Raw genomic sequence first — 115343 nt, 5'->3', positions numbered from 1 at the left:
CAGGCTGGTTCTGCTTGTCTTCAGGCTTTTCAGACAGGTTGATGTAGTACAGGCCCAGGCTGCGGTTGATGTCCTCGACACGCCACTCGCCACCCTGCTCCAGGGCACGGCCCACGCTGGACCAGGCGCGGTCCAGGTCGGCGCCCAGGTACAGCACCGGGTTGCCGCTGCCGTCTTCGCTCAGGCTGACGCGGCTTGGCGCGTCGAAATCGCGCGCGGCCAGCAGCGATACCGAACCGCCCTTCTCGGCGCTGCGGTTCATGCTGGCAAGCATTTCGTCGACCAGCAGGGCATCGGCACCGGTGTTGCTGGAGGTGGACGGGAAATCGGGCTCGGCAGTGCTGCCGGCCGGGCGCTCGACGCTGACCACATACACCTCGGAGGTGTTGCGCTGCACGCCAGGCTCCATGCGTACACGCACGCGCACTTCGCTGTCAGCGCTGCTGGCAGTGCTGGCCAGGCGCTGGCCGAGCGAAGCCGACAGTTCGTCGAAACGCTGCCAGGTGGTGTTGAATTCACCGGTCTGCGGGCGCTCTTCGGCGATGCGGAAACCGTTGTCCTCGAAGAACTGGCGAGCCACCGGCCATACCTCGGCCGGCGAATGCTGGGCCAGCACCCAACGGCTGCTGCCGCTGCGCTGCAGGCTGTAGTCGGTAACCTGGGCGGCGCCACCGGTCATCGGTTGCGGGCGCGGCACCTCGAACTCGCCGGTGGCGCTGTCGTCGGCGACGTTGCGCGGGATCGGCAGCAGCGGGTCAAGGCGCTTGACGTTGCTGGCGTCCGGCGGCAGCTGCATCGGCGCAGTCGGGCGCGCCTGCAGGTAATCGCTGCCGCGGTCGCGGAAATAGCCATCCTCGCCCCACAGCCAGCCACACCCACTGGTGCTGGAGATGATCAGGGCAAGGGCGGAAAGACCAGCCAGTCGCTTCATGCGGTGTACTTCCTCTTAAACCAGTACGCCGGACTGGCGCAAGGCAGTACGGACTTTTTCGTGGCAGCCTTCGCTCAGCCAGGTCAGCGGCAGGCGAATGCCTTTGTGCATCAGGCCCATTTCGACGAGCGCCCATTTCACCGGGATCGGGTTGGACTCGCAGAACAGGTCTTTGTGCAGCGGCATGAGTTTTTCGTTGATTGCGCGGGCCTTCTCGGCATTGCCCTCAAGGGCGGCCTCGCACAGGTCGGCCATTTCGCGCGGGGCGACGTTGGCGGTGACGGAAATGTTGCCCTTGCCGCCCATCAGGATCAGCTCGACGGCGGTCGGGTCGTCGCCGGACATGACGATGAAGTCTTTGTCGACGCCATCGAGGATGGCCTTGGCGCGTACCAGGTCGCCGGTGGCTTCCTTGATACCGATGATGTTCTTGACCTTCGACAGGCGGATCACGGTATCGGCCTGCATGTCGCAGGAGGTGCGGCCGGGTACGTTGTAGAGGATCTGCGGGATGTCGACGGCTTCGGCGATGTGCTTGAAGTGCTGGTACAGGCCTTCTTGCGTCGGCTTGTTGTAGTACGGCACTACCAGCAGGCAGGCGTCGGCGCCGGCGCTCTTGGCGTTCTGGGTCAGGTGCACGGCTTCGGCAGTGGAGTTGGCCCCGGTACCGGCGATGACCGGGATGCGGCGGGTGCTGCGCTTGACGCGCTCGACCACGTGCTTGATGACCAGGATGTGTTCTTCGACATCCAGCGTGGCGGACTCACCGGTGGTGCCGACAGCGACGATCGCATGGGTGCCGTTTTCCAGGTGGAAGTCTACAAGTTTGTCGAGGCTTTCCCAGTCGAGACGCCCTTGTGCATCCATGGGAGTGACCAATGCCACCATACTGCCCGCAATCATGTAACTGCTCCTGCCGGAAAAAGAGAGCGGTAATGGTACTGGGGGCATCGGCCTTGCACAAGCGAAGCAGGCGGGCGGAGCATTCCCCTCGGCGCCTTATTTCGCTACCCTTGATGCTTTGATCGGTGCAGCGCGGCCCGCCGGGCCGTCGACCTTGCTCCCCGCCAGCGTCCACGACCTCGCATGCGAGCCCCGGGCCCTGCCGACAGGAGGCTTTCGCCCGTCCTGTGCCGACCGCTCATCGCTTTAGGAATGCTGCATGTCCACCCCCACCGTCCGCGAACAATTCCTTGTCATCAGTGCCCTGGGCCCCAACCCCATGGAGCTGGCCAACGTCCTCAGCCGCGCTGCCTTCGAAAACCGCTGCGCGGTGGTCACCTCGCGCCTGAGCCGCCACGGCGAGACCAGCGCCCTGGTACTGCAGGTAGGTGGCAGCTGGGACGCCCTGGCGCGCCTCGAAGCCATGCTGCCGGGCCTGGGCAAGAAGCACGGCCTGACCCTGGACGTGGTGCGCAGCGCCGACCAGGAAGTGCGCCCGCAGGCCCTGCCCTACGTGGCCTACGTCAGCGCCGCCTACCGGCCGGACATCATCAACGAACTGTGCCAGTTCTTCCTCGACCACCGCGTCGAGCTGGAAGCCATGACCTGCGATACCTACCTGGCACCGCAGACCGGCAGCAGCATGCTCAATGCCCAGTTCACCGTGATTCTGCCGGCCGGCACCCAGATCAGCTGGCTGCGTGACCAGTTCCTGGACTTTGCCGATGCCCTGAACCTCGATGCGCTGATCGAGCCATGGCGTCCACAGAACCCAATGTAAGGAAACCGACCATGGCCGTAGCACTCGACCAACCCGTTGCCGACTTCGAGGCCCTGGCCACCAGCGGGCAAACCGTCAGCCTGGCCGAGCTCAAGGGCCGGCAAGTGGTGGTGTACTTCTACCCGAAGGACAGCACCCCGGGCTGCACCACCGAAGGCCAGGGTTTCCGTGACCAGCACGATGCCTTTGCCGCAGCCAACACCGTGGTGTTCGGCGTGTCGCGCGATGGCATCAAGTCGCACGAGAACTTCAAGGCCAAGCAAGGCTTCCCGTTCGAACTGATCAGCGACAAGGACGAAGCCCTGTGCCAGCTGTTCGATGTGATCAAGCTGAAGAAGCTGTATGGCAAGGAATACATGGGCGTTGACCGCAGCACCTTCCTGATCGACAAGGACGGTGTGCTGCGCCAGGAATGGCGCGGGGTGAAGGTGCCCGGGCATGTGGATGCAGTACTGGCTGCTGCCCAGGCCCTGAACAAGGCTTGAGATCGTTGGGGGCGCTTTGCGCCCCTTTCGCGACACAAGGCCGCTCCTACAGGAAATCGCGTATCCCTGTAGGAGCGGCCTTGTGTCGCGATGGGCTGCAAAGCAGCCCCAAAATTACAGCATCGGTGACACACTAGGCTCCTGCCGCGGCCAGGCATCCAGCACGGCCTTGATCAAGGTCGCCAGCGGGATGGCAAAGAAGATCCCCCAGAACCCCCACAACCCGCCAAACAGCAACACCGCGCAGATGATCGCCACCGGGTGCAGGCTCACCGCCTCGGAGAACAGCAGCGGCACCAGCACGTTGCCGTCCAGCGCCTGGATGATCGCGTACACCGTCATCAGGTAGATGAACTGGTCACCCCAGCCCCACTGGAACAGTGCGATCAACGTCACCGGCACGGTCACCACCACCGCGCCCACGTAAGGCACCACCACCGACAGCCCCACCAACAGCGCCAGCAACGCGGCGTAGTTGAGCCCCAGACTGATGAAGGCGATGTAGGTGGCGATGCCGCAGATCAGGATCTCGATGCCCTTGCCGCGGATGTAGTTGGCGATCTGCCGGTTCATCTCGCTGCCCACCCGGTTCAGCAGGCTGCGTTGGCGTGGCAGGTAGCCGCTGACCCAACGGCCGATCAGTTCGCGGTCCTTGAGAAAGAAAAACACCAGGATCGGCACCAGCACCAGGTAGATCATGGCGTTGACCAGCAGCGGCAGGCTCGATAGCGAGAAGGTCAGCGCCCACTGGCCGAACTTGCCGATTTCCCCGCGCACCGACTCGATGGCATGCAGCACCTGCTCGTCCGACACCAGGTGCGGGTAGCGCTCGGGCAACAGCAACAGCAGCGACTGCCACTTGCCGAGCATGCCCGGCAGTTCGTTGAACAGGGTGATCAACTGGTGCCACAGCAGCGGCACCAGCACCAGCATGAACACCGCCAGCGCGCCCATGAACAGGGCGAACACCAGCATCACCGCCAACCGGGTGGGTACCCGCAAGCGCTCCAGGGCATTGACCAGCCCCTGCATCAGAAACGCCAGCACCATGCCCGCCAGCACCGGCGCAAGCATGCCACCCAGGGTGAGTACCGCAGTAAAAGCCAGGAACAACAGGACCGCCAGCACCACCGCTTCCTCATCGGAGAAGTAGCGCTGCATCCAGTCGCGAAGCACTTTGAACATTGACGATCCTTGGAAAGACTCAGGCCTTGCGCAGCCAGTAAGTGTAGGTACCGGCCTCGGCCGTTTCCCGCAGCAGGGTATGACCGGCCAACTGGGCGAAAGTGCGGAAGTCGCGCTGGGAGCCGGCGTCGGTGGCAATTACCTTGAGCACCGCGCCGCTGGCCAGGCGGTTGAGCTCCATCTTGGCCTTCAGCAGCGGCAAAGGGCAATTCAGCCCGCTGGCGTCCAGTTCGGCGTCACAGGTCAGGGTTTCACTCATTGCGGGGCTCTCCAAAGGCATTGCCAGGCTGTATCTGGATTTGGCCGGCTAGGATAGCGCCACTGGTCGCCAACGTGTGAGCCCGCTACAGTAGGTATCTTTGACCGACGCGAGCTTCATGCATGAATCTACTGCGCCCTACCCTGCTGACGCTGGCCTGCCTGTTGGCCCTTCCCGGCCATGCTGACGACCTGCCATCACTGGGCGACGCCAGTTCCGCGATCGTCTCGCCACAACAGGAGCACCAGCTCGGCCGTGCCTGGCTGAGCCTGCTGCGCGGCCAGGTCAACCAGCTCAACGACCCGCAGCTGAAGGACTACGTCGAAACCAGCGTGTACCGCCTGGCCGAAACCAGCCAGCTGCAGGACCGCCGCCTGGAATTCATCCTCATCGATAGCCGCGAGCTCAACGCCTTTGCCGCCCCCGGCGGCATCGTCGGGGTCAACGGCGGGCTGTTCCTCAACGCCCAGACCGAAGGCGAGTACGCCTCGGTACTGGCCCACGAACTGGCGCACTTGTCGCAGCGCCACTTCGCCCGCGGCGTAGAGGCCCAGCAGCGCATGCAACTGCCAATGATGGCAGCGCTGCTGGCCGGTATCGTGCTGGCGGCCGGTGGCGGCGGTGATGCCGGTATCGGTGTGATCGCCGGCACCCAGGCAGCGGCGATCCAGGAGCAGCGGCGCTTCTCGCGGCAGAACGAACAGGAAGCCGACCGCATCGGCATCCAGAACCTGGAAAAAGCCGGCTACGACCCGCGCAACATGCCGACCATGTTCGAGCGCTTGGCCCGGCAGTACCGCTACGACGCCAAGCCGCCGGAGTTCCTGCTGACCCACCCGGTAACCGAATCGCGTATCGCCGACACCCGCAACCGCGCCGAGCAGGCCCCCAAGGGCGGCGTCGAGGACAGCATGCGTTACCAGCTGATCCGTGCCCGGGTGGCGCTGACCTACGAAGGCACCCCGGGGCTGGCGGCCAAACGCTTCCGCGCCCAGCTGGACGAAGACCCCAAGCTGGACGCCGCGCGTTACGGCCTGGCCCTGGCGCAGATCAAGGGCGGCCAGCTGAACGAGGCGCGTGAACTGCTCAAGCCGCTGCTGGCCAAGGCACCCAACGACATTACCTACAACCTGGCGCAGATCGACCTGGACATCACCAACAACCGCCTGGCCGACGCGCAGCAGCGCGCCGAACGCATGCAGGGGTTGTACCCGGGCAACTACCCGCTGAAGCAAGTGCGTGCCGATCTGCTGGTGAAGCTAAACAAGCCCGCCGAGGCGGAAAAGGTGCTGAACGAACTGGTGAAGAGCCGGCCGGATGACCCGGACGTGTGGTACGACATGGCCGAAGTGCGAGGCCTTTCGGGCAATACCATTGGCTTGCACCGGGCGCGGGCCGAGTACTTCACCCTGGTGGGCGATTTCGACCAGGCCATCCAGCAGCTGGATTACGCCAAGCGCAGGTCGGGTGGGAACTTCCCGCTGGCGGCACAGATTGACCAGCGCCAGCGAGAGATCATGGAGCAGCAGCGCATGGTTCAGGAAATGATGGGGCGCTGAGGGCCCTTTCGCGGGTAAACCCGCTCCCACAGGGACCGCACCGCCCGTGAGCGCTGCGCTGTACCTGTGGGAGCGGGTTTACCCGCGAAGAAAGCGACGCGGTCCGGCGTCAGGCGTTACCGGACAATTTCAGGCGCGCTGCCTGGGTAAAGTCCAGCATCCGGTTCAGCGGCTTGATCGCCTTCGGCACCAGCGCCGGGTCGACAAAGATCTCGTTCGTGCCATTACGCAGGCAATCCAGCACACGCTCCAGGGTGTTCATCGCCATCCACGGGCAGTGCGCGCAGCTGCGGCATGCCGCGCCGTTACCGGCGGTGGGGGCTTCGACGAACTCCTTGTCCGGGCACAGCTGCTGCATCTTGTAGAAGATGCCGCGGTCGGTGGCGACGATGAAGGTCTTGTTCGGCAGGGTCTGGGCAGCCTTGATCAGCTGGCTGGTGGAGCCCACCGCATCGGCCAGCTCGATCACCGCTTCCGGCGACTCGGGGTGCACCAGAATCGCCGCATCCGGGTACAGCGCCTTCATGTCGGCCAACTGGCGCGACTTGAACTCTTCGTGAACGATGCAGGCACCGTCCCACAGCAGCATGTCGGCACCGGTTTGCTTCTGGATGTAACGCCCCAGGTGCTGGTCCGGGCCCCAGATGATGGTTTCGCCGTTGTCCATCAGGCTTTCGACGATTTCCAGGGCGCAGCTCGAGGTCACCACCCAGTCGGCGCGGGCCTTCACGGCAGCGGAAGTATTGGCGTAGACCACCACGGTACGCTCGGGGTGCTGGTCGCAGAAGGCCGAGAACTCTTCTACCGGGCAGCCCAGGTCGAGCGAGCAGGTGGCCTCCAGGGTCGGCATCAGCACGCGCTTTTCCGGGGTGAGGATTTTCGCTGTTTCGCCCATGAAGCGCACACCGGCAACGATCACGGTTTCGGCCGGGTGGTTCTTGCCGAAGCGGGCCATTTCCAGCGAGTCGGACACGCAGCCGCCGGTTTCTTCGGCCAGCGCCTGGATGACCGGGTCGCAGTAATAGTGGGCGACCAGCACGGCGTTCTGGGCCTTGAGCTCGGCAGCGATGGCCGCACGGTATTCGGCCTCCTGCTCGGCTGTCAGCGGGTTTGGCTGCTTGGCGTCGAGGTGGGCCTGAACCAACAGGCGTTCGGAAATCTGGGTCATGATCGCTGGACCTGCAGGCGCGTGCGCGCGTCAAATCGAGTGTATCACCCGGCCCTGACAGATCGGCTAAGGGTGCCGGACGGCACGAAGGCCGCCACGGCCCTCTGCGGGCGCGGATTATTATCGGAGGCCGAAGGCTACAGACAATCCAGCGATTTCTAAAGTGGTTTTTGTGTTGCCTGGGCTGGCCCTATCGCCGGCAAGCCAGCTCCCACAGGGATTGCACAAATGTTGCTGGCAATAATAATCCTGTGGGAGCCGGCTTGCCGGCGATAGGGCCGGTACAGGCTTCGCCGATCAGCCCTGCGGCGACAGGGCCGCCAGCTGCGCCGCCATGAGCATGGCGAACTCTTCCACGGTCATCTTCTTGCCGTTGAAGTCGACCATGCCGTCGGCATAGTGCAGGCTGCTCACCACATCATTGCCCTGCACGGTAGCCATGCCACTCTGCAGCGCCATCATGCCGACCATTTCCCCGGCCTGGCTCGATTGCATGGCAATGGCCTGGGCGTCGGTCTGGCCATCCAGCAGTGCCTGCAAGGTTGCCAGGTCACCGATCATCGGCTTGGACAACGACAGCTTGCTCTTCACCTCGGTGATCAGTTGCTTGCTCAACTGGTCAGGCGGCAGGTCGAAGCTCGCCGGGGCGGCGAAGCCCATCGACAGGTCAAAGCGGCTTTCGCCATTGGCGGTCCTGAACGACAGATTTTCCACCGCCACCCGGGGCTTGGCAGCCAGCAGTTTCTGCAGCTCGCCCTGGAACCTGGCCTTCTCCTCATCGTCCATCTGGATTTCCGGCACCGGCTGGCCAGCCGCAGCTGCGGCCTCGAATTCCGGCAGGTGCGCCTGGTACCACGTCGACAACGCCTGTAGCGCCGGCGCGTTGACCGACGTGATGCTCACCACCATCTGCGCGTTGCCCACCGCACGACCATCCCAGGTGATATCCCCTACCTTGTACTCCACGCGGCCACCCACGATATCCGGGCCGTCAAGGGTTTGCAGGGCATTCTGCTCCAGCCCCTTGACCACCAGCACCTGCTGTTTGGGCCCCAGGGTGACCTTGGTTTCGGCCAGCGCCAGGTCGACGTTGCCCACGTAGATGGCCTGGTGCGCGGTGGCCGCCAGCTGCCCGCCGACCTTCAGGCCATTGAGCTCGAAGGTGGCAGGCGGCTGGTCATCTCGTACCAGTTTCATCACGAACCGATCGGCCTGGCCGTGTAAGCTCGAGGCCTTGCCTTCCTGGTCACCACTGACTTGCAGTTGCATGCCCGAGAAATCGAGTCTGTTGCCATCCGCTTCGTCGAGCTTGACCGGTGCCAGCTGCACCTGGCTGACCACATTGCCGTCGTAGCCCAGGCTGGTCTGTGCGCTGACCGGCGCCTGCTCGCCCGCTGCGGCGAACCACGGCGCGGTGGCGTCGTCCTTCTGCAACGTGCTGTTGCTGACTGCCAGCACCGGCATCAGCTTCAGTGCCTTTACCCGCGACCAGGGGAACGGGCCGTGCTCGATCTGGTCGGTCACGCCAACGTCGAAATTCACCACTTCGCCTTCGCCCAGGTTGATATCGCGGGCCTTGAGCCGGTACTGGGCGGTACTGCTGAAGAAATGCTGCTCCAGCGACACGCGTTCGATGCTCATGCTGCCACCGGTGCTCACCAGGGCCTTCTTGAGTTCCGCGTTGCTGCGGACCAGGGCGTTGTCCAGCTCCGCAGGCAGCTGCTTGCCGGTGTACCAGGCGCCAGCGGTGGTTGCGACGGCGATGGCGATAGCCAGGCCGGAAAGGATGCCAACTGATTTCTTCATGAATAGAACCGATTGCTGTCCATATGGGCTTCGTAGGCGGCCAAGGGCCACACAGGACGCCAAGAGTACCACTGCAGCCCAGCCCTGGCGCTGGCCAGGCTCGAGAAATCCGGTTTTTGGGAAACGCCTGACAGACCTTCCAAGGGAAACCGGCATTCGTTAATTTTTGCGAACACCAGAATTGATCATAACCGCAAAAAAACGCGTAAAAACCGAACAAAACCCCACTTTAATCGATAAATATTTCAATCAAGCAACATCTTGTCATGTTTAACTTGACACTAAGCTACCCATCGTTTTTTATTTTCACCACTTTGCGCGCTCCCCCGCGCCCCCGCTGCTCCAACAATAAAGGTGAACAACATGGAGCCCACCCGCTCGCCCTTGCCGCATGCGCAGTACACCGTGCCCGCCGTTTACGCCCAGCCGCAGGAGCCATGCCAGCATGCAGCCTGACCACAGCGCTTCCGGCAACGGCCAACTCCGTAAAACCCTGCGCCTCTGGCACGTGATCATCATCGGCCTGGCCTACCTGACCCCGATGACCGTGTTCGACACCTTCGGTATCGTTTCCGGGATTACTGCCGGCCACGTACCCAGCGCCTACATCCTGGCACTGGCCGGGATCCTGTTCACCGCCGTGAGCTACGGCACCCTGGTAAGGCGCTTCCCGCAATCGGGCTCGGCCTACACCTACACCCAACGCGCGATCAACCCGCACGTCGGCTTCCTGGTCGGCTGGTCGTCGTTGCTGGACTACCTGCTGCTGCCTATGGTCAACGCCTTGCTGGCCAAGCTGTACCTTTCGGCCATGTTCCCGGAAGTACCGGAGTGGATGTGGGTGGCTGGCTTCGTCACCCTGATCAGCCTGATCAACATGCGCAGCGTGAACCTGGTGGCGCACTTCAACCTGCTGTTCGTGGCCGTGCAGGTGGCGATCATCGCCGTGTTCATCTACCTGTGCGTGCGCGGCCTGGACCAGGGTGAAGGGCTGGGTACCGCCTGGAGCCTGCTGCCGTTCGCCGACGACCAGACCCAGCTCAGCGCCCTGGCCGCCGGTGCGACCATCCTGTGCTTCTCGTTCCTCGGCTTCGACGCAGTCACCTGCCTCTCCGAAGAAACCCGCGACCCGGGCAAGACCATCCCTCGCGCGATCTTCCTCACCGCCCTGATTGGCGGCCTGGTGTTCATCACCGTGTCGTACTTCATCCAGGCCTACTTCCCGACCATGTCCCGCTTCCACGACCAGGAAGCGGCACTGCCGGAAATCGCCCTGTACGTCGGCGGCAAGCTGTTCCAATCGATCTTCATCGCCTGCACCGTGATCAACACCATCGCCTCGGGCCTGGCCTCGCAGACCAGCGTGTCGCGCCTGCTGTACGTGATGGGCCGCGACAACGTGATCCCGGCCAGCCTGTTCGCCCGCCTGCACTCACGCTACAAGACGCCGGTGCTGAACATCGCGGTGGTGGGCCTGATTTCGCTGTCGGCGATCTTCTTCGACCTGGTCACCGCCACCTCGATCATCAACTTCGGTGCGCTGGTTGCGTTCAGCTTCGTCAACCTGTCGGTGATCAACCACTGCTACCTGCGCGAAGGCAAGCGCCAGGGCCTGGCCAACCAGCTGACATACCTGGTGGCACCCACCATCGGCTTCTGCATCATCGTCTCGCTGTGGCTGGACCTGAACGCACACTCGCTGCTGTTCGGTGGCGTCTGGGCACTGCTCGGCCTGCTGTACCTGGCCTGGCTGACCAAAGCCTTCAGGGACTCCCCGCCCAACTACATCGCTGAATGACCCATGCTGCCGACAACGCCCGCGCCTGATCGCGGGCGTTGCATTTGATCGAAAAGGAAAGCCCTCATGCCGCTGCGTCGCCTCTCCATCCAGTGGAAGATCACCCTGCTCGCCGGCCTGTGCCTGCTGGCCATTGTCGCCCTGCTGGTAACCACGTCGCTGGCCCAGGCGCGGCGCAGCGCGGCATTGGTCAACCAGGCCAACACCGAAATGCTCGACAGCAGCGCACGCCTGCGCCTGCAGGCCCATGCCGAAACCCAGGCCCTGCGCATCCAGCGCTATTTCATGGACGCCTACCAGTACGGCAATGGCTTTGCCCGCCTGGTGCAGGTGCTCAAGGCCCGTGGCGGCAACGACCTGCGCGCCGAACTGACGCGCCAGGCCCGCGCCAGCCTGGCCGGCAACCCGGATGTGATCGGCCTTTACCTGGTGTTCCAGCCCAACGCCCTAGACCCGGACAGCCAGTACCTCGGCCAGGATGCAATGGGCAGCAATGAGAGCGGGCGCTTCTCGCTGTACTGGTCACAACCCCGCCCCGGCACCCTGGAGCTTGAAGCCATGCCGGAATCGATGCTCGGTGACGCCAGCATCGGCAGCAACGGTGTGGCGAAGAACCGCTGGCTGACCTGCCCGCAGGATACCGCCAGAACCTGCATGCTCGAGCCATACCTCGACGAAGTGAATGGCCGCCAGGTGCTGATGACCAGCATCGCCCTGCCGCTGCTGGAGCACGGCAAGGTGGTCGGCGTGGTCGGCCTGGACATCGGCCTGGCCAACCTGCAACAGCTGAGCCTTGACGGCCGCCGGGAGCTGTTCGATGGCCAGGGCCAGGTCAGTATCGCCAGCGCGGCCGGCCTGCTGGCCGGCAACAGCCGCGACGACAGCAAGCTCGGCGAGCCCATGGACAAGGCGGTAGCCGACGGCCTGCTGCGTGTTGCCCACCCGTTCACGCCAATCCCTGATGCCGCCCCTTGGCAGGTATTGCTGGAACTGCCGGAAAGCGTGCTGCAGGCGCCTGCCGTCGCCCTCAACCAGCGCCTGGATGCGCACAACCACAGCGCCAACCTCACCAGCCTGCTGGTTGGCCTGGGCGCTGCGGTAGTCGGCTTGCTGCTGGTGTGGCTGACCGCGCGCGGGGTGACCCGGCCAATCCTGGCCGTGGCCGCGCGCCTGGAAGACATCGCCAGCGGCGAAGGCGACCTTACCCGCCGCCTGGACTACGCCCGCCAGGACGAACTGGGCCAGCTTACCGGTTGGTTCAACCGCTTTCTCGACAAACTGCAGCCGGTCATAGCCCAGGTCAAAGGCTCACTGCAGGAAGCCCGCGGCACCGCCGACCAGTCCGCAGCCATCGCCAGCCAGACCAGCAACGGCATGCAGCAACAGCACCGCGAAATCGAACAGGTGGCCACCGCCGCCAATGAAATGAGCGCCACCGCTCTGGATGTCGCCCATAACGCTTCGCAGGCGGCCCAGGCCGCTCGCGCTGCCGACCAAGCCAGCCGCGAGGGCCTGCAACTGATCGACAGCACCCGCCAGGGCATCGACCGCCTGGCCGCCGGCATGAACACCGCCATGGGCGAGGCACGCGCACTGGAAGGCCGCAGCGGGCAGATCGGTTCGGTGCTCGAAGTGATCCGCACCATTGCCGAGCAGACCAACCTGCTGGCACTCAACGCCGCCATCGAAGCCGCCCGCGCAGGCGAAGCCGGGCGTGGTTTTGCCGTGGTGGCCGATGAAGTGCGTGGCCTGGCCCAGCGCACCCAGGTGTCGGTGGAGGAAATTCGCCAGGTCATCGAAGGCTTGCAGCAAGGCACCCAGGATGTGGTGGGTGCCATGCACGAAGGCCAGCGCCAGGCCCAGGACAGCGCCGCGCGGATGGAACAGGCGCTGCCGGCGCTACAACGTATTGGCGAGGCAGTGGCGGTGATCAGCGACATGAACCTGCAGATTGCCTCGGCGGCTGAAGAGCAGAGCGCCGTAGCCGAAGAGGTGAACCGCAATGTGGCCGGCATTCGCGATGTGACCGAATCGCTGGCAGGCCAGGCCGATGAGTCAGCGCGGATCAGCCAGGCCCTGAACCGGCTGGCCAACCAGCAGCAGGCGCTGATGGAGCAGTTCCGCGTCTAACCTGTCAGGGCCTCTTCGCGGGTGAACCCGCTCCCACAAGGTCCGGCGCTGCCTTCAACGTCAGAGCATAACCCTGTGGGAGCGGGTTTACCCGCGAAGAGGCCAGCACATACAACATAGCAGCAGGGCTATTTACCGAGCACAATCATGCAAACCCCAACCAGATCTTCCTTCTTCGACATCACCAGCGAACAGGGCCTGTTACGCACCTCGATCGCCGTCACCCTGTTCATCGCCATCATCGGCATCGCCTTCGGTTTGGCCTCCGGCTCGTTCTCCATCGTGTTCGACGGCGTCTATTCGCTGGTCGATGCCAGCATGAGCGGGCTGTCGCTGGTGGTGGTCAGGCTGATTACCGCGCACACCACCAGCGTGCAGATGTCACGCAAGTTGCGCGAGCGCTTCACCATGGGCTTCTGGCACCTGGAGCCGATGGTGCTGGCGCTCAACGGCATCCTGCTCAGCGGCGTGGCCATCTATGCACTGATCAACGCCGTCAGCAGCCTGCTGCAAGGCGGGCGCCACCTGGAGTTCGGCATCGCCATGGTCTACGCGGTACTGACCGTGATCGCCTGCGTGACCATCGCCATTGTCGAGGCCCGCGCCAACCGCAAGCTCGGCTCGGATTTCGTGCGCATGGACGTCAAGGGCTGGGTGATGTCGGCCAGCATCACCGCCGCGCTGCTGATCGCCTTCTGCTTTGGCTATGCGGTGCAGGGCACATCGCTGGAGTGGGTGTCGCCGTATATCGACCCGGCGGTGCTGGCGCTGGTCTGCCTGGTGATCGTGCCGTTGCCGATGTCGGTGGTGCGCCAGGCCCTTTCGGAAATTTTCCTGGTGACCCCTGGCGACCTCAAGCTGCACGTGGATGAAGTCGCCAAGGCCTTCGTCGCACGCCATGGGTTGCAGTCGTACCGCGCCTACGTGGCCAAGGTCGGGCGCTCGCGGGAGATCGAACTGTATTTCATCGTGCCGAAGGCCATGGCCGCGAAAACCATCGATGAATGGGATGCGTGGCGTAACGAGATCGGTGATGCCGTGGGTGGTGAAGGGCCGGACCGTTGGCTGACGGTGGTGTTTACCGGGGATCCAGAGTGGGCTGAGTAAGACATCTGGAGTCTGCGCAGCCCCTGTAGGAGCGGCCTTGCGTCGCGATCGGGCTGCGCAGCAGCCCCAGCAATTTGTGCATTTTTGCTGAAACCCTGGGACTGCTGCGCAGCCCGATCGCGACGCAAGGCCGCTCCTACAAGCGATCGCGCAAACCGAGCAATAAAACTCGGCCAACGGAAAACGAAAAAGCCCGCGACCGTTGCCGGTAGCGGGCTTTGACGTACTGCGTATGGTGGGTCGTGTAGGATTCGAACCTACGACCAATTGGTTAAAAGCCAACTGCTCTACCAACTGAGCTAACGACCCGTTGGATGGCGCGTATAATACTGATTTCTAACGGGAAATCAACACCCCATCAAACTTTTTTCAAAAATACCGCGTCGGATCTTCGACTCCGGCGGCCTTGAAGCCGTCGGCACGCAGGCGGCAACTGTCGCATTTGCCGCAGGCACGGCCGTCATCATCGGCCTGGTAGCAGGAAACGGTCAGGCTGTAGTCCACGCCGCGAGCCATACCGGCCTGCACGATCTGCGCCTTGCTCATGTTCTGCAGCGGCGCCTGGATGCGGAAGCCCTGCCCTTCGACGCCAGCCTTGGTCGCCAGGTTGGCCATGCGCTCGAAGGCTTCGACGAACTCGGGGCGGCAATCGGGGTAGCCGGAGTAATCCACGGCATTCACACCAATGAAGATGTCACGGGCTTCCAGCACCTCTGCCCAGCCCAGGGCCAGGGACAGGAACACGGTGTTGCGCGCCGGCACGTAGGTGACCGGGATGCCTTCACCCGGGGTTTCCGGTACATCGATGCTGCTGTCGGTCAAGGCCGAACCGCCGATGCCGTCCAGGTTCAGGCCAATTACCTTGTGCTCGACCACGCCCAGGTCGCGGGCAACGCGGGCGGCGGCGTTCAGTTCGGCGCGGTGGCGCTGGCCGTAGTCGAAACTCATGGTGTAGCAGCTGTAGCCTTCGGCCTTGGCCATGGCGACCACGGTGGCCGAGTCCAGGCCGCCGGACAACAGGATTACTGCGCGTTTGTCGGTCATGTGTGCTTGCTCCTCAATCAACGTCCGGGTTCGTCGTTCCACAGCAGCTTGTGCAGCTGCAGCTGGAAGCGTACGGGCAGGTTGTCGGCAACGATCCAGTCCGCCAGCTCGCTGGCGTTCACCTGGTGGTGGCTGGGCGAGAACAGCACTTCGCCGGCACGCTCGGCCAGGTTGTACTGGATCAGCTTGGAGACCGCCCAGTCGTAGTCCTCGCGGGAACAGATGACGAACTTGACCTGGTCGTTGCGGGTCAGCTGCTCGATGTTCTCGTAGCGGTTACGGTGCGACTCTTCGGAGCCAGGGGTCTTCAGGTCGACCACGCGGCTGACGCGGGTGTCGGTGCCGGCAATATCCAGCGCGCCGCTGGTTTCCAGCGACACCTCGTAACCGGCGTCACACAGGCGCTGCAACAGCGGCAAGGCGTTGGGCTGGGCCAATGGCTCGCCACCGGTGACGCAGACGTAGCGCGGCTTGAAGCCGGCGACCTGCTCAAGGATCGAATCGAGGGTGCGTACGGTACCGCCACTGAAGGCATAGGCACTGTCACAGTACTGGCAGCGCAGGGGGCAACCGGTGAGGCGCACGAATACCGTGGGCAACCCAGCCGTTCGCGTTTCACCCTGCAAGGAGTAAAAAACTTCGGTGATGCGTAATGTGTCTTGCATGCTCGCCACGGGCGTGACAGCTAAACAGGCTGCCCGCCTCCGTCAGGCACTGTCGCGGACTCGACATAGCGTTATCCGCAGCAGCGTGTTTACGAAAAAAGGGCAGTGATTCTAACGAAAAAACCCGCGACAAGCGCGGGTTTCTTTCAAGCGGTACTGCTTAGAGCTTCTGCAGGTCACGCTGGGCCAGTTGCGCGGCCGAGGTGCCGGGGTACTGGGTGATGACCTGCTGCAGGATACCCTTGACCTTGTCGGTGTGGCCCATGCGGCGCTCGACATCAGCCAGCTTGTACAGCGAATCCGGCACCTTGCTGTGCTTCGGATACTTCTGGCTGACCTGGGCGAAGGCCTGGCTGGCAGCCGGCAGGTCGCCCTTGGCCAGGTTCACTTCACCCAGCCAGTACTGGGCATTGCCGGCGTACTGGCTGTTGGGGTACTTGCGCAGGAAGGCGTTGAACGCCTGGCTGGCCTTGTCGAAGTCTTTCTGCTTGATCAGGTCGAAAGCGGCATCGTAGTAGAGCTTTTCTTTCGCCGGATCACCGGGCTCGCTACTGGCGGCCGGTTGTTGCGCAGCAGCACCTGCTGCTGCATCGGGGGCGGCATTGGATGCACCACCACCGGAGGAATTGTCAGGGGTCGCGGCAGGCGCGGCGCCACTGTTGATGCGACGGTCCAGGTCCTGGTAACGCTCCAGGTTTTCCTGCTTCATGCGCGACACATCGTTCTGCAGCTCTTCGATGATGCCTTGCTGGCGGGAAAGCTGATCCTGCATCTGTTGCAGCTGCATGAACAGCTGGCCCTGTGCAGAGGCAGGGGCCGAAACCCCTGACCCGGCATAGGCGCCGCTCGTGCCATAACCCGCAGGCGGATAGCTGCCTGCGTTGTCATCAACTACAGGGACCTCAGCCCAGGCCGCGAGCGGCAGGCTGAGTGCGAGGACGGTTACTACACGGCGGCACATACGCATAAGAACTTACTTACGCAGTTCTACGCGACGGTTCTGAGCCCAGGACTGCTCGTCGTTGCCAGTGGCAACCGGACGCTCTTCACCGTAGGAGACCAGTTCCAGCTGAGCAGGGGAAACGCCCTGCAGAACCAGGTAGCGCTGAACGGCCTTGGCACGACGCTCACCCAGAGCCATGTTGTACTCGCGGGTGCCGCGCTCGTCGGTGTTGCCTTCCAGGACAACGCGGTTGCCGTTGGCTTTCAGGTCCTTGGCGTGAACGTCCAGAGCGCGCATGGCTTCTGGCTTCAGGTCCGAGCTGTCGTATTCGAAGTAGAAGGTGGTGATTGCGCGCAGGGCAGCTTCTTCGCTCAGGGAGCCGTCAACAGCGCCAGTGTTGGCACCGTAGCCAGCGTTCGGATCTACAGCAGCGCCTTCGCCTGCGTTGTCACCGCCCTTCGAGGAGCAACCTACAGCTACGGCCATGGCCAGAGCCAGCGCAGCAAATTTACCAAACTTCAGCATTTCCATCGTGAAACTCCTAATGAAACCCCAGTGTGTTAAGCAAAAGTATTACGCCGCAATCAGTTCAGGTAAGGGGACCAGGACGGTTCTCTGACTTCGCCTTGAGCGGTAGGAAGTGGGAGCCTCACGCGGCCATTAAGCGACACGAGCATCAAGACTCCCCGGCCCTGCTGGCGGGTGGCGTAGATTAGCATGGTGCCGTTTGGCGCAACAGTGGGAGACTCATCAAGACTCGTTTCCGAGAGAATCTTTACACTTCCGCGTTGCAAATCCTGGGCCGCAACTTTGAAGTTGGTGAAGCCCTGCTGGCGATGGATCATCACCAGGGTCTTTTCGTCCGCCGACAGTTTCGGGTTGGCGTTGTAGTTACCCACGAAAGTTACACGCTCGGCACCACCGCCACCGACCGACTGCTTGTAGATCTGCGGCTTGCCGCCACGGTCGGAGGTGAAGTACAGGGTGTTGCCATCCTTGCCCCAGAACGGCTCGGTGTTGATGCCCGGGCCGGCGGTGACACGGCTGATCTGGCGCGAAGCCACGTTCATCACGTAGATGTCCGGGTTGCCGTCCTTCGACAGCACGAACGCCAGGCGCGTGCCATCCGGCGACCATGCTGGCGCACCGTTCAGGCCTTCGAAGTTGGTGACCTGCTCGCGGCGACCGGTATCGATGTGCTGGACGAAGATGCGCGGGCGCTTCTGCTCGAACGAAACATAGGCGATGCGCTTGCCATCCGGAGCAAAGCGTGGCGACAGGATCGGTTCACGCGATTGCAGCAGGGTAACCGCACGTGCACCGTCGTAGTCCGAACGCTGCAAGGTATAGCGGGTGTTGTTGGTGGAGAAGCGCTCGGCCGTCACGTACAGCATGCGGGTGGAGAACGCACCCTTGATGCCGGTGAGCTTCTCGAACGACTGGTCGGCAATGTAGTGCGCCATGTCACGCAGCTGGTCGACGCTGCCCGCCACGCTACCGGTCAGCACCTGCTGCTCGGTGGCGACGTTGAACAGCGCGTACTGCACCTGCAGGCGACCGCCCGACGGCACGATGCTGCCGACCATCACGTACTGCGCGCCCAGCGCTTTCCAGTCACGGAAGATCACTTCGCTGGCCTGCGACGGCTGGCTGATCATGTTCTGCCGCGGAATCGGCGAGTAGTAGCCGGAGTTGCGCAGGTCGTTGCCGATGATGTCGGCCATGTCTTCCGGCAGCACGCTGCCGCCCTGCAGACCGAACGGCACTACCGCGATGGGCGTGGCCCGGTCGCTGCCGCTGGTGACCAGGATGTTCTTTTCCTCTGCCACGGCCATGCCTGCCACGCAGCACAGCATGACCAGCAGTCCTCTCAGACGTTTAATCACAACGCTAGATCCTCAGGTGTAAATGTCATCTTGAACGAACGATATTGGTTGAAATCGCTCGGCTTCATACCCTGCATCTCGGTCAGACGACCGATGTTCTTCACTGCTGCCACCGCCGAGCTGTCGTACGGGCCGTCACCACTGGACCGGGCCACGCTGACGCTGGTGATGGTACCGTCCGGCAACATGTTGATCTGCAGGACCACCGTCATGCCCTTGCGCGCGGAAGGCGGACGTGCCCAGCCCTCGGCCGCGCGCATGCGGATCAGGTCGTCAAAGTCGCCGGCCACCTGGTCACCCTGCTCGTCGGCCAGCGCCTGCTGCCGTTCGGTGGTGTCGGACAACAGCTCGGCCAGGGCCTGGGCTTTCTTGTCTTCCGCCGCCTTGCGGGCCGCTTCCTGTGCCTTTTTCTTCTGGGCATCTGCAGCGGCCTTTTTCTTGGCCTCTTCAGCTGCCTTCTTCTTCGCTTCCTCGGCTACCGCTTTCTTCTTGGCGTCCTCGGCTGCTTTCTTCTTGGCCTCTTCGGCCGCCTTTTTCTTGGCGTCCTCGGCGGCTTGTTTCTTCGCCTCTTCAGCGGCCTCTTTCTTGGCCTCTTCTTCGGCTTTTTTCTTTTCTTCCTCGGCCTTCTTCTTGGCGATGTCGGCCTGCTGCTTCTCGGCAGCCTTCTTCGCCTCTTCGGCCTTCCTGGCTTCGGCGGCTTTCTTGGCCTCGGCGGCTTCGGCAGCTGCCTCGGCTTTCTTGGCTTCGGCGGCCTCGCGAGCCTCTTCGGCCTTTTGAGCGGCGTCGGCTTTCTTTTGTTCCGCGGCCTTCACGGCCTCCTGCTCGACCTTCTTCTGTTCCAGCTGCTCGACCTCGGTCTGGCGCGAAGCGGTTTTCTTCGCTTCCCCGGCAATCTTCTGATTGGTCTGGGTGGTCGCCTGGCTCTTGGACTTGAGCTGGTACAGGGTAGCCTGGACGATCGGCTTGGATGGCGGCAGCTCAGGCGTCATGGCAAAACTGACGAACAGCAGGGCGAACACCAGCACATGCAGGCCGATGGCCCAGATACTGGGCCAGAAGTAGCTTTCCGAGGCGGATGGCTCTCGCTGTTGCATCAGGGCGCCTCGGTAATCAGGCCAACGTTACCGACACCGGCCTTCTGCAACCCGCCCATGGCACCCATGACCGCGCCATAGTCGACAGCCTTGTCGCCACGAATGAACACCTGGGTCTGCTTGCCCTGGTCACGGCCGGCGGCAATGATCTTGGTCACCGCGTCGGTCATGGCAGGCAAGGTCATGGCCTTGTCCATCTGCTTGTCGGTATCGACTTCGCTGCCGAGGTTCCAGTAGTAGGTCTTGTCGGCCTTGATGGAGATGGTGAGGATCTGGACGTTGTTGTCCTGCGGCAAGGCTTCACTGGAAACCTTGGGCAGGTCTACCTTCACGCCCTGGTTGAGCATGGGCGCCGTCACCATGAAGATGACCAGCAGTACCAGCATCACGTCGATGTAGGGCACCACGTTCATCTCGGCGACGGGCTTGCGTTTGTGGCGAACTCGGGCCATGGGCTTCTACCTGATTACTCTTCGCTGGTGTGCACTTTGCGGTGCAGGATCGCCTGGAACTCGTCGGCGAAGGTGTAGTAACGGCCGATCAGCACTTCGCTGCGGGCCGAGAAGCGGTTGTAGGCGATGACCGCCGGGATTGCCGCGAACAGGCCGATGGCGGTGGCGATCAGTGCTTCGGCAATACCCGGGGCAACCGTGGCCAGGGTGGCCTGCTGGGCGCTGGCCAGGCCGCGGAAGGAGTTCATGATGCCCCATACGGTACCGAACAGGCCGATGTACGGGCTGGTCGAACCGACGGTGGCCAGGAACGGCAGGCTCTGCTCGAGTTTTTCTTCCTCGCGCGAGATGGCTACGCGCATGGCACGGGCAACACCCTCCATGACCGCGTCCGGGTCAACGCCCGGCTGCTGGCGCAGGCGCGAGAATTCCTTGAAGCCGGCACGGAAGACCTGCTCGACACCGGAATCCGGGTCTGGGTTGCTGCCTGCCTGGCGGTACAGCTTGGACAGGTCGATGCCCGACCAGAAGCGCTCCTCGAAGGCATCCAGCGCACGACGACCGGCGCGCAGCATGGTGCTGCGCTGGAAGATCATGACCCATGAGGTGACCGAGGCGGCCACCAGGGTCAGCATTACCAGCTGTACCAGCACACTGGCATTGCTGACCAGACTCCACATGGAGGTATGGTCGACGACGTTAGCTTCCACGCTTATTCTCCTGCATTCGATTGAGTACCCGAGCCGTCCGCCGCAAAGGCGTCACGCAGCTCCGGGGGTATGGCTCGGGGTTTGAAAGTGTCGGCGCGCACGGCGGCCACCAGGAACTGCCCTTCGCAGAGCAGCGTTTCATCCTTTTCCCGCCAGACCTGCTGCACGAAGCGCAGGCTGGCGCGATTGAGTTCAAGTACTTGCGCGGTGACCCGCAGCTCGTCGTCCAGCCGCGCCGGCGCGTGATAGCGCGCTTCGCTGGAGTGGACCACGAACAGCAGGTTGTCTTCGGCCAGCTGCGCCTGGGAAAAGCCCAGGTGCCGCAGCCGCTCGGTACGCGCGCGCTCCATGAATTTCAGGTAATTGACGTAATACACCACGCCACCGGCATCGGTATCTTCGTAATAGACGCGACAACGGTGTGCGAACGGTTCCAGGCCATTTTGCGCGCGCATACTCTAGTGCTTACTCCTCAGCTTGCCAATCCGCTGTGGCAACTGTTTTTTCTTCATTAATGTCTTATTGCCAGCGCACCCTCGGCATGCCAGCGGTAGGACCACGAAAAGCCGTTTTCGATCTGTCACTCATCGCCCGTTTCGGAAAAATCCCCACCCTCCCCCAGGCGCCCGGGCACGTTCAAGCCAAAGTGCAGGTAGGCATGCCGGGTGACCACGCGGCCGCGCGGCGTGCGCATGATGTAGCCTTGCTGAATCAGGTACGGCTCGAGCACGTCCTCGATGGTGTGGCGCTCTTCACTGATGGCCGCGGCCAGGTTGTCCACGCCAACCGGGCCACCGTCGAACTTCTCGATCATGGTCAGCAGCAGGCGGCGGTCGGAGTGGTCGAAACCGCGCTCGTCGACGTCCAGCAGGTTGAGCGCCATGTCGGCCACGGCCTTGGTGATCTGGCCCTTGCCGCGCACTTCGGCGTAGTCGCGCACGCGGCGCAGCAGGCGGTTGGCGATACGTGGCGTGCCGCGGGCGCGGCGGGCGATCTCGTAGGCACCCAGGTCTTCGATGGCCAGGCCGAGGATGCCGGCCGAACGGCTGACGATGGTGGCCAGGTCCTTGTCGCTGTAGAACTCCAGGCGCTGGACGATACCGAAACGGTCGCGCAGCGGGTTGGTGAGCATGCCGGCACGGGTGGTGGCACCGACCAGGGTGAACGGCGGCAGGTCGAGCTTGATCGAGCGGGCCGCAGGCCCTTCGCCGATCATGATGTCGAGCTGGAAGTCCTCCATCGCCGGGTACAGCACCTCTTCGACGACCGGTGACAACCGGTGGATCTCGTCGATGAACAGCACATCGTGCGGTTCGAGATTGGTCAGCATGGCCGCGAGGTCGCCCGGGCGCTCGAGGATGGGCCCCGAGGTACTCTTGACCGACACGCCCATTTCCTGGGCAATGATGTTGGCCAGGGTGGTCTTGCCCAGGCCGGGCGGGCCGAAGATCAGCGTATGGTCGAGCGACTCGCTGCGGCCACGGGCGGCCTGGATGAACAGCGCCATCTGCTCGCGCACCACCGGCTGGCCGATGTACTCGTCCAGCCGCAGCGGGCGGATCGCACGGTCCTGGACTTCTTCACGGTCGCGGCCACTGGCGGCGATCAGGCGGTCGGCTTCGATCACTTGGTAATCATCCCTTTCAGGCTGCGGCGGATCAGCTCCTCACTGCTCAGGCCGGCCTTGTCCTTGATCGCGGCGATCGCCTTGCTGGCTTCCTGCGGCTTGTAGCCCAGCGAAACCAGGGCGCTGACGGCATCGGCTTCGGCCGTGGATGCGCTGGCGACCGGCAGCGGCCCGTCGGAGACCAGGGTGAACATGGCCGGGGACGTTTCCCAAGCCTTGAAGCGGTCCTTGAGCTCGACCAGCAGGCGTTCGGCGGTTTTCTTGCCAACACCGGGCACGCGCACCAGGGCCGAGGTGTCCTGAGCCTGCACGCAGCGCACCAGCTCGTCCACTTCCAGCCCGGACATCAGCGCCAGGGCCAGCTTCGGCCCTACGCCATTCAGGCGGATGAGTTCGCGGAACAGTTCGCGCTCGCGCTTTTCGGCAAAACCGTAGAGCAGGTGAGCATCCTCGCGCACCACCAGGTGGGTGTGCACGGTTACGGGTTCGCCCACCTTGGGCAGACGGTACAGCGTGGTCATGGGAACTTCCAGTTCGTAACCTACGCCATTGACGTCGATAATCAGGTGCGGCGGCTGTTTTTCCGCCAGGGTTCCGCGCAAACGTCCAATCACGTTCCGATCCTTCCTCTCGGGGAGCCGGTCAAAGACCGCTCAACCCTATCAGCAAATGCAGCGGGTGAACGCATCACCCGAACAAAATGTGTATCAGCGCATGAAGCGCCTACAGACGCAAGCGCCCGCCGCGTCGCCGTGCCGTGGCCAGGCCATGCGGCACCAGGCTGGAACGGGTATGGGCGTGGCACAGGGCGATGGCCAGGGCGTCGGAGGCGTCGATCTGCGGCTTTTGCGTCAGTTTCAGCAGGTGCATGACCATCATCATCACCTGCTCCTTGTTGGCCCCACCGGTACCGGCTACCGCCTGCTTGACCTGGGTGGCGCTGTATTCGGCGATTTCCAGGCCGGCTTCGGCGGCGGCGACGATGGCCGCGCCACGGGCCTGGCCGAGCTTGAGCGCCGAGTCGGCGTTACGAGCCATGAACACCCGTTCGATGCCCATGGTTACCGGGCCGTGCTGGGCGATGATTTCACCCACGCCACGAAAAACGATCTGCAACCGCTCGTGCAGCTCGCCGCTGCCGGTGCGGATGCAGCCCGACGCCACGTACTCGCAACCACGGGCGGTCTGGCGTACCACGCCATAGCCGGTGATGCGCGAGCCGGGGTCGATACCAAGAATCAGAGTCATAGTGCCTGTCGAAAAATTGATGCATCTCTGCAAACTGTACCGGCCCTTTCGCGGGTAAACCCGCTCCCACAGGTACTGCACCGACTCTGAATGTGGTGCAGTACCTGTGGGAGCGGGTTTACCCGCGAAAGGGCCGGTACAGGCGCTGACAAACTTGAAGAACTGGCATGGATCGCCAGGACACCTTAGCCGAGGTTTTCCATGATCTCATCGGAAATCTGGGCATTGGAGTAGACGTTCTGCACGTCATCCAGGTCTTCGAGCATGTCGATCAGCTTGAGTACTTTCTCGGCACCGTCCTGGTCGAGTTCGGCGCTGGTGGTCGGCTGCATGACGATTTCCGCGTCAGCGGCCTTGAAGCCCGCCTCTTCCAGGGCATTGCGCACGGCGTAGAAGCTGTTGAACGAGGTGAACACGTCGAACGAGCCGTCGTCGTTGGCCACCACGTCATCGGCATCGGCTTCCATCGCCGCTTCCATCAGCGCGTCTTCTTCCACGCCCGGGGCAAAGCTGATCTGCCCCTTGCGCTCGAACAGGTAGGCCACCGAACCGTCGGTGCCCAGGTTGCCACCACACTTGGTGAAGGCATGACGCACGGCAGCGGCGGTACGGTTGCGGTTGTCGGTCATGGCCTCGACCATGATCGCCACGCCACCCGGGCCGTAACCTTCGTAGCTGAGCTCTTCGACGTTGTCGCTTTCGTTGGTGCCGGCACCACGGGCCACGGCACGATCGATGATGTCGCGGCTCATGTTGGCGCCCAGGGCCTTGTCCAGCGCCAAACGCAGGCGCGGGTTGGATGCCGGGTCAGCACCACCCTGCTTGGCAGCGACCGTCAGTTCGCGGATCCACTTGGTGAAGATCTTGCCTCTCTTGGCATCCTGGCGCTCTTTGCGGTGCTTGATGTTCGCCCACTTGGAATGACCAGCCATAACGACTCCGAATCCTTTGAATCACAAACAGCCCCGCCCCTGTACGGGGCGGGACGGGAAATTGCCTGCGCCGAAACGCAAAGGCGCATCCATGTGGATGCGCCCGGGGACTGCTTACTCGACCTTGGTCTGTTCGCGCAGTCGGATGTGCAGCTCGCGCAGGGCCTTGGCATCGACCATGCCAGGGGCCTGGGTCATGACGCACGCGGCGCTCTGAGTTTTCGGGAAGGCGATCACTTCACGGATCGACTGGGCGCCGGTCATCAGCATGACCAGGCGGTCCAGGCCGAAGGCCAGGCCACCGTGAGGCGGTGCACCGAACTTCAGGGCGTCGAGCAGGAAGCCGAACTTCTCTTCCTGTTCTGCCGCCTCGATGCCCAGCAGGCGGAACACGGCCTGCTGCATCTCTTTACGGTGGATACGGATCGAACCACCACCCAGCTCGGTACCGTTCAGGACCATGTCGTAGGCACGGGACAGGGCCACGGCCGGGTTGGCCTCGAGCTCTTCCGGGGTGCACTTCGGCGCGGTGAACGGGTGGTGCAGCGCGGTGAAGCTGCCGTCTTCGTTCTCTTCGAACATCGGGAAGTCGACCACCCACATCGGTGCCCACTCGCAGGTCAGCAGCTCGAAGTCGTGGCCCAGGCGGATACGCAGCGCGCCCAGGGCTTCGCTGACCACCTTGAACTTGTCGGCACCGAAGAACACGATATCGCCGTCAACGGCGCCAACGCGGTCGAGGATGGTGTTGAGGTTGGCCTCGGGGATGTTCTTGACGATCGGCGACTGCAGGCCTTCGACGCCCTTGGCGCGCTCGTTGACCTTGATGTAGGCCAGGCCCTTGGCACCGTAGATGCCGACGAACTTGGTGTACTCGTCGATCTTGCTGCGCGGCATGCTGGCGCCGCCTGGCAGGCGCAGGGCGGTAACGCGGCACTTCGGATCGTTGGCCGGGCCGGCGAACACCTTGAAGTCGACATCCTTGAGCTGGTCGGCAACGTCGACCAGTTCCAGCGGAATACGCAGGTCCGGCTTGTCGGAGCCGTAGCGGCGCATGGCCTCTTCGAAGGTCATGTGCGGGAATTCGCCGAATTCCAGGTCCAGCACTTCCTTGAACAGCTTGCGGATCATGCTTTCGGTCAGGCCCATGATCTCGCTTTCATCGAGGAAGCTGGTCTCGATGTCGATCTGGGTGAATTCCGGCTGGCGGTCGGCACGCAGGTCTTCGTCACGGAAGCACTTGGCGATCTGGTAGTAGCGGTCGAAGCCGGCGACCATCAACAGCTGCTTGAACAACTGCGGCGACTGCGGCAGGGCGAAGAAGCTACCGGCGTGGGTACGGCTAGGCACCAGGTAGTCACGGGCGCCTTCCGGGGTGGCACGGGTCAGGATCGGCGTCTCGACGTCGAGGAAGCCGTTCTCGTCGAGGAAGCGACGGATGCTGCTGGTGATGCGCGAACGCAGGCGCAGCTTGTCGGCCATTTCCGGGCGACGCAGGTCGATGAAGCGGTAGCGCAGGCGGGTTTCCTCGCCGACGTCGGAGTATTCGTTCAGCGGGAACGGCGGGGTTTCCGCTTCGTTGAGCACGTTCAGCTGGTAGCCGAGGATCTCGATGGCGCCGGAAGCCATGTTGGCATTCACCGCACCTTCAGGGCGCTTGCGGACCTTGCCGGTGATCTGCACGACGTATTCGCTGCGCACGCGGTCGGCAGCGGCGAAGGTTTCGGCGCGATCCGGGTCGAACACGACCTGGGCCATGCCTTCGCGGTCACGGATGTCGAGGAAGATCACCCCGCCGTGGTCGCGGCGACGATGGACCCAGCCGCAAAGGGTGACTTCCTGGCCGTCCAGGCTCTCGTTCAGTTGGCCGCAATAATGGCTGCGCATCATGATGGTGGTTTCGCTTCTCGTGATTCGTGTATTCGGTGGAGGCCTTGGCCGCCCGCAGAGGGCTAATACTGCAAGACCCGGTCACAGCATTCAACTCAGTCGGCCTTGTCGCCGCCTGCCAGATTCTTTTTCGCCCCGGTCTTGAAGTCGGTTTCGTACCAACCGTTACCGCTCAGGCGGAAGCCTGGCACCGACAGCAGCTTTTTCAGCGCTGGCGCCTGGCAGGCCGGGCAATCGGTCAGCGGCGCGGCGCTGATCTTCTGCAGCACTTCCATGCGGTGCTCGCAGGATGCACATTGATAGTCATAAAGGGGCATGGGTGTCTCTCGTCAACCACAACGCTGGCTGCCGGGGCAGCAAAAAGCGGGATTATATATGGTTAGCAAGCACTGCGCAGCCCGCCAGGCGATCAGCGCACACTTGGCGGGTCCAGCAGCCAGGCGACGCAGATCACCCTGATCAGCCCGCTGAAGTTGCGCACCCCACCCTGGCGCAGGTGTACCTCGCGGTCGACGTAGGACAGCACCGCGCTGACCGAGCAGCGGTTGGCCGCGGCGATGCGCTCCAGGATGCCCCAGTAGACGGCCTCCAGCCGCAGGCAGGTGGAAAAGCCGTTGAGCCGCACCGAGCGTGACACCGGCTGGGTCTGCAACATGTCGAAATCCGCCTTGAACGGGTCGATGCACTGTTTACCCGGCCAACGCCCCTGGCCAGCCACACGTTTGCTTGCTTGCATCATGCGCCACACTTCCTCGTCACAGGTACCAGGTGGCCTATGAAGCGCTGATGGGCGAGCTTAAAGCAGCGGCAAAATCTTCCCGCACAAAATTGCGCAGGACCTGTAGGAGCGGCCTTGTGTCGCGATGGGCTGCGAAGCAGCCCCAGGGTTTGAGTGCAATTGCACAAATTGCCGGGGCTGCTGCGCAGCCCATCGCGACACAAGGCCGCTCCTACAAGGGCCGGTACAACGCTGGGTATCTACTTGCCGTCGAGCAGCACCCGCAGCATCCAGGCGGTTTTCTCGTGCACCTGCATGCGCTGGGTCAGCAGGTCGGCGGTCGGCTCGTCACTGACCTTGTCCACCACCGGGAAGATGCTGCGCGCGGTACGCACCACGGCTTCCTGGCCCTGGACCAGCTGGCGGATCATCTCGTCGGCAGGCGGCACCCCTTCTTCCTCCTTGATCGAGGAGTGCCTCGCATAGAATGCATAAGCCCCCGGCGCCGGAAAGCCCAGGGCGCGAATGCGCTCGGCGATCGAGTCGACCGCCAGCGCCAGTTCGTTGTACTGCTCTTCGAACATCAGATGCAGCGTGCGGAACGACGGACCGGTGACGTTCCAGTGGAAGTTATGGGTTTTCAGATACAGCACGTAGGTATCCGACAACAGGCGGGACAGCCCATCGACGATGGACTTGCGATCTTCTTCACTGATACCGATATCGATTGCCATGAAGTTCCCCTTTCCATAAGGCTTGAGACCCAAGCAGGTGACGACCACTGTAGCAACACTTGGTACACGCCGCATGTGACATGGCGCAACACATCGCCCGTCGCGGCCTGCGGTTTGAGTAGCCTGCGGCTTTACTGTTAAATAGGCATGGTGCCACCCGTGCGGATTGTCATTGCCGGGTGCATAGGCTGGCCTGCCACGTGTTCGCGCTCTACACCTCATGCGCACCGTGCTGCCAGCTCTTCCTGTGATCGGCCTTATCAACTGTGAGCCAACCCCATGTTCAAGATCGTCCATCTGGTGACGGGCGTGGCAGCCTTGCTGCTATCGCTCATACCCAGCCTGAAAACCGATGCGACACCCTTCCTGCAACAACCCGACGCGGTCTACCTTGCCCTGCTCGGCCTGCTCAACCTGGTGCTGGCCCCGGTCGTGCCACTGTACTACCGCGGCGCGCGGCAGCAGTTGCAGCACCTGGCCTGTGCCCTGCTGGTGGTGGCCGTGGTGCTGCAGACCCTGACACTGCTGGCCCGCCCGGAAATGGGCAACCTGGCCGCACTGGTCTGCGCGGCGCTGGCCGTGGCCGTGCACCTGGCCGTGGGCTTTGCCCGCATCCCGCGCAAGGCACGCGCCAGCCAGCACGCGGCGCAGGATGCCGGCAATCGTGATACCGGTACCGTGAAGTGGTTCAACACGTCCAAAGGCTTCGGCTTCATCTCCCGCGACTCGGGCGATGATATCTTCGTGCACTTTCGCGCCATTCGCGGCGAAGGCCACCGCATCCTGGTGGAAGGCCAGCGCGTGGAGTTTTCCGTGATGCACCGCGACAAGGGCCTGCAGGCCGAGGATGTGGTTGCGGTAACCCGCCGCTGATCCAACTTGTCGAAACCATCCCCTGCAGGAGCGGGCATGCCCGCTCCTGCAGGGGTCCAGGTATCAATAATGAGGCGGTGGCGCCTCGTCCCCTTCGCTGCCGTACTGGCCAACCATCTCTTCGTAACGCTTGATCAGCTCGGCCATCTGCAACTGCAGCCGCTCGATCACCCGCCCCTGCTCGACCACCACGTCATTCAGTGCCTGGATGGTGTCATCCTGGAACGCCTGGCGTGTTTCCAGTTCGACCACTCGCGATTCAAGCGACATGTCAGGCCTCCTGGTAGCCGGCGAGCTGCAGCCCGCTCAGGCGCTGGCGAATGGCTTGCACCTGGTCGTCGGTGTAGGCCACCGCCGGGCACTTGCCCCACACCGGTGCCGGCCAGGCGGCGTCGTCGCGCTGGCGCACGATCACGTGCATGTGCAACTGGCTGACCACATTGCCCAGGGTAGCCACGTTCATCTTGTCGGCGCTGTAGCTGGCTTTCAGCGCTTCGGCCAGGCTGGTGGTTTCCTGCCACAACTGCTGCTGCTCCGCAGCATCGAGCTCGAACAGTTCGCTGATACCGGCGCGCTTGGGCACCAGGATGAACCATGGATAGTTGGCATCCTTGCTCAGCAGCAACTGGCACAGCGCAAACTCCCCCAGCACCAGCGAATCCTGCTGCAAACGCGAATCGAGGACGAACACGGCAAATCTCCTTCAGGCAGAACCAACCCGCGTCACGCGGAAAACAGGCCTGCAAGGATACCCTGCACGTTCCCGGTAACACAGCGCTACTTTTCGCACCAAAATGAGGCCGCCCGTACACCTCGCACCACACTTGCCACCCCAAAGGTGACGCTGCATGAACAAGTTGCGGTAACACATTGACTTTCATGACAGCTTTTCAAATTTTAATGATTCTTGACTGTGACACCCCGTCAGGCGGCTCCCGCCCCGTGTTTACGGCACTTTCCGACCCCCGGTAGCAGGTTTTGTGAAAATTTCATGAAGCGTTGCGAATTTTGAGCACGCTTGTTGCATTCCTTTCACGCCAAGTCGGCACGACATCTGCATCGACAGGTGTACGCGACAAATAACAACAGCGGCATTGGTTACCAGGGAGTTTCCCCAACCGGAATCGGTAGTTACAGGTTCGTTACGGTGAAAGAAACAGCGCTGGTGTTGTACGGCCCTTAAACCGGGGCGTGATTTGCGACATGGAAATACTTAAAAGCGACATGGTGAAAAAGTTCCGAAAAGGATGTTTATACCCATATCGCCAACAACAGTCAGCGTGCTATACATTTTCGCCGACATAACAAGAAAGAGCTGCCCCATATAACTAAAACACTTGGACGCAGCGGTACTCTTCCTAAAAACCAAAGGAGCAAATCACGATGCGCGTGATGAAGTGGAGCATGATCGCCCTGGCCGTTGCGGCAGGGACCTCGCAGTTGGCATTGGCCTCTTCCCAGGACGAGTCCAAAGGTTTCATCGAAGACAGCAAGCTGAACGTCAAGACCCGCATGCTGTACTTCAGCCGTGACTTCCGTAACAACGAAGGCGGCCAGAGCCGTCGCGAAGAAACCGGCCTGGGCTTCCTCGGCACCTTCGAGTCCGGCTTCACCCAGGGCACCGTTGGTGTGGGTGTGGATGCCATCGGCATGCTCGGCCTGAAACTGGACAGCGGCAAGGGCCGCGCCGGTACCGGCCTGTTCCCGACCGGCTCCGACGGCCGTTCGCAGGATGACTACTCCAAGGCCGGCGGCGCGGTTAAATTCCGCATCTCCGACACCGTACTGAAAGTGGGTGACCAGTTCACCGCTCTGCCGGTCTTCGCCACTGACGACAGCCGCCTGCTGCCGGAAATCGCCCAGGGCACCCTGATCACCAGCAACGAGATCGAGGGCCTGACCCTGCACGCTGGTCATTTCACCAGCCTGACCGCCCAGGAGCAGACCAACCGCGACAGCTTCCGCCTGAAGGAAGCCAACGTGGTAGGTGGTACCTACGCGTTCACCGACAACCTCAGCACCAGCCTGTACTACTCGAAGGTTGAAGACTACTGGCGCAAATACTACGCCAACGTCAACTGGGCTCTGCCGATCTCGGACAAACAAGGCCTGGTGTTCGACTTCAACATCTATGACACCAAGAGCGAAGGCTCGGCCGAGTACCGCGCATTCGATGGCGACAAGCTGGACAACCGCGCATTCAGCCTGTCGGGCGCCTACAACATCGGCGCTCACACCTTCACCCTGGCCTACCAGAAAGTCACCGGCGACGGCGACTATGGCTATGGCATCGACGGTGGCGGCACCATCTTCCTGGCCAACTCCGTGGCCCGTTCCGACTTCAACGCCGAAGACGAGAAATCCTGGCAGGCTCGCTACGACCTGAACTTTGCTGAATACGGCATCCCGGGCCTGACCTTCATGACCCGTTATGTACGCGGTACCGATGCCAACGTCACCGGCACCAGCAACGGCAAGGAATGGGAACGCGACGTAGATATCAAGTACGTGCTGCAGAGCGGCCCGGCGAAAGACCTGAGCTTCCGCGTGCGTCAAGCCACCTACCGTTCTTCCGATGGCACCTACTACGATTCCCCATCGATCGACGAACTGCGCCTGATCGTGGAGTACCCGCTGAGCATCCTGTAAGCCTGGCTTGCAGTGCCCCGCACCTGAAAAAGCCCGGCGATCACGCCGGGCTTTTTCTTGGCTGACAAGCGTCACGCCCTGGGGCATCCTGTACGCCTTCGTTTCGCCCCCGTACAATGCGGGGTCATTTCAATGTCTTAGGCAATCGACACGGCTCACCATGCGCACCAGTCAATATTTGCTCGCCACCCAGAAAGAAACCCCTGCCGACGCAGTGGTCATCAGCCATCAGCTCATGCTGCGTGCCGGCATGATCCGCAAACTGGCCTCCGGCCTGTACACCTGGCTGCCGATGGGCTTGCGGGTGATGCGCAAGGTCGAGGCCGTGGTGCGTGAGGAAATGAACGCCGCCGGCGCCCTGGAAGTGCTGATGCCCAGCATCCAGCCCGCCGAACTGTGGCAGGAATCCGGCCGCTGGGAACAGTACGGCCCCGAGCTGCTGCGCCTGAAGGACCGCCACCAGCGCGACTTCTGCGTCGGCCCGACCCACGAAGAAGTGATCACCGACCTGGCCCGCAACGAGCTGTCCAGCTATAAACAGCTGCCGCTCAACATGTACCAGATCCAGACCAAGTTCCGTGACGAGATCCGCCCGCGCTTCGGCCTGATGCGCGGCCGCGAGTTCATCATGAAGGACGCCTACTCGTTCCATGCCGACCAGGCTTCCCTGCAGGAAACCTACGACCGCATGCACCAGGCGTACAGCAACGTGTTCACCCGCCTGGGCCTGGACTTCCGCCCAGTGCAGGCCGACACCGGCTCCATCGGTGGCAGCTACTCGCACGAATTCCACGTACTGGCCGAGTCCGGCGAAGACGACGTGATCTTCAGCGACAGCTCCGACTACGCCGCCAACATCGAGAAGGCCGAGGCCATCCCGCGTGAAACCGTGCGCCCGGCCCCTACCGAGGAGCTGCGCCTGGTCGATACGCCGAACGCCAAGACCATCGCCCAGCTGGTGGAAAACTTCGGCCTGCCGATCGAGAAGACCGTCAAGACCCTGATCGTGCGCGGCGCCGAAGAAGGCAAGCTGGTAGCGCTGATCGTGCGTGGCGACCATGAGCTCAACGAAATCAAGGCGGCCAAGCTGGAACAGGTTGCCGACCCGCTGGTCATGGCCACCGACGCTGAACTGCGCGAGGCCATCGGTGCCGGCGCCGGCTCGCTCGGCCCGCTGAACCTGCCGCTGGAAATCGTCATTGACCGTTCGGTTGCCCTGATGAGCGACTTCGGCATTGGCGCCAACATCGACGACAAGCACTACTTCGGCGTGAACTGGGAGCGCGACCTGCCGGTTCCACAGGTCGCAGACCTGCGTAACGTGGTCGAAGGCGACCCGAGCCCGGACGGCCAGGGTACCCTGGTGATCAAGCGCGGCATCGAAGTGGGCCACATCTTCCAGCTCGGCACCAAGTACAGCGAGGCGCTGAAGTGCCAGGTACTGGGCGAGAACGGCAAGCCGGTAACCCTGTCCATGGGCTGCTACGGCATCGGTGTGTCCCGCGTGGTGGCAGCTGCCATTGAGCAGAGCTACGACGACAAGGGCATCATCTGGAACGACGCCCTGGCCCCGTTCCAGATCGCCCTGGTACCGCTGCGCTACGAAACCGAGGTAGTTCGCGAGGCGACCGACAAGCTGTACGCCGAGCTGACTGCTGCCGGCTACGAAGTGCTGCTGGACGACCGTGACAAGAAGACCAGCCCAGGCATCAAGTTCGCCGACATGGAGCTGATCGGCATCCCGCACCGCATCGTCGTCAGCGATCGCGGCCTGGCCGAAGGCAACCTGGAGTACAAGCACCGCACCGAGCAGGACGCCCAGTCGTTGCCGCTCAATGAAGTGCTGACCTTCCTGCAGGCCCGCGTTCGCCGCTGATAACCAATGCACGAGTGATCATGTTCAAGCGAAGTACCTTTCCCCTGGGGGGCGCCGCACTGTGCGGCGCCCTGCTCGTCAGCGGCTGCGCCAACCAGATGTCCCAGCGCAGCGACCATGAGGAGCGCGTCGAGCGCAAACTGCTCGAGCACACCCTGCAGATCGATGTCGGCGAGCCGAAGGTGATGGAGCTTCCGCAACGACGTGTGCGCGTGCATGAGCAGAAGCGCTTCGAAGTCACCGAATTCGAAGTCACGCGCAGCTATGACCGCTACACGCCTTACCAACCCTGGCGGGAAATCTACGAGATCCCGCTGGGTGCGGTGGCCGTGGTGGCAGGCGTGGGTGCCAATGTGGTCAATGTCTTCGCCCTGGGCAACCTGCCGGAAAGCATCACCCACGACTGGCTCAGCTATGGCGTGGACGGGCTCAACCCGTTCATGAACGTGCCGTCCAACGGCCGTGCCCAGCAGAACCTGGCCGGGATCAGCGAAGTGCAGAAAGGCAAGCGCGAGGAATCTACCAGCGTGCCCTGGAGCGAGCGCCTGGTCGAGGTCAAGGCCGGCAAGATGACCCACGAGCTGACCACCGACAGGAACGGCGTGCTGCGCCTGAACCTGCTCGACAGCCCGTTCTCCGAGCAGAACCTCAACCACATCGGCACCCTGCACCTGCAGGTGCTGGACGAGGACAACGCGGTACGTGGCGATGCCAGCCTGCTGGTCAGCGCCACCCTGCGCAACAAGCTGCTCGAAGCCCATGAACTGATCTTCGATGACCTCGAAGATGACGATGTCGGCCAATGGGTACACCGGGTCAAGCGCTTGTCCGAACTGGGCCTGGAAGAGGAAGCCAGTGAAATGGAACAGAGCCTGATCGAACTGACCCGCAACGATCCGGAGTTGCAGCAGGAGTTTCTGCAGTCGCTGACCAAGGCCACTGGCCGGTTGGTGGCCGACCCGGGCGCGCAGTAACTGCTGCGGCAACGCATCCCCCCTGTGGGAGCGGCCTTGTGTCGCGAAAGGGCTGCAGAGCAGCCCCGACAATTGATGCATCACTGCTGAAATCCTGGGGCCGCTGCGCGGCCCTTTCGCGACACAAGGCCGCTCCCACAGGGGGCCATGCAGCCAGGCCCAGGCCATTTATTGAGGCGGGAACAGCTCCAGCTGCTCATGCGCCCCGCGCAAGTCGCGCAACCTCACGCCTACCCCCAGCAAGCGCACCGGTTTGCCACCACGGGCAAACGCCTGCCCCAGCAATTGTCGATAACTCTCCAGGTCCCTGCCCGCCCCCGCCTGTTCCATGGTGGTCTGGCTGAAGTCATGGAACTTGACCTTGACGAAGGGCTTTTCCGGTCGGTAACTGCTGTCCATTCGGGCGATACGCTCGTTCAGGCTTTCCAGCAGCTCGGGCAGCCGTGCCAGGCAACTGGCCAGGTCCGGCAGATCGGTGTCGTAGGTGTTTTCCACGCTGACCGACTGCCGGCGACTGTCATTGTGCACCGCACGTTCATCGATACCCCGCGCCAGCCCCCACAAACGCTCGCCAAAGCTGCCGAACTCGCGCACCAGCGCCAGGCGCGACCAGTCGCGCAATTCCAGGCAGGTTTCGATACCCAACCGCGCCAGCTTGTCTGCCGTTACCTTGCCTACCCCGTGCAGCCTGGCCACCGGCAGGGCGGCGACGAACGCCTCCACTTCGCCCGGAGTAATCACGAACAGGCCATTGGGCTTGCGCCAGTCACTGGCGATCTTGGCCAGGAACTTGTTCGGCGCCACACCGGCCGAGACAGTGATATGCAGGGTGCGGGCGACGCGCCGGCGGATATCCTCGGCAATGCGCGTGGCGCTGCCCGAATACCACTGGCTGTCGCTCACATCCAGGTAGGCCTCGTCCAGCGACAGTGGCTCGATCAACTCGGTGTAGTCGCGGAAGATCGTGTGGATTTCCCGCGAGGCCTCACGGTAGGCCTCGAAGCGCGGCTTGACGATCAGCAGGTCCGGGCACAGCTTCAGGGCGTGCCGCGACGACATGGCCGAACGCACGCCGTAGGCACGCGCTTCATAGTTGCAGGTGGCGATCACCCCACGGTGGTCGGCCGAGCCCCCCACCGCCATGGGCCGCCCGGCCAGGCGCGGGTCGTCACGCATTTCGATCGCGGCATAAAAGCAATCGCAGTCGACGTGGATGATCTTGCGCAAGGACATGGATGACCGTCAGCACTGTAAATTCATACAGATAGTATCGCATGTGCCTTCGAGGCATGCAGCCTGTGCCCGGCATTGGTCGATAATCGGCCTGAAAGCCCCGTCGCGCCTGAGCTGCGCGCTATATTCAAACGCTAAGAGTTTGAACAGGAAAGGTTTTTTCAGAAAAAAGCTTGACACCCACGGGTAAATCCGTAGAATTCGATCTCACAGGCGCGGGATGGAGCAGCCTGGTAGCTCGTCGGGCTCATAACCCGAAGGTCGTCGGTTCAAATCCGGCTCCCGCAACCAGATTCGAGAAAAGGCCACTGTTCACACAGTGGCCTTTTTCTTTTGCGTCAAATAATGCGTTGAAAGAAATTTCAAAAAAATCAATGACTAGCGCTTGACACCCATTCTGAAAGCTGTAGAATGCGCCCCACTGACGCGGGATGGAGCAGCCTGGTAGCTCGTCGGGCTCATAACCCGAAGGTCGTCGGTTCAAATCCGGCTCCCGCAACCATATTCGTCAGAACAAACCCCGCCTGTGTAACAGCAGCGCGGGGTTTGTTGCTTTTCCCCTCCTGCTTTTCGTCGCCCCCAATTCCCCCGCCCTCCAGCCAACCCGCAGGCTTGAGAGGTCGTGCCCAGGATGAACTATCTTTAACCCTGCCAGGCCGCTGAAAGCGCTTGAGGCCGGAGTAACATTGGATACGTTTTCCTAAGGGACTCTCACTTGGCCACACCTTTCCCTCACCTCGCGCTGCAAGCCCGGGGCAATCCATGACTTCGCACAACCCCGAACCCCCGGTGCCGCTTGCCTCGGCGCTACCCGGCGCGGTGCAACGCTTGCCCTTGCTCGAACGCTTGAGCCGCTACCGCCAGCCCATCGGCCTGGTAGTGACCCTGGTGTTGTTCACCATGGCCTTGATCGCCTGCCGCCACCTGTTGAGCGAATTGGACATCTATGCCTTGCACGATGCCATGCTCAGCGTCCCGCCCCAGTCGTTACTTGGCGCCTTGCTGGCTACCGTGCTCGGTTTCGTTGTCCTGCTGGGCTACGAGTGGTCTGCCAGCCGCTATGCCGGCGTGAAGCTGCCGGCGAGCAGCCTGGCGCTGGGCGGTTTCAGCGCCTTTGCCATCGGCAACGCCATCGGCCTGTCGATGCTTTCGGGCGGTTCGGTGCGCTACCGCCTGTATGCACGCCAGGGGGTTGGCGCAGGTGAAGTTGCACGGATGACCGTTTTTGCCAGCCTGTCACTGGGCTGCGCGCTGCCGCCCCTGGCCGCCTTGGCGACCTTGAGCGACCTGCCGGCGGCGTCTGCCGCACTGGGTTTGGCGCCTGGCTTGCTGGCGGGTGTCGCAATAGCCGTGCTGCTGGTATGCAGCGTGCTGGTGTTCGGCTTGTACCGCCGTCGCCTGGCTGAGCAACCACTGGCCAACAGCCTGCTGGTACAACTGGGCCGCCGCACACTGCGCCTGCCTGGCGCACGCCTGGCAGCCCTGCAATTGCTGATCACCGCACTGGATGTCGCCGCTGCCGCCACCGTGCTGTATCTGCTACTGCCCGAAGCACCGCCGTTCGGTGCCTTTGTGCTGGTGTACCTGCTGGCCTTGGCCGCAGGTGTGCTCAGCCACGTACCGGGCGGCGTCGGGGTATTCGAAGCGATCCTGCTGGCGGCTTTTGCCGACCAACTCGGCGCCGCGCCGCTGGCCGCGGCCCTGCTGCTGTATCGGCTGATCTACGTGGTGCTGCCGCTGCTGCTGGCCTGCGTGCTGCTGCTGGCCAACGAGGCCCGGCGCCTGCTGTTCGCGCAACAGGCTATCAAGGCCGCTTCCGGGCTGGCCGCGCCGATCCTGTCGATCCTGGTGTTCCTGTCCGGGGTGGTGCTGCTGTTCTCCGGGGCCACGCCCGAGATCGACACCCGCCTGGAGCACATGGGTTTCCTGGTTCCGCACCGCCTGATCGACGCCTCGCACTTCGGCGCCAGCCTGATCGGCGTGCTGTGCCTGCTGCTGGCCCAGGGCCTGCGCCGGCGCCTGTCCGCCGCCTGGCTGCTGACCACCGTGCTGTTGCTGGTCGGCGCCCTGCTGTCGCTGCTCAAGGGCTTCGATTGGGAAGAGGCCTGCCTGCTGACCCTCACTGCCGCCCTGCTCGCCTTGTTCCGCCGTTCCTTCTACCGCCCCAGCCGTTTGCTCGAGTTGCCATTCTCGCCGGTGTTTCTGGTGGCCAGCGCCTGTGTGGTCGGCGCATCGGTGTGGTTGTTGCTGTTCGCCTACCAGGATGTGCCCTACAGCCATCAGCTGTGGTGGCAGTTCACCCTCGATGCCGATGCCCCGCGTGGCCTGCGCGCCGCCATGGGCAGCGCAGTGCTGCTGGCGGCCGTGGCCCTGACCTGGCTGCTGCGCACCGCACCACCGGTGATCCACCTGCCTGACGAAGAAGAGCTGCTGCGTGCCAACCGCATTCTGCTGGCCTCCGACCAGCCCGATGGCGGCCTGGCCCTGACCGGCGACAAGGCGCTGCTGTTCCACCCTCGCGACAACGCCTTCCTCATGTACGCCCGTCGCGGCCGCAGCCTGGTGGCGCTGTACGACCCGATCGGCCCGGCCCAGGAGCGCGCCGAGATGATCTGGCAATTCCGCGACCTGTGCGACCTGCACCATGCCCGCCCGGTGTTCTATCAGGTGCGCGCCGAGAACCTGCCGTTCTACATGGACATCGGCCTGACCGCGCTGAAGCTGGGCGAAGAAGCCCGGGTCGACTTGCGCCGCTTCGACCTCGAAGCCAAGGGCAAGGAGATGAAGGACCTGCGCTACACCTGGAACCGTGGCGGCCGTGACGGCCTGAGCCTGGAAATCCACGAACCCGGGCATGCCCCGCTGGCAGAGCTGAAGGAAATTTCCGACGCCTGGCTTGGCGGCAAGAACGTGCGCGAGAAAGGCTTCTCGCTGGGGCGCTTCAGCCCTGAATACCTGCAGCATTTTCGCATTGCCCTGATCCGCTTCCAGGGCCGCCCGGTGGCTTTCGCCAACCTGCTGGAAACCCATGGCAACGAACTGGCCAGCCTCGACCTGATGCGTGCGCACCCCGAGGCCCCGAAGCTGACCATGGAATTCATGATGATCGGCCTGATCCTGCACTACAAAAGCCATGACTACGCCCGCTTCAGCCTGGGCATGGTGCCGCTTTCCGGCCTGCAGCCGCGGCGTGGCGCGCCCTTGACCCAGCGCCTGGGCTCGATGGTGTTCCGCCGTGGCGAGCAGCTGTACAACTTCCAGGGGCTTCGACGCTTCAAGGACAAGTTCCAACCGGACTGGGAACCCCGCTACATGGCCGTGCCGGCCGGGCTCGACCCGCTGGTGGCACTGGCCGACACCGCCGCCCTGATCGCAGGCGGCCTGACTGGATTGGTGAAACGTTGATGACCCGACGCTTTTGGCTGTACCTGCTGGTTCCCCTGCTGTTGGCCGCCCTGGGAGGCGCGCTGGCGTTCTGGCTATGGACCCGCCCGGCCCCCGAGGCACGCCTGGAACAACTGAGCATCAATGACACCCGCATCACCCGTGTGACCCCAGGCGTGCACCCCAAGGCCCGAGTGGCCATCGGTGTACCCCAGGACCAGGCGCTGACCGACAGGCAGCTGCTGGATCTGGCCCAGGCTGGCGAAGCGCAACTGGTGCAGGTGATCCTGCCGCCCAACGACTGCAGCAAGCAGCAACAGGCCTTGGACCAGGCCATGGGCCAGCTGCCGGAGAAACCGACCCTGGTCGCCGGTATCGGCCCTGGCGCCTCTCAGGCGTGGCGCTGGCTGGCCAGCCAGAACAACGACAAGGCGCGGGCGATTTCCGTGGACTTCAGCCTGGAACAGCCCGGCTGCCAGGCAGCGCTGCCGAAGTCGGCCGCCCACGGCCATTGGAACGTCGCCTGGAACGACAACCCGGATGACGCCAGCGCCGCCTTCGTGCGCGACCAGGCCAATGCCGAAACCAGTATCAGCGACTACGACATTCACCTGCCACAAGTGCTCAAGGCCCAACTGACCCAGGCCCTGGTCGGCCACGACGGCAACGCCCTGGCCATCCCGGTGGTCGAGGTGCCAGCCGGGCAGACCACCGACACGGTCACCCTGTTCCTTTCCGGTGATGGCGGCTGGCGGGACCTGGACCGCGACGTGGCCGGGGAAATGGCCAAGCTTGGCTACCCGGTGGTCGGCATTGATACGCTGCGCTACTACTGGCAGCACAAGACCCCGGAACAAAGCGCCGCCGACCTGTCCGAGCTGATGCAGCACTACCGGCAGAAATGGGGCACCAAGCGCTTCGTGCTGACCGGTTATTCGTTCGGTGCCGACGTGCTGCCGGCGATCTACAACCGCCTGCCGGCCGAGGACCAGCAGCGTATCGACGCGGTGATGCTGCTGGCCTTTGCCCGCAGCGGCAGCTTCGAGATCGAAGTCGAGGGCTGGCTGGGCAAGGAAGGCCAGGAAGCGCCAACCGGGCCGGAAATGGCCAGGCTGCCGGCCTCCAAGGTGGTGTGCGTGTATGGTGTGGAAGAAACCGACGAGAGCGGTTGCACCGACAAGACTGCGGTGGGTGAACGCCTGAAGCTGCCGGGGGGGCACCACTTCGACGAAAACTACCCGGCACTGGCCAAGCGCTTGATCGGCGAGATCGAGACGCGCCAGGGCAAGTCCAGCGTGGCTGAGCAGAACTGATAAGACCTTGCGGCCCATTCGCGGGTAAACCCGCTCTCATAGAACTGCACATAACTCATTGATTAGCAGAGACCCTGTGGGAGCGGCTTTAGCCGCGAACACCGGCGCAGCCGGTGCCATGCACCGCGTTGGATTCTTCGCGGCTAAAGCCGCTCCCACAGGGTACGAGGATCGCTTGCGAATCCAGTTATCTGCGCGACAGCGCAGCCCAAAGGGCTGGGCAATCTCCCACAGGTACAGCGCAAGCTTTGAAAGCAATGCGGGTCCATGTGGGAGCGGGCATGCCCGCGAACACCGGCGAAGCCGGTGCCCTACACCGAGTTGCCGGCTTCGCGGGCACGCCCGCTCCCACATGGGGCGGGTATTGCCTTGAAATCTGTGTTGCCCCTCAGATCTCGACCTGGGTCCCCAGCTCGATTACCCGGTTCAGCGGCAGGTTGAAGAAGCGCAAGTTGCCGTTGGCATTCTTCAGCAGGAACGCGAACAGGTTACCCCGCCAGCGCGACATTCCCTCCAGCCGTGAGGCGATCACGGTCTCGCGGCTGAGGAAGAAGGTGGTGCGCATCGGGCTGAAATCCAGGTCTTCCAGGTGGCACAGCTTCAACGCCGCCGGCACGTCCGGTTCGTCCATGAAGCCGAAGTGCAGCAACACGCGGAAGAACCCGTCGCCATAGGCCTCCACCTCAAAGCGCTCCTGCTCCGGCACCCGTGGCCGATCCTCGCTGACCACCGTCAGCAGCACCACCTGGCTGTGCAGCACCTGGTTATGCAGCATGTTGTGCAGCAGTGCATGGGGTACCGCATCGGAGCGCGCCGTGAGAAACACCGCCGTGCCTTCAACCCGGTGCGGCGGCTGAATGCGGATACTGCTGATGAACAGCTGCAGTGGCAGCGCGCCTTCGTCGATACGCTCCATCAGGATCTGCTTGCCGCGCTTCCAGGTGCTCATCAACAGGAACAGCACAGCGCCGGCCAGGACCGGGAATGCCCCGCCCTGGATGATCTTCGGCACGTTGGCGGCAAAGAACAGCCCATCCACAAACAGGAAACCCAGCAGGATCGGCACCGCCAGCATCGGTGGCCACTTCCACAGCAGCAACATCACCGCCGAGACCAGGAGCGTGGTCATCAGCATGGTACCGGTCACCGCCACGCCGTAGGCCGCCGCCAGGGCGCCGGACGACCCGAAGCCGATCACCAGCAGCACCACGCCAACCATCAGCGCCCAGTTCACCGCACCGATGTAGATCTGCCCCTGCTCGTCGCTGGAGGTGTGCTGGATCTGCATGCGTGGAATGTAACCCAGCTGGATGGCCTGGCGGGTCAGGGAGAAGGCCCCCGAGATCACCGCCTGCGAGGCGATCACCGTGGCCATGGTGGCCAACCCGACCAGCGGCAGCAGTGCCCAGCCCGGCGCCAGCAGGTAGAAAGGGTTGCGTGCCGCCTCCGGGTTCTGCAGCAGTATCGCGCCCTGGCCAAAGTAGTTGAGCACCAGCGCCGGCAGCACCAGGATGAACCAGGCGCGGGCGATCGGCTTGCGGCCAAAGTGGCCCATGTCGGCGTACAGCGCCTCGGCACCGGTCAGCGCCAGCACCACCGCGCCAAGGATGGCCACGCCCATGCCGGGGTGAACCACGAAGAAGTTCACCGCCCAGACCGGGTTGAATGCCTTGAGCACTTCCGGGCTCTGCGAGATGCCATGCACTCCCAGCGCGCCCAGCGCCACGAACCAGGTGACCATGATCGGGCCGAACAGCTTGCCGATCTTCTCGGTGCCGTGCTTCTGCACCAGAAACAGCGCCACCAGCACCACCAGCGAAATCGGCACCACCCAGTGATCGATGCCTTCGAAGGCCAGCCCCATGCCCTCCACCGCCGACAGTACCGACACCGCCGGGGTGATCATGCTGTCGCCATAGAACAGCGAAGCGCCGATCAACCCGCACACCACCATCAGCGTACGCAACCTCGGGTAGGCCGCCGTGGCCCGCCGCGCCAGTGCAGTCAGTGCCATGGTGCCGCCCTCGCCCTGGTTGTCGGCGCGCAGGATGAACATCACGTACTTGAACGACACCACCCACAGCAGCGACCACAGGATCAGCGACAGGATCCCCAGCACGCCGTCATGGTTGACCGGCACTCCGTACCCGCCGCTGAAGACTTCCTTGAGGGTATACAACGGGCTGGTACCGATATCGCCATAAACCACCCCGACCGCCGCCACGAGCAGGCTCAGCGACCGCGTCGCGCCCTGCTTCCCCTCGTGCCCGCCCTCGGCGTGACTGCTTGCCTGAACCATCGACCACTCCCGCAGACGGCCTTGCAAGGCCAGTAGAATTCCCCATGCGCCAGGTGGTACTGATACCCCCGACACAATGGCGCGAAGCATAGCGCAGCGTTCGTCGCATTTCTGCTGGTCAAGCGACCCTGCGCTCGCTAGAATTGCGCACTTTTTGATCAGAGGCGCCAAAAGCGCCCGTCAAGATCGCCCCCGATTCCGGTCGGGCGACCTGCATTCAATACCGAGGTTAGTCATGTCCACCACGCCCGCCACCCCCAAGGTAGGTTTCGTAAGCCTGGGTTGCCCAAAAGCCCTGGTCGATTCCGAGCGCATCCTGACCCAGCTGCGCATGGAAGGCTATGAAGTCGTGCCCACCTACGAGGACGCCGACGTGGTGGTGGTCAACACCTGCGGCTTCATCGACAGCGCCAAGGCCGAGTCGCTGGAAGTGATCGGCGAAGCGATCAAGGAAAACGGCAAGGTCATCGTCACCGGCTGCATGGGTGTCGAGGAAGGCAGCATCCGTGACGTGCACCCGAGCGTGCTGTCGGTCACCGGCCCGCAGCAGTACGAGCAGGTGGTCAACGCCGTGCACGAAGTGGTGCCGCCACGCCAGGACCACAACCCGCTGATCGACCTGGTACCGCCGCAGGGCGTCAAGCTGACCCCGCGCCACTATGCGTACCTGAAGATTTCCGAAGGCTGCAACCACAGCTGCAGCTTCTGCATCATCCCGTCGATGCGCGGCAAGCTGGTCAGCCGCCCGGTCGGCGAAGTGCTGAGCGAGGCCGAGCGCCTGGTCAAGGCCGGGGTCAAGGAGATCCTGGTGATTTCCCAGGACACCAGCGCCTACGGCGTCGACGTCAAGTACAAGACCGACTTCTGGAACGGCCGCCCGGTCAAGACCCGCATGCTCGAGCTGTGCGAAGCCCTGAGCAGCCTGGGTGCCTGGGTACGCCTGCACTACGTGTACCCTTACCCGAACGTCGACGACGTGATCCCGCTGATGGCCGCCGGCAAGATCCTGCCGTACCTGGACATCCCGTTCCAGCACGCCAGCCCGAAAGTGCTCAAGGCCATGAAGCGCCCGGCCTTCGAAGACCGCACCCTGGCACGTATCAAGAACTGGCGCGAGCAGTGCCCGGAGCTGGTGATTCGCTCCACCTTCATCGTCGGCTTCCCGGGCGAGACCGAGGAAGACTTCCAGTACCTGCTGGACTGGCTGACCGAAGCCCAGCTGGACCGCGTGGGCTGCTTCCAGTACTCGCCGGTGGAAGGCGCCCCGGCCAACGACCTGGGCCTGGAAGAAGTGCCGGACGACGTCAAGCAGGACCGCTGGGACCGCTTCATGGCCCATCAGCAGGCCATCAGCGCCGCCCGCCTGCAACTGCGCATCGGCAAGGAAATCGACGTGCTGATCGATGAAGTGGAAGAGCAAGGTTCGGTTGGCCGCAGCTTCTTCGATGCCCCGGAAATCGACGGCAGCGTGTTCATCGATGGCGACCACGGCTTCAAGCCGGGTGACAAGGTGCGTTGCCGCGTGGTGGATGCCGACGAATACGACATGTGGGCTGAACCCATTTAATCGCGCTGGAACATAATGCCTGGCAGTTATGTAATTTGGGGCCGCTTCGCGGCCCATCGCCGGCAAGCCAGCTCCCACAGGGGATCGCGCAATTCCTGAATTCTGCGCGGTACCTGTGGGAGCTGGCTTGCCGGCGATGGGCTGCGTAGCAGCCCCATTGACGCTATCTGACAGGCATTACCGGGTCTGGGGCTTTTTCGTCAGAACGCGTGAAAAAGCATCAGGCCGCCCTCTGCATCCGGGCTGGCATCCGAGAAGCCTTTGACTGCATAGAGTTGCACTTTCCACTGCTGGTTGAGCTTGTGTGTCAGGAACAGGGTAAGTTCCTTGATCTGGGCGCCCGTCGAGACGACCTTCTGCCGCCAGTCGTAGGAGGCGCCCGCCGAAGTGCCTGCAGCCACGGGCATGGCGAAGCCGAGACTGGCAAATATCGGGTCGTCGAAATCGCTGTCGGGCGGGTCGCCGAACTTCTTCCAGCCCAGGGTCGCGAAGCCGGTCACCGGGCCAAAGGCCTTGGCGATGTCGACCTGGCCGGTGTAGTCATACTCACCGGTGCCCAGGCACTGGTCTTCATCGGCAGTGGGGAATTTGACCTTGCCGATCAGGTCCAGCATCAAGCCGCCGTCACTGCCATCGAGCAGGGCATAACCGGCGCTGGCAACCGTGTCCCCCAGCCCGCTTTCCACATCCCGGCAGCCACCGGGCAAGGGGTCACCATTCGGGCCCACTTCAGGGTTGGTGATGCGCAGCCAGGGCACGGTGACCTTGTAGGTCATTGGGCCGGTTTCATACTTGCCGACCACGGGGATGTACCAGATTTCCGAGGTTGTACCCGTGCCATAGTCGCCACTTGAATAGTCCATGCCTATGGCGGCGCTGAAGGTATCGCCCAGCACCGACGCGCTGGCGCATGACAGCAAGCAGGCGAAAAGAGGGAGCGTGGGTCTCATCTGCACCTCGGTATCCCGGACGGGAGGGGTGATAGCACTTACCCAGCCTAGTTGCCTAATGCCCGGATCGCTCTGGATGCTCCACTTTTTCGACTTTCTCTACTGTCTCGGGCCTTTCGACCTTTTCAACCTTCTCTACTTTCTCGACCTTCTCTACTTTTTCTACCTTCTCGACTTTCTCAGGCTTTTCGATCTTCTCGACCTTTTCGGGCTTCTCGGCTTTCTCGATCTTCTCGACTTTTTCTACTTTCTCTACCTTTTCAACCTTCTCTGCTTTTTCAATCTTTTCCACCTTTTCAAGCTCGACCTTCTCTACCCGGTCAGAGCTTCCACTATTGCTGCTCTCGGGTTGCTCCACGGTGTCGACATGTTCCGACTTTCCGGACTTGTCCACGCTTTCAGTACTGTCCCGACCACTGGAATCGTCAGCACCGCCGCGCCCGCTGTGGTCATCGCTGCTTTCAATGCGATCACTGGTCGCATCGCGTCCGCCATGCCCGCTATTGCTGGAACCTTCAGCGTCACGGGTGCCGTGCTCGCTGCCACGCCCCGAATGCCCTCTGTCCGGGTTGTCGGCACGGTCGTCATCGAACTCCACGCGGGTTGCCCGCAGCTCGTGCCTGCCATTGAACACCCCGCTCACCCGCACACGTTGATCGAGCGCCAATGCCGCGGGCTGCTTGCCGACGATCACGGTGCCCTGTCCCAGCGTCACCTTGATGCCTGCCACCACCAGTTGTTGAGCGTGGCTGCGCTGTACCAGCCCCTCGATCACCGCCGTCTGCACACGGCCAGCAAAAGGCAGGCTCGGGTCTGGGCGGGTTTGCGCCACTTCCAGCTGGCGTCCGGTCCACTGCCCACGTACCAGCACTTCCCGCGCAGGTGCCACACGGGTTCCCAGCTTCAGCCCCTGGAGGCTGCCGGCACGGTCAACCGCACCGATGGCACTGGCTTCCCTGAGGCCCGGCGCCCGCTCGATACGGCTGGCTACCACTTCGCCCCTGGCATCGCGCAGGCCACTGACCCTGACCGGCTCGCCCGGGCGCAGCCCTTCAGCCACCCGCGCCCCTGCAGCAAGCCGCACAGGTTGGCCCATGACCCGCAGGGGGGCCGAAGCATTGGGCAGTGCCGTCAGCGGCCCTTCGTAAACGTTGAGGATCGAGATGCGCCCTGCTTGCAGGCCGCGTTTGCCGGCAAATGCCTCCACCGCGACAACCTGGCCGATTGCCAGGTGAGCGCTACTGGCAGGCGCACCGTTTTCACTCACCGGCACGTCCTTGCCAAAGTGCACTTCCAGGCCATTGACGCAGATCGAGGCAAACCCGGTGATGGTGCCGACGATGCCCGTGCCACCGGTACCGCCCGGGCGCAGGATCGGTGCGCCGGTACCGCCTACCCCGCCGTGATCGATGAAGGTGCCGTCCACACCGTCGGCTACCGCACCGGTCCCGCCCGTGCCGCCGGGACGCTGCGGCAGCGGCGCACCGGTGCCACCCACTCCGCCGTTTTCGCTGCGTACACTGGTACCACCGACCCCGCCCGTCCTGGCCCCGGTACCACCAATACCGCCCGGAAACTGCAAGCCCGCCGCCCCCGCCATACCCACTTCGTCACGGCTGACACATACCGGTGCTGCGGCCACCTCGGCAGGCGCCACCAGGTTCAGCCCGAAACCCAGGACCAGTGTGACGACACTGAGGCAGCGCGCGAGGGAAGTCATGGGTCTGGTGTCTTCGACAAATCGGGGTCGGTAGTTTCAGTGTAGAAATAAAGCCCTACCGTGATGCGCTGACGTTGCTCGGCGCTGGGCACATCGGCATCTTCCAGGTCTGATGCGAGCCGACTGAAGGCAAGCAGCATCTGCATGCCGTCCTTGTCCACCGCCGCACGCAGATGATCGACGCTGGCCGGGCTCAAGGCGTCGTAGTGCACACTGCGTTCAAAGAACGGCTGGCCGTCCCCACTCAGGTTGTGCACTGCTGCGCAGGCATGGTCATGCAGGTTGTGGCCAAAGTACGCGGCCTTTTCGTCGAAGCCCTTCTGCGGCACGAATGCCTGGGCCTCCAGGTGAACACAGTCCTGGTCGTCGAGCCGGACGATACCCAGGCGCAACCACTCATCCAGCACCACCCGCCCGCGGATGTCGGTGCTGATCTTCGCCACCAGCGCATCGAAGGAACAATCGCCGCCAACGCTCGCCAGGCGCGGCAACGGCAGCGCCTGGCCAGGCGCCGAGCAGAACGGCTTGCCAGTGGTCCACATATTGACCAACTGTGCACCTAACGTGATGTTTCCCGGCAGCGCGGCGAGCAACGCGCCCCCCTCGCTGCGCAAACGCCGGACATCCTTGCGATGTACGCCCGTGAGCAAGCTGATGCGGCTGTCGGTCGGAGCTGTACCGTCCAGGCGAAACTCGCGATGGGCCACGTCGACGAACACTTCCTTGAGCAGGTCGGCGAACATCGTGTAGGTGACCCCTTTGCGCAGCATCAGGCGCACCAGAGGGCGCATGACACGCCGCAGTGCGCTTAACATCGAAGGGGGGATGGTAGGCGATTGCATTGAGCGCATTCCTTGACAGATGAACCCAGTATACGACGCGGGAAAAGATCCCACACCAACTGTGACCATATCCCTGACGAGATGAGGGATAGTCGTCGGCGCTCATTGCATTCGCGTTGAGTGGGGCTGTCGTGTATCCGTACCTGGCCTCATGCAGGCCCGCCCCGTGGGCGCTGCATGAGACCGTTCAGAGCCAGTCAGCTCCTGCTGTTGTCATCACCCGGTTCGCCTGCGGCATGCTCACCGCGGTCATCACCCGGTTCGCCACCCAGATGGTCGCCACGATCATCACCAGGTTCACCACCAACGTGATTGCCGTGGTCATCGCCAGGCTCACCGCCAACATGATTGCCATGATCGTCCCCGGGCTCACCGCCAACGTGATTGCCATGATCGTCACCGGGCTCACCGCCAACGTGATTGCCGTGATCGTCCCCAGGCTCACCGCCAACGTGATTGCCATGATCATCACCCGCTTCAGCGTGGTTGCCGCTGCGCCCAGTGTTCGAGGAGCCGTCATGGCCGCGCCCACTGTTGCCGGCATGGCCATCTCCATCCCCGCCAGCGCCGTGGCCGCCGCCTTCACCGCCATGGCCGCCACCGCCGCCACCGTGACCACCGCCGCCACCGCCATGGCCACCACCGCCACCACCGTGACCACCGCCGCCGCCACCATGGCCACCGCCGCCACCACCGTGGCCGCCACCGTGACCACCTCCACCACCACCGTGACCACCTCCACCACCACCGTGGCCACCGCCTCCACCACCACCGTGGCCACCGCCGCCACCACCTCCGTGACCACCACCGCCACCACCATCCTTGGCGTAGGCGCTGGAGCCATTGGATATCGAGTCCGGGATCAGAACGATGGAAGTCGACAGCACGCCAGCAACGGCAACCGCCAATAGCGCCTTTTTGAACAGCACATGTATTTGCATATTTCGTCTCCAGGTCGTCGCCATGAGAAACGCCAAATCAAGCCGGGAATCCTGTGTTCGGTTCTTGCTTTTCATTGCGTGGGAATTTTTCCCACGGGAAAGTAATAGACCGCCAAACCCCGAGGTTCAAGCAGCGCACGGAGAAGCCGACCGGTGGTTGGCCTGCTATGTTTGCCTTATCGTCATGGAGGAACACCGGCATGCATTCGGTACTGACGCTGCAAACCCCGCGCTTGAGTGACTACGGCGAACTGGTACAGGTGTGGGAGGACTCGGTACGCGCCACCCACGACTTCCTGCCGGATTGCTACATCGTCTTGCTGCGCGACCAGGTGCTGCGTCGCTACCTCGATGCAGTGATGCTGATCTGCTGCAAGGACCGCCAGCGCATCTGCGGCTTCGCCGGGGTCGCCAACGGGCGCGTGGACATGCTGTTCGTCGCACCGAAGTACCGTGGCAAAGGGGTTGGCAAGCGCCTGCTGCACTATGCGATCGACGAACTGAATGCCGAGCGCCTGGACGTCAACGAACAGAACCCGCAAGCCTTGGGCTTCTACCTGCACGAGGGCTTCGAGGTGATCGGCCGTTCGGAAACCGACGGCCTGGGGCAACCCTACCCGCTGCTGCACATGCGCCTGCGCAAAACGGCGTAAATGACACAGATTCCCAGCCCCTCTGCCGCGCGGGCAGGTACAATGCAGGTCTTTCCCTGCCTTTGCGAATTGCCGTCATGTCCGAACCCGTCCGCCTGTCCAAACGCCTTATCGAGCAGCTTGGCTGCTCCCGCCGCGAGGCCGAGCTGTATATCGAGGGCGGCTGGGTCACGGTCGATGGCGTGGTGGTCGAGCAACCGCAGTTCAAGGTCGAGCAGCAGCGCGTCGAACTGCTGCCGGGTGCCCGTGCCGAAACGCTGGAACCGGTAACCCTGCTGCTGAACCAGCCGGCCAGCGTGGACAGCGAGACCGCCCGCGCCAGCATGAACATGAGCAACCTCAGCGAAGCCCACCGCGAAGGCGTGCGCGCACTGCACGGGCATTTTGCCCGGCAGGCCTGCGTGGCGCCGCTGGAGCGCGGCGCCAGCGGCCTGCAGGTATTCACCCAGGACTGGCGGGTAACCCGCAAGATCGACGCCGACCTGCGCCGCCTGGAACAGGAATTCATCGTTGAAGTGCGCGGCGAGACCACGCCCCAGGCGCTGGAACGCCTGGCGCGCGGTGCCACCCGCAATGACCGCGAGCTGCCTAAAGCCAAGGCCAGCTGGCAGAACGAAACCCACCTGCGCATGGCCCTGAAAAACCCGCAGCCCGGGCAGATCGCCGAGCTGTGCGCCTACCTGCGCCTGGAGCTGGTAGGCATGCGCCGCATTCGCCTGGGTGGCGTGTCGATGGGCAAGCTGCCCCTGGGCCAGTGGCGCTACCTGGCCACTACCGAACGTTTCTAAGCAATACGCCGCGCCACAGGTGCGGCACCTGAACAGGATTCTGCAACAATGAACCACAACGACGTCCTGCGCAGCCTGCGCTACATGCTCAAGGTGAATGACGCCAAGATGGCCGAAATCATCGGGCTATCCGGCCTCGACGTGCATCCCCTGGTGCTGGCCACCTACCTGAAGAAGGAAGACGAGGAAGGCTTCGTGCGGTGCCCGGAACGGGTCATGGCGCACTTTCTCGACGGCCTGGTGATCCACCGCCGCGGCAAGGATGACAGCCGCCCGCCGCAGCCGATCGAGCTGCCGGTAACCAACAACCTCATCCTCAAGAAGCTGCGGGTGGCCTTCGAGCTCAAGGAAGATGACCTGCATGCGATCCTCAAGTCGGTCAACTTCCCGGTCAGCAAACCCGAGCTCAGCGCGCTGTTCCGCAAGGCCGGCCATGACAACTACCGCCCTTGCGGCGACCAGCTGCTGCGCAACTTCCTCAAGGGCCTGACCCTGCGCGTGCGCGGCTGATTGGCCATGCAGCATACGGTTACCCCGGTCGGCATCATCCGCTCCTGTTTCAAGGAGAAGTTCGCCATCCCGCGCCAGCCGCAACTGGCGCCCGCCGCACGCGGCGTGCTCGAGCTGCTGCCACCGTTCGACCAGGGCGATGCGGTCGAGGGGCTGGAGCAGGTCAGCCATGTCTGGCTACTGTTCCTGTTCCACCAGGCACTGGAAGACAAACCCCGCCTGAAAGTGCGGCCACCGCGCCTGGGTGGCAACAAGAGCATGGGTGTGTTCGCTACCCGCGCCACTCACCGGCCCAATGGCATCGGCCAGTCGGTGGTACGCCTGGAAGGCGTGGAGCCAGGGCGCCTGCTGTTGTCTGGCATCGACCTGCTCGACGGTACGCCGGTGCTGGACATCAAGCCGTATGTGCCGTACGCCGATAGCATCGCTGGCGCCAGCAACCAGATGGCCAGCCAAGCGCCTGCCGCGATCGCCGTGCAGTGGGCCGACAACGCCCTGCCCCAGGCTCGCGAACATGCACTGCGCCTGGGTGAACCGCTGGTGGAGCTGATCGAGCAGTGCCTGGCGCAGGACCCACGGCCGGCCTACCAGGTGCCGCCGGCCGAGCGGGTGTATGGGGTGAAGTTCTGGGATGTGCAGGTGCGTTGGCACTACCCGCAACCGGACGTGATCCGGGTGCTGGAGGTGGTGAAAGATTGAGGATCACAGGCCCGGCCCTATCGCCGGCAAGCCAGCTCCCACAGGGACCGCACAATGCTCAGGCCTGTGGTGACCCTGTGGGAGCTGGCTTGCCGGCGATAGGGCCGGGCCTGAAAGCACAATAATCACCCACAAAAAAGGCGACCCTGAGGTCGCCTTTTTCTTTTCACCATCCCGCGATCAGCGAGCCGGGCCTTCAGCCACGCCCAGGTCGTCGGTCGGACGGGTATCGACCAGCGGCGCACCACCGGAGGCCAGCTCCGATGCCAGCTTGTCGTTGTCCATTTCCTTCACCCACTTGGCCACGACCACGGTGGCAACGGCGTTGCCAACCAGGTTGGTCAGGGCGCGGGCTTCGGACATGAACCGGTCGATGCCGAGGATCAGCGCCAGGCCGGCAACCGGCAGGTGGCCAACGGCCGACAGGGTGGCGGCCAGTACGATGAAGCCCGAACCGGTAACACCGGCAGCACCCTTGGAAGCCACCAGCAGCACCAGCAGCAAGGTGATCTGGTGAGTGATGTCCATGGTGGTGTCAGTGGCCTGGGCAATGAACACCGCAGCCATGGTCAGGTAGATCGAGGTGCCATCGAGGTTGAACGAGTAACCGGTCGGGATCACCAGGCCAACCACCGACTTCTTCGCACCCAGGCGCTCCATCTTGGCCAGCATGCGTGGCAGGGCAGATTCCGAGGAGGAAGTACCCAGCACGATCAGCAGCTCTTCACGGATGTAGCGGATCAGCTTGAGGACACTGAAACCGTGGGCGCGGCAAATACCGCCCAGCACCACCAGCACGAACAGCAGGCAGGTGATGTAGAAGCAGGCCATCAGGTAGCCCAGTTGCACCAGCGAGCCAACGCCGTACTGGCCGATGGTGAAGGCCATTGCACCGAAGGCACCGACCGGGGCCAGTTTCATGATCATGTTGATGATGTTGAACATGACATGGGCGAAGCGGTCGATCATGTCCAGCACCGGCTTGCCGTAGCTGCCCAGGCGGTGCAGGGCGAAGCCGAACAGCACGGAGAACATCAGCACTTGCAGGATGTCGCCGTTGGCGAAGGCGCCGACCACGGTGTTGGGGATGACGTTGAGCAGGAAGCCGACAGTGGTCTGCTGCGCGCCGGCGGCGGCGTAGGCAGCCACGCTGCTGGCGTTCAGGGTGCTGACGTCGATGTGCATGCCAGCGCCCGGCTTGACCACGTTGACGACGACGAGGCCGATGATCAGGGCGATGGTGGAGACGATTTCAAAGTACAGCAGCGCGTAGCCGCCGGTCTTGCCGACCGACTTCATGCTCTGCATGCCGGCGATGCCGCTGACCACGGTACAGAAGATGATCGGGGCGATGACCATCTTGATCAGTTTGACGAAGCCGTCACCCAAGGGTTTGAGGGCGACGCCGGTCTCTGGGTAGTAGTGGCCGAGCAGGATGCCGATGGTGATGGCGACCAACACCTGGACATACAGGGATTTGTACAGCGGCTGACGTGTCGTCATGGCTAATTTTCCTCAAGTGTGCCGGTTCACCCTTCCCAGGGCGATGGGGCACCTGAATCGCTAACCCTCCTGCACCTGGAGGGATTTGTCGTTGTGTTCGAGCTGCCTGGGCAGGCCTCTGCGAGGATCAATAGCAAGGGTGGTGCCAAAATGCCCATCAAAGGTGCAAAGGCTGTATTTGCGAGGGATAAACGCCCAACGACGGGGCGGTTTGCCTGAGGAAGGCTGGCGGATTTCCGCCCGGTGGCGGGATTTGTACAGGGGCATTGGCGGGAATCCGCCCATTGTGGCTTGCCTGTGCCGGCCTCTTCGCGGGTAAACCCGCTCCCACAGGAACCGCACAGGGTCGAGTGCAGTGCGCCCCCTGTGGGAGCGGGTTTACCCGCGAAGAGGCCGGCCAAGCCAGCAAATCACTCGAGGTTGAAGGTGATCCTGAACGCAGCGCCCCCCAGAGGAGAATCCCCCAGGCTCAGCTCGGCGTCATAGCTGTCGACGATATCCTTGACCACCGCCAGCCCGATCCCCTGCCCCGGGTGCTGGCTGTCCAGCCGCTCCCCACGCTCCAGAATCCGCTCACGCTGGTGCGCCGGCACCCCCGGCCCGTCGTCCTCGATGCACAAGGTCAACTGCCCAGGCGCCTGCTCCAGGCTTACGCGCACCTGGCCCAGGCTCAGGCGGTAGGCGTTCTCCAGCAGGTTGCCCAGCAGCTCCAGCAACGCGCCCTGCTCCATCGGCACCTGCGCCGCATCGGGCAGTTGCAGCGTCACATCCACCCGCTTGTCCCGGTACACCTTGGCCAAGGTGCTGCACAGGCTTTCGAGCAACGGCCGCAGCAACACGCTGTGGCGTACCAGGCCGCTCTTGCGCAGGCTGGCGCGTTGCAGCTGGTAGTCGATCTGCTGGCTCATGCGCTCGATCTGGCTCTGCAGCACGCGCGCCTGCTCGCGCTCGCCACTACGCTGCTGCAGGCTTTCGCCCACCCCCTGCAACACCGCCAGCGGCGTCTTCAGGCTGTGCGCCAGGTCATCGAGCGAATCACGGTAGCGCTGACGCTGCTCGCGCTCGCTGCGCAACAGGCGGTTCAGCGAGCCGGTCAGGCGCAGCAGCTCCCGTGGGTGTTCGCCACTCAGGCCATCCCGCACGCCCGACTCCACGTCGTCCAGCTCGCGGCTGAGCCGGCGCAACGAACGCAGGCCCCAGGTCAGGCCGGCCCACAGCAGCACCAGCAGCGCCAGCAAGGCCGCGCCAAAGCCCAGGTAGAGCTTTTCGCGCAGGCCATCGAGGGTGTGCTGGTATTCGCGCACAGGTTGCAGGGCAACGATGCTGTAGGCGGCGCTCTGGCCACCCAGCAGCTTGATCTCGACGTCATAGACGAAGAACTCTTCGCCATCGGCCTGGTGAATGCGGGCGAATTCGTTGCCTCGGCCGTCGTAGCGCGGGCGGTAGTTGACGTTCTGCGCGGCGGTTGCCCGCGACTGCCAGACCAGCTTGCCGTCGCGGTCGAAGATATAGCCGAGCAGGCCGGTGTACGGCAGGTTGTAACGCTCGTCCGGCAGCAGCGTCGGCATCTGCAGTTGACCATGTTCGATGCGCGCAGCGGAAATCAGCGTGGTCACATCCGAGGCCAGGCGTTGTTCGATCGACTCCTGCAAGGCCAGGCTGAAGGCCTTCTGCAAGGCCGGCAGCAGCGCCAGCATGAACAGCAGCGCCAGTACCGCGGCCGCCAGCATCAGGCGCACCCGCAGCGAACGGATCATCGGCAGCGCTCGGTGAACAGGTAGCCCAGGCCGCGCACGGTGTCGATCGGTTTGAAGCCGTGCTCGCCCTCGAGCTTGCGCCGCAGGCGGCCGACCAGCACTTCGATGACATTGGGGTCGCGTTCCTCGTCACCCGGGTACAGCTGCTCCATCAGGCGGTCCTTGGCCACCACCTGCTGGTGATGGCGCATGAGGTATTCGAGGATGCGGTATTCGTAGGCGGTCAGGGCCAGGGGCTGCTCGTCCAGCGTCGCCTGCTTGCGGTTGAGGTCGAGCACCAGCGGGCCGGCGGCAATGGTCGACTGGGTGAAGCCGCTGGAGCGGCGCAGCAGGGCGTTCAGGCGTGCCTCGAGTTCTTCGAACTGAAACGGCTTGACCAGGTAGTCGTCGGCACCGGCGGCCAGGCCCTCGACCTTGTCCTGCCAGTTGCCGCGGGCGGTGAGGATGAGAATGGGGAAGGTCTTGTCCTGGCTGCGCAGGCGCGTGATCAGCTCCAGCCCGCTGATGCCGGGCAGGCCCAGGTCGATGATGGCCAGGTCGAAGTGGTATTGCCCGGCCTGGTACAGCGCCTCCTCGGCATCGGCGACCGCCTCGACCACATGGCCGCTTTCGCCCAGGCGGGTGTAGAGGTGATGGCGAAGCAGGGCTTCGTCCTCGACCACCAGCAGTTTCATGTGCAGCTCCTTGATATGTATTGCCTGTACCGGCCTCTTCGCGGGCACGCCCGCTCCCACAGGGATCGCACAGGCTCCAAGGCTCGTGCAGTACCTGTGGGAGCGGGCGTGCCCGCGAAAGGGCCGGTACAGGATAACCCGGCTCGCCCGTCAGAACTTGTAGCTTGCAGCCAGGTAGGTCTGCGCGCTGCTGGTCAGGCGCAGGGTGCCGTCCTTCGGCCCGCCGTGCGCACCCACTTCGGTGGCGGCGTTGGTACGCAGGTAACGGTAGCCCAGCTCCACCGAAGCCTTGTCGGTGATGTCCTGGATCACGCCGGCCTGCAGGCCATACGCGTAACCGTAGTCGGTATCCCGGCTGGCACCCGGCGAGTCCTGGGTCAGCTTGGTCACGCCCAGGCTGCCGCCGCCGAACAGCTTGGTGGTATCACCCACCGGCAGGAACAGGTCGTAGCTGCCCAGCAGGTTTTCCTGGCGCAGCTTCAGGCCGCTGTGGTCGCCCGAGACATTGTCGTAAGTCATGTAGTAGCGGCCCTGGTCATTGATCTTGCCCACGCGCACGCCCCAGGTGTCGTCCTTGCCGATGATGCCGTCGGCGTTGAGGTGGTCGGTGTTGCGCTGCAGCAGGCCGGACTTGCGAACCTTGTCGCTGGTCTGGCCGTAGGTCAGGCTGGCGAAGTTGTCGTCAGCGGCCTGGGCAGTGGTGATGCCAGCGGCGCAGACGACCATGGCGGCAAGCAGGGTGTTGAAGGTTTTCATGGCTGGATACTCCAGTTGAGTGCGCTGTTTCGGTCTGGAAGCTAGAGTAAGCAGGGCACCCTGAACCGCGACTGAACCCTGGCTGAACCTCGGCTGAACGAACCGTTTGCAGAACAAGGAGTAGTGACCATGCGCGCCCTGCTGGCCTTGACCCTGATGTGCAGCGCCGCCCTCGCCCAAGCGGCGGTACAAACCCGCGAGATCCCCTATCAGGACGCCGACGGCAACCGCCTGGTCGGCTACTACGCCTATGACGACGCCATCGAAGGCAAGCGCCCCGGCATCGTCGTGGTGCATGAGTGGTGGGGGCTGAACGACTACGTCAAGCGCCGCGCCCGCGAGCTTGCGGCGCTGGGCTACAACGCGCTGGCCATCGACATGTATGGCGACGGCAAGCAAACCGAACACCCTGCCGACGCCAAGGCGTTCATGACAGCGGCGACGAAAGACCCCAAGGCCGCGGAGCGGCGCTTCGATGCCGGCCTGGAGCTGCTCAAGCTGCAGCCCAATACCAACAAGCACCAGTTGGGGGCAGTGGGTTACTGCTTTGGCGGCAAGGTGGCGCTGGATGCCGCGCGGCGAGGGGAAAAGCTCGATGGCGTGGTGAGCTTCCACGCCCCGCTGGGCACGCAGACACCGGCCAGGCCGGGCGTGGTGCGGGCCGATATCCTGGTGGAGCATGGTGCGGCGGACACCCTGGTGACCGAGCAGCAGGTGGAAGCGTTCAAGGCGGAAATGGATGCAGCCAAGGTCAACTACCAGTTCGTCAGTATTCCCGGGGCCAAGCACGGGTTCAGCAACCCGGATTCGGACCGCATGGGGCACGGTGAACATGGCGGGCCGGATATTGCCTATGACCAGGCGGCGGATGCCAGTTCCTGGTCGGATATGCAGGCGTTCTTCAAGAAGGTGTTCAAGTAAGGAGTGCCGGGGCCGATGTGGGAGCGGCCTTGCGTCGCGAAAGGGGCGCGAAGCGGCCCCAGGATCTCAGCAGTTCTGCAAAATCGCCGGGGGGCGCTGCGCGCCCCTTTCGCGACGCAAGGCCGCTCCCACAAGGATGCATTGCCACGCTGGCTCCCTTAGTGCCCGTACAGCTGGCACAATACCCCCCATGAACACACTCCCCGCCTGCTGCGCCCCGCTCCAGCACCACTGGCCCCTGCCCCGCCCACTACCCGGCGCGGTGCTGGTCAGTTGCTACTTCGACCCCGCCCGCCTGGCACCCGACGACTTCCAGCGCGCCGGCGTCGTGCCAGGCGCCAGCCTGCAGCGCTCGGTGGCCAAGCGCCAGGCCGAGTACCTGGCCGGCCGGGTATGTGCCCGCGCCGCGCTGCAGCGCCTGGACGGCCGTGACTACGTGCCCGGTACCCACGAGGACCGTTCGCCCATCTGGCCCGCCGGCATCCACGGCTCGATCACCCACGGCAAAGGCTGGGCTGCCGCCGTGGTTGCTGCCGAGGGCAGTTGCCAGGGCCTGGGCCTGGATCAGGAAGCACTGCTGGATGACCAGCGTGCCGAACGGCTGATGGGCGAAATCCTCACCCCGCCCGAACTCGAGCGCCTGGACCGCCGCCAGCTCGGCCTTGCCGTCACCCTGACCTTCTCGCTGAAGGAAAGCCTGTTCAAGACGCTCTACCCGCTGACCCGCCAGCGCTTCTACTTCGAGCACGCCGAAGTGCTGGACTGGTCCGCCGAAGGCCTGGCCCGCCTGCGCCTGCTCACCGACCTGTCGCCGCAGTGGCGGCATGGCGCCGAACTGCAGGGCCAGTTCTGCCTGCAGGACGGCCACCTGCTCAGCCTGGTCAGCGTCTGACCGTCACGACGGTGCCTGCTGCCGTGGCCAGTTCAGGCTGAAGCAGGCACCGCCCAGCGCGGCGCTGCGCCCCACCGTGGCCCGCCCCGCGTGCCAGTAGATGATCCGCCGCACGATAGACAGGCCCAAGCCATGCCCGCCCGAGGCGCGGGTACGGCTGTCGTCGAGGCGGGTGAACGGTGTGAAGATGCGGTCCCAGACGCCCTCGGGGATGCCCGGGCCGTCATCCTCCACGTCGATGCGGCAGCGTTGCTGCCCCAACTGGTAGCTCAGGCGCACCTCGGCCTCTGCGTGGCGCATGGCGTTACCCACCAGGTTCTGCAGGGCCCGGTGCAGATAGCGCGGTTCGGCTTCGACCCAGGCGCCTTCGCCATCGGCGCCCTGGCACTCACCGCGCACCACCCGTACCTCGGCACGCAGCGGCGCAAGCTCTTCGATCACCCGGTCGAGCAAGGCGTCCAGGTCTACCCGCTCGAACTTCAGCGCCGGTGCGCCCTGCTCCAGGCGGGCGTAGGTGAGCATCTCGTCGACCAACTTGTCGAGGTCCTGGATATCGCCGTCCATGCCCGCCAGGTGCTTGGCGCGGGCCTGCTCGGTGGTGGCACTTTCGATCATCTCCAGGCCAAAGCGCAGGCGTGCCACCGGCGTGCGCAGCTCGTGGGAAACCGCCCGCACCAGCTCGCGCTGCATGGTCAGCGAGCGCTGCAGGTGCTCGGCCATGCCGTTGAAGGCCGCGGCCAGGCGCCCCACCGAGTCGGCGTCGCCGGCCGGTACACGGGTGTCCAGGCTGCCCTGGGCGATGCGCGTGGCGGCAATCTCCAGGCCCGACACACGCCGCTCCAGTTGGCGCACCAGCAGATAGACCACCAGGCCGATCAGGCACAGGCCAAGAAAGGTGATCAGGACCAGCAACTGCGGCGGATACGGGTTGAGCTGGTACAGCGGGCCGATTTCCAGCACCCAGGGCGAACCCGCCAGCCCGGCGAACACGCGGATCGAGTCACCATCCTTGCCCAGGGCCATGACCGTGTCGCCCTCCTCGACCCGGCGCCGCTGGTCATCGTCCAGGCTCACCCGCTCGATGCGCTGCAGGGCCACGCCAAAGCCGAAGCCCTTTTCTTTCTTGATCTGCGCCAGGCGCTGCTGCTGTTCGGTCACCGGGTAGCGCACCAGTTCGTCGGCCAGCAGATAGAGGGTGGCCCGCGCCAGTTGCTCGCTGATCTGTTTGATCTGCGCTACCAGCATCAGGTCTTCCTGGCCGACCTTGCGCAGCACCTGGGCCGCATGCGGGCCGGTCTTCTCGACCACCACCAGGCCGCGGTACAGGCGCGCCCGCTGGCCGCCATCGAGTGTGCGCGCGGTCATCGGTTGCAGCGCCAGCGGCACGCCGAGCAGGCGCTCCCAGATCAGCAGCGAGCGCTTGCGTTCGGTGTCGTTCTGCAGCGCCAGGTTGTCGGCCATCAGGCTGAAGGTACCCTGGGCCAGGCCCTCGCGGTGCTGGGCGGCACGCACTTCGTTGACCAGGTGCAGGCTGAGCACCCCGAGCAGGGCCACCAGCACCAGCACGGCCAGCATGCCGCCATAGATGCGCAGGAAGATCGAGTTGTTCATGGGGCCTCGCCGACGAACAGGTAGCCCTTGCTGCGCAGGGTCTTGATCAGCCTTGGCTGGAGCGGGTCGTCGCCGATCTTGGGGCGGATCCTGGAGATGCGTATGTCGATGGAGCGGTCCTGGCCGTCGTAGCCGACGCCACGTAGCGCGGTGAAGATCTGCTCGCGCGTCAGCACCCGCCCGGCGTTGCTGGCCAACAGCCAGAGCAGGTCGAATTCGGCGCCGGTCAGCTCGATCAGCTGTTCCCCCAGACGCGCCTCGCGCAGGCGATTGTCGATGCGCAGCGCGCCGAAGGCCAGGTCCTGGCGCTTGCTGTCCGGTGCTTCGCTGCGGCGCAGCAGGGCCTGAATGCGTGCCAGCAGCAGGCGTGGGCGTACGGGTTTGCAGACGTAGTCGTCAGCCCCCAGGTCCAGGCCCTGGACCTGGTCGAGTTCATCGCTGCGGGCGGTCAGCATGAGGATCGGGCCGGGGTACTGGCTGCGCACCCGGCGGCAGATGCTCAGGCCGTCCTCACCGGGCAGCATCAGGTCGAGAATGACCAGGTCGGGCTGGCTGTCGACGATGCGCCGCGCGGCGCGGGCGCCATCGCCCTCGACGCTGACTTCGTAGCCGTTGGCCTGCAGGTACTCGGCGGTGAGCTCGGCCAGGCGCTGGTCGTCTTCGACGATGAGGATGCGGGGTGCGGGGTGGTCCATGGCTTGTGCCTTTGTTTGTTGTTTTTCTGTGGCCTGTGCCGGCCCCTTCGCGGGTGAGCCCGCTCCCACAGGGACCGAGCCGCTTTCGAAGCCTGTGCAATACCTGTGGGAGCGGGTTCACCCGCGAAAGGGCCAGCACAGGCAACATAACCCTTTAACCAAAAAGCAACATCCCCTCGGAATACTACGGCTGCCATCCGGTACTGCCAACCTGCCAGCAGCCCCTAGACTGAACCGTTTTTTGTGATAGGGTTCGCGCCCGAAAAATTCTGCCCCGGGGCAGCAAGGCGCAGAAAAATACTGCAAACCACTTGGCACAAGGCCTACAGCGAATACCCACCATTCACTCACAAAGTACGCACAAGTTATCCACAGGCGCTCGCCTTGCAAAGCCCCCGATACCGCATTATCTTGTATCCCGATCGCAGCGAACCACTAGATATAGGGGTTCGTGCAAAATCACACACAAAAGTCAACCCGCAAAATCAAGCGATTTTTTCGGGTGAACTTCAAGTGATTCCAGCAGCCAAACCGCTCCTGCGGAGGCGACCGAGGCAAGCCCTTCCAGGGCCTTGTTCGGGTATGGGTGTTACAGGCCAGGCCTGGCATCCATCAGCAACAGTTTTTGGGCCCGGCCCAGAACCTTTGACTTCGGCCAGGGAGCGGCGAGCCAATTGCCCTTATTCCTGAGTCTGTCCCGAAGTTGGTACGCCCGCGCGGGCGGATGCGCATGCATTGCCCATCCCCGCCGGGCCATCGAGCAAGTGGACGGAACGGTGGGCGCCCAAAAGGCGCCTGAACAATATAGAAACTGTGGAGACACCCACCCATGCAAACCGACACAACTCGCGAGAACCCGCAGGCCAAGGTGCCGCAGGCCGCCGATTCCAACCAGGATCTGGCCGCCACCGCTCCCGGCCAACTGCGTGTGATCAAGCGTAACGGCACTGTCGTCCCCTACACCGACGACAAGATCACCGTGGCCATCACCAAGGCGTTCCTCGCAGTTGAAGGCGGCACCGCCGCCGCTTCGTCGCGCATCCACGACACCGTCGCGCGCCTGACCGAGCAGGTCACCGCCACGTTCAAGCGTCGCATGCCATCGGGTGGCACCATCCACATCGAAGAAATCCAGGACCAGGTCGAACTGGCCCTGATGCGCGCCGGCGAGCAGAAAGTCGCCCGTGACTACGTGATCTATCGCGAGCAGCGCGCCAAGGAGCGTGCCACCCGCGTCAACACCGAGTCCGTGGTCGAGCCGCACCCAAGCATCCGCATCACTCTGGCCGACGGCAGCCTGGCGCCGCTCGACATGGCCCGCCTGAACACCATCATCAGCGAAGCCTGCGAAGGCCTGGCCGAAGTCGATGGCGACCTGATCCAGCGCGACACCCTGAAGAACCTGTACGACGGCGTGGCCATCAAGGACGTCAACACCGCCCTGGTGATGACCGCCCGTACCCTGGTCGAGCGCGAGCCGAACTACTCGTTCGTTACCGCCCGCCTGCTGATGGACACCCTGCGCGCCGAAGGCCTGGGCTTCCTGAACGTGGCCGAGAGCGCCACCCACCACGAAATGGCCGACCTGTACGCCAAGGCCCTGCCGGCCTACATCGACAAAGGCGTCGAGTTCGAGCTGCTGGACCCGGCCCTGAAAGGCTACGACCTGGACCGCCTGGGCAAGGCCATCGACCACGAGCGTGACCAGCAATTCACCTACCTGGGCCTGCAGACCCTGTACGACCGCTACTTCATCCACAAGGATGGCGTGCGCTTCGAGCTGCCACAGGTGTTCTTCATGCGTGTGGCCATGGGCCTGGCGCTGGAAGAGAAAGACAAAGAAGCCCGTGCCATCGAGTTCTACAACCTGTTGTCGTCCTTCGACTACATGGCCTCGACCCCGACCCTGTTCAACGCCGGCACCCTGCGCCCGCAGCTGTCCAGCTGCTACCTGACCACCGTGCCGGACGACCTGTCGGGCATCTACCACGCGATCCACGACAACGCCATGCTGTCGAAATTCGCCGGTGGCCTGGGCAACGACTGGACCCCTGTGCGTGCACTGGGCTCCTACATCAAGGGCACCAACGGCAAGTCGCAGGGCGTGGTTCCGTTCCTGAAAGTGGTCAACGACACCGCCGTTGCCGTCAACCAGGGTGGCAAGCGCAAGGGCGCCGTGTGTGCCTACCTGGAAACCTGGCACCTGGACATCGAAGAATTCATCGAGCTGCGCAAGAACACTGGTGATGACCGTCGTCGTACCCACGACATGAACACCGCCAATTGGATTCCTGACCTGTTCATGAAGCGTGTCTTCGATGACGGCAAGTGGACCCTGTTCTCGCCTTCGGAAGTGCCAGACCTGCACGACCTGACCGGCAAGGCCTTCGAAGAGCGCTACGAGTACTACGAAGCCCTGACCGAGTACAACAAGATCAAGGTGTTCAAGACCATCCAGGCCAAAGACCTGTGGCGCAAGATGCTGTCGATGCTGTTCGAGACCGGCCACCCGTGGCTGACCTTCAAGGACCCGTGCAACCTGCGCTCGCCGCAGCAGCACGTGGGCGTGGTCCACAGCTCGAACCTGTGCACCGAGATCACCCTGAACACCAACAAGGACGAGATCGCGGTCTGCAACCTGGGCTCGATCAACCTGCCGAACCACATCGTCGACGGCAAGCTGGACACCGCCAAGCTGCAACGCACCGTGAACACCGCCGTGCGCATGCTCGACAACGTGATCGACATCAACTACTACTCGGTGCCGCAAGCGCGTAACTCGAACTTCAAGCACCGCCCGGTCGGCCTGGGCATCATGGGCTTCCAGGATGCGCTGTACCTGCAGCACATTCCGTACGGCTCCGATGCTGCCGTCGAGTTCGCCGACAAGTCGATGGAAGCGGTCAGCTTCTACGCCATCCAGGCGTCCTGCGACCTGGCCGACGAGCGCGGTGCGTACGAGACCTTCCAGGGTTCGCTGTGGTCCAAGGGCATCCTGCCGCTGGATTCGCAACAGATCCTGATCGAGGCCCGTGGCGCCAAGTACATCGACGTCAACCTGGAAGAGTCCCTGGACTGGGCCCCGGTGCGCGAGCGCGTCAAGAAAGGTATTCGTAACTCGAACATCATGGCCATCGCGCCGACCGCGACCATCGCCAACATCACCGGCGTGTCGCAGTCCATCGAGCCGACCTACCAGAACCTGTACGTGAAATCGAACCTGTCGGGCGAGTTCACCGTGATCAACCCGTACCTGGTCCGCGACCTGAAGGCCCGTGGCCTGTGGGACTCGGTAATGATCAACGACCTGAAGTACTACGACGGTTCGGTGCAGCAGATCGAGCGTATCCCGCAAGAGCTGAAGGACCTGTACGCCACCGCGTTCGAAGTCGAGACCAAGTGGATCGTCGATGCCGCCTCGCGTCGCCAGAAGTGGATCGACCAGGCCCAGTCGCTGAACCTGTACATCGCCGGCGCCTCGGGCAAGAAGCTGGACGTTACCTACCGCATGGCCTGGTACCGTGGTCTGAAGACCACCTACTACCTCCGTGCCCTGGCCGCGACCAGCACCGAGAAGTCGACCATCAACACCGGCAAGCTCAACGCCGTTTCCAGCGGTGGCGACAGCGCCCCGGTCCAGGCAGCCGGCCCTGCGCCAGTGCCGAAGGCCTGCGCGATCGACGAGCCTGACTGCGAAGCCTGCCAGTAAGGCCAGGCCGAGGCTTCCTGCGGGAAGCCTCAACGCGTTTTCCGCACCACTGCGGACCCTGTGGGAGCGGGTTCACCCGCGATGAGGCCGGCACTCCCGCCGCCTCTCCACAGCCAGACACAACAAGCCGTGGCTACAAAGCCGCGGCCAGCCCTTTTCGGGCACCTCAGATTTGCGTGCACCGCACCGCAACCAAGATCCACCGGCCATACTTGATAGATGGCCCTCAAGCAGGAGAATCTCACCATGCTGAGTTGGGACGAATTCGATAAAGAAGACGGCGAAGTAGCCGCCAAAGGCAACACCCCTGCGCAGGCCGCTGCCGCCGCCACCCTCGACAAGCTCGACAGCGCCGGTGGTGCCGCCGCCCTGGAAGCCCGTGCCGCCACCGCCGACGACTCCGACGCCGTCAAGCGCGCCAAGGCTGCCCTGAACGACCTCGACATCGCCGAAGGCCTGGCCGAGCTGGAAGGCTCCGGCGCCCGCGTGCGTGTTGACGAAAAGCGCATGATCAACTGCCGCGCCGACCTCAACCAGCTGGTACCGTTCAAGTACGACTGGGCCTGGCAGAAGTACCTGGACGGCTGCGCCAACCACTGGATGCCGCAAGAGGTCAACATGACCGCCGACATCGCCCTGTGGAAGAGCATGGACGGCCTGACCGAAGACGAGCGTCGCATCGTCATGCGCAACCTCGGCTTCTTCTCCACTGCCGACTCGCTGGTAGCCAACAACCTGGCCCTGGCCGTGTACCGCCTGATCACCAACCCGGAGTGCCGCCAGTACATCCTGCGCCAGGCCTTCGAAGAGGCGATCCACACCCACGCCTACCAGTACTGCATCGAGTCGCTGGGCATGGATGAAGGCGAGATCTTCAACATGTACCACGAGATCCCGTCGGTAGCGAAGAAAGCCGCCTGGGGCCTGAAGTACACCCGCGCCATCTCCGATCCGGAATTCAACACCGGCACCGTCGAAACCGACAAAGAGCTGCTGCGCAACCTGATCGCCTACTACTGCGTACTGGAAGGCATCTTCTTCTACTGCGGCTTCACCCAGATCCTGTCCATGGGCCGCCGCAACAAGATGACCGGCGTGGCCGAGCAGTTCCAGTACATCCTGCGTGACGAGTCGATGCACCTGAACTTCGGTATCGACGTGATCAACCAGATCAAGATCGAGAACCCGCACCTGTGGGACGCGGCGATGAAGGAAGAAGCGACCCAGATGATCCTGCAAGGGACCCAGCTGGAGATCGAATACGCCCGTGACACCATGCCACGCGGCGTGCTGGGCATGAACGCAGCAATGATGGAGGACTACCTCAAGTTCATCGCCAACCGTCGCCTGACCCAGATTGGTCTGAAGGAAGAGTACCCAGGGACTACCAACCCGTTCCCGTGGATGAGCGAGATCATGGACTTGAAGAAAGAGAAGAACTTCTTCGAGACCCGCGTGATCGAGTACCAGACTGGTGGGGCATTGAGCTGGGATTGATATCCGAGCGAGCATAGAGAAGGCTGCCGATTGGCAGCCTTTTTTATTGGCCGGGAAAAGCCGAAGAGGAAGCTTCCTACAAGGTTCTCATTGTGACTTTTGTAGCGTCGCGATAACGTCTGTCGGCGCTTAAGAACGCTCACGCAGCGGTATTCCGTTCCCGTTAGCAGCGGCTCTCCAAATCAGGATGGCCAAGATGGACAGTTTCAATACACCTACCCTCTTCACCCGCCACAACCGCCCCCTCCACACCCTCTGGCTCGAATCCCAAGCCTGGTTCTGCGCCCACGAACTCGGCCGGCTGAGCGGGCACTTCTACGACGAACACTGCATGCGCAAGCTCGACCCGGATCAGTACCGCTCCGTGCAGTTGCTGCGCTATGGCAAGTATCAGGAAACCACGATGGTCAGCGAATCCGGGGCGTATACCTTGTTGGCGCATCACCATGTGCCGGAGAACCGGCATTTGCGCTGGTGGCTGACGCATGAGGTGGTGGCGGTGCTGCGTGATAGGCAGGAGGACGGGGTGGAGGATGTCCCGCGACTGGGGCAGATGTGCTGGCCTGGGGGGCGGAGCGCGACGTTGTTGTATTGGCAGAGTGAGCCTTGGGTGAGGATGCGGGATATGCCGGTGGTGCTGGCTGGGGAAGTGCAACAGCTGCTGCCGGTAGAGAAGCCGAAGTTGAGTTGGCGGGAGTGTGCGCAGCGGGCGCTGCGGTTGCATGGGGTTTAAGCGGCGGTTTTGCCTGGGCGGGCCTCTTCGCGGGTGAACCCGCTCCCACAGGTACTGCGCTGGCTTCGGGTTAACGCTGTACCTGTGGGAGCGGCTTTAGCCGCGAACACCGGCGCAGCCGGTGCCATACACCGCGTCGCCTACTTCGCGGGCTTGCCCGCTCCCACAGGTATTGCGCTGGCTTCGGGATCACGCTGTACCTGTGGGAGCGGCCGTGGCCGCGAACACCGGCGCAGCCGGTGCCATGCACCGCGTCGCCTGCTTCGCGGGCTTGCCCGCTCCCGCAGGTAATGCGCCGGCTTCAGGATCACGCTGTACCTGTGGGAGCGGCTTTAGCCGCGAACACCGGCGCAGCCGGTGCCATGCACCGCGTCGCCTGATTCGCGGGCTTGCCCGCTCCCGCAGGTAATGCGCTGGCTTCAGGATCACGCTGTACCTGTGGGAGCGGCTTTAGCCGCGAACACCGGCGCAGCCGGTGCCATGCACCGCGTCGCCTGCTTCGCGGGCTTGCCCGCTCCCACAGGTACTGCGCAGGCTTCGGGATCACGCTGTACCTGTGGGAGCGGCCGTGGCCGCGAACACCGGCGCAGCCGGTGCCATACACCGCGTCGCCTGCTTCGCGGGCTTGCCCGCTCCCACAGGTATTGCGCTGGCTTCGGGATCACGCTGTACCTGTGGGAGCGGCCGTGGCCGCGAACACCGGCGCAGCCGGTGCCATGCACCGCGTCGCCTGCTTCGCGGGCTTGCCCGCTCCCGCAGGTAATGCGCCGGCTTCAGGATCACGCTGTACCTGTGGGAGCGGCTTTAGCCGCGAACACCGGCGCAGCCGGTGCCATGCACCGCGTCGCCTGATTCGCGGGCTTGCCCGCTCCCGCAGGTAATGCGCTGGCTTCAGGATCACGCTGTACCTGTGGGAGCGGCTTTAGCCGCGAACACCGGCGCAGCCGGTGCCATGCACCGCGTCGCCTGCTTCGCGGGCTTGCCCGCTCCCACAGGTACTGCGCAGGCTTCGGGATCACGCTGTACCTGTGGGAGCGGCCGTGGCCGCGAACACCGGCGCAGCCGGTGCCATACACCGCGTCGCCTGCTTCGCGGGCTTGCCCGCTCCCACAGGTATTGCGCTGGCTTCGGGATCACGCTGTACCTGTGGGAGCGGCCGTGGCCGCGAACACCGGCGCAGCCGGTGCCATCCACCGCGTCACCTGCTTCGCGGGCTTGCCCGCTCCCACAGGTACTGCGCTGGCTTCGGGTTAACGCTGTACCTGTGGGAGCGGCCGTGGCCGCGAACACCGGCGCAGCCGGTGCCATGCACCGCGTCGCCTGCTTCGCGGGCTTGCCCGCTCCCACAGGTACTGCGCTGGCTTCGGGATCACGCTGTACCTGTGGGAGCGGCTTTAGCCGCGAACACCGGCGCAGCCGGTGCCATCCACCAAGGCGCGCTTCGCGGGCTTGCCCGCTCCCACAAATGCCGGTGACATCCACAGCTAGTTCATTTGCTTGCCTACAACACCACTGCCCTGCTACTTCCCCTCCCCAACCGGCTCCACCCGCTGCACCACGATCTGCATATGGCTCGCCATGTCGCTCAGTATCACCTCCCCTTCCTTGTACTCCGGGGTGATCATCAGCGAGCGGACAAAATGCTCGTTGCCACCTTCGCGCTTTTGCACGTTCTCGAACGCCACGATGATCGTGTCGTTGCGCCAGTTGCTGATGTCGAAACCGCCCGCAGCAACGAACTCACTAATGTCGCGCTCGTCGTTGAACACATTGGCAGGCAGGATCAGCAGGCGGTCCTTGAGAAACACCTGATAATACTGGCGAGGCCCCACCGGCCAGTTCTGCTCCACCACGTGCTCGATGCGCCAGTGATGGACGTTATTCTCATAGACCACGACACGCTCGACCTTATGGCCATTGCAAGCAACGAGCAAGGGCAATAGCAAACCACCGAGCCAGGTACGCTTTCGGCGCAGATTCATCCCGATCCCCTCGTTACATCAGAGAAAGGTGTCATTTGGAGGTTTTAGCCGCGCGACGGTTGAATTTACGGATGTCCCGATACTCCACCAGGCGCACGCGCATCTCGCGGTAACGCTGGCTGTTGATGATCAGCAGAGCCAGCAAACCGAACACCAGGACGGAAATGTACGCCCCCATGTGCGGGCGATAACCGTAGCTGGGCAATGCGGCGAGCAAGGCAACCACGAGGATGCCGATCACACCGCGCACGCCCCAGGCAAAGCCACGCACCATGGCGATATGCGAGGCGACGCTCAGTACACCGGCTGCCGCCAGCACCATCACCGAGAGTTCAGGGTCTGAGCTGCGCATATAGGTGGAGAACACCAGCGAGACGGTGCCGCCCAGCGCCATGCAGGAAAAGAAAAACTCGGCAATGAACACGCCGAAATAACGGGAAAGAAACGCTTGCAGCTCCTGGTCACGGGTCACTCGGTAATCTCCTCGTAAAGCCCAACGGCAACCGATTGCACGAAGCTACTGCTGCCAAAGCCCGACAAGCCGCCTATCGAGTCTTTGATCAAGGTACGCGTGGCATGCTGAATTTCGGTAGGGGTAAAACGTTTGATCGCAGTACCCGCCGCTTGCTTCAGTTTGAGCTGCTTGGCAGTGAGCGACGGATGCTTGATGAGCAGAAGCTCCTCGGCCAGCGCCTTGCGTTGCTGCCGCGACAGGCTATGGAATAGCTCCCTCCAGCCCTTGCCGGTAGCCGCTTTGCGAGCCTGCAGGAACCGCACGGTGTTCAGGCTCGATGCGCCCACACCTGCCAGCGCGACGCCGTCCAGTATGCTCATCACGGTCTGGACCGTGTCGTTACTGTCGAGCCAGTCGTTCTGCCCTGGGTCGAACACTTCGTTGAACACTCGGTACCCGCCCATCATGCACTGCCCGGTACCCGCAGCCGCGGCGGCATAACCGACCGCCGTCAACACCATGCTGGCGCCGCCAGTGAACGGTACGGCAATGGTGCCACTGAACATGACGACCCAACCAAGATAGGCCGAGAGGCAACCCAGACTGGCGTTCACGGCCTCTGCCATCACCTTGCGCTCACGCGCGCCGGTTTGCAGCTGGGTCATGAACTGTTCAGGTGACTTGTAAGGTGCTGCCTCCTGCAGAATCACACGCTTGGGCGCAATGCTGCAGATAGGCTTGAATTCGCGCAGGACGATCACGTTGTACTCGGCATCGATATAGACAACACCAGCACCCACGATACCCGGGTCGGCATCGATGGCCCTGAACAGCTTCTGCTGGTCGACGGTCAACAACAGCCGCTGACGCGCCATTTGCTGCCGGTAGCCGCCCAGGGCGCCGGACATCAGATCAGTCACGACAACTCTCCTTGATTCGAAAAGCCGCTGCGCCGGCCCACGCACGCCCCGTGCAGGTCAGGCGACCTGCCAGGGGCTGCACGTGCACCGGCGCGAGCGCAACGGAGCGTGGGTTACACGTTCGGGCAAGGCACCGGCGCCCAGTCACCCATGTCGGGGCTGCGGCACATCTTGTTGACCTGGTCGACGCCAGCATTGGCCACCTGCTGGGCTTCGGCTTTCTTGGTAGTGGCCTTCTGCAGGGTCTTCTCGGTGGCGACCGCCTCTTGCGGCACGTTCGTGTTCACCTTGACGGCCTGGGTCTTCTTCTTGCCAGTGGTGGTCTTGGGCGGCTCAGCCACGGTTGCCACATCGGTACGAGCCACACCAACCTGCTTGAGGTCCTGCTCGTAGGCCTGGGTGTAGTTGTCGAGGTTTTCCGCAACGCGGCCGTTGACGGTGGCCAGCAGCTTGTTCGACTCCTGCAGGCCCGAGACGATCTCGGCCAGGCGCTTGCGCCCTTCGGTGTCGTTGATGCGGTTGGCCTTGCGGCCGTCGATCAGGCTGGTGAACTCACGCTGGTAGCAGCTTTGCGAAGCCTTGGCATAGGCCGTGGTGCGGTCCAGGTCGGCAGCGCTCTTGTCGATGTCGGTGGCGTACGAGGCAATGCGCTGCTTGTCGTCACTGATCTGCTTCTGGCGCTCGGTGTAGTAACCGGCCGCACCGCCCACCAGGGCACCACCCGCCGCACCGATGGCAGCATTGCGGCCGCGGTTGTCGCCGTCGACCAAGGCGCCGGTCAAGGCACCGCCGAGGGCCCCGATGACGGCGCCTGTGGCAACCGAGCGGGTCATGTCACCGTCGGTGGAGCGCAGGTGCTGCACGGGCTCGTAGCAGCTCGGGTAGTACTCGACCTTGGTCGTGGCACCAACCTTGGACACCGGAGAGCTGGAGCAGCCCGCCAGCAGGACAGTGCTGAAACCGGCGGCGAGCAGCAGGGCGGAACGGGCATGGGTAGCCGTGAAGATGGTCTTTAACATGTCACTTTCTCACGTGGGTGGTTAAAACGGGGGGCTTCATGCCACCCCGCGGTTGCGTCAGGCAGAAGCCACTACGAAGGCCGCGCGGCGGCCGATGCCAGGAGCTCCTTGAGGATCGTTGCCGGGTCGGCCCGCCGGTTCTGGCGGTACTCCCCAACATGGCGAACGAACAGGGTCGCGCGGCTCACCAGGCTCTTGCCCAGGACCGGCTTGCGATTGAGTTCTTCCTTGACCCGCTGGAACTGCGCCTGGATCACCGTATCGGTGTAGCGCGTACCACTGGCCAGGTTGTCGATGTAGATCGCCACGGCGCCATCGAGGGCGGCGCGGCCGTTGGTGATGGCTGCGGCGTACATGCTCACGGTGGTCTGGTCGCCACGCGCCTTGGCCTCGGCCTGGGTGTTGCGCAGGTTGGTCAGGCGAATGTTGTAGTTGTTGATGGTCTCGGCCACCAGCGCGGCGGACTGGATCAGGTTGCCGGCAGCCTCTTCGCGCTGGCGACCAATCAGCGAAACGCTGCGCTTGAGTTCTTCGTTGACCAGCCCCAGCTCGGCCTGCTGGCGCGGGTCGGCGGTGGCGGCGATGATGCTGTCCAGGCGCTTGGTCGGGTCCTGCACGGCATCAATATCGTCGGTCAGGCTGGCCAGGCGCCCTTCCTTTTGCCACTGCTCGAACAGTTCCTGGTAACGCGAACGGGGTGCCGACAAGGCGCCGATGGCCACCCGGAAGCCCGTGGTCTCGTTGCGCTGTTCGGTACCGTCAGCGCCGAACAGCGGGTACTCGCGGCGCATGCCGGTAAACAGCGTGCCCTCGCCTTCCAGGTAGTTGCCGCCCTTGACCACGAAACCGCCATAGGCGCCTTGCAAGCGGCCGGCATGCACCAGCTGGAACGACTCCTGAACCATTTCGGCGGCATTGCCGATCACATCGAACAGCCCCAGCGGGTTCGGCAGCCGGGTACCGATCGGCATCAGGCGTGCGGCCTGCCCGGTGCCGCCAGCCACCTGGTTGAACACTGCCCAGTCGCCAAGCGGCCCGTCGCTGTCACTACCCTGGACCTTGCGCGGGAACAGCCGCCCTTCCAGTTCCTGGCGGCTTACCGCAGAGCCGCCACGGGCAGCGAACTCCCACTCCACTTCGGTGGGCAGGCGCACAAAACCGACCCCGCCGTCCTCGGCCTTGCTGCCCCGGCCACTGACCGGCAGCAAGTCACGGTGATGCTTGAGCAGCCAGGCACTGTAGACCGCGGCAAAGCGCTCGGCCTCGAAACGCGACAGCTTGACCTTGGGCAGGCGCCCCGCCGCCGTGGTATCGGGCTGGCAGGCCGGCGCCGCCTCGCCGCTGGCCAGCGACTGGGCCTGAGCCATCACCTGGGCATACTGCCGGGCGCTGACCTCGTATTTGCCAATGAAATACATCATCGGCTTGAGCGGGCCAGCCTGGTCGAGTTCGGGCAGGTTGGGGGCGACAGCCTTCTGCCAGGCGGGCGAAAGGTCCTGGAGGCTGAACTGGCCATTGATGAAGTCACGCCGATAACCGGAAATGAACGACTGCTGGTAGCCGGCCTCGCCCTCGCTGAACGGGTAGCCGAGGTTGACCTCGCGGTCGTCCAGGCTGCCCTGGGCCAGCACGTAGACGCTGCGCAGTACCAGTTCGCCGCCACATGGCAGCGGCAGGCTGACGTCGCCCGGCAAGGGCTTGGGGTTGTCCAGCTTGCTGGTGTCGACCGGCTGTGCCGGGGCGCTGGCGGCAGCGGCGTTGGCCGGCTTGGCCGACTTGGCAGGCGGCTCGTCGGTACCCGGCGAACAGGCCGCCAGGCCCAGCGTGGTCAGAAGCAGGGCCGTAGCCCCGAGGCGAAGTTCAGACATCACGGATTCCTTGACTGGCATCGATGCGCGCCACCCGCCAGCCACCCAGGGCAGCAGCGGCTGTGCTGGCCAGCAGCACCGCAGACAACGCAACGAAGTAATGCATGGGCAACAGATGGCTGGCGTATTCGCCTGGCACCTGCGTGAAGATCCGGTTGAGGCCCTGCTCGGCCAGCAAATACAGGCCGCCGGCAACTGCGGCCGCCAGCACGCCGCTGTACAGCGCCTGCAGCACCACGAACAGCAGCAGCGCGGCGGTGCCGAACCCCAGCAGGCGCAGCACCGCCAGCTCACGCTGCTTACGCTGTACCGCCGCCACCGCGCCAGCGGCGATGGCTGCCACGGCACCGGCCACGGCCAGGCTGGTGATGATCCAGAACACCAGGTCAAGGTTGCGGCTCAGGGCCTGCACCTGGGCGATCTGCGCTGCCTGGGTCGATACCAGCCACTTGCGTTCGGCAAAGTAGGCGCGCAGCGTCTCGACATCAGCCAGCCCACGGGCATACAGGCGAAACGCCGGGTATATCCGCTGCGCATCATTGCCTGCGGCCTCGCCCGGCCAGCCCAGCGCCGGCACGCCGCGCCCGTCGCGGTAGTCCTCGACCGCTTCGAGCAGGGCCAGGGAAGCAAACAGGCCATCGCGCTCGAACGCCGCCAACGGCAGCACGGCAGCTACCTGCAGGCGCGTCTGGCGCCATTGCACCTGGCCGGCCTGCTGCCGGCTGAAGCTGGCCTGCAGCTCATCACCGGCAGCGGCACCGAGCTTCTCGGCAGCGGTAAAGCTCAGTACCACCTGCTGCAGGCCCTGCGGCGGCGGCACCTGTTGCAACAAGGGGTCACCGGCAGCGGTCGGCAGCATCTCGACGGTTACCGCACGCCCCTTGGCAGGCAGCAGCAGCTCTGCAGTGGCGGCGATCTGCCGGGTCCGCGCGATGGCGAAGGCGACGTCCGGTCGCTGCCCCAGGGCATCGATGAAATCGGCGCGGAAACGGCCACCGCCCAAGGGAATGATCTCGCGTACGCTCGGGTCGCGTTGCAGCCGCTCGGTCAGGCTGCCGACCAGGCCGAACTTGAGACCGAGCAGCACCAGCAACGGCGCGATCACCGCGACCAGCGCCAACACGCTGCACGCCGACAGCCGCGCATCGTTGCGGTAGTCCTGCCAGGCCAGGCCGGCGATCAGCCACGGGCGCATCAGACGGCCTGCGCCAAGGTGGCGGTGACGCCGCCGTCGGCATCGCGCCGGCAGGCCATGCGCAGCACGCTCAACCCGGCCCGACGCGCCAGCGCTTCGTCATGGGTGGCGAGCACGCAGGTCACCTGGCGCGCCTGTGCCTCGCGCAGCAGCAACTGCATGACCCGCTCGGCGTTCACCGGGTCCAGCGCCGCGGTAGGCTCGTCGGCCAGCAACAATGCCGGCGCATGCGCCAGGGCCCGGGCGCAGCTGACCCGCTGACGTTGCCCCAGCGACAACGCGGCAGGTTTCTTGGCCAGCTGGTCACGCACGTCCAGCGCCTCGGCCAGGCGTTCGACGCTGCCGTCCTCGCCCAGCCCCAACAGCTGCCGTGGCAGGCTGATATTGCCACGCACATCGAGGAAACCGAGCAATCCGCCGGCCTGCAGCACATAGCCCAGCTGGCGGCTACGCAGCGCCGCCAACTGATCGAGGCGGCGCTGGCGCCACAGGCCAGCCACATCGGTGCCGGCGAAGACGAAGCCCTCGGCGGCATCCGGCGCCAGCACCAGCGCCAGCAGGTCGAGCAAGGTACTCTTGCCGCAGCCGCTGGGGCCAACCAGGGCCACCCGTGCCCCTGCCGCCAGCTGCAGCCGGTCGATCTGCAGGCTGTAGCGCTGGGCACCCTGGCCGCGCGTCTTGTGCACCGCGTGCAGGCTGATCATCACGGCAGCGTCGACAGCGGTACACGGTACAGGGCATCGCCCGGCTCGGCCTTGCCGAAGCGCACCCAGTTGGCCATGTCGTTGTGGAAGGTTTCGTACAGGCGGATCTTCGAATCCAGCTCGTCGATGAAATCCTCCTGTTCGGCCACCGACAGCGACAGCCACAGGTCCTCGGTCATGCTCAGGGACTTGCTGCGGTACGGCAGGCCTTCGAGGTATTCGCCCAGTACCCCGCCCTGGGCCAGGTTTGCGCCCTTGCGCAGGGCCCCCGGATCGCGGCTCATGTAGGCACTCGCGCTGGCGATCTCGTTGAAGAAATCACCCGGCGAACTGCGGGTCTTGCGCGCGGCATCGACGATCAGCTTCAGCGACTGCTGCAGGTCATTGAGTTGCAGCTTGGTCAGCATCACGCACACCTGCAGGCTCGGCAACGCCGGGTTGGCCAGGTCATGGTCGGCGGCCCAGGCGCTGACCAGTTGCGGCGCCTGGCTGGCGCCGTTACGGCCGAGGAAGTCCATGTGCATGGCATAACCGATCGCCTGGGACTTCGCCGCCAGGCTCGCGCCCGAACCCAACTGGGGCAACGGCTGTGGCTGCTGTTCACGCACCTGGTGCACCAGTTCGGCGAACGTCGAGCCGATCTCGCGCACGCGCTCGCCAAAGGCGCCCACATCACCGCCCGGCACAGCCACGTACAGGTCACCGATCTGCGGGTTGCTGTCGGCGGTAAGCACGCGGTACTGGCTTTCGGCAGCGCCATGGTTTTTCGCACCGGCCGGGGTGCGCAGGTGCAGGGCGTAGATCCTGATCTGCTTGCTCAACGCAGCCTGGCGAACCTCGGCCTCGTTCATCTGTGTGCTGCTGTAAGGGTCGTTCTTGCGCAGGGCACCGGCATCGCTGACCAGCAGGACGATGCGCCCGCCATAGCCCGACCAGTCCATGCCCTCCACGGCCTGCATCACGCCGGCAAAGGCATCTTCGTTGAACGAATGGCTGGAGACGCTGGTGGCCTTGACCTGCGCGGCAGCCTTGAGGAAGCGCGCCGGGTCGCGGCCCTCCTCCAGGCTGACCAGGGTCTTGCTCAGGTAGTCCAGGCCCGGAGTGCGCTTGACGCTGTTGCGAAAGCCCACCAGGCCGAAGCTGACATTGCCCAGCTCGCCCCGTGCAGCCAGTTGCGCCTGCAGTTCGCTGACCACCTGGCGCACGCGGTCGATGTAGGGTTGCATCGACACCGACGTGTCGACCACCAGGACGATGCCGGTACGGAAGCGGTTGTCCGTTGCCACGGCCGCACCGGCAGCCGTGGCCGCCTGGCTGCGAACGCTGCTGCCGGGGTCGATGGAGGCGACGTTGAGCAACTGCACCGGCTGGCCGTCGGCGCCGAAGCTTTCGCGGTAGTCGAAGATCGGCATCAGGTAGAACTGGTTCTGCGGCACCGCGCTGGCGGCGGGCTCCAGGGCCAGCACCTGGGGCACCTGGTCGGGCTCGTTCTGCGCCTTGAGCAGGTCGGCGCGGGCCTTGCCGGTGTCGTCGAGCAGTTGCTGCAGGTCATCGGCCTGGCGCATGAACATCACCGGTGAACGGCCGGAACGCTCGGTAAACTTCAGCACCAGGCTTTGCTTCCAGTCGCTGGTTTGTGCCGCAGGCAACCAGCCGTCGCGCTGGCCGCTGCTGGAGGCGCCCACTTCCAGCCAGGGCTGGCCGTCGATGTCCTTGCGCTGGTACACGTACAGCACCGAGAACGCCGGCAGCGGTTCACCCGCGCTGTTACCGGGCCCTGCGCGCAGTTGCGCTTCGGGCTTGCTCAGCACGCGTTGGAACAGGGTTTTCTTGCCCGGCATCAACAAAGGCCGGCCGTCTTCGCTGGCCGCTGGCGGTGGAGCGGTTGTCGTCAACGGTTCGCTCGCGGTTTGCGCCACGGGTGGCTGCACATCCGGTTGGTCGCTGCCACTGCGCAACCAGAACAAGGTCGCGCCCAGGCCAAGCGCCGCGGCTATGGCCACGGCCAGCATGGCCTTGGCCGGCATGCCCGAGGCTGGTTTCGGCGGCGCAGCGGGCCTGGGCCGGGACGGCTCCTTTGCAGGCGTGGGTGAGGCGACCGGCTCGGCCGTGGCCTGCGGAATATCGATGGACACCGGCGTCAAGCCGCCAAGGTCTGACTTGCCCGGCATCGCGACCGGCAACGGCCGGATCACTGTGCTGTCCTGGTCATCGGCAGGCAAGCGGTCGAGTGCGGCCAGCAACGCGTCGGCATCGGCGAAGCGTTGATCGGGGTCCTTGGCCAGCAGCCCGCGCAGGATGTCCTGGTAGCGCCCGTGCTCGATGGGCAGCTCCGGTAGTGGCTCGGTCAGGTGGGCCAGTGCGGTCGACAACGCATCGGTGCCACGGTAGGGCAGCTCGCCGACAAGGATCTCGTACAGCACCACCCCAAGCGCATACAGGTCGGCGCGGCCGTCGATGTCCATGCCCCGCGCCTGCTCCGGGCTCATGTAGCTCGGGGTGCCGACGGCGAAGCCAGCCTGGGTGAACTGGGTGCGGTCATCCAGCGACTTGGCGATGCCAAAGTCCGAGAGCACCGCCGTGCCGTCGGCGCGGAACAGGATGTTGGCCGGTTTCACGTCGCGGTGCACCAACCCCTGGCCGTGGGCATAACCCAGCGCCTGGGCGATCTGCCGCACGTACAGCAAGCCCTGCTCGGGTGCAAGCCCGGCGGCGATGCGCTCCTTGAGGGTGCCGCTGGGCAGGTACTCCATGGCCATGTAGTACAGCTCGCCGACGTTGCCGATGTCATGGATGGTGGCGATGTGCGGGTGCGCCAGCCGCGCCAGGGTGCGCCCTTCGCGCAGGAAACGCTCGCAGAAGGTAGGGTCGGCGGCAAGGCTCGCGGCCATCACCTTCAGCGCCACCTTGCGCTGCAGCGAGCGCTGGGTGGCCAGGTAGACACTGGCCATGGCGCCTTGGCCAATCTCGCTGTCGATGTCGAATCCGGGAATCTGCATGTTCGGGGTGCTCTTCATTTCGCCTTCACCACCACGGCGGTGATGTTGTCAGGGGCGCCACGGGTCAGCCCCAGGTGCACCAGGCTGCGGACCACCTGATAGGGGTCGGCGTGGCCGAGCACGTCGGCGATCTCGTGGTCTTCGGCGGTCTTGTTCAAGCCGTCGCTGCACAACAGGTAGGTGTCGCCCGGCTGTACCTGCACATCCACCGCCTGGAGTTCGAGCTGGTCCTCGACGCCGATGGCGCGGGTGACGATGTTGCCGCGCGGGTGCACGCGGGCTTCGGCCTCGTTGAGCAGGCCGCTGTCCTGCAGTTCCTGGACATAGCTGTGGTCGTGCGACAGGCGCTCGATGCGACCATCGCGCAGCCGATACAGGCGGCTGTCACCAGCCCACAGGCCTACCGCCCGGTCGCCGCGTGCGGCCAGGATCACCACCGTGCTGCCCATCATCGCCACGCCCCGGCGCAAGGTCTCCTCGCGTACGGCGCTGTTGACCTGGGCCAAGGTGTCGCGCAGGGCCTGGGTGAAATCCTCCAACCCATCGATGAGCGGCAACTGGCGCAGGCTGTCCACGGCCAGGCTGCTCACATAGTCGCCGGCGGCATGCCCACCCATGCCGTCGGCAACGGCCCACAGGCCATCCCAGGTCAGCTCCAGGCAGGCGTCTTCGTTGATCTTGCGGACCATGCCTACATGGCTGTAGCTGGCCGCGCTGTAGTGCACGCGGCTCATGCTGGTCTCGCCTCGCTGCCCAGCAGGAACGCGGCGAACTGCTCGCTGCGCGGCAGGCCCTGGCTACGCAGCAGGCCAGGTGCGATCCGCTCGCTGCCCAGGCCCCACCACAGGCTCATGCCTTCGCAGGCACATTCGGCCAGGGCCAACGCCCTGCCCTGCGGCGTGCTGCCGTCCAGCCGCTGCAACCCGCCCACGGCCACACGTGGCCCCTGCAGCAGCGGCCGGGGTTGGTCGAAAGGCTGCAAGGCTGCCTCGAAATGCTCGAAAGCCGCATCCGCTTCAAGCGTGCCCAGCAACGCCGCCTCGACCCCTTCGAACCACTCATCGGCCCCACCAACGATGCCTGCGATCGCCACCCCGGGCTCCAGCACCTGCGCCACGCTCAGCGGAAAATACCGCCCCACCCGGTCGATGCTCGGCATCAGCACGCCGACCACCGCGTCCGGGCCACACACCCCAGGCGCCAGGGCAAAGCGCCACAACGGGCTGACCAGGTAGGCCTGCAGCCAGGCCTCGCCAAGCGCCTGCTGGCTGGCCTGGATACCGGCGGCCAGCCACTGGTCCCAGGGCTGGATGAAGGTCTGCGGCAAGCCACGGCTGACGAAGTCGCCGCGGCAGGCCAGTTTTCCGTAGAAACCCACGTCGTTCACAGATGCTCCGGCAGGCTGAAACCGCTGACCACTCGGCTGCGGAACGGGTTGAAGGCGCTGCTGGCACGCAGCTCGTACGACACGCTGGCGCCATCCACGCGCAAACGCAGGTTGAAACGCTCCGGCGAGCTGCCAGCCACCAGGTCGGCCTGGTCGAGCAGGCGGAACCACGCCCATGGGCCCTCCACGGTCAGCCCCGAACGGCCGCTGGCCGATGGCGGCGCGATCGACAGGCGAACCACGCCGATGCTGTTCGGGTTGGGCCACTGCAACGCCACCGGGCGGCTCGGGCCGTGGTCGTAGCTGACTTGCTGGCCGTCGAGATCGAGCAGGAACTGGGTGATGCTCGCGTCCATCGCCACCGGCTTGAGCTCGAAACGCACGCTTGGCTGCAGGCCGTTACCGCTGCGGAAGAACGCATCGCGGATGGTCGCCGCGCGCTGGAAGGTGTACAGCACATTGCCGCTGATCCCGAGCTTCTGCGCAGCGCCCGGCTGCCAGCTCCAGGGCGTGCTGGAAGTATTGACGTAGGGCTGCAGGTACTTGCGGAAGTAGTTGTCCATCACCCCGCCGACCCCGAAGAACTGGCCGAAGTCTTCCAGGGTGGCGTCACGCGAGCTGCCGGCCACCAGCGGGTAGCGGCCGCTGAGCGACTGGCGGTAGACATTCAGCACTTCGCTGGCCCAGGCGGCATTGAGCTGGTTGCGCACCCCGCCCATGACGATGCCATGGGTCGAGCCGAGTACCGAACTGACCAGGTTCTGCACCACCCTGGGCTGGCGCGCCGCGCCCAGGGCTACCCGTTGCGCCGCAGCCTGGGCCTGGTTCTTGGCCTCGCCGAGCAAGGCGTCGCCGCTGGCACCGACCATGGCGCTGACCTGCACGTAGAGCGCATTGAGGTCGGTGAGCAAGCCGTCGATGGCGGCGGGCTGGCCTTCACTGCTGCCGACCAGCGTGGCCAGCTCGGCGAAGTGCGCGGTCACCGGGTCCTGCGTGCGGGCTGCGGGGCTGTCGACGGGCAGCGGCGCGTCGCCGAGCAGCCCGCCAAGGCGCTGGCGCAGCTGGTCGACACCGGCCTGCTCGGCCTTGTCCTGGACCTTGTCGAGCGTGGTCGGCTGCGCCAGGTTGGTTTCACGGGCCACCGCCTGCAGCAGCTGCTTCATCGGCGAGGTCGGCCCGGACAGCACCCGCAGCACGTCGGCGGCTTGGCCAACGCTGGTGACAGGCACGACGTCCAGGTCGTCGAGCAGGGCATCCCAGTGACGGATGTAATCCTGGTAGTAGAGTTGCTGCACATCGTCGGCCAGGCGTTTGGCATCGCCCGCTTCGCCCGGCGCGCGGCCCAGTACCCAGCGTTCCTCGGCCAGCGTGGTGCTCTGCGCCAGGCTGGCGGCGAGAAATGCCTGGCGGTAGCCCTGCACGGTGAACAGCCCCGGCAGCGGCTCGCTCAGCGGCTTGCCGCTCTTGAAGCGAAACACCAGGGCGGCATCACGCCCGGCAGCGTCGCTGACGCGGAAGTCTTCGACCCCACGTGGCAGCTTCTGGCGCTTGACCCGGTCGTAAACACGCTGGGCCACCGGCAACTGCTGCAGCTGGCGACGGGTGTCGTCGATCAGGCGCTGGTCCAGGCGTGCGTTCGGCGGACGTTTCTCGAACAGTGCCGCCAGGTGCTGCCCCAGGGCTTGGCGCAGGTCGGGCGCAAGGTCGCGGGGTAACTGGCGCTCCCAGTCGAGGGTGATCCAGGCCTTGATGAAGTCTGGGTCGTAGTGCTCGGCATCGGCCAGCATCAGGTAGGCCTTGAGCCCTTCGTAGAGGTAATCGGATGGCCCCCCGGCATACAGCTGTTCCTCGATGCGGGTGACCAGGCGCGGGGCGAAAATGGCGATCAGCAGCTTGCGGTACAGGCTCTGCGATTCGCTTTCGAGCATGTCGCCCTGGTACAGGCCCAGGCCCTCGGCCCAGCTGGGAGGGTCGTCCGCCAGGTGGCGGACGGCGTTGAGCAGCGGCAGCACGTCGACCACATTGCGCTGCGCAGGGCTCAGGCCTTGCACGCTTTTGCCCAGTGGCTGAAGGCGGCTGTCGACTTCGGCGATGTATTGCTGGTTGGCCCGGTAACTGAGGGCCCACAAGGTCCCGACCAGCAGCACCAGCGCCACGCTCACGGCCAGCGCACCACGGGCGATCCACCGGCGCCGCCGCTCCACCTTGGGGTTGCTGCCAACCAGGCCGCGCTCGGCGAAGGCCACGGCAGTGAACAACCGCTCGATGAAATAGCTGCGCCCGCTACCGCTCTGGCGTGCCAGGTGCGCACGGTCCAGGCCCATGCTCTGGGCCATGCTGCCGATCAGGCGGTCGATGGGGCTGCCTTCCTGGGTGCCGCTGGTGAAGTACACACCGCGCAGCAACGCCCGTGCCTCGAAGGCATTGGGCTTGAAGATGCCGTCGAGGAAGGTTTTAAGGTTGCCACGCAGGGCGGCGAACTGTTGCACGAAGCCGTAGACAAGGTCGCGCCGGGCTGGGTCGCGTTCCTGTTGCAGGCGCTCGACCAGGCGCTCGCCGAGCCGCCGCTCGAGCAATGCGAACTCGTTGTCGAACTGCGCCAACGGGCCGTCAGCGCCCTGTTCGAGAGTATCCAGCGGGAAGGTCATGCCCCACACCTGGGCGCGTTCGTCCTTGCCCAGGTTGTCGAAGAACTCCATGAAGCCAGGCACCAGGTCGAGCTTGGTCAGCATCAGGTACACCGGGAAGCGCACGCCCAGCTGGCTGTACAGCTCCTGGATGCGCGCGCGGATCGCCGCGGCGTGGGCGGCGCGCTCGGCGTCGCTGCCCAGCAGCAGGTCGGACAGGCTGATGGCGATGAATGCACCGTCGATGGGGCGACGCGAGCGCTGGGTCTTGAGCAGGTCGAGAAAGCCCAGCCAGGCCGCCTTGTCGACCTGGGCGTGGCTGTCCTGGGTGGTGTAGCGGCCGGCAGTGTCGAGCAGCACCGCCTGGTCGGTGAACCACCAGTCGCAGTTGCGCGTGCCGCCCACACCGCGGATGGCGCCCTCGCCCAGTTGCGCGGCCAGCGGGAAGTGCAGGCCGGAGTTGACCAGCGCGGTGGTCTTGCCCGAGCCGGGCGGGCCGATGATCACGTACCACGGCAGCTCGTAAAGATTGCGACGCTCGTCACCGCCCAGGCGGGCCTTCTTCAACAGGGCCAGGGCCTCGTCCATACGCTGGCGCAGCGCCGCCAGCTCTTCGGTGGTGGCCACGCTGGCAGGGTCCGGGGCAGTTTCTGCGGCCAGGCTCTGCATGACCTTGGCCGCCTGCCGGCGCGCCTGCACGATGCGCCAGGCGCGGTAGCCGCCCCACAGGGCGAACAGCAGGACGATCAGCAGCCAGCGTGGCGTGGGCGACGCCAGCATGTCCAGCAACGGCCCGACGAACCAGATGATCAGGCTCAGGGCGATCAGGCCCAGCAGCGGGATCACCCAGCGTATGACAAAACTGAAAAACGCCTTCACTCGACGCCCTCCGCCAGAACGGTGATTTCAACCCGGCGATTCTTCGCCCGGCCCTGCGCGGTGTCGTTCGACGCCAGGGGTTCGGTGTCGCTCAGCCCTTGGGCGCTGAAGCGCTCGGGTTGCCCGGTACGCGCGGCGAGGATGCCCTTGACCTCTTCGGCGCGCGCTTGCGACAACGCCCAGTTGGACGGGAAGCGCAACGTCGCGATGCGCTGGTTGTCGCTGTGCCCGGTGACCCGGACATTGCCCTTGACCTTGGCCACTGCCTCGGCGATGCGCAGCATCAGCGGCTGGAAATCGCCCTTGATGCTGGCGCTGGCGCTGGCGAACAGCTCGTCACCGCGAATGGTCACCACCGAGCGGTCGACCGCGTCTTCGACGGAAACCCGGCCGGCCTTGATGTCATCGGCGAGGAACCCGGCCAGGCGCGGGCGCTCCACGGGCTTGGGCTGCAGCACCGGGCGGTCCATGGCTTGTACCGGGATTTCGCCCAGCGCGTGAATACCCCGAAACACCGGCTCGGCATCGGCGGCCAGCTTCAGGCGCAGGCCGAACAACAGCAGCAACAGCAATGCCGCGGCCACCGCCAGGCCCACCCATGGCGGCACGAACTGGGCCAGGCGGTCACGGCTGACGGCCACCCCACGCCAGTGTGGCGAGAGTTCGCGCTCACGTTCGCCACGGGCACTGCGAATTGCCGCAGCGGTACGCTCGCGCAGCGCTTCGAGCTGGGCGCGGCCATCGTTCATGACCCGGTAGCGGCCCTCGAAGCCGAGGCTGGTGCACAGGTACAACAGCTCCAGCAGGTTGAGGCGTTCGCGCGGGCTCTGCAGGCAATGCTCCATCAGCTGGAACACCTTCTCACCGCCCCAGGCCTCGTTGTGCACCGTAATCAGCAAGCTCTGGCGGCTCCAGTCGCTGGCACTGCCCCACGGCGTGCTGAGCACTGCCTCGTCCAGCGCGGTACACAGCGCATAGCGCGCCAGCAGCACCTCGTTGCGCACCACACCGGCGGCTTCGGCACGGGTCTCGAACTGGCGCAGATAGGCCAGCAACTGCGCCCGCAGGCTGGCCGGCGCCGAATGAGCGATGGTATTGCGCAGGCGGGTAAGCAAGGCCAGCAACGGCCCGGCCGCCTGCTCGAGCGGGTTGACACCCACGCCCTGGCCAGGCGCCAGGGGCTCGGCCGGTACCTGCAACGGCGGCGGCTGCGGCGCTGGCGCGGCGGGTTGCGGGGCAGCACGGCCACCGGGGCGCGGCATGAACTGGGTACGGTCGTTGGCCTGCGGATCTTCCGGGTGCATCGCGGGTTATCCTCGAATGGCCCAGAAGGCCAGGCTCAGGCCGGGGAACTCGCCGGCAACGTAGAAGGCAAAGCCACCGGAGTGTTGCAACTGCTTCCAGTGCTCGCTGCCCCGGTCGAGCTCGAAGTAGGTGGAGCCGGCATGGAACGGGATCTGCCGGGGCGCCACCGGCAACGGCAGCAGGCCGATGCCCGGCAGTTGCAGGTTGACCAGGTCGCGGATGTGCTCCACCGAGCCGATCTTGCTCTGTTGGCCAAAGCGGCTACGCAGCGTCTCGCTGGGCACATCGGCACGCACCACCAGGACGAAACTGGCGCTGTCGAGCAGGCTGCGGTCGGCAAGCATGCCAACGTGGATGCCGTAGGCCTTCTCGACGATGGGAATGGCCACCGCCTTGCTGTCGATCAGAGTCGACAAGGCCTCGCGCAAGGCGGCCATCACTGGCGCGAAGGTCGCCGCCAGGTCGTCGTGCTGATACACCGGGAAGCTGTGCGGGCGGCGGCCATCGCGGGTGAAGGTGGCGAACTCGCCAGCCAGGGCCACCAGCTCGCTGTACAGCCGCTCGGGGTGCAGCGGGCTCAGCTGGTTGAGGTGTTCGACCAGCGGCTGGGCGCGGTTGACCAGTTGCAGCAGCATGAAGTCGGCAATCTCCGACGCCCCGCCATTGGCCGAGGCGACCACCCTGCCCGCCAGCGCTTCGCCACGTTGGTGCAGCAGGCCCAGCAGCTCGCCGCAGAAGCCGGACAGTTGCTGGCTGGCCGCCACATCGAGCACAGGCGGGATGTAGCTGTCATCCACCACCAGCGCGCGGTCGGCGCGCTTTTCGCGGATGCGCAGCATGCCAAGGGCGGCGTAGTCGCTCAGGCCGTCCTCGCTGCGCAGCAGGCGCAGGGCGCGGCTGCCGAGGGCCAGCGGGGCACGGTTTTCGAACGGCGCGTTGTCGTCGCGCACCTCGCTGACACGGCTGACATAGCGGGCGCCAGCGACGGCTTCGCCCTCGTCGACGGTGTCGCGGGCCCCCGCCCGCTTGAGTGGCAGCCCCAGGTGGACAACGCCATCGCGCAGATCGTCGGGCACTTCCAGCGGCGCAGGTGGCAGGTCGTCGCGGGGGATGTCGAACGGCGTGCCGTCGGGCAGCAAGCCGCGGGCGCTGAGAATCGCCACCTTGCCCTGGGCAAGCAGGCCCTGGTCGAGCAGCAGCTCGGAGAAACCCCACGCGGCCACGCTCAGCGGCCGGTTGCGGGCGTCGACCAGGTGTTCGAGGTAGCGATCATGCTGTTGGAAATGCTGGGTCGTGATGAACATGCCTTCCGACCACACCACGCGATTGTTCCAGGACATGGGGACTCCGATTGCCTAGCGGGCAGGTTCAGGTTGTGGGGTGGCCACGGCGCTGCGCACGGCACGCACATCGAGGCTGATCTGATAGTCCCGCGGCGGCACCGGCAGCACGCTGCGCCACTGGGCCTGATCGATCTCGCGGTAACCGACCACCAGGCCGATGTGGCGAGTGGCAGGGTCGAGCGGACGTTCCAGGCGCAACTGGCCGCCGGGCTGCAACAGCACTTCGTCCTGGTCGATCAGGTCGGCGCCGAGGGTGGCCTGGGCGCGCTCGGCCAGGGCGAAGTAGTCGGCGCGGGCAAATGCGGCGCTGTTCTTCAACTCGTACAGGCGCACCCGTACCGGCGCAGGCGTGCCGCCAGGGCCCGGGTTCAGCCCCTCGGCGGCACTGAAATACAGGGTCACGGCTGCGCTGTCCGGTGCACTGTCGGCAGCGGGGGCAACCGGCGTGTCCTTGCTGCAGGCAGCCAGCAGCACCAGGCTCAGGGCTGCGACCAGTCGTATTGCTTTCATCCTTGTCCTCTTGACGTACCGTGGTCTTCCTGGGTGCGCTCAACTACGTTGCAAACGGCTGCTATGGGCCTCGTAGGCGCGGCTGAATTCGCGGCCGAACAGTTCCTGGAAATCGTCTTCGGCTTCACGGGAGATCTGCCCGTAAAGCTCGGTGAACTGCTGCCAGCAGTGGGCCTGGCGCGAGCCACCGAACAACTTGGCCAGCCCCGCCGCAGGTGCCAGGCGCTGCTCCAGGCGCGCCGGCTGGAAACACGCGAGCAGGTGCTTGATTGCGGCCTGCACGCCCGCCATCACCGCCAGCTGGTGGGCGCGCACATCATCGAAGCTTTCGCGCACGGCCTGGTCCGGCGCCATGAACGCCTGGTTACCGTGACGCAGCAACAGCAGCAACGCCTCGTCGGCATTGGGGGCGAACTTCAGCGGGTTGTTCTGCACCGGGGCGATAGTGGTCTGCTGCATGCGGAACTCGCCCTTCAGGCTGCTGCGTGCACGCAACACGTCGATCAGGCCCTCCACCATCAAGCGGTAGCTTTGGCCGATGGCCTCCATTTGCGCGGCGGCGTCGGCGGCGTCGATGCGCAGGTGCTCGATACCGGCGCCGCGCAGGAACGCCTGCAGCAATGCATCGCTGCTTGCGGCTGGCGCAGGTGCGACGACTGGTGCGCCTGCAGCAGGCTGTACAGGCGCTGCCGGAACGGCTGGCGCAGGCGGCGCAGTCGGGGTCGGGGCCGGCGTCTGTGCCGGTGCCGAGCCGAACAGGTTCCAGTCTTCGGGGATCATCCCCGGCGCAGCCGGTTCGGCGGCCGGGGCAGGCGCCACCACCGGGGTTGGCGGGCGGAAGTCGTGCTGCTGAGCCGGCACATGGTCGGGCTGGCTGACCGGCGGCACGCTCGAGGGGCCGAGGAAGTCGAACAGGTCAGGCAGCGTGTCGTGGTTCGACGCACCTTGCAGGAACGCAGCCGGCGCACCGGAAATCGGCGGAGCGGGAACGGCCGGGGCCGCCACCTGGTTGGCCATCAGCGCCTCGAAACTGTGTACCTGGGGTTCGCCCTCCAGGGCGCCAGGCAGGTTCGCCTCGATGCGCGCCTGTATCTCGTATTCCCCAATACGGATAACTTCGCCATCCAGCAACTGCTCACTGTTACCGCGACGCAAGCGAATACCGGCACGAACTAATTCCACACCGTTCGTACTGTCATCGGTCAAAAAATATCGCCCTTCCTTGAACTGGATCACACAATGCCGGGCCGATACCAACCGCTCGGGGTCAGGAAGTACCCAGTCATTGTCCGCCGCACGGCCAAGCGTGATGGCACCGGTTTCCAGCCGCATCTCCGGGCATTGCCCGGGAGTAATCTTGTGGTAACTAGTGATAGTTAGGCAAAGTGCCATCACGCCTCCATGCATCCATTTAAAACATCGATCCATCCATTTGAGTTGTTTTCCCACAACCACTCAAATACAGCTGTACCCCTTTATTCACGGGGGCTTCGTGCACACAACCGAACGTAAGACGGCTATTCAACGCTAATGCCGAGGCTAACCGAATGGAATCGGACGAGTGGTGCTCGGTAACTGCCAACGGATTCACAGCTGGCACTCGGGGGCGCGTAGCTTACCTTGACACTCGCGAATAAATAAACCATAAATGCGCAACTTCGAAGTGCCAAAATAATATCACCATGATATCACCCCGGCACTCTTTGGAAAGTTTGTGCGCCAGTTCACACTTGCAACTTCGCACAACAACACGCCCTCACCAAGGGCCGATATGGAGATCGAATTCTGGTGAACGCATCGCCGCTGCTCGCCGCTGTTTCCGCTGACTTTCCCTGCGGCGATGACCTCGAATATGACGCCGAGTTTCTGCAACTGGAGCGTGACGCCCAGGGCCGCCCCGAGCGCGTCATGGGCGACGCCGTCCAGCCTGCCGAGCCACCACAGTGGCGCGATATCGAGCAGGCAAGCACGACCCTGCTGCAACGCAGCAAGGACCTGCGCATCACCCATTTCCTGCTTCAGGCCAACCTGGCCCTGCACGGCCTCCCAGGGCTTGCCGCCAGCCTGGAACTGATCCGCGATCTGCTCGGCGAGTACTGGCTGCACCTGCACCCACAACTGGACGCCGCCGACGACAACGACCCTACGGTACGGGTCAACGCCCTGGCCGGCCTGGCCTGCGACACCAACATCGCGCTGCTGCGTGACGCCGTGCTGGTGCGCTCCCGTGCCTTTGGCCCGGTCACCCTGCGCGCGGCATTGCACGCCGCAGGCGTGCAGCATTTCGCCAGCGAACAGCTCAGCGCCGAGGAGCTGGCCGCCGCCCTGCGTGACGCCGACGCCGACCAGCTGCAGCAATGCCAAGAGGCGCTGCGGCTGGCCCGCGAGGCGGTGGACGCCATCGAGAGCCGGGTCAACGACCAGGTCGGGTCTGCCAGCGGTATCGATTTGTCAGCCTTGCGCCAGCCGCTGCGCCAGGTGCAGCAGGTACTGGCTGACTACTGCCCCGACGGGGCGGGCCCAGCCCCGCAAGCCGATGACACGCCGGCTGCCGAGCGCGATGACGAGCGGCAGGCGACCGCCAGTGCCGCCCCGGGCACACGGCCGGCTGCCCGCCCTGGTGAAGTCAACAGCCGCGAAGACGTGCAGCAGAGCCTTGACCGCCTGCTGCAGTACTACGCCCGCCACGAACCATCAAGCCCGCTGCCGGTACTGCTGCACCGGGCGAAGAAGCTGGTCCATGCCGATTTCGCAACCATTGTGCGCGACCTGATCCCCGATGGCTGGTCGCAATTCGAGAACCTGCGCGGCCCCGAGGACAACTGACGTCCTCGGCCCGCATCAACACCGACGCCCGCAACGAACAGCGCCGCCGTACCGGCGACCAGGAGGAACAACGTGGCGAAAGACAGCTCCCAGAAATTCATCGCGCGCAACCGTGCGCCGCGGGTGCAGATCGAATATGACGTCGAGCTCTACGGCGCCGAAAAGAAAGTCCAGTTGCCGTTCGTCATGGGCGTGCTGTCGGACCTTGCCGGCAAGCCGGCCGAACCGCTGCCAGCGGTGGCCGAGCGCAAGTTCCTGGAAATCGACGTCGACAACTTCGACTCGCGCCTGAAGGCGATGAAGCCACGCGTGGCCTTCAACGTGCCCAACGAACTGACCGGCGAAGGCAACCTGAGCCTGGACATCACCTTCGAGAGCATGGACGACTTCAGCCCGGCCGCCGTGGCGCGCAAGGTCGACGCCCTCAACCAGCTGCTCGAGGCCCGCACCCAATTGGCCAACCTGCTGACCTACATGGACGGCAAGACCGGTGCCGAGGACATCATCCTCAAGGCCATCAAGGACCCGGCCTTGCTGCAAGCCCTGGCCAGCGCACCGAAACCCGTCGACAACGAGCCCAAGGCCTGAGGAGACAGCCCATGAACGATCCATTGCGCGACGCCCAGGCCCAGCCGGGAGCGGCCACCCAGGACCCGAGCGAGTTCGCCGCCCTGCTGCTGCAGGAATTCAAGCCCAAGACCGAACGTGCCAAGGAAGCGGTCGAAAGCGCCGTGCGTACCTTGGCCGAGCAGGCCCTGGCGCAGACCAGCCTGGTGTCCAACGATGCCATCGGCTCGATCGAGCAGATCATTGCCGCCATCGACGCCAAGCTGACCGCACAGGTCAACCAGATCATCCATCACGACGACTTCCAGCAGCTGGAAAGCGCCTGGCGTGGCCTGCACTACCTGGTCAACAACACCGAGAGCGACGAGCAGCTGAAGATCCGCGTGCTCAACGTCTCGAAGACCGAGCTGCACAAGACCTTGAAGAAATTCAAGGGCACAGCCTGGGACCAGAGCCCGGTGTTCAAGAAGCTGTACGAGGAAGAGTACGGCCAGTTCGGCGGCGAACCTTATGGCTGCCTGGTCGGCGACTACTACTTCGACCAGTCGCCACCCGACGTCGAGTTGCTGGGCGAGATGTCGAAGGTCTGCGCCTCGATGCACGCGCCGTTCATTGCCGCCGCCTCGCCGACCGTGATGGGCATGGGCTCCTGGCAGGAGCTGAGCAACCCGCGCGACCTGACCAAGATCTTCACCACCCCGGAATACGCCGGCTGGCGCTCGCTGCGTGAGTCCGAAGACTCGCGCTACATCGGCCTGACCATGCCGCGCTTCCTGGCGCGTCTGCCTTATGGCGCCAAGACCGACCCGGTCGAGGCATTTGCCTTCGAAGAAGACACCGACGGCGCCGACAGCAGCAAGTACACCTGGGCCAACGCCGCCTATGCCATGGCCGTGAACATCAACCGCTCGTTCAAGTACTACGGCTGGTGCTCGCGCATTCGTGGCGTGGAGTCGGGTGGCGAAGTGCAGGGCCTGCCGGCGCACACCTTCCCCACCGACGACGGTGGCGTGGACATGAAGTGCCCGACCGAAATCGCCATTTCCGACCGCCGCGAAGCGGAGCTGGCCAAGAACGGGTTCATGCCGCTGTTACACAAGAAGAACACCGACTTCGCTGCCTTCATTGGTGCCCAGTCGCTGCAGAAGCCGGCCGAATACGACGACCCGGACGCCACCGCCAACGCCAACCTGGCCGCGCGCCTGCCGTACCTGTTCGCCACCTGCCGCTTCGCTCACTACCTCAAGTGCATCGTTCGCGACAAGATCGGCTCGTTCAAGGAGAAGGACGAGATGCAGCGCTGGCTGCAGGACTGGATCCTCAACTACGTCGACGGCGACCCGGCGCACTCTACCGAGACCACCAAGGCCCAGCACCCGCTGGCAGCCGCCGAGGTTGTGGTCGAGGACGTCGAAGGCAACCCGGGTTACTACAACTCGCGCTTCTACCTGCGCCCGCACTACCAGCTCGAAGGGCTGACCGTGTCGCTGCGCCTGGTATCGAAGCTGCCTTCGGCCAAAGGGGCCTGACAGACTTCGGGGCCGCTTCGCGGCCCTTTCGCGACGCAAGGCCGCTCCTGCACAGAGGGCCGACGTCGTGTGTTGAGTGAGAGACCGACGCAGCTTCTGTAGGAGCGGCCTTGCGTCGCGAAAGGGCTGCGCAGCAGCCCCAACTGCACCAAACCGCCAACCTGACGCGTAATACCGAGGACACCATGGCTGTAGATATTTTCATCAAGATCGGCGACATCAAGGGCGAGTCCCACGACAAGGCCCACAAGGACGAAATCGACGTGCTCAACTGGAGCTGGGGCATGTCCCAGTCCGGCAACATGCACATGGGCAGCGGCGGCGGCTCGGGCAAGGTCAACATCCAGGACCTGTCGATCACCAAGTACATCGACAAGGCCAGCCCCAATCTGATGGCCCACTGCTCCAGCGGCAAGCACATCGACAAGGTCAAGCTGACCGTGCGCAAGGCCGGGGGCGAGAGCCAGGTCGAGTACCTGATCATCAACCTTGAAGAAGTCATCATCAGCTCGCTGAGCACTGGTGGCTCGGGCAGCGACGACCGCCTGACCGAGCACGTGACCCTGAACTTCGCCAAGGTCACCGTGGACTATCAGCCGCAGAAAGCCGACGGCACCAAGGAAGGCGGCCCGATCAAGTACGGCTGGAACATCCGCTCCAACGTCAAGATCTGACCGACCGCGCCCGCGCCGCCTTGGCTGGCGCGGGCGTCTTCCCCCACCTCACCCGCTCACGGTGAACCCCATGGCCAAGCCTTCTTTCATCAACCTCTGGAATGCCTACCCGACCGACTCCTCGCCTTGCGACGGCGGCTGGGACAACCAGTGCGCCATCCGCATGAGTATCGCGCTCAACGGCGAGCACACCATCAAGGTGAACGCCGGTACCTACAGCGAACCACGTTGTGCCCATGGCCATGCCCGGGGTGCCGAATCGCTGGCCAACTGGCTGTGGAAGCACCATCTCGGCGCCCCGCTGCAACTGAGCGGCAGCGCAAGCGACCGCCTCAAGCTCGGCGAAAAGCGCGGCATCATCTTTTTCAAGGACTGCTTCGCCCGTGCCGGGCAGGCATTCGAAAACCGTACTGGCGATCACATCGATTTGTGGGACAGAGGCCGGGTCACGGGCTATTTCGCCGACCAGGCCCATCGTTCCAAGGCCGTCTGGTTCTGGGAGCTGAAATGAAACGTGCGCCCAAAGCCATGCCGGCCCTGCTGGTCGCGTTCGCCCTGAATGCCTGTGCACAGCCCCCCGCTCCGTCGTCGAACGCGGCGCCTGAGGTCAGCCTTGCCGGGAAAAAGCTCGTGCTGGTGAACCACGAAGGCCGCTGCGCGCTGCGCAAGGCCGATGCCTCGCTGTTGCAGTTGGAGATGCCCTGGCCCTGCCAGCTCAGCCCGGAGCGAGATGGCGGCAAGCCTCGCGTGGAGCAGTTCAATGGCTCGCAGATCATCATTGTCAGCCATGTGCAGCCAGACCCGTCACAACCCGGCCGTTGCGAAAGCCAGTACCAGGCGGTTCGCCAGCTGGGCGAGCGCCTGGAGCCTTCCATACTGGCACGTGGCGCCAGCTGCTCGAGCGGCCCTGTAGACCAGAAGAACTTCGTGGGGCTGTTCGAGTGGTAGCCGAAATCGCCGCCCGCGACCGCCTGCAGCCCTCGCTACTGGACCGCCTGACCGACGACGACCCGGGCAACCCGCAGGAAGCGCCGGACAAGCGCGTGCTCAGCCTGCACCAGCTCAAGGCCTCGGTACTGCGCGACCTCGCCTGGTTGCTCAACACCACTTCGCTGCTCGACAGCGCCGCGACCCTGGGCACCCCGGCCGGGGCTTCGGTGATCAACTATGGCCTGCCGGCCCTGGCAGGCAACAGCGCCTCGAACATCGACCTGGCCGCCCTGGAGCGCATCATCCACCAGGCCATCGCCACCTACGAGCCGCGCATCCTCGCCCATACCCTGAAGGTGCGTGCCCAGGCCGCACCCGGCGAGATGAATGCCAACGCCCTGAGTTTCGAAATCGAAGGTGACCTGTGGGCCCAGCCGGCGGCCTTGCCGTTGCTGCTGCAGACCGAGGTGGACCTTGAGTCCGGCCATGTGCGCGTGGCCCCTGCCGAACGCCGGAGGCGTGCATGAACCCGCGCCTGCTCGAGCTGTACAACCAGGAGCTGCAGCACATCCGCGAAAGTGCGGCGGAGTTCGCCCGGGAATACCCGAAGATCGCCGGGCGCCTGACGCTGTCCGGGATCGAGTGTGCCGACCCCTATGTCGAGCGCCTGCTCGAAGGCTTCGCCTACCTCACCGCGCGGGTGCAACTGAAGCTGGATGCCGAGTACCCGACCTTCACCCATAACCTGCTGGAGATCGCCTACCCGCACTACCTGGCGCCGACCCCGTCGATGACCGTGGTGCAACTGCAGACCGACCCCGACGAGGGTTCACTGGCCGCCGGGTTCCGCCTGCCGCGTGACAGCGTGCTGCGCGCCAACCTGGGGCGCAACTCGCAAACCCCGTGCGAGTTCCGCAGCACCCAGGACGTCACCCTCTGGCCCTTGCAGGTAGCCCGCGCCGAGTACTTCGGCAACCCCGGCGCGGTGCTCGGGCGCCTGGCCAGCAGCGTGCCACAAGCCCGCGCCGGCCTGCGCCTGACCCTGCGCAGTGGCGCCGAGGTGCCGTTCGCCAGCTTGCCGCTCAGCCATCTGCCGCTGTACCTCAACGGCGCCGACGAAACCCCGTTCCGCCTCTACGAGCAACTGCTGGGCAGCGCCTGTGCGGTGTTCGTGCGCCAACCCGGCGCCGATTGGGTGGAACGTATTCCGGTCGAACAGGCCCTGCGCCCGTGTGGCTTCGATGACCGTGAAGCGGCGTTGCCGGTGGTACCCCAGGCCTTCCAGGGCTACCGCCTGCTGCAAGAGTACTTCGCCCTGCCGCAGCGCTTCCTGTTCGTCGATTTTGCCGGGCTGGAGCAGGCCGTACAGCGCTGCACCGGCCAGACGCTGGAAGTGCTGGTATTGTTCGAACGCTTCGACCAGAGCCTGGAGAGCAGCGTCGGCGCGAGCCAGTTCGTACCGTTCTGCACTCCGGCGATCAACCTGTTCCCGCGCCGTGTCGACCGCCTGCACCTTTCCGATCGGGTGCATGAGCACCACGTGATCGCCGATCGCACCCGGCCCACCGATTTCGAGATCCATTCCCTGCAGCGGGTCACCGGCCACGGCACCGGGCCGGATCAGGAATTCCTGCCGTTCTATGCGGTGCGCGACCCGTCGCGCTACGGCCGCGACCAGGCCTACTACATCGTGCGCCGGGAGCCGCGGGTGCTGTCCAGCGACCAGCGACGCAATGGCACCCGCTCCAGCTACATGGGCAGCGAAACGTTCATCAGCCTGGTCGACGGCCAGCAGGCACCCTACCGCCACGACCTGCGCCAGCTGGGTATCAGCGCCCTGTGCAGCAACCGCGACCTGCCACTGTTCATGAGTGTTGGCGACGGGCGCAGCGACTTCAGCCTGGCCGACAGCGCACCGGTTGCCGGCGTGCGTTGCCTGGCCGGCCCGAGCCGGCCCAAGGCCAGCCATGCCCACGACAACCGCGCCTGGCGCCTGATCAGCCAGCTGTCGCTGAACTACCTGTCGCTGGCCGAGCACGGCCAGGGCGCCGCCGCCCTGCGCGAATTGCTGCGCCTGTATGGCGACCCGCAGGACAGCGCCCTGAACCTGCAGATCGACGGCCTGCGCGACGTCAGCAGCAAGCCCTGCACCCGACGCCTGCCGATGCCCGGGCCGATCGTTTTCGGGCGTGGCCTGGAGATCACCCTGACCTTCGACGAAAACGCCTTCCGCGGGACCGGCGTGTTCCTGCTCGGCGCGGTGTTCGAGCGTTTCCTGACCCGCTACGTGTCGATCAACAGCTTCACCGAAACGGTACTGCGCACCAGCGAACGCGGCGAGATCATGCGCTGGTCGGCCAAACCGGGGCGCAGGCCGACCTTATGAACACCTTGCAGGCCATGCAGGACGAGCCCTGGGCGTACGACTTCTTCCAGGCACTGCGCCGCCTCGAAGCGCAATACCCCGAGCTGCCACGCTTCGGTCATTCCCTGCGCCTGGCCGACGAGCCTGTGCGCCTGGGCCAGCGCCTGGACTGCGGGTTCGCCCCGTCGACCCTGGCCTCGGTCAGCGCCGACGGCAACCAGCCGGCGCGCCTGGAGCAGTTTTTCTTCGGCCTCGGTGGCCCCAACGGGCCGCTGCCACTGCACCTGACCGAATACATGCGCGAGCGCCAGCGCAACCATGCCGATTCGACCAGCAAGGCGTTCCTCGACGTCTTCCATCATCGCCTGCTGAGCCTGTTCTACCGTGCCTGGGCCGAAGCCCGACCGACCGTCAGCCACGATCGCCCGGGTGATGACTACTGGGCCGCGCGCCTGGCGGCGCTCAGTGGCCGTGGCCAGCCCGAACTGCAAGGCCAGGGCGCGCTGGCCGACACCGCCAAACTGCACTGGTCCGGCCACCTGAGCGCGCAAACGCGCTACCCGGACGGCCTGTGCAGCATTCTCAGCGGGTATTTCGGCGTGCCTGTGACGCTGGAAGAATACGTCGGCCAGTGGCTTGAGCTGCCCGAACGCAGCCAGCTCGGCGTGCGCGCCAACCGCCTGGGCATGGACCTTTGCCTGGGCCGCTACGCCTGGGACCGCCAGCACAAGTTCCGGCTGTGCCTCGGCCCGCTCAGCCTCGACCAGTACCACGCCCTGCTGCCTGGCGGACAGGCCTTCGTCGAACTGGCGGCATGGGTCGCCGAATACCTGGGCCAGGAACTGGACTGGGACCTCAACCTGATCCTCGCGCAGGACCAGGTGCCTGCGCTGCAACTCAATGCCGGCCAACGCCTGGGCTTCGATACCTGGCTCGGCCGCCCTCCGCACGATGCACGCGACCTGAAGCTGGCCCGGTACTACGCCGACCAGCCGGCCGCCGCCCACCATACAAGGAACCAGGACCATGGGTGAAATCAGCCGCGCCGCGCTGTTCGGCAAACTCAACAGCGTCGCCTACAAGGCCATCGAGGCCGCAACGGTGTTCTGCAAGCTGCGGGGCAACCCCTATGTCGAACTGGTGCACTGGCTGCACCAGTTGCTGCAACTGCAGGACAGCGACCTGCACCGTATCGTGCGCCAGTTCGATATCGAGCCGGCGCGCCTGGCCCGCGACCTGACCGATGCGCTGGACCGGCTGCCACGCGGTTCGACCTCGATCACCGACCTTTCCTCGCAGGTGGAAGAAGCCGTCGAGCGCGGCTGGGTATACGGCAGCCTGATGTTCGGCGAGAGCCAGGTGCGCAGCGGCTACCTGCTGGTCGGCATCCTCAAGACACCTGGCCTGCGCCATGCCCTGCTGGGGCTGTCGAACGAGTTCGCCAAGCTGAAGGTCGAGGCGTTGAGCGAACGCTTCGACGAGTACGTGGGAGACTCACCGGAAAACCACCTGGCCGCCACCGACGGCTTCAGCGCTGCGCAGCCTGGCGAGGCCAGCGGCGCCGTGGCGCCTGCGGTGATGGGCAAGCAGGAGGCGCTCAAGCGCTTCACCGTCGACCTTACCGAACAGGCCCGAAGCGGCAAGCTCGACCCTATCGTCGGCCGTGACGAAGAGATCCGCCAGCTGGTCGATATCCTCATGCGACGCCGGCAAAACAACCCGATCCTTACCGGTGAAGCCGGTGTCGGCAAGACCGCCGTGGTCGAAGGGTTCGCCTTGCGCATCGTCGCTGGCGACGTGCCGCCGGCGCTCAAGGACGTCGAACTGCGCAGCCTGGACGTCGGCCTGCTGCAGGCCGGCGCCAGCATGAAAGGCGAGTTCGAACAGCGCCTGCGCCAGGTGATCGAGGATGTGCAGGCCTCGCCCAAACCGATCATCCTGTTCATCGATGAAGCCCATACCCTGGTCGGTGCCGGTGGCGCCGCCGGCACCGGCGATGCCGCCAACCTGCTCAAGCCGGCACTGGCCCGTGGCAGCCTGCGCACGGTGGCGGCTACCACCTGGGCTGAGTACAAGAAGCACATCGAGAAGGACCCGGCCCTGACCCGCCGCTTCCAGGTGGTGCAGGTGGACGAGCCGAGCGAAGCCAAGGCGCTGCTGATGATGCGTGGGGTGGCATCGACCATGGAGCAGCACCACCAGGTGCAGATCCTCGACGAAGCACTCGAAGCCGCGGTCAAGCTGTCGCACCGCTACATCCCGGCGCGCCAGCTGCCGGACAAGTCAGTGAGCCTGCTCGATACCGCCTGCGCGCGCGTGGCCATCAGCCTGCACTCGGTGCCGGCCGAGGTCGACGACAGCCGCCGGCGTATCGAGGCGCTGGAGGTCGAGCAGGCGATCATCGCCCGTGAAGCCGCCATCGGTGTGCCTACCGGGCGGCGCCAGGCCCAGGCCGACACCCTGCTGGCCGAAGAGCGCCAACGCCTGGCCACGCTGGAAAGCCGCTGGGCCGAAGAAAAGGCCCTGGTCGACCAATTGCTGGCCACCCGCGCCCAGCTGCGCGACCAGGCCGGGGTGGTCGACCAGGACGCGCAGGTGCCAGGCAACCCGGAACTGCGCGAAACGCTGGCCGACCTGCAACGGCGCCTGAGCGCCCTGCAAGGCGAGAGCCCGTTGATCCTGCCGACCGTGGATTACCAGGCAGTCGCCTCGGTGGTGGCCGACTGGACCGGGATTCCGGTGGGACGCATGGCGCGCAACGAGATCGAGACCGTGCTCAACCTCGACAGCCTGCTGGCCAGGCGCATCATTGGCCAGGACCACGCGCTTGAAATGATCGCCAAGCGCATCCAGACCTCCCGCGCCGGCCTCGACAACCCGAACAAGCCGATTGGCGTGTTCATGCTCGCCGGCACCTCTGGCGTGGGCAAGACCGAGACCGCACTGGCCCTGGCCGAGGCGCTGTACGGCGGTGAACAGAACCTGATCACCATCAACATGAGCGAGTTCCAGGAGGCCCATACCGTCTCGACCCTCAAGGGCGCCCCACCTGGCTACGTCGGCTACGGCGAAGGCGGCGTGCTGACCGAGGCCGTGCGCCGCCGGCCGTACAGCGTGGTGCTGTTGGACGAGGTGGAAAAAGCCCACCCGGACGTGCACGAGATCTTCTTCCAGGTGTTCGACAAGGGCGTGATGGAGGACGGCGAAGGCCGCCAGATCGATTTCCGCAACACGCTGATTCTGCTCACCACCAACGCCGGTACCGAGCTCATTGCACGCACTTGCAGCGACCCACAAGCCCTGCCCGACCCGGACGCGGTGGCCAGCCAGCTGCGCAAGCCGCTGCTGGAAATCTTCCCGCCGGCGCTGCTCGGCCGCCTGGTGACCATCCCCTACTACCCGCTCAGCGACGCCATGCTCAAGGCCATCACCCGCCTGCAACTGGAGCGCATCCGCAAGCGCGTGGAAGGCACGCACAAGGTCGGCTTCGCCTACGACGAAGGGGTGGTGGAGCTGATCGTCTCGCGCTGTACCGAAACCGAAAGCGGTGGCCGCATGATCGACGCCATCCTCACCAACGGCCTGCTGCCGGACATGAGCCGCGAGTTCCTCACCCGCATGCTCGAAGGCAAGCCGCTGGCGAGCGTGCGCATCAGCCGCCGCGACAACGACTTGCACTATGACTTCGGCGCAGCCGACTGACAGGACGGACCATGCTGTTCACGCAGTTCACGCGCCTGGCGCAGATCAACAGCCCGTTGGGGCCGGACAAGCTGATCCTGGCCGAAATGGGTGGCAGCGACGAGCTCGGCCGCCTGTTCGACTATGAGCTGCAGCTGACCAGCGACGACCCGGCCATCGACCTCAATGCCCTGCTGGGCAAGCCGATGAGCCTGAGCGTGCAGCAGGGCCTCGGCACGTCACGTTACTTCCACGGCATCGTCGCCCGCTGCAGCCAGTCGGTGGACCAGGGCCAGTTCGCCAGCTACCGGGTCACCCTGCGCCCGTGGCTGTGGCTGCTGACCCGCACCAGCGACTGCCGCATCTTCCAGCACCTGAGCGCGCCACAGATCATCAAGCAGGTGTTTCGCGACCTGGGCTTTTCCGACTTCGAGGATGCCCTGAGCCGCAGCTACCGCGAACGCGAATACTGCGTGCAGTACCGCGAGACCAGCTTCGACTTCGTCAGCCGGTTGATGGAAGAGGAAGGCATCTACTACTTCTTCCGCCACGAAGCGCAGCGCCACGTGCTGGTGCTGGCCGACGCCTATGGCGCGCACCCGCAGGTGCCTGGCTACGAAAGCGTGCCCTTCTACCCGCCGGACGGGCAGCACCGCGAGCGTGACCACATCAACGACTGGCACCTGGCCCAGGAAGTCCAGCCAGGTTCCCTGGAGCTCAACGACTACGACTTCCAGCGTCCCAGCGCGCGCATCGACGTGCGCTCGGCCATGCCACGCCCGCACCAGGCCGGTGACTACCCACTGTACGACTACCCCGGCGCCTACCAGCAAAGCCAGGATGGCGAACACTACGCGCGCACTCGCCTGGAGTCGCTGCAGAGCCAGCACGAGCGGGTCGAGCTGCGCGGCAACGCCCGCGGCCTGGGCAGTGGCCACCTGTTCAGCCTCAGCGGGTTCACCCGCCAGGACCAGAACCGCGAGTACCTGATCGTCGGCGCCCGCTACTACGTGCATCAGGAGCGCCTGGAAAGCGGCACCGGCAGCAGCGCAGCGCAGTTCGAAAGCAACCTCAGCTGCATCGACGCACAGCAGAGCTTCCGCCCGCAGGGCAGCACCGTGCGGCCGATCGTCAAGGGCCCGCAAACCGCCGTGGTGGTCGGGCCCGCCGGCGAGGAGATCTGGACCGACCAATATGGCCGGGTGAAGGTGCACTTCCACTGGGACCGCCACGACCAGTCCAACGAGAACAGCTCCTGCTGGATCCGCGTATCGCAGGCCTGGGCCGGCAAGAACTGGGGCTCGATGCAGATCCCGCGCATCGGCCAGGAGGTGATCGTCAGCTTCCTCGAAGGCGACCCCGACCGGCCCATCATCACTGGCCGCGTCTACAACGCCGAACAGAGCGTGCCCTACGACTTGCCCGCCAATGCTACGCAAAGCGGCATGAAGAGCCGCTCGAGCAAAGGCGGCAGCCCGGCCAATTTCAATGAAATCCGCATGGAGGACAAAAAGGGCGCCGAGCAGATCTACGTGCATGCCGAGCGCAACATGGACACCGTGGTCGAGCAGAGCGAGACGCTGGCGGTCGGCATCAACCGTACCCAGACGGTGGGCATGCTGGAAACCATCACCATCGGCCAGGACCGCATCCGCGCCGTGCGCCGTGACGACATGTTGCTGGTCGGCGCCAGCAAGACCGATAGCGTCAGCACCAGCTACCTGATCGAAGTGGGCGAAAACCTGCGCCTGGTGTGCGGCAAGAGCGTGATCGAGCTCAACGCCAGCGGCCAGATCAATATCAGCTGCGAGCAGTTCAGCTTCCATGCCAGGCAGAACGGCGAGATCAATACCGACGGCACCCTCGACTTGAACGTCGGCAGCGGTGCGCAGACCGCGCCCGACAACCAGGGTGTGAAAAAGACCATCGACGACTCGGTGAAGGCGATCTTCTCCGGCTCCGACCAGTAACGAGACCTGTCATGAGTTATCGCGTCAACGAATTCCGCCTGGCCCTGCCCGATGCCGCCGTGCAGGACAGCAGTATCAACATCCTGCGTTTCGAGGCGCTGGCCACCTCGCTGATCATCAGCCGCAGCCTGCTGGCCGAAGGCGAGACCTTGCAGAGCAATTTCGACGGCCAGTTGCAGCGCCTGCAGCAGCAGGTCAAGGACCTGCGCATGCAGCCCGCCCAGGCGGTGCAGGTAGGCGCCGGGCAGGCGATCGCCGCCATCGAGCTGAGCAGCCAGTTCAGCAAGGGCCAGGAGAAGGTCTATCAGTACCAGCTGGCCCTGGTGCTGCCCGGCACGCGCAAGATGTTTGCCCTGAGCTACGTCAAGGCCAGCCCGCTGGGCGCGGCCGAAGCGGCGCACTGGGCAAGCATCAAGCAGTCGCTCGACTTCGACAGCCTGGGCTGATCGCGCACCATGTCCGACGCACTGTGGGCCGCCCGCGAAGGCGACGCGCTGATGCACACCTCGATGCTGGCCGACATCGTCGGGGGTGTGCTGGAAATCGCCGCCACGGTGGCCATCGGCGCCCTGGCCACTGCCGCAGTGGCGGCGGCATTCGGCCTGACCGTGGCCACTGGCGGCCTTGGCTGCTTCGTGCTGGGCGCGGTGGTCGGCCTGGTGGTCGGTGTGGTCATGGCCAAGACCGGCGCCGATACAGGCCTTAGCCGATTATGCGAGGGCATCGGCAATTTCCTGTTCCCGCCGTCGGTGCAGGCCAACATCATCAGTGGCTCGTCGAACACTCGCACCAACGGCAAGCGCGCAGCACGTGCTGCTGGCGTCGTCACCGGCCCGCCGGCACCGTTGGCGCAGGCCGGGGCCGAGGCTGGCGAGGCGAAGGAAGAAACCTTCCTCGACATGGCCAAGGGCTTCTTCTCGCAAATGTGGCGGCCGACCGTGGCCACGCCCGCCGCCAATACCTTGCCGGCCCCGGACGACAAGGTGCTGTGCAGCAAGCACCCGCCGATGCCACCGCAGTACCTGGCCGAGGGGTCCAGCAAGGTGCTGATCAATGGCCACCCGGCCTGCCGCAGCGGTGACCGCAGCACCTGCGAAGCGGTGATCGTCGATGGCGGCCTTGTGTCGAACAACGTGCGCATCGGCGGCGAGCCGATCGTGATGCGCGAGATTCGCAGCGGCAAGACGCCGGGCATCGGCCTGGCAGTGACCGCGTTGATGCTGCTGCGCGGGCGTGGCGGCAAGTTCTATAGCAAGTTCGGCTGCATGCTGCTGGGTGGGGTGAGCAGTTTCGTCTCCGGGCAGGTTACCAATGCCATCGTTCAGGCAACGTCCGGCTCACCCAACCCAGTGCACGCGTCTACCGGGGCAAAGATCCTGTGCGGGCCCGACGAGCTGGATTTCAGCCTGCAGGCGCTGCTGCCCCTGGATTGGCAACGGCTCTACAACAGCCGCGACGAGCGCCGTGAAGGGCTGTTCGGCGCAGGTTGGAGCATCGAGTACGAGGTGTTCGTGCAACTGCACCTGGACGCCGATGGCAGCGAGCGCTTGTCGTTTACCGATGAACAGGCTCGAGTCATCGACATGGGCTACATTGCCCGCGCCGATGCCGTGTTCAGCGCCGGTGAAGGGTTGAGCGTACGCCGCTCGCAACAGGACGAAATCCTGATCGAGGATATCGACAAAGGGCTGTACCGCCTGTTCCAGCCCTCCCCTGGAAAACCGGGCCACTGGCGCCTGAGCGCCATGGGTGACCGCAACGACAACCGCATCTATCTGGACTATGACGAAAGCGGGCGCCTGATCCGGCTGCGTGACACGTTCGACCTTGTACAGGTCGAGTTGCACTATGCGCCACAGTGGCCACAACGGGTCGCCCGCCTGGAACGTCGCCATGCCGATGGCGACCTGCAGTTGCTGGTCAGTTACCAGTACGACGCCTGTGGCGACCTGGCGGCAGTGTACGACCGCCAGGGCAGGCTGCGCCGCCGCTTTGTCTACGACGAACAACGGCGCCTGGTCGAGCATGAGAACGCTGCTGGTCTGCGCTGCTTCTACGAATGGGCATTGACCGAAGACGACTGGCGGGTGGTGCATTACAGGAGCAGTGGCGGGGATGAGTACCAGTTCGAGTACGACATCCCTGCGCGCACGACCCGGATCACCGATGGCTTGCAACGTGTCAGCACGCGACGCTGGAATGCCCAGTACCAGATCACCGAATACATTGATGCAGTCGGCGCGACCTGGCGGTTTGAATGGGACGACGAGCGTCAGTTGCTCGCAGCGGTCGATCCGATGGAAGGGCGCTGGCAATACTTTTACGATGCTTCGGGCAACCTGACCCAGACCGTCGACCCGCTGGGGCGCAGCGAATCGACGCAGTGGCTGGAGCATTGGTCGCTGCCGCGCTCGACGATGGACCCGGCCGGCAACAGCTGGCAGTACCGCTATGATCCGCGCGGCAACTGTATCGGCGAAACCGACCCGCAAGGTAACGTCACGCAGTACCGCTACGACCACCGTGGCCAGCCGACCGAGATCATCGACCCCGCAGGGCATTCGCGAACCCTGCGCTGGAGCGACCTGGGACTGCTTCTGCAGGAAACCGACTGCTCCGGCCACATCACACGCTATCGTTATGACCGCAACGGCCATTTGCTGTCAGTGACCGATGCGTTGAGCGAACGTACCGAGTTCGAGTACGACAGCGATGGCCTTCTGCTTGGCGTGACACGGCCAGACGGTACCCGTGAAGGTTATCGCTACGATGAGGCAGGAAGGCTGACGCAAGCGATCGACCCCGCTGGTGGTATCACCGCGTACCGCTTCGATGCCCGTGGTGTCCTGCTCCAGTCCAGCGACCCGCAAGGACGCACGCTTGGCTACCAGGTCGACCCCTACGGTCGACTGCTGTCGCTGACCAACGAAAACGGCGAGCACTTTTACTTCCGGTGGGATGCCGCCAATCGCCTGGTCCGCGAGCAGTTTCTCGATGGAACCGCCAGGGAGTACCGTCACGACCCGTTGCACAATGTGGTGCAGGTGGCCTACACCCCGACGCCCGGTAACAGCTCGGTCGAGCCGATCGTCCACCGCCTGGAACGTGATGCCCTGGGTCGTCTGATTACCAAGACGACCGCGGATGGCGTTACCACCTATGGCTACGATGAGCTCGACAACCTTACCGAGGTTCATTTCGACGATGCTGCCGGCAACAGCGAAACCCTGCAATTGTGCTTTGACGCGCTGGGACAGCTGGTCGAGGAGCACAGTGGCAACGGCGTACTGCGCCATCGCTACGATGAGTTGGGCAACCTGTGCCGCACCCAGTTGTTCGATGGCCGCTGGATCAACCGCATGTACTATGGAAGCGGTCACCTGCACCAGATCAACCTGGACGGACATGTCATCAACGACTACGAACGCGATCGCCTGCACCGGGAAGTGCAGCGTACCCAGGGCGCGTTGCTCACACACCAGGAATATGACCGCAACGGACGTTTGCGTACCCGCAGATGCAGGCCCGCCAGCCAACCCGTGCAATTACCCGCACCTTTCCAGCAACGATTCGAATACGACCCGCGCGATGACCTGAACCGGCGCGTGCGGCAGGTAGCCGGCCGGGTGCAGCATGACCAGATCATCCAGCTTGATGCGGGTGGGCGCCTGATGGGCAGTCATGACATTGCCAACGGCAATCATGAAACCTACCGCTACGATGCCGCCGGCAACCTGCTGGATGCCACGGCCAATGCCCCAGTTCTGCACGACAGGTTGCTGGCGTACCAGGACAAGCGCTACCGCTACGACGCCTTTGGCCGCCTGGTGGAAAAGCGCAGCAGCCGGCGCGGCATACAGCATTTCAGCTACGACGCAGAGCACCGCCTGGTAGAGGTACGCACTCGCCAGGCAGGGCGGGAACGCAGTGTACGCATGCGTTACGATCCGCTCGGGCGGCGGGTGGAAAAAAGCGAACATGATGGTGCCGGGCAGCTGCTCGGCCAGACGCGCTTTGCCTGGGACGGATTACGCCTGTTGCAGGAACAGCGCCATGGCCAGGTAAGCCTGTACCTGTACGAGGGTGACGGCTATGAGCCGCTGGCGCGCATCGACGGCAGCGGGCCGAACCAGCAGGTGCTGCACTTCCATAATGACCTCGGGGGGCTCCCGGAGTGGCTGACCGATGAACAGGGACGCGTGGTATGGCAGGCCAGCTATCTGGGCTGGGGTTCTACCCTCGATGAGTCCCGCCAGGCCAGTTGCCTGCAGGAACAGAATCTGCGCTTCCAGGGGCAATACCTGGATCGGGAGACCGGGTTGCATTACAACACCTTCAGGTTCTATGACCCGGAGGTAGGCCGCTTTACCCAGCCTGACCCGATTGGCCTGTCTGGTGGTCACCAACTGTACCGGTATGCGCCAAACCCGGTGACATGGGTCGATCCACTAGGTTGGCTGACCTTGACCGGTTATACCAAGGGCGGTATCAAGCGAACCACCGAAGCCTGGCGCAGCAGGCATGGTCCGGCCTCAATGCGTGACCACCACATGATCCCGCAAGAAATGTGGCGGGAAGACCGCGATTTCCGTAACCAGATGAAAGCTGCCGGAATTCGCAACCCCAAACGCTACATCGACCAGCAGATCTCGCGCATTCCGAATGCATTCCACGCCGACATTCACGCCAAAGGTTGGAACGAGGACTGGAAGAAGTGGTTCAACAACAACGCGAACTTCACCAAGAAGGACCTGCAAAAGCAGATCAAGGTGATGATGCGCCAATACAATGTGCCCAAGGCGACGAGGAACCATGTGCGTCGCTACGGCAAGAATGGCAAGGGCTGCGGAGGCTGACATGAACATCTATCACTTGGACAACGCGCCGACTCCCTGGGGAGACTGGGGCGCGGTACTGCTCCAGGGCATGATCGCCTGGGACGAAGATACCGATGTAGACAGCATCGAGCGGGCCGGCCCGTACACCCCGGCCGCCTACATACGTTCGGGTTCGCTGGTGCTCACCCAGCCGGTCAAGGAAGCCCTGGAAAAAAGCGGCCTGAAGGGGATCGGGCGTTACGAGCATCTGGAGAAGACCCATATCGTTCACATCGACTGGCTGCACTGGGACACCAGCAAGCCCATTACCGATTACCTCGATCTGGAAGGCGGGCCGAGCTCGATCATCGACTCCCTGCCGCATGACCCTGGGCTTGCCAAGCGCATGCCGGAGTACTGGCAGGCATTCGTAGTGGGCAAGCTCAACCTGCTCAAGGACCCACAGCATGAACCTGCCGACCTCGGCCAGTATCTCAAGGTGCTCAAGGCCGACGAGCAAGCCGATTTCTTCAAAGGGGATGTCTATCGTGGGTACTTCCTGAGCGAACGGGCCAAGGAGTGGCTGGAACAGCAGTGCCCAGGTTGCTTTACATTCACCCTGCTCGGTTGAATCAGTCCAGCTGCCGAGCCCTCAGTTCCTGCGCCAGCATGTCAATGAATGCGCGGACCTTGGCCGAACCGTACTTGCTCTCCCGGTGCAGTATATGGATTGGCCACGGCGCCTCTTCGTATTCGGCAAGGATCACCTGCAACTGCCCACTGGCCACCTCATCCGCGACCTGATACGACAGCAGGCGGGCAATCCCCAGTCCGCCACTGGCAGCGGCGATTGCCCCGTCATTGCTGGTCACCGTCAAGCGAGGCTTCATGCGCACCAGAGTCGGCTCATCGGTCACCCCAAAGCGCCAACCGGCTCGCGGCGACAGGTTGGTGGTGCCGATCACCGCATGCTCCGCCAGGTCGGACGGGTGCTTCGGCACGCCATGGCGCGCCAGGTACTCGGGAGAGGCGCACAGCATGCGCCGGACCCTGCCCACCCGCAGTGCTTTGAGCCCGGAGTCGGGCAAGGGGCCGATACGAACGGCCACATCCATGCCCTCCTCGACCATGTTGACGATGCGGTCGAGGAAGTAGGCGGAAACGTCAACCTCGGGGTACTGCTGCAGGTAGTGGACGATGCACGGCATGACGAACTTCTTGCCGAACAGGATGGGCGCAGTGACGGCCAGGTCGCCCTTGGGCGTGGCGTTGATGCCGGCGGCGGCTTCGTTGGCCTCGTGGATGCTGGCGAGGATATGCCGGGTGTCTTCCAGGTAGCGGCCACCGGCTTCGGTCAGGCGTACGCTACGGGTGGTGCGCAGCAGCAGCTTGACCCCAAGCTGATCTTCCAGGGCGCTGACGGCACGGGTGACCGCGGCTGGGGAGATGTCCAGGCGGCGGGCAGCAGCGGCGAAGCTTTCCAGCTCGCCTACGGCGACGAACACCTTCATCAGGTGGATCTGGTCCATGCGGGCTCCTGAGGTCCATGAGGTGCCAGGATTATCTTTCATCCGAGCGTTTTGTGCTGCCTGTGCCGGCCTTTTCGCGGGCTTGCCCGCTCCCACAGGTTATTCACCATCCCTGAGGGAAGTGAAGTACCTGTGGGAGCGGGCGAGCCCGCGAAAGGTCCGGGACAAACTACCTTACAGATCCAGCACCAACGCCTGTGCGCCCTCCTCCGACCGGGCCGGCACGGCACAGCAGATCAACACCGACCCCGCCTCCGGCAGCTCGGCCGGCGCCTTCGGGTAATGTACCTGACCACTGACCAAGCGGGTCTTGCAAGTACCACACGACCCACCTCGACAACTGAACTCCGGCGACAATCCGCGAGCCTCGGCCAGCTCCAGCAGCGTCCCGCTACCCGGCGCCCAGCGTGCCTCTTTGGCTGAAGCCGCAAAGTACACCGGTACCGGCTCGCTGGCAGCAGGTGGCTGTTGCAGGGTGGGCTGGTCATCGTCGGTGTGCCGCCGGAGCGTCGACGGGCCAAAGGCTTCGGCATGGATCCGCGCATCCGGCACATGCACCCCGCGCAGCCCTTCATACAGGTCCTGGGTAAAACTGCCCGGGCCGCACAGATAGAAATCGTAGTCGTCCAGCGCCAGCGTGGCCTTGACCTGCTCGATACCCAGCCGACCGGCAAACTCGTAATCACGCCCCGCCAGCGCATGCGCTTCCGGCTGGCTCAGGGCGCGGTGCACGTGCAGCAGGCCGCCGGCCTGTTGCCGCAAGCTTGCCAGCTCCTCACGGAACGGCAGGTCGGCCAGGCTGCGCGCCCCATGGAACAGATGAATGCGCCGTGCCTGCCCCTTGCTCAACTGCTCGCGCAGCATGGCCAGTAACGGCGTGATACCCACACCCGCGCCAATCAGCACCAGCGGCCGTGTGCTCTGCTGGTCCAGCGTGAAGCTGCCCATCGGCGGGCGCACGTTCAGCACATCGCCTGCCACGACGCGCTCATGCAGGTGCCGCGAGACCGGGCCCTGGGCTTTGACGCTGATGCGCAGATAACCGTCGGAAGGCGCGCTGGACAGGCTGTAGGTGCGGATCAGCGCCGCCTCACCATCGAGCTGGACTTGCACCGGAACATGCTGCCCCGGCGCAAAGGCCATCGCACTGCCAGCAGGAGGCTCAAGGTAGAACGAGCGGATATCACGGCTTTCCTGCTCCACCCGCAGCACACGCCAGGCCTGCCATTGGCCCTGCCGCTGGCGTTGCTGCAGGCGTATGTCGGCCTCGGCCCAGGTGCCGGTCATCAGGCTGGTCGGCGCGTACTCCTTGAAGGCCCAACGCAGGGAAACGGCAGCCGGGCGCCACACCACCTGCTGGACCTCCAGCGTCCACAAGCGCTCGGCGCCTTCGAATGCCTGGATGGTGGGGCTGTCCAGCAGCAACTCGACATGCCCGTATAGCTGCAACACGTTGCCGTTGCTGAAGTCGATGAACAGCAACCCTGCTTGCGGGTTCACCAGCAGGTTGCCCAAGGTGTTGAAGTGCAGGTTGCCAGCATAGTCGGGAATGGTCAGGCGGTTGCCTTCGACCTTGACGAACCCGGGCCGCCCGCCACGGTGGGAGACATCCACCGAGCGCTGGCCGTCGTCATGCTCGACATAGCTGGCGACAAAGAAGGTGTCGGCTGCCTGGATCATGCTGACAGCCGAGGCATCGAGTGTCGTCGCATCGACACGCCCTTGGGCGGGTTCCGCGACACGGGTGTAGTCACGCAGCTGGATGTACTGCGGGCAGTTGCCGAACGACTGCTCCACAGTCACCTGCAGTTGCCCGTCGCCGGCCTGGTGGATCTGGCCGTTGAGGCGGTTGCGCCGGCGGGTGTGCAGTTCGATCCCCAGCAGGCCGACCGCCTGCCCGGCAGCCAGCCCCGGGGTAGCGGGATCGTCTGCTGGCAGTTGAGTGTCGATCGTCAGCTGGCGCGGGTCCGGCGAGCTGACGAAACCTTCCGGCCCTTCCAACAGCGTTGCCCAGGGCCGCCCCAGTGCGTCCACGCTGGCGGCGACCATGAACGGCAACTGGTGATAGAAAACACGATGCTGGTCGGGCATGTAGTCACGAATGACCTTCTGCCCGAACGCCTCCATGCGCTCCGCGACACCGGCTTTTTCCTGCAGGGTCTTCTCCCCCGCATGCCAGGGCGAGGAGTGGTGGTCCGGGTTCTGTTGCATGGCGGCGTTCCTCGCAATGGCGGGATGTCAGGCGCTGGTCTGCAGGCCGATCACGGTGCGTGGCATGGGCACGAAGCCCGGCAGCGCCTCGATCCGCGCCAGCCAGCTGCGTACGTTGGCATAGGGCTCCAGCGACACATTGCCCTCCGGTGCGTGGGCGATGTAGGAGTAGTTGGCGATATCGGCGATGGTGGGTGTGCTACCGGCCAGGAAGGGCGTTTTGGCCAGCTCGGCGTCGATCACCTTCAGCAGGGTATGGGCGCGGGTAATCACTTCGTCGGTGTTGAACGAGGCACCGAACACCGTGACCAGACGCGCGGCAGCAGGGCCGAAGGCCAACGGGCCGGCAGCGACCGTCAGCCAGCGCTGGACGCGGGCGGCGGCAGCGGGTTCCTCGGGGAGCCAGGTGCCGTTGTCGTACTTCTTGGCCAGGTACACCAGAATGGCGTTGGAGTCGGCGACCACCGTGCCGTTGTCGTCGATGACCGGGACCTGGCCGAACGGGTTGAGGGCCAGGAAGTCCGGCTGCTTGTGCGCGCCTTTGGCCAGGTCGACGAACACCAGCTCGGTGGGCAGGTTCAGCAGCGAAAGCATCAGCTCGATGCGATGGGCGTGGCCGGACTTGGGGAAGTTGTAAAGCTTGATCGGGTTCGACATGGGCTTGGCTCCTGATCAGCACCGGGGTGGGCTGGTGGAGCACATGCTGCACCGGTTCGGCTGGCAGCAGAATCCGTGTGGCGGGGAAACCATAATTTCGCGGGGCGGAATAATGGAAATATCCAGATCCGCGTATCCCCTGTGTAGGTCGCAAAGCGGCCCTCGACGATGGTTTATCGCTGCTGAATCCTGGGGCCGCTTTGCGGCCCTATCGCGACACAAGGCCGCTACTACAAAGGCAGGTGCAAGATCAGTGCAGCTTGTTGAAATACCGGAACAACCCACGCGCAGCCTCGATCACCTGTGGCACACAAGCCTGGATGTCCTCTTCGCTCATCTGGTCCAGCAACTCGAAGTTGTCCTCCAGCCCATGCAGCGAAATGGCCTTGAGCAGTTGGTCCTGCTCCGGCGGCAGCTCGGCCCAGCCAGCGACCTGAGTGCCGCGCATGTAGCCAAAGCACCACTCCTCCATGATGATCACACTGCCCTCTTCGCCTTCGCTTTCTTCGAACAGCGGCTCAAAGTGGTCGACATCGTCGCCCAACTCCTCCGCCACCTGGCTGGCATAACGCAGCATCAATGCCGTATACGCCTCTTCATGTGCCGGCTTCTTGAATTTCGGCACCTTGCCACCAGCCACCGCGGGCAGCCACTGTTCCGGGGTGACAGTGGTCGGCGAGCTAGCCAGTGCAGTGAAAAAGCCATTGAGCTCGGCCAGGTTGAGTACCGAGTAGTCATTGCCGTAGGTGATCAGCAGGTCTTCGAGGCGGTCGAGTTCTTTTTCGCTGAGTGCGGGGAGCATGGGTGAACATCCTGGGAAGCAAAAGTGTGTGCACCCTAGCACAGCAACGCCCGAAGGGCTGCCCGCGCTTATAGCTTTGCGGGCAGATTGCTTAACGTGGCAACCAGCCATGCAGCAGCTGCTGCCTGCCAGTTCCGATCAACAGCCATAGCAGAATGCGACACTTGCGCGGACACAACTGCCCCGCCATGTGTACCCCCTTGCTCTGCAAATCGATCTCGGCACCGGCAAAACCGTAAGAGGCCGTGGCTGTTGGGCCACTGCCTGTGCGGGTAGCAACAATCACTGGCAAGGTGGGCGTGAGATGACCAAGCACTTCGGACCAGCTACCGGAAACGTGGCCAGCACCAAAACCGGCGATGACCAGCCCCTCGTAGCCCAGTGTCGCTGTAGCCTTCAACAACGCCGTATCTGCGTCCAGGCAAGCTTCCAGCATTGCAACCCGATGCTCGGTGCGATGCGGTAACGGCAGCACCTCCCGTGGGCCAGGCGGTTGACGATATACCACGGCACCTTCCACAACATCGCCCAGCGCTCCGCACCCGGGTGATTCAAATGCAGCCATCGCGAGGCTTGCCGTCTTGCGAACCCTTGCAGCACAGTGGACCTGATCATTCATCAGCACCAGAACGCCGCGTCCACGGCTGCCCGGCGCCAGTGCAACCTGCGCCGCAGCCAGCAGGTTGGCCGGGCCGTCGTTGCCCGGCTGGCTGGCCGCGCGCATGGCACCGGTCATTACCAATGGCGCATCGAACGGCCAGAGCAGATCGAGGAAATACGCCGTTTCCTCGAGGCTGTCGGTACCTTGGGTCAGTATCACCGCGTGTGCTCCGCGAGCCACCTCGCCCCGGGCCCAGGCCAGCACCTCGAGCATCGCCGCAAAGCCCAGCGAGGCACTGGGGAGCAGACCCAGAGTGGCAGCTTCAAGCTGGGCCATCTCACGCAGTTGTGGCAACTCGGCCAGTTGCTCAGCGCAGTCAAGCTTGGGTATCACCCCGCATTCGCTTGCACTTGCCCGCATGCTCACCGTCCCTCCCAGGCTGGCGATCGACAACCTGGGCAGGTTTGCATGCGCTTTCATACGCCACCTCCAGCAAGCAGCCCGACCAGCGGAACGATCGCCAGTGTGCTGATGGCCATCGACACTACATTGCCGATGTAACCATGCATGTAGGCCGGCAAGCGCTGACTGATGGCCACCGCCAACGGTGGCGCTACCAGCGCGCCCAGCACTGAACTGGCTACGACCACTTGCCAGCCTCCACCGTGGGTGAGCACAGCGGCAGGTACGATAGAGACGATGGGAATGTAAGTGGGGTACCAGCCTCGCGCCTGCCATTGGCGACGCCAGAGCACGACTCCCACCAGTGATGCCAGCGCCTGCCCGGCAACCATTGGTATCAGCAGCAGCGAACCGTAGACTGGCGCAGCGGGGGCCAGCATGTATGCCAGGAACACCCCCAACAGCAGCCCGAGGCTGGCCAGTTCATTACCAAAGAATGGCGCTTCGCTGAAATCGGCCAGTACACGCCGCAAGGTCCAGGCCACACCGTAATCGGCTTGGGCCGCAACGGGTTCAGGTGCGGCGGGCGGTTGGCTGGGCCGTACCCATGATGGAAAGCGCCAGCACAGCATGAACGCCACCACGCTTGCCAGCGCCATGCCGCTTACGTTGCCGACTACCACCGGCAACTGCAGGGGGTAGCTCAGGTAATTGACCATGAACAGGCTGGCTGGCGTTACCAACAGCGCTCCCAGCAGTGCGCCGCTGATGGTCACCTGCCAACCCGCACCAAAAAACAGCACCATGGCTGCTGGCAACGATACGAAAGCAACGAAGGTTGGTTGCCAGGTGCCACTGGCCAAGGTCCATCCCCACAACGCGTGACTGAGCAACAAGCCCAGCAGCGAACTGGTGAACACCCACGGCCATAATCCGCTGCCGTAGCAGATGGCAAAGCCGTGCCAGCGATACCCATGCACATGGGCCCAGTGCGCCAGGCAAGCTCCCAGCAGCAAGCCCAGGGCGGGCAACTCATGCTTGTAGAAGGCCACTTCGCTGATATCACCAACTATCCAGCGCAGGCGGCTTAACGGTTGATCGAGCGTCGCGGCCAGTTGCGTGTAGTCCGGCCATTGGCCCTGTACGAGGCTGGCTGCCAGCAGCACCAGCAGGCAGGCAAGGATCAACACCGACGAACGCTGCCGGTTGGGGAAGAGTAGCGTTTTCATGTGCAACTCCTCAGCGGGGCATAGATGCATGAAGGCGATAGCCAAGCGTCGCATCGTAAAGGTCGGTGCGCCTGTCTCGCGGCAAGTCGTTGAGGCTGTTCCAGATCGGCGCCGAGCGGGCGCTGCTGAGGTCGACATCGGCGTAGAGAATGCCCTCCTCCTCTGCACTGGCCACCTCGCCAATGGGCCAGCCATTGGTACCGGCAATCAGTGAACAGCCCAGGAAGCGACCGCCCCGCTCGCTACCTATGCGATTGGCGGCAGCGATGTAGACGTTGTTGGTGTGTGCCGCCGTCATGGTCAGGTAGGACGCCATGCAGCGCCCTGTTTCATCGAACAGTGGTGGTGGCGTCCATACCCAGTTGTTCAGGCTGCAGATGATGTCGGCGCCTTGAGCAGCCATCAGCCGCGGCACTTCCGGGAACCAGATATCCCAGCAGATCAGCAGGCCGATACGGCCGATCGGTGTCTCGAACACAGGGAAGCCCAGGTCGCCAGGGGTAAACCAGAGCTTTTCCTGGTTCCACAGATGGGCCTTGCGGTAATGCCCGAGCAAGCCTTGCGGACCGAACAGAACGGCACTGTCGAAAAGTTTCAGTCCCTCGCGTTCGGCAAAACCCGCCGCCAGATATACCTGGTACTCCTTGGCGAAATCCGCCCAGGCTTTCAGGCTGCGCCCCTCCTCCAGCGTTTCGGCATGGGCATAGGCCTCTGCACGCGTGTGGAAGGTGTAGCCGGTGTTGGCCAGCTCGGGTAGCACGATCAGGTTGGCGCCTTCACGCGCCGCGCACCGAGCCAATGCCAGGCCCTTGCTCAGGTTGCCATCGCAATGCTCCAGCCCGACCTGAGGGTCGTACTGGATGACAGCGATACGTACGGGGCTGACGGGCGTGCAGTGTTCAGACATGGCGGCTTCCTTTTATGGTTGTTTTGGAAGGGCGCCAGTAAAGCGGGGTTGGGCGGGGGAGTGACAGTCGGGGAGTTCCTATGGGATCGAAGGACAAGAGAAGTGTTCCAGTAGGAAATTCCCCACAAAAACTCCCGGATGCAGCTATTTCCCAGCTTGATAATGTGGGTAGTGGTTCAGGGTAAAGCCACCATTGAACGATGCCGATGTTCCGTTGCACAGGTTGATGACCACATCAAGCGCCGTGCGTAAACACGGCTCGGTCCAGCCGGCGTCAACAGAGAAGGACTCTCCAGCCAGATACAACCCTGAACTGGCACTCAGATCACGGTTGTACTTCATCAGGCTCACTGCATCGTAATAGGTCCCAGCCCGATACAACTTTGCGCACCCAAGCGCGTTTCGATCAGTCATCCAACGCTGTATGCGAATGTTTCGGGTATCGATATAAGGCGATATGGGTTCAGCCACGTTGCTGCAGCGAAGGAGGATCCGATCGAGTTCCTTCACGCACTTGTCACCCAGTTCTTCATCTGAGAACGCGGCCAGTTTCGTTGCATCGTCTTCCCAGGTGTAACTGAGCAGGATGCAGTCATCAGCGTAATGGTCGTTGTAGCGATAGGCATAGACATCGTGAACGAAACTGTCAGTGACCAGGATTTGCGGAAAAGCTGGGTTGCGGTCCAGGAAGCTCTTCTTCAGCGGAGCATAAACCTTGCAGCTTGTCTCCCAATGAGCATGCTTCCAGGTATCCATGATCGTCTGCGGCAATATCTGACGGCTGAAACCGTCGAGGCGGATGTTGGTTTCGATCAGCCAGGAAGGGATGGTCAAGATCACGCTGTCGAAGTCTTCGTATTGGACGTTCCCCTGCACCGGATCACTGCAATGCCAACGGTATCCGACTCGTACGCGACCATCCTCCAGCTTTTGTAGGGAACAGACCGAAGTGTCAGTCAGTAACCCATCATCTCGTTGCAGCAGGTGGTCATACAGCGAGGAACCGCCCATCCCGGCGTCCAGAAACATGAGGCTTTCGTCCATCGCCGCAAGCCCGATATAGGCTGGCCCCTGAAACATCAATCCTTTACTGTCAGGGACGCTGCTGGCTTCAAGATGGGGCGCAGCGTAAGGCACACCGTCCTGGTCAACACGCCCATGCACCAACTGCAAGTGACTGCTGAAGCCAAAGATTGCTGTACGCAGCGGGTAAAGGCAGCAGACGTCATAAAACGCTCCCCAGCTACCATCTCCAATACCGATTGCATAGAAGATGGCCGACTCGTCGCCGTTCATGCCTAGCCCGCCAAAATCACCAGGGTTTGCAGGGTCCCAAGCTGTAACAGTGGGTAAATGCACCAGATCTCTAAACGATAATCGATGATAGCGCTCGACGATCGCCGACCACATCGATTCCCAACCATAAGTGCCATAAACCGCAGCAATACGCTCGGCGAACTGCTCCGCAAAATGGCGCCATTTATCGTAGACCTGCTGAAGCATCGCAGTGGGTGGTGGTGTCTTTCCTTCGGGATTGCGCCAGATCAACAGCGCAGGGTCTCTGTCACCCGCTAATTGCCCGTCACGAAGATATATTCCAGTGGCATTCACCCAAGGTGTCCCGGGATTTGGAAAATCGGATATTCGTAGCTCGAACAGCTTGGCGTAATAGGCCATAAGCGAACGCCCATCTTTTGGGGGCTCACCAGTCCTGTTGAAGAACGGCATGCGCATGGCCCCCATTTCAAAAGGGGTTACAGGCTGCTTGTGATTCCCTGCGTTATTCACCAGCGTAAGGTGACGCCCACCCAAACGTCGGGACTGCTCGATCAAGGTGATACGGGTAAAGCCGCAACGTAGCAATTCTCGGGCTGCAGTTAGCCCGGTAACACCAGCACCGACAATACAGATCCGGTGATCCGGCTGAGTGGCGTATGCAACTCCGCCCTCTTGTTCGAGTAGACGGCGATAATCAAAGCAAAGATCAGGAGGGTTAGGGTAACGCGCAGCCCACGGCTTTACGGACAGGGATGGCTCGATAGCCAGATCAGCAGGATGGTTGTGTGTTGAGCCGATGGTCATGGTCTCGTGTTCTCAATGAGTTGGGAACATGAGAATGATCAATCAAGAGATGCGTGAGGAGGTTGTTAATTAGCACCAACCGGCCACCACAGGATCGTGAGATATCTGTGGTGGCCGGGTTGATGTCAATAAAGCCGTTACGCCTTACACCGCCAGCGCGCGCTCACGCAGCTCGCTGTTGAGGATGCGGTCGTTCTCGCTGTAATCGACCGGGCAGTCGATCACGTGCACGCCCGGGGTCTTGATGCAGTGCTCCAGC

97 protein-coding genes, 3 tRNA genes and 1 pseudogene (1 of these 101 running past the window's edge) are annotated in these 115343 nt (G+C 64.1%); 39 read left to right on the top strand and 62 right to left on the bottom strand.

Annotation, left to right across the window (positions count from 1 at the left end):
- On the bottom strand, positions 1-931 hold the 5' portion of the coding sequence (gene bamC / locus CAG46_RS20980; protein ID WP_004375223.1) for an outer membrane protein assembly factor BamC. It extends 191 nt beyond the left edge of the window; 931 of the gene's 1122 nt are visible here — the first part of the coding sequence; the start codon lies at positions 929-931; the stop codon falls past the left edge of the window.
- Between the two features lie 15 nt (positions 932-946).
- Entirely contained in the window at positions 947-1834 is an 888-nt protein-coding gene (gene dapA / locus CAG46_RS20975) for a 4-hydroxy-tetrahydrodipicolinate synthase (RefSeq protein ID WP_025340253.1), read from the bottom strand.
- Positions 1835-2093: 259 nt separating this feature from the next.
- Between dapA and CAG46_RS20970 the strand changes: the two genes are divergently transcribed.
- On the top strand, positions 2094-2654 hold the full coding sequence (locus CAG46_RS20970; RefSeq protein WP_013973793.1) for a glycine cleavage system protein R: 561 nt from the start codon (positions 2094-2096) through the stop codon (positions 2652-2654).
- A gap of 11 nt (positions 2655-2665) precedes the next feature.
- Entirely contained in the window at positions 2666-3139 is a 474-nt protein-coding gene (locus tag CAG46_RS20965) for a peroxiredoxin (protein ID WP_085618016.1), read from the top strand.
- 114 nt (positions 3140-3253) lie between these two features.
- On the opposite strand, the gene CAG46_RS20960 is transcribed toward CAG46_RS20965, so the two are convergent.
- Together CAG46_RS20960 and CAG46_RS20955 are read right to left on the bottom strand one after the other, a co-directional pair.
- Positions 3254-4324 (bottom strand): AI-2E family transporter, encoded by a 1071-nt coding sequence (locus CAG46_RS20960; protein ID WP_015271461.1) that lies wholly within the window; start codon positions 4322-4324, stop codon positions 3254-3256.
- Between the two features lie 19 nt (positions 4325-4343).
- Positions 4344-4583: a sulfurtransferase TusA family protein gene (locus CAG46_RS20955; RefSeq protein ID WP_004375233.1), complete on the bottom strand. Its 240-nt coding sequence runs from the start codon at positions 4581-4583 to the stop codon at positions 4344-4346.
- 122 nt (positions 4584-4705) lie between these two features.
- Here CAG46_RS20955 and CAG46_RS20950 point away from each other — a divergent pair, with 122 nt between their 5' ends.
- On the top strand, positions 4706-6142 hold the full coding sequence (locus CAG46_RS20950; RefSeq protein ID WP_025340255.1) for a M48 family metalloprotease: 1437 nt from the start codon (positions 4706-4708) through the stop codon (positions 6140-6142).
- 109 nt (positions 6143-6251) lie between these two features.
- Here CAG46_RS20950 and nadA read toward each other — a convergent pair whose 3' ends face one another.
- Both nadA and CAG46_RS20940 read right to left on the bottom strand, forming a co-directional pair.
- A complete protein-coding gene (gene nadA / locus CAG46_RS20945; protein ID WP_003254747.1) occupies positions 6252-7310 on the bottom strand; it encodes a quinolinate synthase NadA in 1059 nt (352 codons plus the stop codon).
- A gap of 297 nt (positions 7311-7607) precedes the next feature.
- Complete coding sequence (locus CAG46_RS20940; RefSeq protein WP_085618014.1) at positions 7608-9116, bottom strand: YdgA family protein; 1509 nt, start codon at positions 9114-9116, stop codon at positions 7608-7610.
- A 445-nt stretch (positions 9117-9561) separates the two neighbouring features.
- On the opposite strand from CAG46_RS20940, the gene CAG46_RS20935 reads away from it, so the two are divergent.
- From CAG46_RS20935 to CAG46_RS20925, 4 genes and pseudogenes are all read left to right on the top strand, one after another.
- Entirely contained in the window at positions 9562-10914 is a 1353-nt protein-coding gene (locus tag CAG46_RS20935; protein ID WP_075046057.1) for an APC family permease, read from the top strand.
- A 66-nt stretch (positions 10915-10980) separates the two neighbouring features.
- Positions 10981-12186, top strand: a pseudogene (locus CAG46_RS29380) (HAMP domain-containing protein); the annotation flags it as partial.
- Positions 12187-12288: 102 nt separating this feature from the next.
- Positions 12289-13044 carry a methyl-accepting chemotaxis protein gene (locus tag CAG46_RS29375; RefSeq protein ID WP_371858046.1) on the top strand — a complete coding sequence of 252 codons (756 nt, stop codon included), beginning with the start codon at positions 12289-12291 and terminating at the stop codon, positions 13042-13044.
- Between the two features lie 147 nt (positions 13045-13191).
- Positions 13192-14151 carry a cation diffusion facilitator family transporter gene (locus tag CAG46_RS20925; protein ID WP_085590678.1) on the top strand — a complete coding sequence of 320 codons (960 nt, stop codon included), beginning with the start codon at positions 13192-13194 and terminating at the stop codon, positions 14149-14151.
- A gap of 233 nt (positions 14152-14384) precedes the next feature.
- Here the strand turns inward: CAG46_RS20925 and CAG46_RS20920 are convergent.
- From CAG46_RS20920 to CAG46_RS20835, 18 genes are all read right to left on the bottom strand, one after another.
- Positions 14385-14460: transfer RNA gene (locus CAG46_RS20920), tRNA-Lys, on the bottom strand.
- Positions 14461-14520: 60 nt separating this feature from the next.
- A complete protein-coding gene (gene queC, locus CAG46_RS20915) occupies positions 14521-15195 on the bottom strand; it encodes a 7-cyano-7-deazaguanine synthase QueC (RefSeq protein WP_013973801.1) in 675 nt (224 codons plus the stop codon).
- 17 nt (positions 15196-15212) lie between these two features.
- Positions 15213-15860: a 7-carboxy-7-deazaguanine synthase QueE gene (gene queE, locus CAG46_RS20910; RefSeq protein WP_015271468.1), complete on the bottom strand. Its 648-nt coding sequence runs from the start codon at positions 15858-15860 to the stop codon at positions 15213-15215.
- Between the two features lie 160 nt (positions 15861-16020).
- Entirely contained in the window at positions 16021-16827 is an 807-nt protein-coding gene (gene ybgF / locus CAG46_RS20905; protein ID WP_085618010.1) for a tol-pal system protein YbgF, read from the bottom strand.
- 6 nt (positions 16828-16833) lie between these two features.
- On the bottom strand, positions 16834-17334 hold the full coding sequence (pal, locus tag CAG46_RS20900) for a peptidoglycan-associated lipoprotein Pal (protein ID WP_003254755.1): 501 nt from the start codon (positions 17332-17334) through the stop codon (positions 16834-16836).
- Between the two features lie 53 nt (positions 17335-17387).
- Entirely contained in the window at positions 17388-18659 is a 1272-nt protein-coding gene (tolB, locus tag CAG46_RS20895; protein ID WP_038408273.1) for a Tol-Pal system beta propeller repeat protein TolB, read from the bottom strand.
- 26 nt (positions 18660-18685) lie between these two features.
- Positions 18686-19783 carry a cell envelope integrity protein TolA gene (tolA, locus tag CAG46_RS20890; RefSeq protein WP_085618009.1) on the bottom strand — a complete coding sequence of 366 codons (1098 nt, stop codon included), beginning with the start codon at positions 19781-19783 and terminating at the stop codon, positions 18686-18688.
- Entirely contained in the window at positions 19783-20235 is a 453-nt protein-coding gene (tolR, locus tag CAG46_RS20885; RefSeq protein WP_003254760.1) for a protein TolR, read from the bottom strand. Before tolR ends, tolA begins: the two co-directional genes overlap by 1 nt.
- 14 nt (positions 20236-20249) lie before the next feature.
- Complete coding sequence (tolQ, locus tag CAG46_RS20880) at positions 20250-20945, bottom strand: protein TolQ (protein ID WP_015271471.1); 696 nt, start codon at positions 20943-20945, stop codon at positions 20250-20252.
- A gap of 2 nt (positions 20946-20947) precedes the next feature.
- Positions 20948-21400 carry a tol-pal system-associated acyl-CoA thioesterase gene (gene ybgC, locus CAG46_RS20875; protein WP_015271472.1) on the bottom strand — a complete coding sequence of 151 codons (453 nt, stop codon included), beginning with the start codon at positions 21398-21400 and terminating at the stop codon, positions 20948-20950.
- Positions 21401-21525: 125 nt separating this feature from the next.
- Positions 21526-22572 (bottom strand): Holliday junction branch migration DNA helicase RuvB, encoded by a 1047-nt coding sequence (ruvB, locus tag CAG46_RS20870; RefSeq protein WP_085618006.1) that lies wholly within the window; start codon positions 22570-22572, stop codon positions 21526-21528.
- The gene (gene ruvA / locus CAG46_RS20865; RefSeq protein WP_015271473.1) at positions 22569-23186 is read right to left on the bottom strand and encodes a Holliday junction branch migration protein RuvA; all 618 of its coding nucleotides are present in this window, start codon (positions 23184-23186) and stop codon (positions 22569-22571) included. The genes ruvB and ruvA overlap by 4 nt, the downstream gene beginning before the upstream one ends.
- A gap of 109 nt (positions 23187-23295) precedes the next feature.
- Complete coding sequence (gene ruvC / locus CAG46_RS20860; protein WP_004375291.1) at positions 23296-23820, bottom strand: crossover junction endodeoxyribonuclease RuvC; 525 nt, start codon at positions 23818-23820, stop codon at positions 23296-23298.
- 185 nt (positions 23821-24005) lie between these two features.
- Positions 24006-24752 (bottom strand): YebC/PmpR family DNA-binding transcriptional regulator, encoded by a 747-nt coding sequence (locus CAG46_RS20855; protein ID WP_013973810.1) that lies wholly within the window; start codon positions 24750-24752, stop codon positions 24006-24008.
- A 114-nt stretch (positions 24753-24866) separates the two neighbouring features.
- Positions 24867-26642 (bottom strand): aspartate--tRNA ligase, encoded by a 1776-nt coding sequence (gene aspS / locus CAG46_RS20850; RefSeq protein WP_025340263.1) that lies wholly within the window; start codon positions 26640-26642, stop codon positions 24867-24869.
- Positions 26643-26737: 95 nt separating this feature from the next.
- Positions 26738-26959, bottom strand: a complete 222-nt coding sequence (locus CAG46_RS20845) for an FmdB family zinc ribbon protein (protein ID WP_003254776.1) — start codon at positions 26957-26959, stop codon at positions 26738-26740.
- A 92-nt stretch (positions 26960-27051) separates the two neighbouring features.
- A complete protein-coding gene (locus CAG46_RS20840) occupies positions 27052-27381 on the bottom strand; it encodes a ribbon-helix-helix domain-containing protein (RefSeq protein ID WP_024087590.1) in 330 nt (109 codons plus the stop codon).
- A 239-nt stretch (positions 27382-27620) separates the two neighbouring features.
- On the bottom strand, positions 27621-28094 hold the full coding sequence (locus tag CAG46_RS20835; RefSeq protein ID WP_025340264.1) for a Dps family protein: 474 nt from the start codon (positions 28092-28094) through the stop codon (positions 27621-27623).
- Positions 28095-28373: 279 nt separating this feature from the next.
- On the opposite strand from CAG46_RS20835, the gene CAG46_RS29245 reads away from it, so the two are divergent.
- Positions 28374-28967 (top strand): cold shock domain-containing protein, encoded by a 594-nt coding sequence (locus CAG46_RS29245; protein ID WP_025340265.1) that lies wholly within the window; start codon positions 28374-28376, stop codon positions 28965-28967.
- A gap of 63 nt (positions 28968-29030) precedes the next feature.
- Here CAG46_RS29245 and CAG46_RS20825 read toward each other — a convergent pair whose 3' ends face one another.
- Both CAG46_RS20825 and CAG46_RS20820 read right to left on the bottom strand, forming a co-directional pair.
- Positions 29031-29237: a SlyX family protein gene (locus CAG46_RS20825; RefSeq protein WP_025340266.1), complete on the bottom strand. Its 207-nt coding sequence runs from the start codon at positions 29235-29237 to the stop codon at positions 29031-29033.
- A gap of 1 nt (position 29238) precedes the next feature.
- Entirely contained in the window at positions 29239-29658 is a 420-nt protein-coding gene (locus tag CAG46_RS20820) for an HIT domain-containing protein (RefSeq protein ID WP_085618004.1), read from the bottom strand.
- Between the two features lie 692 nt (positions 29659-30350).
- Here CAG46_RS20820 and CAG46_RS20815 point away from each other — a divergent pair.
- The 3 genes from CAG46_RS20815 to CAG46_RS20805 all read left to right on the top strand — a co-directional run bounded on the left by CAG46_RS20815 (position 30351) and on the right by CAG46_RS20805 (position 34466).
- Entirely contained in the window at positions 30351-31616 is a 1266-nt protein-coding gene (locus CAG46_RS20815; protein ID WP_025340268.1) for an OprD family porin, read from the top strand.
- A gap of 160 nt (positions 31617-31776) precedes the next feature.
- The gene (locus CAG46_RS20810; RefSeq protein ID WP_075046062.1) at positions 31777-33492 is read left to right on the top strand and encodes a proline--tRNA ligase; all 1716 of its coding nucleotides are present in this window, start codon (positions 31777-31779) and stop codon (positions 33490-33492) included.
- A gap of 20 nt (positions 33493-33512) precedes the next feature.
- Positions 33513-34466 (top strand): hypothetical protein, encoded by a 954-nt coding sequence (locus CAG46_RS20805; RefSeq protein WP_023661807.1) that lies wholly within the window; start codon positions 33513-33515, stop codon positions 34464-34466.
- Between the two features lie 168 nt (positions 34467-34634).
- On the opposite strand, the gene dinB is transcribed toward CAG46_RS20805, so the two are convergent.
- Positions 34635-35693: a DNA polymerase IV gene (gene dinB / locus CAG46_RS20800; RefSeq protein WP_170978906.1), complete on the bottom strand. Its 1059-nt coding sequence runs from the start codon at positions 35691-35693 to the stop codon at positions 34635-34637.
- A gap of 220 nt (positions 35694-35913) precedes the next feature.
- On the opposite strand from dinB, the gene CAG46_RS20790 reads away from it, so the two are divergent.
- The 4 genes from CAG46_RS20790 (at position 35914) to CAG46_RS20775 (ending at position 40396) form a co-directional block, all read left to right on the top strand.
- Positions 35914-35990: transfer RNA gene (locus CAG46_RS20790), tRNA-Met, on the top strand.
- Between the two features lie 134 nt (positions 35991-36124).
- A tRNA-Met gene (locus tag CAG46_RS20785) sits at positions 36125-36201 on the top strand.
- Between the two features lie 260 nt (positions 36202-36461).
- Positions 36462-39104 (top strand): bifunctional lysylphosphatidylglycerol flippase/synthetase MprF, encoded by a 2643-nt coding sequence (mprF, locus tag CAG46_RS20780; RefSeq protein ID WP_085590694.1) that lies wholly within the window; start codon positions 36462-36464, stop codon positions 39102-39104.
- The gene (locus tag CAG46_RS20775) at positions 39104-40396 is read left to right on the top strand and encodes a virulence factor family protein (protein ID WP_025340272.1); all 1293 of its coding nucleotides are present in this window, start codon (positions 39104-39106) and stop codon (positions 40394-40396) included. The genes mprF and CAG46_RS20775 overlap by 1 nt, the downstream gene beginning before the upstream one ends.
- A gap of 388 nt (positions 40397-40784) precedes the next feature.
- Here CAG46_RS20775 and CAG46_RS20765 read toward each other — a convergent pair whose 3' ends face one another.
- The gene (locus tag CAG46_RS20765; RefSeq protein ID WP_085618000.1) at positions 40785-42695 is read right to left on the bottom strand and encodes a potassium transporter Kup; all 1911 of its coding nucleotides are present in this window, start codon (positions 42693-42695) and stop codon (positions 40785-40787) included.
- 235 nt (positions 42696-42930) lie between these two features.
- On the opposite strand from CAG46_RS20765, the gene rimO reads away from it, so the two are divergent.
- Positions 42931-44262 carry a 30S ribosomal protein S12 methylthiotransferase RimO gene (rimO, locus tag CAG46_RS20760; protein WP_013973825.1) on the top strand — a complete coding sequence of 444 codons (1332 nt, stop codon included), beginning with the start codon at positions 42931-42933 and terminating at the stop codon, positions 44260-44262.
- Positions 44263-44462: 200 nt separating this feature from the next.
- Here the strand turns inward: rimO and CAG46_RS20755 are convergent, their stop codons facing one another.
- The 4 genes from CAG46_RS20755 to CAG46_RS29155 form a co-directional block, all read right to left on the bottom strand.
- Complete coding sequence (locus CAG46_RS20755; protein ID WP_039613960.1) at positions 44463-45212, bottom strand: hypothetical protein; 750 nt, start codon at positions 45210-45212, stop codon at positions 44463-44465.
- A gap of 55 nt (positions 45213-45267) precedes the next feature.
- A complete protein-coding gene (locus tag CAG46_RS20750) occupies positions 45268-46932 on the bottom strand; it encodes a DUF5666 domain-containing protein (RefSeq protein WP_085617998.1) in 1665 nt (554 codons plus the stop codon).
- The gene (locus CAG46_RS20745; protein ID WP_085617996.1) at positions 46929-47774 is read right to left on the bottom strand and encodes a DUF6502 family protein; all 846 of its coding nucleotides are present in this window, start codon (positions 47772-47774) and stop codon (positions 46929-46931) included. Before CAG46_RS20745 ends, CAG46_RS20750 begins: the two co-directional genes overlap by 4 nt.
- Positions 47775-47971: 197 nt before the next feature.
- Positions 47972-48715, bottom strand: a complete 744-nt coding sequence (locus CAG46_RS29155; protein WP_305880248.1) for a hypothetical protein — start codon at positions 48713-48715, stop codon at positions 47972-47974.
- 200 nt (positions 48716-48915) lie between these two features.
- Here CAG46_RS29155 and CAG46_RS20730 point away from each other — a divergent pair, with 200 nt between their 5' ends.
- The 4 genes from CAG46_RS20730 (at position 48916) to tsaA (ending at position 51365) form a co-directional block, all read left to right on the top strand.
- Entirely contained in the window at positions 48916-49368 is a 453-nt protein-coding gene (locus CAG46_RS20730) for a GNAT family N-acetyltransferase (protein WP_025340277.1), read from the top strand.
- A 77-nt stretch (positions 49369-49445) separates the two neighbouring features.
- On the top strand, positions 49446-50156 hold the full coding sequence (locus CAG46_RS20725; RefSeq protein ID WP_013973831.1) for an rRNA pseudouridine synthase: 711 nt from the start codon (positions 49446-49448) through the stop codon (positions 50154-50156).
- Between the two features lie 48 nt (positions 50157-50204).
- On the top strand, positions 50205-50666 hold the full coding sequence (locus CAG46_RS20720; protein ID WP_013973832.1) for a DUF1456 family protein: 462 nt from the start codon (positions 50205-50207) through the stop codon (positions 50664-50666).
- A gap of 6 nt (positions 50667-50672) precedes the next feature.
- Positions 50673-51365 carry a tRNA (N6-threonylcarbamoyladenosine(37)-N6)-methyltransferase TrmO gene (gene tsaA / locus CAG46_RS20715; RefSeq protein ID WP_085619112.1) on the top strand — a complete coding sequence of 231 codons (693 nt, stop codon included), beginning with the start codon at positions 50673-50675 and terminating at the stop codon, positions 51363-51365.
- A gap of 180 nt (positions 51366-51545) precedes the next feature.
- On the opposite strand, the gene CAG46_RS20710 is transcribed toward tsaA, so the two are convergent.
- From CAG46_RS20710 to CAG46_RS20695, 4 genes are all read right to left on the bottom strand, one after another.
- The gene (locus tag CAG46_RS20710; protein WP_025340279.1) at positions 51546-52868 is read right to left on the bottom strand and encodes a dicarboxylate/amino acid:cation symporter; all 1323 of its coding nucleotides are present in this window, start codon (positions 52866-52868) and stop codon (positions 51546-51548) included.
- Between the two features lie 410 nt (positions 52869-53278).
- Positions 53279-54625: an ATP-binding protein gene (locus CAG46_RS20705; RefSeq protein ID WP_075046077.1), complete on the bottom strand. Its 1347-nt coding sequence runs from the start codon at positions 54623-54625 to the stop codon at positions 53279-53281.
- Positions 54622-55299, bottom strand: a complete 678-nt coding sequence (locus CAG46_RS20700) for a response regulator (protein WP_025340281.1) — start codon at positions 55297-55299, stop codon at positions 54622-54624. Before CAG46_RS20700 ends, CAG46_RS20705 begins: the two co-directional genes overlap by 4 nt.
- Before the next feature lie 150 nt (positions 55300-55449).
- Positions 55450-56055 (bottom strand): outer membrane beta-barrel protein, encoded by a 606-nt coding sequence (locus tag CAG46_RS20695; RefSeq protein ID WP_085619114.1) that lies wholly within the window; start codon positions 56053-56055, stop codon positions 55450-55452.
- Between the two features lie 129 nt (positions 56056-56184).
- Here CAG46_RS20695 and CAG46_RS20690 point away from each other — a divergent pair, with 129 nt between their 5' ends.
- Both CAG46_RS20690 and CAG46_RS20685 read left to right on the top strand, forming a co-directional pair.
- The gene (locus CAG46_RS20690; RefSeq protein ID WP_085619116.1) at positions 56185-56976 is read left to right on the top strand and encodes a dienelactone hydrolase family protein; all 792 of its coding nucleotides are present in this window, start codon (positions 56185-56187) and stop codon (positions 56974-56976) included.
- Positions 56977-57166: 190 nt separating this feature from the next.
- Positions 57167-57868 (top strand): 4'-phosphopantetheinyl transferase, encoded by a 702-nt coding sequence (locus CAG46_RS20685; protein ID WP_085619118.1) that lies wholly within the window; start codon positions 57167-57169, stop codon positions 57866-57868.
- Positions 57869-57871: 3 nt separating this feature from the next.
- On the opposite strand, the gene CAG46_RS20680 is transcribed toward CAG46_RS20685, so the two are convergent.
- Positions 57872-59479, bottom strand: a complete 1608-nt coding sequence (locus CAG46_RS20680; RefSeq protein ID WP_085619120.1) for an ATP-binding protein — start codon at positions 59477-59479, stop codon at positions 57872-57874.
- Complete coding sequence (locus tag CAG46_RS20675) at positions 59476-60174, bottom strand: response regulator transcription factor (protein ID WP_085590720.1); 699 nt, start codon at positions 60172-60174, stop codon at positions 59476-59478. Before CAG46_RS20675 ends, CAG46_RS20680 begins: the two co-directional genes overlap by 4 nt.
- Positions 60175-61003: 829 nt before the next feature.
- Here CAG46_RS20675 and CAG46_RS20665 point away from each other — a divergent pair.
- The 3 genes from CAG46_RS20665 to CAG46_RS20655 all read left to right on the top strand — a co-directional run bounded on the left by CAG46_RS20665 (position 61004) and on the right by CAG46_RS20655 (position 66113).
- Positions 61004-63883, top strand: a complete 2880-nt coding sequence (locus CAG46_RS20665) for a ribonucleoside-diphosphate reductase subunit alpha (RefSeq protein WP_025340287.1) — start codon at positions 61004-61006, stop codon at positions 63881-63883.
- Positions 63884-64129: 246 nt separating this feature from the next.
- Complete coding sequence (locus tag CAG46_RS20660; protein WP_024087598.1) at positions 64130-65380, top strand: ribonucleotide-diphosphate reductase subunit beta; 1251 nt, start codon at positions 64130-64132, stop codon at positions 65378-65380.
- A gap of 196 nt (positions 65381-65576) precedes the next feature.
- Positions 65577-66113: a Bro-N domain-containing protein gene (locus tag CAG46_RS20655; RefSeq protein ID WP_085619122.1), complete on the top strand. Its 537-nt coding sequence runs from the start codon at positions 65577-65579 to the stop codon at positions 66111-66113.
- 1520 nt (positions 66114-67633) lie between these two features.
- Here CAG46_RS20655 and CAG46_RS20635 read toward each other — a convergent pair.
- The 15 genes from CAG46_RS20635 to tagH form a co-directional block, all read right to left on the bottom strand.
- A complete protein-coding gene (locus tag CAG46_RS20635; RefSeq protein ID WP_085619128.1) occupies positions 67634-68095 on the bottom strand; it encodes a hypothetical protein in 462 nt (153 codons plus the stop codon).
- Positions 68096-68126: 31 nt separating this feature from the next.
- Entirely contained in the window at positions 68127-68567 is a 441-nt protein-coding gene (locus CAG46_RS20630; protein WP_085619130.1) for a hypothetical protein, read from the bottom strand.
- A complete protein-coding gene (locus CAG46_RS20625; protein WP_038408275.1) occupies positions 68564-69457 on the bottom strand; it encodes a hypothetical protein in 894 nt (297 codons plus the stop codon). The genes CAG46_RS20630 and CAG46_RS20625 overlap by 4 nt, the downstream gene beginning before the upstream one ends.
- 125 nt (positions 69458-69582) lie before the next feature.
- Positions 69583-70488: a type VI secretion system-associated lipoprotein TagQ gene (gene tagQ, locus CAG46_RS20620; RefSeq protein ID WP_085619132.1), complete on the bottom strand. Its 906-nt coding sequence runs from the start codon at positions 70486-70488 to the stop codon at positions 69583-69585.
- 71 nt (positions 70489-70559) lie between these two features.
- Entirely contained in the window at positions 70560-72356 is a 1797-nt protein-coding gene (locus tag CAG46_RS20615; RefSeq protein ID WP_085619134.1) for an SUMF1/EgtB/PvdO family nonheme iron enzyme, read from the bottom strand.
- Positions 72349-73551: an FtsX-like permease family protein gene (locus CAG46_RS20610; RefSeq protein ID WP_085619136.1), complete on the bottom strand. Its 1203-nt coding sequence runs from the start codon at positions 73549-73551 to the stop codon at positions 72349-72351. Before CAG46_RS20610 ends, CAG46_RS20615 begins: the two co-directional genes overlap by 8 nt.
- Complete coding sequence (locus tag CAG46_RS20605) at positions 73551-74255, bottom strand: ATP-binding cassette domain-containing protein (RefSeq protein ID WP_085619138.1); 705 nt, start codon at positions 74253-74255, stop codon at positions 73551-73553. The genes CAG46_RS20610 and CAG46_RS20605 overlap by 1 nt, the downstream gene beginning before the upstream one ends.
- Positions 74255-77254, bottom strand: a complete 3000-nt coding sequence (locus CAG46_RS20600; RefSeq protein WP_305880197.1) for a serine/threonine-protein kinase — start codon at positions 77252-77254, stop codon at positions 74255-74257. The genes CAG46_RS20605 and CAG46_RS20600 overlap by 1 nt, the downstream gene beginning before the upstream one ends.
- 14 nt (positions 77255-77268) lie before the next feature.
- Complete coding sequence (locus CAG46_RS20595; RefSeq protein WP_025340306.1) at positions 77269-77988, bottom strand: PP2C family serine/threonine-protein phosphatase; 720 nt, start codon at positions 77986-77988, stop codon at positions 77269-77271.
- Entirely contained in the window at positions 77985-78641 is a 657-nt protein-coding gene (tagF, locus tag CAG46_RS20590; protein ID WP_075046092.1) for a type VI secretion system-associated protein TagF, read from the bottom strand. The genes CAG46_RS20595 and tagF overlap by 4 nt, the downstream gene beginning before the upstream one ends.
- On the bottom strand, positions 78638-82147 hold the full coding sequence (tssM, locus tag CAG46_RS20585) for a type VI secretion system membrane subunit TssM (protein WP_085619143.1): 3510 nt from the start codon (positions 82145-82147) through the stop codon (positions 78638-78640). Before tssM ends, tagF begins: the two co-directional genes overlap by 4 nt.
- On the bottom strand, positions 82144-83451 hold the full coding sequence (locus CAG46_RS20580; protein WP_085619145.1) for a DotU family type VI secretion system protein: 1308 nt from the start codon (positions 83449-83451) through the stop codon (positions 82144-82146). Before CAG46_RS20580 ends, tssM begins: the two co-directional genes overlap by 4 nt.
- 6 nt (positions 83452-83457) lie before the next feature.
- Positions 83458-84792, bottom strand: a complete 1335-nt coding sequence (tssK, locus tag CAG46_RS20575; protein WP_025340310.1) for a type VI secretion system baseplate subunit TssK — start codon at positions 84790-84792, stop codon at positions 83458-83460.
- Positions 84793-84807: 15 nt separating this feature from the next.
- Positions 84808-85305 (bottom strand): type VI secretion system lipoprotein TssJ, encoded by a 498-nt coding sequence (gene tssJ, locus CAG46_RS20570; RefSeq protein WP_025340311.1) that lies wholly within the window; start codon positions 85303-85305, stop codon positions 84808-84810.
- A gap of 39 nt (positions 85306-85344) precedes the next feature.
- Entirely contained in the window at positions 85345-86697 is a 1353-nt protein-coding gene (tagH, locus tag CAG46_RS20565; protein ID WP_085619147.1) for a type VI secretion system-associated FHA domain protein TagH, read from the bottom strand.
- Positions 86698-87093: 396 nt separating this feature from the next.
- Here tagH and tssA point away from each other — a divergent pair, with 396 nt between their 5' ends.
- From tssA to CAG46_RS20495, 14 genes are all read left to right on the top strand, one after another.
- Complete coding sequence (gene tssA, locus CAG46_RS20560) at positions 87094-88131, top strand: type VI secretion system protein TssA (protein WP_085590758.1); 1038 nt, start codon at positions 87094-87096, stop codon at positions 88129-88131.
- Positions 88132-88203: 72 nt separating this feature from the next.
- A complete protein-coding gene (tssB, locus tag CAG46_RS20555) occupies positions 88204-88719 on the top strand; it encodes a type VI secretion system contractile sheath small subunit (RefSeq protein ID WP_025340314.1) in 516 nt (171 codons plus the stop codon).
- Between the two features lie 11 nt (positions 88720-88730).
- On the top strand, positions 88731-90227 hold the full coding sequence (gene tssC, locus CAG46_RS20550) for a type VI secretion system contractile sheath large subunit (protein WP_025340315.1): 1497 nt from the start codon (positions 88731-88733) through the stop codon (positions 90225-90227).
- Between the two features lie 185 nt (positions 90228-90412).
- Positions 90413-90901 (top strand): type VI secretion system tube protein Hcp, encoded by a 489-nt coding sequence (locus CAG46_RS20545; RefSeq protein WP_025340316.1) that lies wholly within the window; start codon positions 90413-90415, stop codon positions 90899-90901.
- Positions 90902-90971: 70 nt separating this feature from the next.
- Complete coding sequence (locus CAG46_RS20540) at positions 90972-91412, top strand: type VI secretion system amidase effector protein Tae4 (RefSeq protein ID WP_025340317.1); 441 nt, start codon at positions 90972-90974, stop codon at positions 91410-91412.
- Positions 91409-91849 (top strand): hypothetical protein, encoded by a 441-nt coding sequence (locus tag CAG46_RS28945; protein WP_178080718.1) that lies wholly within the window; start codon positions 91409-91411, stop codon positions 91847-91849. The genes CAG46_RS20540 and CAG46_RS28945 overlap by 4 nt, the downstream gene beginning before the upstream one ends.
- Positions 91843-92358, top strand: a complete 516-nt coding sequence (gene tssE / locus CAG46_RS20530) for a type VI secretion system baseplate subunit TssE (RefSeq protein WP_025340319.1) — start codon at positions 91843-91845, stop codon at positions 92356-92358. Before CAG46_RS28945 ends, tssE begins: the two co-directional genes overlap by 7 nt.
- Positions 92355-94217 (top strand): type VI secretion system baseplate subunit TssF, encoded by a 1863-nt coding sequence (tssF, locus tag CAG46_RS20525; protein ID WP_025340320.1) that lies wholly within the window; start codon positions 92355-92357, stop codon positions 94215-94217. Before tssE ends, tssF begins: the two co-directional genes overlap by 4 nt.
- On the top strand, positions 94214-95230 hold the full coding sequence (gene tssG, locus CAG46_RS20520) for a type VI secretion system baseplate subunit TssG (protein WP_085619149.1): 1017 nt from the start codon (positions 94214-94216) through the stop codon (positions 95228-95230). The genes tssF and tssG overlap by 4 nt, the downstream gene beginning before the upstream one ends.
- Positions 95223-97898, top strand: coding sequence for a type VI secretion system ATPase TssH (tssH, locus tag CAG46_RS20515; protein WP_085619151.1), 2676 nt, complete (start codon positions 95223-95225; stop codon positions 97896-97898). Before tssG ends, tssH begins: the two co-directional genes overlap by 8 nt.
- 11 nt (positions 97899-97909) lie before the next feature.
- Complete coding sequence (locus CAG46_RS20510) at positions 97910-99847, top strand: type VI secretion system tip protein VgrG (RefSeq protein ID WP_025340323.1); 1938 nt, start codon at positions 97910-97912, stop codon at positions 99845-99847.
- Between the two features lie 11 nt (positions 99848-99858).
- Positions 99859-100293, top strand: coding sequence for a DcrB-related protein (locus tag CAG46_RS20505; protein WP_075046100.1), 435 nt, complete (start codon positions 99859-99861; stop codon positions 100291-100293).
- Positions 100294-100302: 9 nt separating this feature from the next.
- Entirely contained in the window at positions 100303-104703 is a 4401-nt protein-coding gene (locus CAG46_RS20500; protein ID WP_085619153.1) for an RHS repeat-associated core domain-containing protein, read from the top strand.
- 1 nt (position 104704) lies between these two features.
- On the top strand, positions 104705-105295 hold the full coding sequence (locus CAG46_RS20495) for a hypothetical protein (RefSeq protein WP_170978872.1): 591 nt from the start codon (positions 104705-104707) through the stop codon (positions 105293-105295).
- A 1-nt stretch (position 105296) separates the two neighbouring features.
- Here CAG46_RS20495 and CAG46_RS20490 read toward each other — a convergent pair whose 3' ends face one another.
- From CAG46_RS20490 to CAG46_RS29150, 9 genes are all read right to left on the bottom strand, one after another.
- Complete coding sequence (locus tag CAG46_RS20490; protein ID WP_039613947.1) at positions 105297-106193, bottom strand: LysR family transcriptional regulator; 897 nt, start codon at positions 106191-106193, stop codon at positions 105297-105299.
- 174 nt (positions 106194-106367) lie between these two features.
- Positions 106368-108404, bottom strand: coding sequence for a pyridoxamine 5'-phosphate oxidase family protein (locus CAG46_RS20480; RefSeq protein WP_085619155.1), 2037 nt, complete (start codon positions 108402-108404; stop codon positions 106368-106370).
- Between the two features lie 27 nt (positions 108405-108431).
- Positions 108432-109061, bottom strand: a complete 630-nt coding sequence (locus CAG46_RS20475) for a glutathione S-transferase family protein (protein WP_085619157.1) — start codon at positions 109059-109061, stop codon at positions 108432-108434.
- Between the two features lie 250 nt (positions 109062-109311).
- Positions 109312-109863 carry a UPF0149 family protein gene (locus CAG46_RS20470; protein WP_075046105.1) on the bottom strand — a complete coding sequence of 184 codons (552 nt, stop codon included), beginning with the start codon at positions 109861-109863 and terminating at the stop codon, positions 109312-109314.
- A gap of 91 nt (positions 109864-109954) precedes the next feature.
- Positions 109955-110944, bottom strand: coding sequence for an asparaginase (locus CAG46_RS20465; protein ID WP_085619159.1), 990 nt, complete (start codon positions 110942-110944; stop codon positions 109955-109957).
- Entirely contained in the window at positions 110941-112095 is a 1155-nt protein-coding gene (locus tag CAG46_RS20460) for a hypothetical protein (RefSeq protein ID WP_085619161.1), read from the bottom strand. Before CAG46_RS20460 ends, CAG46_RS20465 begins: the two co-directional genes overlap by 4 nt.
- Positions 112096-112105: 10 nt before the next feature.
- Positions 112106-113002 (bottom strand): nitrilase family protein, encoded by an 897-nt coding sequence (locus tag CAG46_RS20455; protein ID WP_085619163.1) that lies wholly within the window; start codon positions 113000-113002, stop codon positions 112106-112108.
- 144 nt (positions 113003-113146) lie between these two features.
- Complete coding sequence (locus tag CAG46_RS20450; RefSeq protein ID WP_085619165.1) at positions 113147-115084, bottom strand: FAD-dependent oxidoreductase; 1938 nt, start codon at positions 115082-115084, stop codon at positions 113147-113149.
- Positions 115085-115228: 144 nt separating this feature from the next.
- A partial coding sequence (locus CAG46_RS29150; protein ID WP_252957594.1) for a hypothetical protein occupies positions 115229-115343 on the bottom strand: 115 nt, incomplete at its 5' end.

This window comes from Pseudomonas sp. B23(2017) (assembly GCF_002113725.1).
GTDB lineage: Bacteria > Pseudomonadota > Gammaproteobacteria > Pseudomonadales > Pseudomonadaceae > Aquipseudomonas > Aquipseudomonas putida_Z.
Note: the sequence above shows the minus strand (reverse complement) of the source record. Positions and strands in the feature narration are given on the sequence as shown.

Coding starts and splice junctions, on each gene's coding strand:
- dapA (WP_025340253.1), bottom strand. CDS start 1,834: ATGATTGCGGGCAGTATGGTGGCATTGGTCACTCCCATGGATGCACAA.
- CAG46_RS20970 (WP_013973793.1), top strand. CDS start 2,094: ATGTCCACCCCCACCGTCCGCGAACAATTCCTTGTCATCAGTGCCCTG.
- CAG46_RS20965 (WP_085618016.1), top strand. CDS start 2,666: ATGGCCGTAGCACTCGACCAACCCGTTGCCGACTTCGAGGCCCTGGCC.
- CAG46_RS20960 (WP_015271461.1), bottom strand. CDS start 4,324: ATGTTCAAAGTGCTTCGCGACTGGATGCAGCGCTACTTCTCCGATGAG.
- CAG46_RS20955 (WP_004375233.1), bottom strand. CDS start 4,583: ATGAGTGAAACCCTGACCTGTGACGCCGAACTGGACGCCAGCGGGCTG.
- CAG46_RS20950 (WP_025340255.1), top strand. CDS start 4,706: ATGAATCTACTGCGCCCTACCCTGCTGACGCTGGCCTGCCTGTTGGCC.
- nadA (WP_003254747.1), bottom strand. CDS start 7,310: ATGACCCAGATTTCCGAACGCCTGTTGGTTCAGGCCCACCTCGACGCC.
- CAG46_RS20940 (WP_085618014.1), bottom strand. CDS start 9,116: ATGAAGAAATCAGTTGGCATCCTTTCCGGCCTGGCTATCGCCATCGCC.
- CAG46_RS20935 (WP_075046057.1), top strand. CDS start 9,562: ATGCAGCCTGACCACAGCGCTTCCGGCAACGGCCAACTCCGTAAAACC.
- CAG46_RS29375 (WP_371858046.1), top strand. CDS start 12,289: ATGCAGCAACAGCACCGCGAAATCGAACAGGTGGCCACCGCCGCCAAT.
- CAG46_RS20925 (WP_085590678.1), top strand. CDS start 13,192: ATGCAAACCCCAACCAGATCTTCCTTCTTCGACATCACCAGCGAACAG.
- queC (WP_013973801.1), bottom strand. CDS start 15,195: ATGACCGACAAACGCGCAGTAATCCTGTTGTCCGGCGGCCTGGACTCG.
- queE (WP_015271468.1), bottom strand. CDS start 15,860: ATGCAAGACACATTACGCATCACCGAAGTTTTTTACTCCTTGCAGGGT.
- ybgF (WP_085618010.1), bottom strand. CDS start 16,827: ATGCGTATGTGCCGCCGTGTAGTAACCGTCCTCGCACTCAGCCTGCCG.
- pal (WP_003254755.1), bottom strand. CDS start 17,334: ATGGAAATGCTGAAGTTTGGTAAATTTGCTGCGCTGGCTCTGGCCATG.
- tolB (WP_038408273.1), bottom strand. CDS start 18,659: ATGCTGTGCTGCGTGGCAGGCATGGCCGTGGCAGAGGAAAAGAACATC.
- tolA (WP_085618009.1), bottom strand. CDS start 19,783: ATGCAACAGCGAGAGCCATCCGCCTCGGAAAGCTACTTCTGGCCCAGT.
- tolR (WP_003254760.1), bottom strand. CDS start 20,235: ATGGCCCGAGTTCGCCACAAACGCAAGCCCGTCGCCGAGATGAACGTG.
- ybgC (WP_015271472.1), bottom strand. CDS start 21,400: ATGCGCGCGCAAAATGGCCTGGAACCGTTCGCACACCGTTGTCGCGTC.
- ruvC (WP_004375291.1), bottom strand. CDS start 23,820: ATGACTCTGATTCTTGGTATCGACCCCGGCTCGCGCATCACCGGCTAT.
- CAG46_RS20855 (WP_013973810.1), bottom strand. CDS start 24,752: ATGGCTGGTCATTCCAAGTGGGCGAACATCAAGCACCGCAAAGAGCGC.
- aspS (WP_025340263.1), bottom strand. CDS start 26,642: ATGATGCGCAGCCATTATTGCGGCCAACTGAACGAGAGCCTGGACGGC.
- CAG46_RS20845 (WP_003254776.1), bottom strand. CDS start 26,959: ATGCCCCTTTATGACTATCAATGTGCATCCTGCGAGCACCGCATGGAA.
- CAG46_RS20840 (WP_024087590.1), bottom strand. CDS start 27,381: ATGATGCAAGCAAGCAAACGTGTGGCTGGCCAGGGGCGTTGGCCGGGT.
- CAG46_RS20835 (WP_025340264.1), bottom strand. CDS start 28,094: ATGGCAATCGATATCGGTATCAGTGAAGAAGATCGCAAGTCCATCGTC.
- CAG46_RS29245 (WP_025340265.1), top strand. CDS start 28,374: ATGTTCAAGATCGTCCATCTGGTGACGGGCGTGGCAGCCTTGCTGCTA.
- CAG46_RS20825 (WP_025340266.1), bottom strand. CDS start 29,237: ATGTCGCTTGAATCGCGAGTGGTCGAACTGGAAACACGCCAGGCGTTC.
- CAG46_RS20815 (WP_025340268.1), top strand. CDS start 30,351: ATGCGCGTGATGAAGTGGAGCATGATCGCCCTGGCCGTTGCGGCAGGG.
- CAG46_RS20810 (WP_075046062.1), top strand. CDS start 31,777: ATGCGCACCAGTCAATATTTGCTCGCCACCCAGAAAGAAACCCCTGCC.
- CAG46_RS20805 (WP_023661807.1), top strand. CDS start 33,513: ATGTTCAAGCGAAGTACCTTTCCCCTGGGGGGCGCCGCACTGTGCGGC.
- mprF (WP_085590694.1), top strand. CDS start 36,462: ATGACTTCGCACAACCCCGAACCCCCGGTGCCGCTTGCCTCGGCGCTA.
- CAG46_RS20775 (WP_025340272.1), top strand. CDS start 39,104: ATGACCCGACGCTTTTGGCTGTACCTGCTGGTTCCCCTGCTGTTGGCC.
- CAG46_RS20765 (WP_085618000.1), bottom strand. CDS start 42,695: ATGGTTCAGGCAAGCAGTCACGCCGAGGGCGGGCACGAGGGGAAGCAG.
- rimO (WP_013973825.1), top strand. CDS start 42,931: ATGTCCACCACGCCCGCCACCCCCAAGGTAGGTTTCGTAAGCCTGGGT.
- CAG46_RS20755 (WP_039613960.1), bottom strand. CDS start 45,212: ATGAGACCCACGCTCCCTCTTTTCGCCTGCTTGCTGTCATGCGCCAGC.
- CAG46_RS20750 (WP_085617998.1), bottom strand. CDS start 46,932: ATGACTTCCCTCGCGCGCTGCCTCAGTGTCGTCACACTGGTCCTGGGT.
- CAG46_RS20745 (WP_085617996.1), bottom strand. CDS start 47,774: ATGCAATCGCCTACCATCCCCCCTTCGATGTTAAGCGCACTGCGGCGT.
- CAG46_RS29155 (WP_305880248.1), bottom strand. CDS start 48,715: ATGCAAATACATGTGCTGTTCAAAAAGGCGCTATTGGCGGTTGCCGTT.
- CAG46_RS20730 (WP_025340277.1), top strand. CDS start 48,916: ATGCATTCGGTACTGACGCTGCAAACCCCGCGCTTGAGTGACTACGGC.
- CAG46_RS20725 (WP_013973831.1), top strand. CDS start 49,446: ATGTCCGAACCCGTCCGCCTGTCCAAACGCCTTATCGAGCAGCTTGGC.
- CAG46_RS20720 (WP_013973832.1), top strand. CDS start 50,205: ATGAACCACAACGACGTCCTGCGCAGCCTGCGCTACATGCTCAAGGTG.
- tsaA (WP_085619112.1), top strand. CDS start 50,673: ATGCAGCATACGGTTACCCCGGTCGGCATCATCCGCTCCTGTTTCAAG.
- CAG46_RS20710 (WP_025340279.1), bottom strand. CDS start 52,868: ATGACGACACGTCAGCCGCTGTACAAATCCCTGTATGTCCAGGTGTTG.
- CAG46_RS20705 (WP_075046077.1), bottom strand. CDS start 54,625: ATGATCCGTTCGCTGCGGGTGCGCCTGATGCTGGCGGCCGCGGTACTG.
- CAG46_RS20700 (WP_025340281.1), bottom strand. CDS start 55,299: ATGAAACTGCTGGTGGTCGAGGACGAAGCCCTGCTTCGCCATCACCTC.
- CAG46_RS20695 (WP_085619114.1), bottom strand. CDS start 56,055: ATGAAAACCTTCAACACCCTGCTTGCCGCCATGGTCGTCTGCGCCGCT.
- CAG46_RS20690 (WP_085619116.1), top strand. CDS start 56,185: ATGCGCGCCCTGCTGGCCTTGACCCTGATGTGCAGCGCCGCCCTCGCC.
- CAG46_RS20685 (WP_085619118.1), top strand. CDS start 57,167: ATGAACACACTCCCCGCCTGCTGCGCCCCGCTCCAGCACCACTGGCCC.
- CAG46_RS20680 (WP_085619120.1), bottom strand. CDS start 59,479: ATGAACAACTCGATCTTCCTGCGCATCTATGGCGGCATGCTGGCCGTG.
- CAG46_RS20675 (WP_085590720.1), bottom strand. CDS start 60,174: ATGGACCACCCCGCACCCCGCATCCTCATCGTCGAAGACGACCAGCGC.
- CAG46_RS20665 (WP_025340287.1), top strand. CDS start 61,004: ATGCAAACCGACACAACTCGCGAGAACCCGCAGGCCAAGGTGCCGCAG.
- CAG46_RS20660 (WP_024087598.1), top strand. CDS start 64,130: ATGCTGAGTTGGGACGAATTCGATAAAGAAGACGGCGAAGTAGCCGCC.
- CAG46_RS20655 (WP_085619122.1), top strand. CDS start 65,577: ATGGACAGTTTCAATACACCTACCCTCTTCACCCGCCACAACCGCCCC.
- CAG46_RS20635 (WP_085619128.1), bottom strand. CDS start 68,095: ATGAATCTGCGCCGAAAGCGTACCTGGCTCGGTGGTTTGCTATTGCCC.
- CAG46_RS20625 (WP_038408275.1), bottom strand. CDS start 69,457: ATGTCCGGCGCCCTGGGCGGCTACCGGCAGCAAATGGCGCGTCAGCGG.
- tagQ (WP_085619132.1), bottom strand. CDS start 70,488: ATGTTAAAGACCATCTTCACGGCTACCCATGCCCGTTCCGCCCTGCTG.
- CAG46_RS20615 (WP_085619134.1), bottom strand. CDS start 72,356: ATGTCTGAACTTCGCCTCGGGGCTACGGCCCTGCTTCTGACCACGCTG.
- CAG46_RS20610 (WP_085619136.1), bottom strand. CDS start 73,551: ATGCGCCCGTGGCTGATCGCCGGCCTGGCCTGGCAGGACTACCGCAAC.
- CAG46_RS20605 (WP_085619138.1), bottom strand. CDS start 74,255: ATGATCAGCCTGCACGCGGTGCACAAGACGCGCGGCCAGGGTGCCCAG.
- CAG46_RS20600 (WP_305880197.1), bottom strand. CDS start 77,254: ATGCAGATTCCCGGATTCGACATCGACAGCGAGATTGGCCAAGGCGCC.
- CAG46_RS20595 (WP_025340306.1), bottom strand. CDS start 77,988: ATGAGCCGCGTGCACTACAGCGCGGCCAGCTACAGCCATGTAGGCATG.
- CAG46_RS20580 (WP_085619145.1), bottom strand. CDS start 83,451: ATGCACCCGGAAGATCCGCAGGCCAACGACCGTACCCAGTTCATGCCG.
- tssK (WP_025340310.1), bottom strand. CDS start 84,792: ATGTCCTGGAACAATCGCGTGGTGTGGTCGGAAGGCATGTTCATCACG.
- tssJ (WP_025340311.1), bottom strand. CDS start 85,305: ATGAAAGCAATACGACTGGTCGCAGCCCTGAGCCTGGTGCTGCTGGCT.
- tagH (WP_085619147.1), bottom strand. CDS start 86,697: ATGGCACTTTGCCTAACTATCACTAGTTACCACAAGATTACTCCCGGG.
- tssC (WP_025340315.1), top strand. CDS start 88,731: ATGAACGATCCATTGCGCGACGCCCAGGCCCAGCCGGGAGCGGCCACC.
- CAG46_RS20545 (WP_025340316.1), top strand. CDS start 90,413: ATGGCTGTAGATATTTTCATCAAGATCGGCGACATCAAGGGCGAGTCC.
- CAG46_RS20540 (WP_025340317.1), top strand. CDS start 90,972: ATGGCCAAGCCTTCTTTCATCAACCTCTGGAATGCCTACCCGACCGAC.
- CAG46_RS28945 (WP_178080718.1), top strand. CDS start 91,409: ATGAAACGTGCGCCCAAAGCCATGCCGGCCCTGCTGGTCGCGTTCGCC.
- tssF (WP_025340320.1), top strand. CDS start 92,355: ATGAACCCGCGCCTGCTCGAGCTGTACAACCAGGAGCTGCAGCACATC.
- tssG (WP_085619149.1), top strand. CDS start 94,214: ATGAACACCTTGCAGGCCATGCAGGACGAGCCCTGGGCGTACGACTTC.
- tssH (WP_085619151.1), top strand. CDS start 95,223: ATGGGTGAAATCAGCCGCGCCGCGCTGTTCGGCAAACTCAACAGCGTC.
- CAG46_RS20510 (WP_025340323.1), top strand. CDS start 97,910: ATGCTGTTCACGCAGTTCACGCGCCTGGCGCAGATCAACAGCCCGTTG.
- CAG46_RS20505 (WP_075046100.1), top strand. CDS start 99,859: ATGAGTTATCGCGTCAACGAATTCCGCCTGGCCCTGCCCGATGCCGCC.
- CAG46_RS20500 (WP_085619153.1), top strand. CDS start 100,303: ATGTCCGACGCACTGTGGGCCGCCCGCGAAGGCGACGCGCTGATGCAC.
- CAG46_RS20495 (WP_170978872.1), top strand. CDS start 104,705: ATGAACATCTATCACTTGGACAACGCGCCGACTCCCTGGGGAGACTGG.
- CAG46_RS20490 (WP_039613947.1), bottom strand. CDS start 106,193: ATGGACCAGATCCACCTGATGAAGGTGTTCGTCGCCGTAGGCGAGCTG.
- CAG46_RS20480 (WP_085619155.1), bottom strand. CDS start 108,404: ATGCAACAGAACCCGGACCACCACTCCTCGCCCTGGCATGCGGGGGAG.
- CAG46_RS20475 (WP_085619157.1), bottom strand. CDS start 109,061: ATGTCGAACCCGATCAAGCTTTACAACTTCCCCAAGTCCGGCCACGCC.
- CAG46_RS20470 (WP_075046105.1), bottom strand. CDS start 109,863: ATGCTCCCCGCACTCAGCGAAAAAGAACTCGACCGCCTCGAAGACCTG.
- CAG46_RS20465 (WP_085619159.1), bottom strand. CDS start 110,944: ATGAAAGCGCATGCAAACCTGCCCAGGTTGTCGATCGCCAGCCTGGGA.
- CAG46_RS20460 (WP_085619161.1), bottom strand. CDS start 112,095: ATGAAAACGCTACTCTTCCCCAACCGGCAGCGTTCGTCGGTGTTGATC.
- CAG46_RS20455 (WP_085619163.1), bottom strand. CDS start 113,002: ATGTCTGAACACTGCACGCCCGTCAGCCCCGTACGTATCGCTGTCATC.
- CAG46_RS20450 (WP_085619165.1), bottom strand. CDS start 115,084: ATGACCATCGGCTCAACACACAACCATCCTGCTGATCTGGCTATCGAG.